This is a genomic window from Isoptericola halotolerans, assembly GCF_045689585.1.
Lineage (GTDB): Bacteria > Actinomycetota > Actinomycetes > Actinomycetales > Cellulomonadaceae > Isoptericola > Isoptericola halotolerans_B.
In genome coordinates this window covers 2098382-2206426 of sequence record NZ_CP140108.1, presented here as the reverse complement: position 1 = coordinate 2206426, position 108045 = coordinate 2098382, and the positions used below count along the sequence as shown (strand labels likewise).

Here is a 108045-nt window from a genome sequence, read left to right as displayed (position 1 = left end):
CCGTTGACGACCAGCAGGTCCGGGTCCTCGGCCGCGATCTCGGCCAGCGTCTGCCGGGCGCCCTGGACCGCTCCCGATCCCGGCGAGCGGGCCACGAACTGGGCGTCCGACATGACGGCGACACGCAGCGGTGCGTCGTCGGTCGCGCCCTCGGTCACCACCACCGGGTCGGCGACCTCGACCGGTTCGGGGACCTCGACGTCGGGCGGGACGTGCGCCCGGACGTCGGAGATCACCAGCTCGCCGGCGTACTGCGCGGCCGCGCTGGTCTCCAGGGCGCGCACCCGCTGCACCACCAACGGGTACTGCACACCGTCCGGCACGGCGAGCTCGACCTGGCGCCAGCCCTCCCACGACACGGTCGGACCGTCGAGGTTGGTCACCACGCCGTCGCCCTGCTGCACCTGCAGGCGCAGCCAGGCACCGTTCGCGTCGCCGTGCACCCACATCGTCACCTGGCGCGGCTGGCCGGGGAGCTCGCGGCCGCCGTCGGGGACCACCGCGTACTGCCCGCGGGTCGCGGTGGACTGCGTGAAGTCGTAGACCATCCGCAGCCCGGCGGCGCCGTCGTGCCCCTCGGCCGGCTCGACCCGGCCTCCCGGGGCACGGGCGTGCGCGGAGGTCCAGTCGCTCGCGTCGGCGAGGTCGGCGACGACCACCTCGTCCAGGGAGACCGCGACGGCGAGCTCGACCGTCAGGTCGTCGACCGCGAGCGTGAAGCTCGCGGCGCCCGAGGGCTCCAGCGCCCGCACGACGAACGACCCGTCCGCGGCAGGCTCGAGCGTCGCGACGCCGTCCCCGCCGGCGACCTCGACGTCGCGCGCCTCGACCGGGGCCCGGTAGCCGTCGGCGTCGTGACCGACGACGGTCACCGCCGCGGTGTCCTCGGCGTCGGAGAGCGTGACCACCGGCTCCGGCACGGTGAGACGCACCGGGTCGCCGAGCACGGTGAGCTCGGCGGCCCCGGTGGCCACGCCGTCACCGGTCACCGTCGCCGCCCGGACGGTCGCCGTGCCCGCCCCGGCACCGGTGACGACGCCGGAGCCGCCGTCGGCGCGGGAGACCTGCGCGACGTCGTCGTCCGTCGTCGTCCACTCCTGGGGCGCGCCCTCGACGGCGGCCAGCGTCTCGTCGTATCCTGCGGCGATCAGCGTCCGGTGCATGCCGGGGAACACCCGCAGGGAGTCGGCGGCGGCCGAGACCGTGCGCACGTCGTAGGCGTCCACGACACCCGATCCGCCGTCGACGAACAGGCCCAGGCCGTTGGCGTCCAGACGTTCCGTCCCGTCCGACGGGCTGTTCACCACCGAGGTGGTCGTGTCGCCCGGCACGCGAGCGTTCATCTGCGACGACCCGCCGCCGTCGAGGTTGAGGGCGTCGTCGGCGCCGAGCTGCGCCATGAGCTCCCCGAGCTCGGCCAGGCTCATGCCCGTGCTGGCCGCCTGCCGCCCGTCGACCACCACGAGGTAGGCCGTAGACCCGTCCGCCGAGAACCCGACCGCCGTGCGCGGGTGCCGCGCGGTGGCGAAGCTGCTCGTGGCGGACGTGACCTCGCCGTCGTCGAGCAGCCAGTCGTCCGGGTCGCCGCCGATCGCGACCGCGACGTCACCGGCGTCCTCGCGCAGGCCGTAGGCGAGGGTCACCTCGACCCCGACCTCCAGGGCGGCCAGCGTGTCCGCCGCGTCCCCGGGGCGCGCCACCAGGGCGCGCACGTCGTCGGCCAGCCGCCCCTCGCCCGGGGCTCCGACGGCGACGACCTCGCCGCGGACGTCGTCCGTCAGGGCGACCTGCACCTCCACGCCGGTCTCGCCGTTGCCCAGCGGGCGGGCTCGGCTCGCGTCGCCCCAGGAGGTGTCGTAGACGGCGAGCCCGCCGGCCGGGACTCCGGTGACGTTGAGACCGTCCACGGGGAGCTCCGTGGTGGCGTCCGCGCCACCCTCCGCGGCCGGCACCTCGACCGACCCGCTGAGGAACAGCTCGGCCAGCCGGCCCATGCCGTCGGAGTCGAAGACGACCGACCGGTGCCGCCCGGGCGTGGCCGACTTCAGCAGCTCGCCGTCGTCCACGGCGGTGCCGAGCGCCGCGCCGGAGTTGTTGATGTCGAAGAAGTCCCCGTTGACCGCGGCGACGGCGCCGGCGGAGTCCGCCATCTCCGACACGGTGGCGTTGCCCGCCACGTCCTCGGCACCGAGGTAGCCGAAGTCCGCGGAGCCGTCGGCCAGGTCGACGACGAGCACCTCGCCACTGAGCCAGCCGTCGGCCGACACGCGGGCGAACTCGGTCAGCTCCAGGCCGGGAGCGACGAGTCGTTCGACGCGCTCGGTGACGAGGGCGGCGCCGCCGTCGTCCAGAGCCAGGTCGACGACGTCGTCCCGCAGCGACTCGCCGGCCGGTGCCGCGGTGGCCGCCGCGACCGGGGGCTCCTCCGTCGCGGCCGCCGCGGGCACGGCCGGCACGAGCAGCGCCAGCCCTGCCAGCGAGGCGGCGGCCATGGTCCGGGCCCGCGGCGGCCGGTGCGGCCCGTGCGGCCCGTGCGGCTCACGGAGACGGGTGGTCGCAGGACTCATCGCGTTGCTCCCCTGATCGGCTGCGCGCACCAGGTCGGTGGCACAGTCGCAGGGTGGCGCGGGGAGGTTGCCGCGAACCGTCCCCGGGGCGACCGCCGGGCGAAGTCTCGGTGGCGTCAGCGCCGGGCGAGGGTGAGGTTCGTCACCGATGCCGCGACGTCGGTCAGGCGCGCCGCCGTGCGGGACATCAGGTCGTCGAGCCCGACGGGCCCCGGCGCGATCGAGAACGCCGCCGTGATCCCGGCGGCCCGCGTCTGCTCGGCGGGCAGCAGGACCTGGCCCGCGACCACGACGACCGGCGGGCGGGCGGGAGACGCCGCGGCGAGCCGCGCGACGCCGTCGGCCACCTTGCCGCGCACCGACTGGGAGTCGAACGACCCCTCGCCGGTGAGCACCAGGACGGCGTCCTCGATCGCCGCCGGCAGCCCGACCGCCTCCGCGACCAGGGTGGCACCCGGTTCCGGCTCGGCACCGAGGAGCGCCACGAGCGCCGCCGGGACCCCGCCGGCGGCCCCCGCGCCCGGGAGGTCGTGCGTCCGGACGCCGGTCTCCCGCTCGAGCAGGTCCGCCCACCGGGTCAGCGCCTCGTCCAGGAAGGCCACCTCCCCGGCGCCGGCGCCCTTCTGCGGGGCGAACACGGCCGCCGCGCCGAGCTCGCCGACGAGCGGGTTGGTGACGTCCACGGCCAGCCGCCACCGCACCTGGCGGGCACGCGGGTGCAGGCCGGACAGGTCGAGCGACGCAACCTGCGCGAGCCCTTCCCCGCCGTCGGGCACGGGTCGGCCGTCCGCGTCCAGGAGGCGCGCGCCCAGGCCGACGAGGAGACCCGCCCCGCCGTCCGTGGACGCGGACCCGCCGAGGCAGACGAGCACCTCCTGCACACCCGCGTCGAGCACGGCCGCCGCGACGTCGCCGGTGCCGCGGGTGCCGGCGTGCAACGGCTGCAGGGGCACGTCGCTCACGGCGGGCAGCCCGCTGGCCTCCGCGAGCTCGACGACGCCGGTGCGCCCGTCGGGCGAGACGGCGTAGCGCGCGGTGGTGGCCCGGCCGACGGCGTCGACGGTCGCGGCCTGACGGACCGGCGACCGCCATGTGGTGAGCAGCGCGTCGAGGGTTCCCTCGCCGCCGTCGGCCATGGCCAGGCACGTCACCCGGGCGTCGGGCGCCGCGGCGAGCACCCCGTCGCGCAGCGCCGCGGCGACGTCGGGGGCGGCGAGGCTGCCCTTGAAGGAGTCGGGGACGACGACGACGTGGGGTGCGTCGGGCGTCGGGGGGACCGCAGCGGGCCCCCTGGTCTCAGCAGGCGTCGGCGAGGTCACGCGCCGAGGATATCGGCACCGATCAACCGCGGGGGGACCAGTCCGCGATACCCGCCTGGGCACCCCGCAGCTTGTCGAGCAGGCGGGTCAGCTCGGCCTGCTCGGCCGGGTCGAGCGCTCCGCCGACGTACTGCTCCATGGCACGCACGTGCCGTCGTCCGACGGCACGCTGCGTCCTGCGCCCCGTCTCGGTCAGGGCCACGAGGGTCCCGCGGGCGTCGTCCACCGGGACCGAGCGCAGGACCAGCTCACGGTCCTCGAGCCGCTCGACGAGGCGGGAGAGCGAGGACTGGGCCATGAGCACGCTGTCGTTGAGGTCGCGCAGCCGCATCGTGCCGTCGGCGGCGCGGGACAGGGTGAAGAGCACGTCGTACTCACGGATGGAGATCTCGTGCCAGACCGCGTCCGCCTGGAACCGGCGCATGAGCGTGACCTGGGTGCGGAACAGCGCCTCCCACGTCCGGGCGGCGTCCCGGGCGGCGCCGGGCAGGGGGCTCTCGGTCGGTGTCATGGGGTCTCCCGTCCCGGCGTCGTCGCCGCGGTGTCTCGGTACCTATCGTCCCAGCCGGCGCTCACGCCGGGAGAAGTCGCGCAGCGCCCGCAGGAAGTCGACACGCCGGAAGTCGGGCCAGAAGGCCTCGACGAAGGACAGCTCGGAGTGCGCGCTCTGCCACATGAGGAAGCCGCCCACCCGCAGCTCGCCCGAGGTGCGGATCACCAGCTCCGGGTCGGGCTGGCCCTTGGTGTAGAGGTGGGCGGCGATGTCCTCGACGTCCAGCCGCTCGGCGAGCTCGGCGAGCGTCGTGCCGTCGGCCTCCGCCGCCCGCAGGTAGGACCGCACGGCGTCGGCGATCTCGTGCCGCCCGCCGTAGCCGACGGCGACGTTGACGTGCAGGCCGTCCACCTGCGCCGTCTCGGCGGCCGCGGCGCGCAGGGCGGCGGCGAGACGTTCGGGCAGCAGGTCCAGGCGTCCCATGATCCGCAGCCGCCAGCGGCCGGACCCGGCGAGGTCGCGCACCGCGTCCTCGATGATGTCGAGCAGGTTGGCCAGCTCGTCCTTCGGGCGGGCCAGGTTGTCCGTGGAGAGCATCCACAGCGTCACGACCTCGATCCCCAGCTCCTCGGCCCAGCCCAGGAACTCGGTGATCTTGTCGGCGCCCTTGCGGTGCCCGGTGGCCGCCGTCTCGCCGAACGACTTCGCCCAGCGCCGGTTGCCGTCGAGGATGACGCCGACGTGCCGCGGCATCTGCTCGTGGTCCAGCGAGCCGGCGAGCCGACGCTCGTACAGGCTGTACAGCGGATGGGGCAGGCGCACGCTGGTCCTTCACGGGTGAGGCGGACGAATCGGGACAACGGTACCGCTCCCCCGGGCACGGGCGGCACGCCGGACGCAGGCCCCCGGCGAGGGTGCGCCGCCTCGTCGCACGATCTTCACACGCGGGGGCGACACGGCGTCGAGCGATCGCCTACGCTGTCGTAACCTACGGAACCGTAGGTTGTCGTACGGACCAGAGCATCGAGCAGGGAGACGTCGTGGCAGGAGGAACCGAGCGCCGTTCGCGCCGGGCCGGGGTCCCGGAGGCCGGGGAGACCACCGTGACCGCCCAGGAGGTCGCCCGCGAGGCGACGGAGGCCGCCCGGCCCAAGCCCCGCCTGCGGGGCTGGATCCACGCCGCCACCACGCCGCTGGCCCTCGCGGCGAGCATCGTCCTCGTCGTGCTCGCGGAACCGGTGGCCGGCAAGGTCGCCGCCGCCGTCTTCGGGCTCAGCGCGTTCCTGCTCTTCGGCACCAGCGCCGTCTACCACCTCGGCAGCTGGTCGCCCCGCGTGGCGGCCGTCCTGCGCCGCATGGACCACGCGAACATCTTCCTCATCATCGCGGGAACGTACACCCCGCTCGCGGTCATGCTCCTGGACCCGCGCACCGCGACCACCCTGCTGACGATCGTGTGGACCGGCGCGGTCGCCGGGCTCCTGGCGCGCGTGCTGTGGATGAACGCACCCCGCTGGTTCTACGTGCCGGTCTACGTGGCGCTCGGCTGGGTGGCGGTCGCCTACCTGGGCCAGTTCGGCGCCGCCGGCGGCCCCGCGGTCGTGTGGCTCGTCGCCGGCGGCGGGCTCGCCTACACGGTGGGCGCCGTCGTGTACGGGACCAAGTTCCCGGACCCGTCGCCCCGCTGGTTCGGGTTCCACGAGATCTTCCACGCCCTGACGGTCGTGGGGTTCACCTGCCACACCGTCGCGATCTACCTCGCCGCCGTCTGAGGAGCTCGGCGCGGACGGGACGGGACTCGGGCGCGGACGGGTTCAGCGCGGCACGACGGTGTACCGGCGGTTGGCCAGCGACGGGTTGGCACGACGGACGACGGCGAGCCCGTCGGGGTCCAGGTCCACGGTCCGGTACTGCGGCCGCTCGTCCAGCTCCAGGCCGACGACGCCGTCCGGCCCGGCCAGCAGCGACCGCCCCGTGACCCCCTTGCCGGCCATGCCCACGCCGATCACCACGGCGGTGTTCTCGATGGCCCTGGCCGTCAGCAGCGTGCGCCAGTGCTCGGCCTTCAGCGGCCCGTCCACCCAGGCCGCCGGGACCACCAGCACGTCCGCGCCCGCGTCGACCACACGGCGCGCCGACTCGGGGAACCGCAGGTCGTAGCAGGTGATGACGCCGAACGTGAGGTCGCCGACGCGGACGGTCAGCGGCTCCGCGTCCGCCGGCCCGGGCTCGAGGCGGTCGGACTCGCGGGTTCCGAACGCGTCGTACAGGTGCACCTTGCGGTAGACCCCCACGAGGTCGCCGTCGGGCCCCACCGCGACGACGGCGTTGACCGCGCGGCGCGGACCGTCGTCGTCCGGCCCCGGTTCGCCGCCCGGCAGCGTGGTCCCGGCCACGACCCCCACCCCGTGCCGCGCCGCGAGGGTGCGCAGCGTCGTCACGAACGGGCCGTCGAGGGGCTCGGCGTGCTCGATGCCGACGCCGTGCCGGTGGTACCCGGAGGCGTACTCGGGCAGGACGAGCAGGTCGGCGTCGACCCCCGCGGCCGCCTCGAAGGCGTCGGCGACCATGTAACGGTTCGCCTCGTGGTCGTCCGCGACGGTGACCTGCGCGACCGTGACCCGGGTCATGACGGCGGCCGCCCGCCGCCCGGCTCGTCCGGCGTGCCGTCGTCGGGCACGTCCGGGGAGACCGGGGTGCCCGACTCTCCGGCGGACGCCGCCGCACGCTCCGGCTCGGGGTGGTCGCGCCGGAACCCGATGGTCCGGCGCTCCGGGACCTCGATGCCGTGCGCCCGCGCGTAGGCGTTGGCCTTGCGCATGTGGCGGCTCAGCGACAGGAAGAGGAGCACCGCCGCGACCGCGACGCCGAAGGTGGCGAGGAACCCCGTCAGCCCGGGCGTCACCTCCCAGTCCTCCAGCGGCGGCGTCGACGGACTGGGCGACGGGTCGACGTCGGCGACCAGGCCCACGAGCAGCGCCAGAGACATCAGGCCCCCTCCCGGAGGCCGGCGAACAGGTCGTCCTCCGGCGTCGTGGCCTCGACCCGGGAGTCCGCGAGCTCGAACTCCTCGGTGGGCCACACGTCCGCCTCCAGGTCGCGCGGCACCGCGAAGAAGAACCCGTCGGGGTCGATCTGCGACGCGTGCGCGGTCAGCGCGGCGTCACGCTGCGCGAAGAACTCGGCCACGTGGACCTTCGTCGTGGCCAGGCGCTCCGGGATCTCCCGGACTGCCCGCGACTCGATCCAGTCGCCGAACGGGGACTCCAGGCCGGCCCCCTCCATCGCCTCGTGGACGGCACGCAGGCGGTCGACCGAGAACCCGTGGTTGTAGTAGAGCTTGCTCGGCTCCCACGGGGCGGCGCCGCCGTCGACCACGTAGCGGATCTCGTCGCCGGCCGCGTGGTACGCCTCGAACGCGACCTCGTGGCAGCGGATGTGGTCAGGGTGCGGGTAGCCGCCCGAGGGGTCGTACGTCGTCATGACGTGCGGGCGGAACTCGCGCACGAGCTCGACCAGGGGGGCGGACGCCTCCTCCAGGGGCAGCAGCGCGAAGCAGCCGTCCGGCAGCGGCGGCAGCGGGTCGCCCTCCGGCAGCCCCGAGTCGACGAACCCGAGCCAGTGCTGGCGCACACCGAGCGCCGCGGCCGCGGCCGCCATCTCGAGGCGGCGGACCGCGCGCTTCTCTTCGAGCGTGTCGAACCGGTGACCCGACGGCGGCTCGAACGACGGGTTGAGCACGTCGCCCCGCTCGCCGCCCGTGCAGGTCACGACCAGCACCTCGACGCCCTCCGCGGCGTAGCGCGCCGTCGTGGCCGCGCCCTTGCTCGACTCGTCGTCCGGGTGCGCGTGCACCGCCATGAGACGCAGTGGTTCGCCGGCCAAGGGTCCTCCAGGGATGGTTCGGGACGTCAGCGTTCGTCGGGGACAATGGTGTCATGACCTCCGAGCAGCCCCCCGCCGTCCCCGCCGGTCGGTACGGCGCGGCGCGTCCCGCCGCGGGGCCGGCCGGTCGACCGACGTCGCGGCCCCCCGCTCGGCGCGGGACCCGGGCCGCGGTCGTGGTCGCCCTGGTCGCCGCCGTCGCGCTCGTCGCGTGGTTCTCCTTCTCGCTGAGCGCGAGCGACCCGGTGACGGCCGAGATGGTCGGCTTCGACGCCGTCGACGCCGAGCAGGTCGACGTCACCTTCCAGGTCCACATGCCCCCCGGCACGACCGCCGTCTGCACCGTCGACGCCCTGTCGACGAGCTACGCGCAGGTCGGCACGCTCGACGTCGCGGTGGGCCCCGTGGAGGGCCGGACCTCGGCGTACGAGGTGTCGGTCGGCACCTCCGAGCTCGCCACCTCCGCGGACGTCGTCGGGTGCGAGGCCGACGGTTCCTGAGCCGCCTCCCCGCCGTGTTCCTCGCGGTCCGGGGCCCCCGTCGGCTATCCTGAGGGATTCACACGCAGTCCTGCGCCGTCCGGCGCGCGTACCGACGCCCGCCGGGCGCACCGACGCGTGCCGTCCGGAGCAGGCGACGAGCACCACGAAAGGAGAGCCCTCGTGACCGAGAGCAACGTCACCTGGCTCACCCAGGAGGCTCACGACCGGTTGCAGTCCGAGCTGAAGCACCTCTCCGGCCCGGCCCGCACCGAGATCGCCGAGCGCATCGCTGCCGCACGCGACGAGGGTGACCTCAAGGAGAACGGCGGCTACCACGCGGCCCGTGAGGAGCAGGCCAAGAACGAGGCCCGCATCCGCGAGCTGACGGAGAAGCTGCGCAACGTCGCGGTGAGCAGGCCCGCCGACGACGGCACGGTCGAGGCGGGCATGGTCGTCGTCGCCGAGGTCGCGGGCGACGAGATGACGTTCCTGCTGGGCTCGCGCGAGATCGCCGGGACCACCGACCTCGACGTGTACTCCCCCACGTCCCCGCTCGGCGCGGCCATCGACGGCAAGAAGGTCGGTGACTCCACGAGCTACACCGCACCGAACGGACGCGACATCCCGGTGCTCGTCCGCAGCGCCAAGCCCTTCTCGGGCTGACCACGGTGCCGGGACGCGCGACGACGGACGTCCCGGCACCGTGCGGCTGTGGTCAACGTCGCACCCAGATCTCCCCCGGCAGGGGTGGGCTTATCCCTCGATCGTGTCTATGGTTAATAGCGGTATGACAATTTCTGACGGTACCTCGACCACTCCGACCAGCCCGTCCGGTGCGGCCGCCGCCCAGGCAGCCACCCCGGACGAGGCCACACCGCTCACGATCCGCCGGCCCACCGTCGACGACGGCGGCGCCATGTGGCGGGTCGCACGAGACTCCGGTTCCCTGGACCTCAACTCGTCGTACAGCTATCTGCTGCTGGCCGACCACTTCGGCGACACGTGCCGCATCGCCCTCCTGGGTGACGACGTGGTCGGCTTCGTCACCGGGTACCGGCTGCCGCGCGATCCCGGCCGGTACTTCCTGTGGCAGGTCGCGGTCGACGAGCGCGCCCGCGGGCGCCGCGTCGCCGGACGGCTCATCGACGCCGTCATCGACGACCAGCCCGAGATCACCTCGCTCGTGACCACGGTCACCGAGGACAACCTCGCCTCCCGCCGCGTCTTCCAGCGCTGGTCGGCAGCCCGCGACGCCACGCTCACCGAGGTGTCCGGCTTCGAGGCCCACCACTTCCCCGACGGTCACGAGGCCGAACCGCTGCTCGTGATCGAAGGCTTCCGCCACTGACAAGATCCCCGGGCTGCGCCGGTCCCGCGCGCAGGTGACGACGTAGCCCCCGCTCCACTCGAAGCACCCGCGCGCACCACCTCAGAGGAGTGTCCTTCGTGACGACCCTGACCCCCCAGTCCGACGCGTCGACCGCCGATGACCCGACAGGCTTCACCGCCCTCGAGTCCGAGGTCCGCAGCTACTCCCGCGCCTGGCCCGTGGTGTTCGACCGCGCCGTCGGCGCCACCGTGTACGCCGAGGACGGCACCGAGTACCTCGACTTCTTCGCGGGCGCAGGATCCCTCAACTACGGGCACAACAACCCGCTGCTCAAGAAGGTCCTGATCGACTACCTCACGGACGATCGCATGGTCCACTCGCTCGACATGCTGACCACGGCGCGTCGCGACTTCCTGCAGACCTTCCGCTCGCACATCCTCGAGCCGCGCGGCCTCGACCACAAGGTCGTCTTCCCCGGCCCGGGCGGCGCCAACGCCGTCGAGGCGGCGCTGAAGCTCGCCCGCAAGGTGACCGGCCGCGAGTCGGTCATCAACTTCACCAACGCCTTCCACGGCATGACGCTCGGCGCGCTGTCCGTCACGGGCAACTCCATGAAGCGCGGCGGTGCCGGCATCCCGCTGGTGCACGCCACCCCCATGCCGTACGACGACTACTTCAACGGTGACGTCGACGACTTCCAGTACTTCCAGCGCATGCTCGAGGACGGTGGCTCCGGGCTCAACGAGCCGGCCGCCGTCATCGTCGAGACGGTGCAGGGCGAGGGCGGCATCAACGCCGCTCGCGCCGAGTGGCTGCGCGGCCTGGCGGACCTGTGCAAGACGCACGGGATCCTCCTCATCCTGGACGACATCCAGATGGGCTGCGGCCGCACCGGCGGGTTCTTCTCCTTCGAGGAGGCCGGCATCGTGCCCGACATCATCTGCCTGTCGAAGTCGATCTCCGGCTACGGCCTGCCCATGGCCATCACGCTGGTGCGCCCCGAGCTCGACGTGTGGGAGCCGGGCGAGCACAACGGCACCTTCCGTGGGCTCGCGCCCGCGTTCGCCACGGCGTCCGAGGCGATCCGGACCTACTGGGCCGACGACACCCTCGAGAAGGAGATCAAGGCCAAGGGCCTGATCATCGAGAGCCACTTCAACTCGGTCGTCTCGCGCTACCCCGACCACGAGCTGGTCGCCAAGGGACGCGGCCTGGCCCGCGGTCTCCAGCTCCCCGACGGCGAGCTCGCCGGCCGGGTGACGCAGTACGCGTTCGAGCACGGCCTGCTCGTCGAGACGTCCGGCCCCGACGGGGAGGTCGTCAAGCTGCTGCCGCCGCTGACCATCGCCGAGGACGAGCTGCGCCGCGGCCTGGCCGTCCTCGACGAGGCGTTCGACACCGTCCTCGGCTGACGGCCACCTTCCACCCGACCTTCACGACCGAGGAGAACCATGATCGTCCGCACCCTCGACGAGATCACCGACACCGAGGCCGACATCAAGACCGAGAACTGGCGCTCCAAGCGCATCGTCCTCGCCAAGGAGGGCGTCGGCTTCTCGGTGCACGAGACCACGCTGTACGCCGGGACCGAGAGCTTCTTCTGGTACGCCAACCACATCGAGGCCGTCTTCATCACCTCGGGCGAGGGCGAGATCGAGGACATGGCCACCGGTGAGGTGCACGAGCTCAAGCCCGGCACGCTCTACCTGCTCAACGACGCCGACAAGCACAAGGTGCGCCCGCGCACCGAGATCAAGTGCGTCTGCGTGTTCAACCCGCCGGTCACCGGCCGCGAGGTCCACGACGAGAACGGTGTGTACCCGCTCATCACCGAGCCGGAGACCACCGCGGTCTGACCCGCACGCATCAACGCTGCGGGACGAGAAGATCCCCGCCGCACGGTCGTCAACGCGAAGTGCAGGGCGCGCAGCGCCCGTGAACGCGACCGTGCGGCGGGGATCTTCTCGTCCCGCTCGGCCGAGCCCTGACTCAGCCGATGCGGTAGCCGTCGCTGCGCAGCCGGTCCAGGACCGCCGCACGGTGCTCGTAGCCCTTGGTCTCGAGCTGCAGCGTGACCAGCACCTCCGACACCTCCAGAGTGGTGTCGGTGCGCCGGTGGTCCACGCGCACGATGTTCCCCTCGGCGGCCGCGATGGTCTCCAGCAGGGTCGCCAGCGCACCGGGCTTGTCGTCCAGACGCACGGACAGCTGCAGGTAGCGTCCCGCGGCCACGAGCCCGTGCTGGACGACCCGCTGCAGCAGGAGCGGGTCGATGTTTCCCCCGGTCAGGACCGGCACCACCGTCCCGTCGAAGGCGTTCGGCGAGGCCATGACGGCAGCGACCGCCGCCGCGGCCGACGGCTCGACGACGAGCTTGCCCCGTTCGGCCACCAGCAGCAGCGCTCGCGACATCTGGTCCTCGGTGACCGTGCGGACCTCGATGCCCAGCCGCGTCAGCACCTCGAAGGGCACGTCGCCGGGCGTGCCGACGGCGATGCCGTCGGCCATCGTCGCACCGAGGTCCCCGGCCACCGGGCGCCCGGCGGCGAGCGACGCCGGGTAGGCGGCCGCCGAGGCGGCCTGCACCCCCACGACCCGCACGTGCGGCGCCAGCTCAGCCAGCACCGTCGCCATGCCGGCCACGAGCCCGCCGCCACCGAGCGGCACGACGACGGTGCCGACGTCGGGCACCTGCTCGAGGATCTCGAGGGCGACCGTCCCCTGCCCGGCCACCACGTCGACGTGGTCGAACGGGTGGATCAGCACCTTGCCGGTCCGGGCCGCCTCGGCCCGGGCGGCGCCGAGCGCCTCGTCGACGGTGGCCCCGATCTGGCGCACCTCCGCGCCGTATCCCCTCGTCGCCTCCAGCTTCGGCACCGAGGCGCCCTGCGGCATGTAGACGACGGCGGGGATGCCGAGCTGCTCCGCGGCGAGCGCCACGCCCTGGGCATGGTTCCCCGCGGAGGCCGCGACGACCCCCCGCTCCTGCTGCTCCGGTGTGAGGCCCGCGAGCCGCGTGTACGCGCCGCGGATCTTGAACGACCCGGCGCGCTGGAGGTTCTCGCACTTGAGGACGACGTCGGCCCCGGCCAGCTGGGACAGCGCCCGGAACGGGTGCACCGGCGTGCGGGTCACCACCGGTGCCAGCAGCGCGGCGGCCGCGCGGACGTCGTCGAGCGTCACTCGATGGATGGGATGGGGTGCGGTCACGTCCTGCTCTCTCCTGCCGGTCCGGCGTCGTGAGCCGGTCCGGCAGGAACGTCACCCGGGGTGGTGGGTGCCGCGCCGACGTCCTCGGACGCGCCGGACCGGTTCGGCCACAGGAGCGTACCCGGTAGGTCGGCGAGCGAGGGACGACGGCGCAGGAGCGGCAGGTGGTCGTCGGTGCCGAGCTCGGGGAACTTGTCGTGACCGTGCAGGTACTGCATCACCGTGTTGAGGACGGCTGCCAGGGGGACCGCGAACAGCGCACCGATGAGACCCGCCGCGAGGCTGCCGGCCGCGACGACGAGCACGACCGCCACGGGGTGCAGCGAGACGGCGTGCCCCATGAGGAAGGGCTGCAGGATGTGGCTCTCGGCCTGCTGCACCAGCAGCACGATGCCCAGCATGATGAGTGCGGCGATCCACCCCTCGGCGACGAGGACGACGGCGCACGCGATAGCACCTGTGACGATGGCACCGAGGATCGGCACGAACGAGCCGACGAAGACGAGGATCCCGATCGGGATGGCGAGCGCGGGGACGAAGAAGGCGGCACCGATGCCGATGCCGAGGGCGTCGACCAGCGCGACGAGGATCTGCGTGCGCACGTACGACGACAGGGTCACCATGCCGCGGCGGCCGGCCTGGTGGACCTTCTCGCGGGCAGCGATCGGCAGGAGGTTGACCACCCACGTCCAGATGTTCCGGCCGTCCTGCAGGAAGAAGATGATGCAGAACAGCGAGATGATGATCCCGACAAGCACGTGGCCCACCGTCGTGGCGGCGCCGAGCGCACCGGTGATCAGCGACGAGCTCTGCTGCGCGACCATGTCCTGCGCCTGGTTGCCGAGGTCGCTCAACGTGGCCGTGTCGAGGCCGAGCGGACCGTCGGACAGCCAGGACAGGAACTCGTCGAAGCCCGCGACGGCCTGGTCCCAGAGGTCCTGGAACCCGTTGACGATCGACTGGCCGGCGATGACGATCAGGCCGGTCACGAAGGCGATGAGCCCGATGATGGACAGCGTCGTGGCCAGCCCACGGGGCACGCCCCAGCGCTGCAGGGCGATCCGCACCGGCCGGAGCAGGATGGTGACGAGCAGCGCGATCGCGACCGGGACGACGATCGTCTTGAGCTGGGAGAGCAACCAGAGGAGACCGGCGACCCCGGCAGCGATCATCAGCAGCCGCCACGACCAGGCCGCGGCACCACGCACGCTGGCTGGAACCATGTCATGACCGCTGACGGACGCCTCCTGAGGGGTAACCACGGCCCCACCCTAGGTCGCCGGCGGCGGCATCGCTCGACGGTGTCCCGGCAGGTCGTGTGGGGAAGCTGTGGACGTCACCGCTGGGTGCCGCGCGTGCGTCGCTGGGGGTACGGCGTCTCGCCGCGTTCGAGCATCGCGACGAACTTCTCCGCGTTGCGGACCCGCGTCTCCTCCTTCTTCACGATCGCCAACCGGTGCAGGATCGCGTACCGGTTCTGGGAGGTGAGGACCTCCCACAGGGCCGTCGCTCGCGGGCTCCGCGCGAGCGCGGCGGACAGCGCCGGGGGCACCTCGATGGTCGCCGGGCCTGCGTAGGCGGCGTCCCAGCGGCCGTCCTCCTTGGCGCGGTCGATCTCGGTCTGCCCTCGCGCCCGCATCCGACCGTCGGCGATGAGCCGCGCGACGATCTCGCGGTTGCGCACGGACCAGATGCTGCGGCGCCGGCGCGGGCAGTACCGCTGGAGGCTGGTCGCCTCGTCGCGCCCCTTCGCCTGCGCGTCGATCCACCCGCTGCACAGGGCCTCCTCGAGCGCCGTGGCCCGGGTGAGGGTGGTCGGGGCGTCCTGGCCCTTCTTCGCCACGATCAGCCATACGCCGTCGGGCGCGGTGTCCTCGTGCTCGTCCAGCCACGCCCGCCAGGCGGCGACATCGGGCAGCAGGAGGGCGTCGGCGTCGACCGGTGGCGTCATGGTCCGACGCTACGGCCTGCGACCGACAGGGTGCAGCACCACCCCGGGACGGGCAGACTGTGCGCGACCATCGCCGTCGTCCGCGAGGAGCCGCACCCATGTCATCGCTCGCGCTGTGGGGCGTGGTCGTCGCGGGCCTGGTGGTCCTCACGCCGCTCGCGGACCGGATCAAGGTGCCGCAACCGGTGCTGCTGACGATCTTCGGCCTCGCGCTGCCGTTCGTCCCGGGCACGCCGCACCTGTCGATCGACCCCGAGCACGTCCTGCCGATAGCGCTGCCGCCGCTGCTGTTCGCCGCGACGCAGCGTTCCACCTCGCGCGAGTTCCGGGGGCAGGCCCGGCCCATCCTGCTGACGGCCGTCGGGCTGACGGTCGCCTCGGCGGCCGTCGTCGCCGTCGTCGCGCACGCGACGGGGGTGCCGTGGGCGGTGGCCTGGGTGCTCGGCGCGATCGTCGCGCCGCCCGACCCGGTCGCGGCCACGGCGGTCGCCCGCCGGCTGCGGCTGCCGGGACGGGTCGTGACGGTGCTCGAGGGCGAGGGCATGTTCAACGACGCCACCGCCCTGGTGATGTACCACGTGGCGGTGGCCGCGGTCGTCGCCGGGTCGGTCACCGCGGGCGAGGTCGGCCTGGACCTGCTGCTCGCCGTCGTCGTCGGGGTCGGTGTGGGCGCCGGTGTCGGCTGGCTCGGCCACCGCCTGCTGGGACGGATCCGCGTGCCCGCCGCCGAGACGACGGTCACCCTCGCGCTGCCGTTCGTCGGCTACCTGCTGGCCGAGGAGCTCCACGGGTCGGGCGTGCTCGCCGTCCTCACCCTCGGGCTGCTGCTCCGCGACGTCAGCCACACGTCCGTGAGCTCCGGAGGGTGGCTGCTCGGCCGGTCCGTCTGGGAGTACGCGGACTACCTCATCACGGGGGTCGTGTTCGTCCTCATCGGGTTCGAGCTCACGTCGGTGCTGGAGGACAACCCGGTGGCCGCCGCGACGCTGCCGCTCGCCCTCGCCGTCGTCGCGCTGCTCGTGGTGGTGCGCTTCGTCTGGATGTTCCCCGCGGTGTGGCTGCTCGAGCGAGGGCTCGCGGCCCGCGCCGTCCGCCAGGGCGTGCCCGAGGAGGTCGCCGGCGTCGGCGCCTTCACGCCGCGCGAGACGACGGTCATCTCCTGGGCGGGCATGCGAGGGGTGGTCTCGGTGGCGTCCGCGCTGGCGCTGCCGCACCTCGTGGCCTCCGGGGACGACTTCCCGCACCGGGACACCGTGGTGTTCGTGGGGCTCGTGGTGGTGCTGATGACGTTGGTGCTGCAGGGCCTCACGCTCGCCCCCGTGGTGCGCCGGCTCGGTGTGGGCCGCACGGTCGACGAGGCCGCCGAGGTGGCCCGCTTGCGCGAGGAGGCGACCCGCGCGGCGCTGGCGGCGGTCCTCGCCCGCGAGGACGTTCCCGCACCGGTGCGGGACGCCGTCGCGCTGCAGTACGAGGGCTACCTGACGGCCCAGCTCGCCCTGGCGCGCGCCCGCGCCGCCGGTGACGACGCCGAGGACCGCTACGGCGAGCTCGTCGACGCCCTGCTGCGGGACGCCGTGGAGGTGGAGCGCGGTGTCGTCGTCCGGGCCCGGGCCGAGGGGCTGGCGAGCCCGCACGTCGCCGACGAGGTGCTCGCCGACGTCGAGGCCCGCGCCGTCCGCGACCTCGACTGAGACGGAGGCCTCAGCTGTGGGTGCACGACACGCCGCCATGGCCCTCGTGCCCGCGGCGCGTCGTGCACCCACAGCGACGGGGGGCGGGCCGACGGTGGAACACCGGCGGCCGTTGCGTCGTTGCGCAGGTGCGGGGTCGACGGACCGACCCCGTGACCCACCAAGGAGGCGACGCGATGTTCAACCTGTTCGGCCAGTCGGCCAAGACCACGATGGTGGCCCCGGAGGACGCGCTGCCCGGCCGTGAGTCCCCGATCCTGCCAGCCCCCCGGACGCACACCGTGCTGGGCACGTCGCTCACCGGACCGTGGGAGCCGGGCACGCGGGTGCTCTACCTCGCGATGGGCTGCTTCTGGGGCGCGGAGGAGATCTACTGGCAGGTCCCCGGCGTGGTGAGCACCGCCGTCGGCTACACGGGCGGGACGACGCCGAACCCCACCTACGAGGAGGTGTGCTCGGCGCGCACGGGGCACACCGAGACGGCGATGGTCGCGTACGACCCGTCGGTGGTCTCCGAGGAGGAGCTGCTCAAGATCTTCTGGGAGCGGCACGACCCGACCCAGGGCTTCCGGCAGGGCAACGACGTGGGCACGCAGTACCGGTCCGGCGTGTACTGGACGACGCCGGAGCAGGCGGAGGCCGTGCGCAGCACCGCGGAGCGCTACGGCCAGGTGCTCGCCGCGAAGGGCTACGACCCGATCACCACGGACATGCGGCCGGCCGCCGAGGCGGGGCCGTTCTTCTACGCCGAGGACTACCACCAGCAGTACCTGTCGGCCGCGAAGAACCCGCACGGCTACCGCTGCCACGCGACGACGGGGGTCCCGTTCCCGGACGCCGCCTGACCGGCGCGACGCCGCCTCGCGGCGGGTGTGCCCCGGCCCGTGAGGCGCGACCCGCCGCGGCGCCGGGCGTCAGTGCGCGACGGTGAACCGGGTGCGCCGGTGTGCGGGCTCCTCGATCTCGTCGACGACGGCACGGGCGAAATCGGGACCGGAGATCTCGGACCGCCCCGCGTCGTCGGTGACCAGCACGTCCCCGCCGACGCGGTAGCTGCCGGTGTCCTCGCCGGGGGCGTAGGCACCGAACGTCCCGGCGGGGCTCAGGTAGAACCAGTCGAGCTCCCCGGGCGCCGCACGCAGCTCGTCGAGGATGCCGGCGAACTCGCTCGCCTCGTCCTTGAACGCGTCCGGGAACTCGGGGGTGTCGAGCAGTCGCGGGCCGCCCTCGGCCACCTGCAGCGAGGCGGCACCGCCGACGACGGCGAGGCGCACGCCGCGCTGCTGGGCCGCCGCGGCGAGCCGGGCGTACGCGGGCCGGACCTGCCCCGCCATGTCACCGCGGGGCGACACGGCGGCCGCGACGACGTCCGCACCGTCGAGCGCGACGGCGACCGCGGCGTCGTCGAGCACGGAGCCCTCGGTGTACGCGACGCCGTCGATCGGCTCGGTGGGGACGGACCGGCTGAGCGACCGGACCTGGTGGCCGCGCGTGGCGGCCTCGCGGACGATGTGGGTGCCGGCGTAGCCGGTGCCGCCGATCACGGTGATGCGAGCCATCTGGCGTGCTCCTCTGATAGTTACTGATGGAGAGTCACTCTCCATTGGAGAGATTAGGTCGTAGACTGTCGGTGCGCAAGGAGGAACCGTGAACCAGCTCCCGTTCGACCCGTACCAGCGCGGCTGCCCGAGCCGCACCGTCCTGGACCGCATCGCCGACCGCTGGTCGGTGCTCGTCCTCGGTGCGCTCGACGGCGGCCCGCTGCGCTTCACCGCGCTCGCGCACCGGGTCGACGGGGTGTCCCAGAAGATGCTCACGCAGACCCTGCGCGGCCTCGAGCGCGACGGGCTCGTCGCCCGGACCGTGCACGCCGAGGTGCCGCCTCGCGTCGAGTACGCCCTCACCGACGCCGGGCAGGGCGCGCTCGAGCCGATCCGCGCGATGGAGCGCTGGACGCTCGACCATGCCGGCGACGTGCTCGCCGCCCGGGCCGGCTACGACGCCGACCACGCGACGGCCGGGCCGAGCTCACCGTGAGCCGGTACGACCCGCGCCGACCGTCGGGTCCAAGTCCTCGTCGGACCAGCAGGACGCCGCGGCGTGCCCCAGCAGCAGCTTGGGGTAGTAGGTCCACGCGAACCACGGGGCGCGCGGCGACGGCCCCAGCGCCAGGTCGAGCGCCAGACCACCGAGCGTCAGGGCCACGCCCAGCGGACGGCGGACGGCACGGTTCCTGCGGACGACCACCGTCGACGCCATGAGGTAGCCGTAGTGGGCCGCCGCCCACACCGGGGCCGGGACCCTGCGGCGGGCACCGCGGTCGAGCCAGGCCACGGCCACCGGATGCACGTGCACCGCCGCGAACAGCAGGTGCTCGGCGTCTCCCTGGCCCGGGCGCTCGTACCAGCGGGCGCACGCCCGCGTGTTGTTGACGTAGGCGCCGCCGCTGAGGTCGACGGCGAGCAGGCAGGCGACCGTGGCCCGGGCAGCGTCCGCGCCATGACGGCGGGCGACCAGCGGCGCCGCGACCGCTCCGACCGCCGTCGTGACCGCCGTGAGCGCGTGGTCGACCCGCGTCGCCTCCGGGCCGACGAACTCGCCCCACGACCGCCGCAGGGTGGAGAGCACCCTGCTCATCCGGCGTGCCCCGAGCCGCGGAAGTGCGGGGAGTCGTCCGGCATCGCGGCGAACACGCCCCCCGATGCCCTCGTCGCTCTCCATGCGCCGAGCCTACGACGGGCGGTCGCGCCGGGCGAACCCGTACGGAACCGGTACCGGACCGCTCCCCCGGCGGGCGTCGGCGGCCGCTGCCACGATGGGACGGTGCTGCTGACCGAGCTCGTCACGACCCACGCCGCCCTCGCCGCGACACGCTCGCGCCTGCGCAAGCGCGAGCTGCTCGCCGACGCGCTGCGACGCGTCGCCGACGGCACGGAGGCCGCCCAGGGTGCCGACGAGGTCGAGATCGTCGCCTCGTACCTCTCGGGACGTCTGCGGCAGCGCCGCACCGGCGTCGGCTGGCGGTCGCTGACCGATCTGCCCCCGGCAGCCACCGAGCCGACGCTCACGCCTGTCGAGGTGGACCGGGCCTTCGGGGCCATGGCCGCACTGACCGGCGCCGGCTCCCACGTGGCGCGTTCCGGCGCGCTCGCCGCACTCCTGGCCCGCGCCACGTCGGACGAGCAGCGCTTCCTGCGAGGGCTGGTGCTGGGTGAGCTGCGTCAGGGCGCCCTCGACTCCCTGCTGCTCGACGCCATCGCCGCGGCGGCGGACGTGCCGCCGAAGGTCGTCCGCCGGGCCGCGATGTTCAGCGCACCGTCGGGTCCGGTCGCCCGGAGCGCCCTCACCGGCGGTGTCGGCGCGCTCGAGGACTTCCGGTTGCAGGTCGGGCGCCCGGTCCGGCCGATGCTCGCCTCCTCCGCCCCCGACGTCGCCGCCGCGCTCACCCGGTTCGACGGCGCCGAGGTGGCCGCGGACGTCAAGCTCGACGGCATCCGTGTCCAGGTGCACGTCGCGGGCGACGAGGTCGCGGTATTCACCCGCTCCCTGGACGACATCACCGAGCGGCTCCCCGAGGTCGTGTCCCTCGCCCGTGACCTCGACGTCCGGGCTGCGGTGCTCGACGGCGAGGCCCTCGCCCTGGACGACGCCGGACGCCCGCGCCCGTTCCAGGAGACCGCCGCACGCACCGGGACGCACGACGTCGGCTCCGGCGCCCCGTCGGTGCCGCTGAGCGTGCGGTTCTTCGACGTCCTGCACCTGGACGGCACCGACCTGCTGGACGCGCCCGCCCACGAGCGGCTCGCCGCGCTGGACCGCGTCGCACCACCTGCCGCCGTCGTGCCCCGCGTCGTGACCGCCGACCCCGGCACCGTCCAGCAGTTCTTCGACGACACCGTCGGCGCCGGGCACGAGGGCCTGGTCGTCAAGGCGCTCGACGCCCCCTACGACGCCGGACGGCGCGGTGCCGCCTGGGTGAAGATCAAGCCGCGGCACACGCTCGACCTCGTGGTGCTCGGTGTCGAGCGCGGGTCCGGGCGTCGCGAGGGCTGGCTGTCCAACATCCACCTCGGCGCGCGCGACCCGAGTGGCGGGTTCGTCATGCTCGGCAAGACGTTCAAGGGCATGACCGACGAGACGCTCGCCTGGCAGACCGAGCGGTTCCGTGAGCTGGCGGTGAACGACGACGGCTGGGTCGTGACGGTCCGACCGGAACAGGTCGTGGAGATCGCGTTCGACGGCGTCCAGCGCTCCACCCGCTACCCCGGCGGTGTCGCCCTGCGGTTCGCTCGCGTCATCCGCTACCGCGACGACAAGACCGCGGACGAGGCGGACACCCTCGACGCCGTCCTCGCGCTGCGCACGTAGCCGGCAGCATCGGCGACGGTCACCGCTTGCGGCGCCGGCCCTGCCCGGTGCTGCCCGCGCGACCCCGGCCGCGCGACGGACGGCCCGACGCCGCCCCGCTCCCCCGGCCCGAGCCGCCCTTCGCTGGAGCGCCCTTCGCAGCGCCACCCTTCGCCGGGCGACCCTTCGCGGTGCCACCCTCGCGTCCCGACGAGCCCGCCCGTGCCGTCGCCGCACCCTTCGTGTCCTCGACCCCGGCGGCTCGCCCGCCTCGGCCCCGCGAGCTGTTCGCCGTCCGGCCGCGGACGATCCCGACCATCTCCTCCACGAGCTCCGCGACGTCCTCGGTCGGCCCGTCCCGGCGCCACACCAGGCCCACGGGCGCCTCCGCCACGCCGTCGACGACCCGCGAGACCACGTCCTTGCGATGGTGCAGGCGTGCGAGGGACATCGGCACCACGACGACGCCGGACCCGGCGGCGGCCCACGCGACCGCCTCCTCGGTGGTCGCCGGCTCGGGCTCCACCAGGGTTCCGGTCCCGTCGTCGTAGGCTTCGGGCCGCCGGCCCGGCCGGTCGACGCCGGCGTCGAACAGCACGTCGTCGCGGGGTACCCACAGCACGTCGTCGGCCAGGTCGTCGACCGTGACCCGCTCGTCGTCCTCGGTCGCGGCGAGCAGGTGGTCGCGGGAGACCACCACCACGGGCAGCTCGTCGTACAACGGGATGGCGTGGAAGACGTCCTTGTCGACGGGCAGTCGTGCGATCGCTGCCTCGACCTCACCGCCACGCAGGGCGCCGGGGACGTCGGCGGCGCCCACCTGTACGAGGTCGAGCTCCACGCCGGGCAGCCGCTCGCGCCATGTCCGCGCCCACCGGCCGGGCGTCGCACCGGGGACGTACCCCAGCCGGAACCGGGGGGCGTCCGCAGCGCCGGTACCGCCGTCGTCGGGCCCGGGCTCGTCCGGCGCCGGTCGCGTGTCGTCGCTCACGCGCCCAGGCTACGGGGCGCCGCGGGCGCTCACCCGCGACTAGGCTGGGTCCATGGCCGGAACCCCCTTCTCCCAGCAGGTCCTCAAGCCGACGAACGCGGCGAAGAAGCTCGGGGTGTACCTGCCCGCCACCCCGCCCGAGTTCCAGGAGCACGGCGTCACGCGCGCCGAGCTCGAGGAGCTCGAGAAGAACCCCCCGCAGTGGCTCGCCGACCTGCGCCGCAACGGCCCGCACCCGCGGCCCGTCGTGGCGGGACGGCTCGGCGTCTCGATCGCGGGCCTGGCCCGCGGCGGCATCACCGACCCCCTCACGAGCGAGCAGATCGACGAGCTGCGCGCCGACCCGCCGGCGTGGCTGGTCCGCGAGCGCGAGACGGCCGCGAAGGTCCGCGCCGAGGAGGACCGGGTCGCCGCCGAGGCGGAGAAGGCCGCGAAGAAGGCCGCGCGCGAGAACCGCTGATCTACGACTGGTCCGCGGCGACGCGGTCCGTGTGCCCCAGCGCCAGGTCCGGCGCGACGGCGTCGCGGATCGCCTTCTTCAGCGGCGGGATCTCGGGGAACCCGCCCTCGGCCTTGCGGTCCCACAGCAGCGTCGGTTCCTCACCGGGGGCACGGACCAGCTCGACGCGGAACACCCCGTCCGTGCCCGGCACCAGCGCCACCTCCCCGAGTCGCGTGCGGAAGGTCTGCAGCAGCTCCTGGGCCACCCAGGCGGCCCGCAGGAGCCATCGGCACTGCGTGCAGTAGGTGATGGTCACCCGGGCGGACGACGCCGGCACGGACGTGACGCTGGGGGCTTCGCTCATGGCGCCAGGGTAGGCCTCGCCGCGGTGCCGTGATCCGGGCACCCATCGGGGAGACTGGGCACGTGCACCACACCCCTGACCCCACCCGGCCGGACGCGTCGCGCCACGCCGACGAGATGCCGCCCCTCGACCCGGGGACCCGGACGGTCTCCGTCCTCGCCGCACTGGTCCCGTGGCCCGACGACGGCTCGCGCCCCGACGGCCCCGTCGCCGTCGACGCCACCGACCGCCTGCTGCTGGCTGAGGCGGCACCGCTCGTCGCCGACGCCGGACCGCGCGGCGTCGTCGTCATCGGCGACCGGTTCGGGGCGCTGACGCTGGGCGCGCTGGCGCTCGGGGCCGAGGAGGTCCGCGCGCACCACGACACGATCGACTCCGAGGCGGCGACGCTGCACAACGCCTCCCGAGCGCAGGACGCGCTCGGCACGGCGGACGTGCGGACCCGCATCGCCATGACGGACGGCCTCGGCCCCACCCTGCTCGACGGCGCCCGGCTCGTGCTGCTGCAGCTCCCCAAGTCGCTGGGCGAGCTGACCGAGGTCGCGGAGGCCGTCGCCCGGTTCGCCGCCGACGACGTCACGCTCCTGGCAGGCGGCCGGATCAAGCACATGACGCGGTCGATGAACGACGTGCTCGGCGACCGGTTCGAGTCGGTGCACGCGACCCTCGCGCGCGGCAAGTCCCGCGCCCTGGTCGCCTCGGGGCCTCGGCCCGAGGCACGCACGGCGGCACCCCTGTACCCGGCGCGCGAGCACCTCACCGATCCGGAGCTGCTCGCGGCGGCCACACCCACGCACGACGGCGCCACCCCGGCCACGCACGTCGACGTCGTCGCACACGGCGGCACCTTCGCGGGCACCGGGCTGGACCACGGAACCCGGTTCCTGCTGAGCACGGCGGGTCGCTGGCCGGCAGCGCCCCGGGTGCAGGACGCCGTCGACCTCGGGTCCGGCACGGGGCTGCTCGCCGTGGTGCTGGGTCGCCGCTACCCGGACGCCCGGGTGGTCGCGACGGACCGTTCGGCGGCGGCGGTCGCCTCCACGCGGGCAACCCTCGCGGCGAACGGCGTCGAGGGTGTCGTGACGCGGAGCGACGTCGGCTCCGACCTGCCCGACGCGAGCACTGACCTCGTGCTGCTCAACCCGCCGTTCCACGACCGGGCCGCGGTGAGCACGGACGCCGCCCACCGGATGTTCGCCACGGCCGGCCGGATCCTGCGGTCGGGCGGCGAGCTGTGGTGCGTGTTCAACACGAAGCTGCGCTACCGCGGCTCGCTGGTCCGCGCCGTCGGCCCCACCGACCACGTCGCCCAGGACCCCCGCTTCACGGTCACCCGCTCCCGCAAGCGCTGACCCCACACCCTCAGCACCCTCGAGTCACGGACGAGGTGAGCCCGCGACGAAAAGGCGGGGCGAAGGATTCCCTGCGAGCTCGTCATCCCCCGAAGTGGAGCGCCCCCTGGGGCGCGGGACGCGAGCTCGCAGGGAATCCTTCGCCCCGCCCGACACCAAGAACGATCAGCGCACCCCGACGACGTCCACGACGAAGACCAGCGTCGCCCCACCGGGGATGCCCGCCTGCGGCACGCCGCGCGAGCCGTAGCCGTGCTCGGCCGGGATGGAGAGCAGCACGCGGTCGCCGACGTTGCGGCCCACGAGGCCCTTGTCCCAGCCGCCGATGACGGCGCCCACGCCGATCGGGAAGTCGATGGTCTGGCCGCGGTCCCAGGAGTTGTCGAACACCTCGCCGCCCCAGGTCTGGCCGAGGTAGTTGACGACGATGGTGCGGCCGGAGTCGACGACGGGGCCGTCGCCCTCGGCGAGGACCTGGACCTGCAGGCCCGACGGCGCGTCGCCCTCGGGGAAGGTGATCTCGGGCTTGTCGCCGAAGGAACCGGTGGCGGTGGGCAGGGTGGTCACGGGAGAACCTCATCCGTCTCGGGAGGCCGCGGGCCGTGTCGCCCGGCGGCAGTGCGCGTCAAGCCTACGCGGACCCACCCTCCCCCGAGCTGTCAGAACCATGGCCGGGTCTACCTCGAGGAGACCCTGACAGGTCGCGAGCGCTCCGAGTTGTCAGAACCTGCGGGAGGTAGACGTCGCTCACGCTCTGACAACTCGACGGCTTCCGCGTGGGCCGGCGCGGCGGCGACGTTCCCGGCAGCGACCTGGCGCAGCGCGTCCACCGCAGCCCGGACCGGCGGCGTGTGCGCGACGGCGTCCTGCACCACCACATAGATGATCCGCGAGGGCGTGGGCCGCACGGCAGGGACGCCGACCGTGCCGGGCGGCAGGTGCACGGCGCCGAGCCTGGGGAGCACGGTGAGGCCGATCCCGGCGGCGACGAACGCGAGGGCGGTCGGGTAGTCGTGCGCCTCGACGCGGAACGCCGGGCTGAACCCGGCGGCCCCGCAGGCCTCGAGCAGGTTGCGGCGGCACCAGCCCCGGGCGAAGTCGTTGTCGACCCAGGCCTCGTCGGCGAGCTCGCCGAGCTCGATCTCGTCGCGTCCGGCGAGCGGGTGGGCGGCGGGCAGGACGGCGACGTACGGATCGTCGAGCAGGTGGTGCGCGGTGAAACCCTGGTCCGCCTCGTACCCCCGCCGGGCGACGACGACCTGCAGGTCGGCCCGCCGTGCGGGGTCGGCGGGAATCTCCTCGCGCAGCTCGAGCTCGAGGCGCAGCCCGGGGAAACGGTCGGTGACCGTGCTGACCACGTGCGGCAACCAGGCGGCGCCGACCGAGGCGAAGTACGCGACGGTGAGGCGGCCGGTGCGGCCCGAGCGGAGGTCCGCGACGAACGACTCGGCCTCGCCGAGCCGCGCGAGGACGCCGTCGGCCTGGGCCGCGAGCGCCTCGCCCGCCGCGGTGGGCCGCACACCGCGGCCGTGCCGGGCGAGGAGCTGCAGGCCGGTCTCGCGCTGGAGCGCCGTGACGTGCTGGCTCACGGCCGACGGCGTGTAGCCGAGGTTGGCGGCGGCAGCGGCGACGGAGCCGCTCGCCACGACCGATCGGAAGATGCGCAGGCGGTGGACGTCGAGCATCTCGTCACCGTACAGCCGGACTGAAGTGTTCGGTAGATATCGGAACTGGTGCTGAACGGTTCTCCGAGCGACGATCGTGCCATGACGACGACGAGCACCCCGGCAGCCACCCTCGGACGCGCCACCTCCTCCCGTGCCGGACGCCTCACGGCCGCGGCGATGGCGGTCACCGTGCTGCTCTGGGCGTCGGCCTTCGTCGCGATCCGCGCCGTCGGCCACGACGTCGACCCCGGCCCCCTGACCCTGGGCCGGGTCGCCGTGGGCAGCGTGGCACTGACGGTGATGCTCCTCGTCGTACGCGTCCGGCGGCGCGTCCGCACCGGCGGAGCGCCCGGCCCGGGCGGGACTCCTGGCCCGGGCCGTGCCGGCGTCCCGGGGCGTGCCACCGTGCCCCGGGGGCGCCTCCTGCTCCTCGTCGCGGTCTGGGGCGTGGCCTGGTTCGGCGCGTACAACCTCACGCTGAACGCCGCCGAGCAGCACCTGGACGCCGGGACCACCGCGCTGCTGGTGAACATCGCGCCCATGCTCGTCGCCGTCCTCGCCGGGGTGCTCCTCGGCGAGGGGTTCCCGCGGCGGCTGCTCGTCGGGATCGGGGTCGCTTTCACCGGTGTCGTGGTCATCGCCGTCGCCACCTCGTCGGGGAGGTTCGACGGCGTCGGCGTCGTGCTGGGCCTCGTCTCCGCCGTCCTGTACGCCGGTGCCGCGACGCTCCAGAAGCGCCTGCTCCCCCACATGGACGCCCTGACCATGACCTGGCTCGGGTGCCTCGCCGGCACGGTGGCCTCGCTGCCGTTCCTGCCCGGCCTGGTCAGCCAGGTGTCCGTGGCCACGTCCTCGACCGTGCTCGGCATCGTCTATCTCGGGGTCTTCCCCACCGCGATCGCGTTCAGCACCTGGGGGTACGTGCTGACCCGGGCCAGCGCCGGACGCACCGCGGCCACGACCTACGCCGTGCCCGCCGTCGTCGTCCTGCTGTCGTGGGCGCTCCTGGCGGAGATCCCCGCGCCGGCCGCGCTGCTCGGCGGCGTCCTCGCGCTCGCCGGGGTGGCAGTGGCCACGCTGCCGGCACGCCGCCGAGCTGTCAGGGCGAGGTAGACGGATACCGGTCGCTCGTCCTGACAGCTCAGGAGAGCGCGGCGGCCTTGGCCTCCAGCACCCCCCGCTCGCGCTCGTTGCCGCACCGCTGCGCCGCCAGCTCGAGCTCGGACCGCGCCTCGGCGTGGCGGCCCAGCCGGGACAGGAGCTCGCCGCGCACGCTGGGCAGCAGGTAGGAGCCGGCCAGCACGCCGGATCCCGCCAGCGCGTCCACCTCTTCGAGACCCGCCGCCGGCCCGGACGCCATCGATACGGCCACCGCGCGGTTGAGCTCGACCACGGGCGACGGCGCCACTCGACCGAGCGCCTCGTACAGCGCCACGATGCTGTCCCAGTCGGTGACCTCCACCGAGGCGGCGACGTCGTGCTGCTCGGCGATCGCCGCCTGCAGGCCGTACGGCCCCAGCCCGCGGCCGGCGCCCCGGGCACGGGCCAGCGCCGCGCGACCCCGCCGGATCGCGCCGGCGTCCCAGCGACGGCGGTCCTGGTCCGCCAGGAGGATCGGCTCGCCGTCGGGGCCGGTGCGTGCGGGGAACCGGGCGGCCGTCAGCTCGAGCAGGGCGAGCAGCCCGGCAACCTCCGGCTCGTCGGGCACCAGCCGCGTGAGCACCCGGGCGAGCCGGATGGCCTCGCGGGCGAGGTCGGTGCGCATCCAGTCGCCACCGCCCGACGCCGAGGACCCTTCCGAGAAGATGAGGTACAGGACGTTGAGCACCGAGCCGAGCCGGGCGGTCCGCTCGTCGGCCGGCGGGACCTCGAACCGGACCCGGGCCGCACCGAGCTGCTTCTTCGCCCGCGTGATGCGGGCCTGGATCGTGGGTGCGGGGACCAGGAAGGCACGCGCGATCTCCTCGCTCGACAGCCCCCCGACCACCCGGAGCGTCAGCGCGACCCGCGCATCCTTGGCGAGCACCGGGTGGCAGGCGGTGAAGATCAGGGCGAGCTTGTCGTCCTCGATCCGGTCGGGGTCCCACAGCAGGTCGGGCTCGCCGACCTCGGACGGCGTGGCCCCCGCGTGCGCCCCGCCCTCGCCCAGGTCCCGGGCGAACGCGGCGTACCGCACGTCCCGCGCCGCCCGACGGCGGAACGCGTCGATCGCCCGACGGCGCCCGGTGGCGAGCAGCCAGGCCGTCGGGTCGCGCGGCACGCCGTCACGGGGCCAGCTCACGAGCGCCTCCGCGACGGCCTCGGAGGCGACGTCCTCGGCGAGCGCGAGGTCGCCGGTGTACCGGGCCAGCGCACCCACGATCCGCGCCGACTCGATGCGCCAGGTGGCCTCGACCGCCCGGCGTCCGGCGTCGAGACCCTCCTCGGCCCCGCCGCCGGACGTCGGTGCTGCCGCCGGGGTGCCGCCGTCGGGCACCTCGCCGGTGCCGCTCACTCGGTCCCGAGCTCCTTGCGCCACTCCTTCTCCTTCTCGATCCACTCGTTGTCCTGGGGGAAGTCCTCGACCCCGTGGACACGCCGGACCTCGAGCTTGGTCCCGGGCCCGCTGAGCGGCGCCCGCTTGGCCCACTCGACGGCCTCCTCCTTCGAGCCGACGTCGAGGATCCAGAAGCCGTTGAACAGCTCCTTGGTCTCGCCGTACGGCCCGTCCGTCACCACGGGGGTGTCGGTGGAGAAGTCGACGACGGCGCCCTCGGAGGCGTCGGCGAGCCCCTCGCCGGCGGTGAGCACCCCCGCGTCCATCATCTGCTCGTTGTAGCGGCCCGTCGCGGCGATGACCTCGGTGAGGTCCATCGCCTCATCGTCGGCCTGTCCCTCGTCGGTACCCCGCATGATCAGCATGTACTTCGTCATCGTCCTGCCCTCTTCTCAGGTCTGTCCGGCTGGTCCCGGCGTGATCGGTCGGCCGGCTCGGCTCAGAGCTGGCCGGTGCGCTCGCGCCAGGCGCGCTCGGCCTGGATCCACTCGTTGTCGGCCGGGAACTCGTCGATCGTGGGGATGCGGCGGATCTCGGACTTCATGCCGGGCCCGGCGAGCGGCGCCTTCTTCGCCCAGGCGACGGCGTCGTCGATCGTCGGGACGTCGAGGATCCAGAAGCCGTTGAAGAGCTCCTTGGTCTCGCCGTACGGGCCGTCGGTGACGGTCGGCTCGTCGCCCGAGTAGTCGACGACCACACCCTTGTCGGCCTCCTCGAGACCGTCCATCGCGACCAGGACCCCGGCCTCGATCAGCTCGTTGTTGAAGCGACCCATCGTCGCGAGCATCTCCTCGAAGTCGGTGCCGGACTCCGCGAACGCCGCCTCGGCCTCGTCGGTGCTGCGCATGATCAGCATGTACTTCGCCATGGCTCTCATCTCCTGTGACGACGGTCCCCCCGATGGGGACCTTCTCACCCCCAGGTCGAACGGGAAACCCGTGGATCGACACCTGACGTCACAAGTGTGTGAATCTTCCGCGACCCGGGGGTCACCAACTGGCGCCCGGACCCCCGCGCGACGCAGTCTGGTCCCATGACGCTCGATGCCCAGCCCACCCCCCGGTCCGACGGCCGCAGCACGTTCCCCTCCATCGCGGAGTACGCGTTCCTGTCCGACTGCGAGACCAACGCCCTGGTCGCTCCCAGCGGCGCGATCGAGTGGATGTGCCTGCCCCGTCCCGACTCCCCGAGCGTCTTCTCGGCGATCCTGGACCGCGGGGCGGGGATGTTCCGCGTGGGGCCGCACGGCGCGCGCGTCCCGGTGGCGCGGCGGTACCTGCCGGGCACGCTCATCCTCGAGACGACGTGGCAGACCTCGACCGGCTGGCTCGTGGTGCGCGACGCGATGGTCATGGGTCCGTGGCACAACCTCGACGAGCGGTCCCAGACGCACAAGCGCACCCCGACCGACCACGACGCCGAGCACGTCCTGCTGCGCACCGTGAAGTGCGTCTCGGGCACGGTCGACCTCGAGGTGGTCTGCTCCCCCAAGCCCGACTACGCGCGCGGCGAGCCGGACTGGGACTACCTGGACGACGGGTACTCGTCGGTCGTGGCCCGCATGGGCGACGAGAACCCGGACCTGCGCCTGAGCTCCAGCCTCCGGTTCGGCCTGGAGGGACAGCGCGCCCAGGCCCGGACCCGGATGAGCGAGGGCGAGACGGCCTTCGTGGCGCTGGCGTGGTCCCCGCTGCCGGCGCCCGTCAGCTGGGACGAGGCCGTGGACAAGATGTGGCGCACCGAGCAGTTCTGGCGCGACTGGATCACGCAGGGCTCGTTCCCCGACCACCCGTGGCGCATCTTCCTGCAGCGGTCGGCCCTGACGCTCAAGGGGCTGACCTACGCCCCGACGGGGGCGCTGCTGGCCGCGGCGACGACGTCGCTGCCCGAGACGCCGGGCGGCGAACGCAACTGGGACTACCGCTACGCGTGGATCCGGGACTCGACGTTCGCGCTGTGGGGTCTGTACACGCTCGGCCTGGACCGCGAGGCCAACGACTTCTTCGCGTTCATCCAGGACGCCTGCCACGACAACAAGCAGCTCCAGATCATGTACGGCGTGGGCGGTGAGGAGAAGCTCACCGAGTCCGAGCTGACCCATCTGTCGGGCTACGAGGGCGCCCGGCCGGTCCGCGTGGGCAACGCCGCGTACAACCAGCGCCAGCACGACGTCTGGGGTGCCGTGCTGGACTCGGTGTACCTGCACACGCGCAACCGCGAACAGCTCCCCGAAGCCCTGTGGCCGGTGCTCAAGCGTCAGGTGGAGGAGGCCGCCAAGCACTGGCACCTGCCCGACCGGGGCATCTGGGAGGTGCGCGGCGAGCCGCAGCACTTCACCTCGTCGAAGCTCATGTGCTGGGTCGCGCTCGACCGGGGGGCGCGGCTCGCCCGCCTGTACGACGAGCCCGACTTCGCCGAGCAGTGGCAGAAGCTCGCCGACGAGATCCACGCCGACATCTGCACCAAGGGGGTCGACGGCCGCGGTGTCTTCACCCAGCGCTACGGCGACGACGCCCTGGACGCGTCGCTCCTGCTCGTCCCGCTCCTGCGGTTCCTGCCGCCCGACGACGAGCGCGTGCGTGCCACGGTGCTGGCGATCGCCGACGAGCTCACCGAGGACGGGCTCGTGCTGCGCTACCGGACCGAGGAGACCGACGACGGGCTGGCCGGCGAGGAGGGCACGTTCACGATCTGCTCGTTCTGGCTCGTGAGCGCGCTGTGCGAGATCGGGGAGATCGACCGCGCGCGGTCCCTGTGCGAGCGGCTCCTGTCGTTCGCCTCCTCGCTGAACCTCTACGCCGAGGAGATCGACCCGCGCACGGGCCGGCACCTGGGCAACTTCCCGCAGGCGTTCACGCACCTGGCGCTCATCAACGCCGTCATGCACGTGATCCGTGCCGAGGAGGAGCCCACCGACCACCGGTCGTTCCGCACCCCGAGCGGCACCTGACCACAGGCCACGAGTGTGGTGCAGCACCCCCTTGCGCGCGTTGGCTAATGGACGTAGCTTTTCGGCTATGCTAGATAACCTGCGTTTCCTCCGGCTCCCCGAGGGTCGCCTCGCCTACACCGACTCCGGCGCGACGGACGGCCCGCTCGTCGTCGCCGTCCCCGGGATGGGTGACCTGCGCTCCACCTACGACGACGTCACCCCGGCCCTCGTCGAGGCCGGGTGGCGCGTCGTGGTCGCCGACCTGCGAGGTCACGGCGACTCCGACACCAGCTTCACCCGGCACGGGGACGAGGCGACCGGCGCCGACCTCCTGGCGCTCGTCGAGCACCTCGACGCCGGTCCCGCCGTGCTCATGGGCAGCTCCATGGGGGCGTCGGCCGCGACCTGGGCGGCCGCCGAGCGACCCGAGCTCGTGCGTGGGCTCGTACTGCTCAGCCCGTTCCTCCGCGAGACCCTCTCCCCCGGCAAGCAGCGGCTCCTGCGCGCGGCCTACCGCGGGCTCTTCGCCCGCCCCTGGGGCGCAGCCGTCTGGGCCGGCTACTACTCGATGATCAGCAAGGGGCGTCGGTCGCCCCGGCACCGCGAGCACGTCGCCCAGGTCAGGGCCGCGATGTCCGACGGCGCCCACCTGCGCTCGTTCCGCGCGCTGACGGTCGCGCTCGACCACACCGTCGTCGAGCGCCGGCTGGCCGACGTGCAGGCCCCCGCGCTCGCCGTCGTCGGCGCCCTCGACCCCGACTTCGCCGACCCGGCAGCCGAGCTCGCCTGGGTGCGCGAGGCGATCGGCGTGCCGCCGGAGCACGGCATCCTCGTGCCGGACGCCGGGCACTACCCCCAGCACCAGACCCCCGACGTCGTGGTCCCGGCCGTGCTCGGGTTCCTCGCCGGCCTGCCCGTGGCGGGTGACCACGGTGCCTAGGGCCGGCCTGTCCCGCGACGCGGTCGTCGACCTCGCGCTCGGGATCGTCGACGACGGCGGTCCGGACGGGTTCGCCGGGCTCACGCTCGCGCAGGTCGCCGCCCGCGCCGGCGTGGCCACGCCCAGCCTGTACAAGCACGTCGGGTCGTTGGCCGAGCTGCGCCGCGAGGTGGCCGCCCGCGCCGTCCGCGAGCTCGCCGTCGTCAGCTCACGCGCGACCGTCGGGCTGTCCGGGGCCGACGCCGTCCGCGCCATGGCACACGCCTGGCGCGACCACGCCCGCACGTACCCCGGCCGGTACGCCGCCACCCAGGTCGGTCCCGACCCCGACGCCCCGGCGCACGCCGAGCACCGCGCCGCCGCCGCCGAGAGCGTCGCCGTCGCCGTCGCGGCGCTGCGCGGCTTCGGGCTGCCGGACGACGGCGTGGTCGATGCCGTGCGCGCCGCGCGCTCGGCCGTGCACGGGTTCGTCGCGCTGGAGCTGGGTGGCGGGTTCCGCATGCCCCAGGACCTCGACCGCAGCTTCGAGGCCCTGGTGACCATGCTCGTCGCCGGGATCACCGCGCTGAGCGACCAGAACAGCTGATCGTCCGACGGTGCGCTACCTCGCGGGGGTGAGCGCTACCTCGCGGGGGTGTGCGCTACCTCGGGGGGACGACGACGGCCGGCCACCCTGGGCAGGGTGGCCGGCCGTCGTCGCGGTCGGGCGGGCGCGTACTACCGCGCCAGGAGGCGCGTCACTCGCGGAAGATCGCGAGCAGGCGCAGGATCTCCAGGTAGAGCCAGATGAGGGTGACCATGAGGCCGAAGGCCGCGGACCACGCGAACTTGGCCGGGACGCCCTGCTCGACGCCGCGCTTGATGGAGTCGAAGTCCACCATGAGCGACATGGTGGCCAGGATCACCGCGAAGATGCCGATCGCGATGCCCATCCACCCGGAGCGCAGGCCCCAGCCGTCGAGCACGCCGGTCCAGGTCAGCACGACGTTGACGAGCGAGAAGACCAGGTAGCCGACCATACCGACCAGCAGGAACCGCGTGAACTTGGGCGTCACGCGCACCTTGCCGGAGCTGAAGAGCCCGAGCGCCGCGGCGAACACAGACAGCGTCGCCAGGACTGCCTGGGCGACGATGCCGCCGTACTGCGTCTCGAAGAAGGCTGAGATCCCGCCGAGGAACAGGCCCTGCGCCGCGGCGTACAGCGTGATGAGCAGCGGGCTCGGGTTCTTCTTGAACGCGTTGACCAGACCGAGGACGAGCCCGACGATCATGCCGCCGATCCACAGGGCCGGCATGGCGTCCACCAGGGACCAGCTCACCGCGGCCGTGACGACCAGCAGGGCGAACAGCCCCGCTGTCTTCATGATGACGTCGGTGTAGGTCAGACGCTTGGTGTCGACGGGAGACGCCGACGGCGCGTTGTACATGTTCTGCAGCGAGGCGGCGTCGGCCGCCTGGGCGCCGAACTGACCGGCCTGGCCGTACTGGCCCGGGCCGCCCGGTGCTGTCGTGGCACCACCGGCACCGCGACGGGGCTCGCCGAAGACGGCGCTGTTCGAGAAGACGGGGTTGCTCATGAGCTCCTCCTGGTCGCGGCTGCCGGGTGCCCGACGACGGGTCGTCGCGCGGGCAGGGCCGGGTCGCTGGCCGTGGCCATCATCCTAGGCAACGCGCGACCCGGCCGTCAGGTTCCCGGCCGATCTGTGACCTCGTCGGGTCAGCTCCCGGGACGGTCGCTGGTCCGGGCGGCACGCGCCGCCTCGCGGTCCGCTCGCTCGACCTGCTTCGCCTCCCGCTTCGCGGCCCTGCGGTCCCGCCGGGCGGCCCGGCGGTCCTTGCGACCCTCGACCAGCACGTACAGCACCGGCACGATGAGCAGGGTCAGCAGGGTCGAGGAGATCAGTCCGCCGATCACCACGAGCGCGAGCGGCTGCGAGATGAACGCCCCGCCGCCGGTGACCCCGATCGCCATGGGCGTGAGCGCACCGATGGTGGCGAGCGCCGTCATGACGATCGGCCGCAGGCGCTTGCGGGCGCCCTCGCGCACCGCCTCGTCCAGCGACCGGCCGCGCAGCCGGTACTGGTTGATGAGGTCGATGAGCACGATGGCGTTGGACACCACGATGCCGATCAGCATGAGCACGCCGATGAGCGCCGGGACGCCGAGCGGCGTGTCGGTCGCCAGCAACGCCACGAGGGCGCCGGTGGCGGACAGCGGCACGGAGACCAGCAGGATGAGCGGCTGCACCAACGACTTGAACGTCGCGACCATGATCAGGTAGACGATCGCGATGGCGGCGAGCAGGGCCAGGCCCAGGTCGGCGAAGGCATCCTCCTGGTCGGCGGCGACACCGCCGATCTCCACGGTCGCGCCGGGCGGCAGCTCGAGCCCGTCGACGGCAGCGGCCACGTCGGTGCTCAGCGTGCCGAGGTCCTGGCTCTCCGGGGTGATCGACACGGTGGCCGACCGCTCCCCGTCGACGCGGCTGATCGACGTCGGCGTCTCGACCTCCGCGACCTCGGCCACGTCCGTCAGCGGGACCATGCCGGCGGCGGTCTGGATCTCGATCTCCTCGACCTCCTCGACGGTCGCGGGCGCCTCGCCCGAGACGACGACGGCGTCCACCGGCCCGTCCCCGAGGTCGACCTCGCCGACCGTCTGCTCCGGGTTCATCGTGCCGGACACGATCCCGGCCACCTGGGTCTCGGTGAGGCCGGCCTCGGCGGCCGCCTCACGGTCCACCGTGACCTGCAGGACCGGCTGGGCCGAGGCGAGGTCGTTGGTGACCTCCGCGACGCCGTCGAGGCCGGAGACGGCGGCCGTGGCGTCGTCAGCCGCCGCGGTCAGGTCGTCGGCGTCGTGGGCGCGGACCACCAGGTCGATGGTGGTGGACCCGAAGCCGGAGTCACCGCCGGCCACGCTGACCTCCGTCGTCGGGCCGTCGCCGGTGAGCGACTCCGCCGCGTCCCGGACGTCGGCCTGGACCACGAGCGGGTCGGCCTCCTCGTCGAGCGTGATCGAGAAGGTCGCGGTGGGCGTCGAACCGCCGCCGAAGAACGCAGCCTCGCCGGCGTCGCCCGAGCCCACGGAGGTCTGCACGGTCTCGATCCCCTCGACGCCGTCGAGGGCCTCTTCCATGTCGCGGGCGGCCTCGTCCTGCGCCTCCAGCGACGCCGTGTCGGTGAAGGTCTGCGTGACCGAGACGGTGTCCTGGCCGGAGTCGCCGATGAAGTTGGTCTCGAGCCGCGGCACGAGCGCGAGCGTGCCCGCGAGGATGCCGACGGCGATCACCAGCGAGATCCACGGGTGCCGCAGCGACGCGGCGAGGCTCGGCACGTACGCGCGCTGCCACAGGCCGCGACGCTCCTTGGCCTCGGCGGCCTCGCGGACGGCTTCGCCACCGTCATCAGCGACGCCGTCGGACCCGGCGCTACCCTTCGGTGCCTTGACGAACCAGTAGGCGAGCACCGGCACGATGGTCAGCGCCACGAGCAGCGACGCGAGCATCGCGATGGCGACGGTGAACGCGAACGGCCGGAACAGCTCGCCGGTCATGCCGGAGACGAGGCCCAGCGGCAGGAACACCGCCACGGTGCAGATGGTCGAGGCGGAGATGGCGCCCGCGACCTCGCCGACGGCGGTGAGGATCGCCTGTTTCTTGTCCTCGCCGTAGGACAGGTGTCTCTTGATGTTCTCGATGACGACGATCGCGTCGTCGACCACGCGCCCGATGGAGATGGTCAGCGCGGCCAGCGTGAGGATGTTCAGCGTGTACCCGGTCAGGTCCATGACGAGGAACGCCGTCGCGAGGGACAGCGGGATCGACACGGCCGAGACGAGCGTCGAACGCACGGACAGCAGGAACACCAGGATGATGAGGATCGCGAAGATCAGCCCGAGGCCGCCCTCGGTGGCCAGGCCCTCGATGGACTCCTCGATGAAGGGCGCCTGGTCGAACACGACCGCGGTGCTCACGCCGGCCTCGTCCAGCTCGGCCGCGTTGTCGTCCAGGACCTCCTGCACCGCGTGCGAGACGTCGACGGTGTTGCCCTGCGGGGTCTTGGTGATGGCGATGCCCAGCGACGGCTCACCGTCCAGCCGGGAGAAGGAGTCCGCCTCGGTGGGAGCCACGGTGATCTCGGCGACGTCGCCGAGCAGCACGGGCTCCGGCAGCGCGGGCGGCGCCGGGGGCGCGTTGGCGTCCGGCAGCAGCTCGTCCTCGCCGGGGACGATCGCCTCGTCGCCGGTGCCGGGCTCTCCCCCGGTGTCCGACGGCGGAACGTCGGTCGCGCCGTCGGGCGCGGTGGCGTCGCCGCCCGCTCCGGAGTCCGTGCCGGTGCCGTCGGCGGCGTCGCCCGCGCCGCCGGTCTCGGCGGCGGACGGCACGAGGGGGATGTCCTCGAGGTCGTCGACGCTCTCGACGCGGGTCCCGGCCTGCAGGGAGTAGGTCGCGCCGTCCTCGGTGACGGTGCCGGCGGGGATCACCACGCCGTAGTCCGCCAGGACGTCGGTCACCTGGGTGAGCTCGAGGCCGTCGTCCGCCAGCTCGGCCGGGTCGACCTCGATGAGCACCTGCTCCGTCTGCCCGCCGGTGACGGCCACCGAGCGCACGTCGTCGATCTCCTCGAGCGCGGGGACCAGGACGGTGTCGATCTCGTCGGCGAGGGCGGCGACGTCGTCGGACCCGGCGGCGGCCAGCTGGACCACCGGCAGGTCGTCGAGCGAGCCGGTGACGACCTGCGGGTCGACGTCCTCCGGGAGCTGCGACTGGGTGCGCGTCACCGCGGTGGTGAGCCGCTGGGTGGCGGCATCCATGTCCGTGCCGTACTCGAAGGCGACCGTGGTCATCGACATGCCGGTGGACGCCGTCGAGGTGATCGACTCGATCCCGTCGACCGTCTGCGCCGCGGCCTCGAGGGGCTCGGTCACGTTCTGTTCGACCACCTCGGGCGACGCGCCGGGGTACACGGCGACGACGGCACCGGCCGGGAGCTCGAGCGACGGGATGAGCTCCTGCTTGAGCGACGTCAGGCTCAGGGTGCCGAACGCGAAGATCGCGATCGTCGCGAGAGCGACGACGGCGCGGTTGGCCAGGGACAGGCGGGCAAGGCGGAACACACACACTCCTGAGGGCGGGGGGAGGTGCACGACGGCGGCATCGTACGGCTGCACAACGGAGCGTACGCCGGTCGAGTTCCCGCGAGGTCACGGGTGGATGAACCCTGGCCTCCGCTTTCGAACACTTGTACGATGATCGATGCCGCACCGCTGCACCACGCGCCTCGCACCGCACTCCACATGCGATCCAAAGAACATGTTGCAACATGATCTTTGCAACGCTATCTTGGTACTACTCGGATGCACCGTCCGTCACCACCGGGAGCCCGACATGCTGCTCGCCATCACCTCACCCACGACCACGTCCCGCACCGAGCGCCGCCTGCTCGACGACCTCGTCGACCGCCTCGGCCACGCGCTGGTCGCGCTGGGCACCCGGATGACCCGGACCGCCGCGCGCTCGCCGGGCGACCACACCGCTGCGCGACGCGCTGCCGAGGCGCGCTACCGCGCCGACGAGCACATGCGGGACAACGCTGCCCAGGTCAACCCGCTCGGCCTGCGCTGAGCGCCTCGCTGTACCGTCGTCGCATGAGCGACACCCCCGAGGCCCCGTCCGGCGACGACCGGCGGCCCGGCCGGCTGAGCGCGTTGCGGCTCCGAGGGCTCTCACACCCGCTGCGGGTGCGGATCCTCGACCTCCTGCAGGTCCACGGAGCGCTCACCGCCAGCCGGCTCGCCGAGCTCGTCGGCGAGTCCAGCGGCTCGACCAGCTATCACCTGCGCCAGCTCGCCAAGCACGACTTCGTCCGGGAGGTCGAGGGGCGCGGCACGGCCCGCGAGCGGTGGTGGGAGGCCTCGCCGGGCGGGTTCTCCATCGGTCCGGAGGACCACGACGACGCCGGCCTGCGGACCACCAAGTCCCTCGTGAACGCCGAGTTCGAGCGCACCCGTCAGGACAAGATCTGGCGGCTCCTGGACGTCATGGACACGGACCTCGAGCAGACGGCGCTCGCCCGGTGGAAGGATGCCGTCACGCTCAGCACCTCCAACTTCTTCGCCACGCCCGCACAGCTCTCGCGCCTGATCCAGGCCGTCAGCGTCGTCCTCGACGAGCAGCTGGAGCCGCTGAAGGACCAGGAGGACGTGCCCGGTGCGGTGCCCGTCCAGGTCCACTTCAACGCGTTCCCCGTCGTGGACGCCGTGCGCGACGACCGGCCCTCACCGCGCGACGACGGGCACTGAGGCCGGACCGTCCGGTACCGCGCCGTCGGACCCGGTCGGCTCGACGACCCGCGCCCGACGACGCGCCCCGCCCCACAGCACGCCCGCGACGACCAGCGCTCCGCCGCCCAGCTCCAGCAGGCTGACCGCCTCGCCCAGCACGACCCACGCCGCCGTCATCCCCACCACCGGGACCAGCATCGAGTAGGGCGCGACCACCCCGGCGGGGTGGCGAGCCATGAGCCAGGTCCAGACACCGGATCCCAGCACCGTGCCGACCACCACCGTGTAGGCGAGGCCGACGAGCGCGCCGACGGCACCCGGCTCGTCGAACGACGTCAGCGACCCCACGATCCGGGTCGGACCCTCGACGGCCAGGGCGAGCGCCAGCATCGGCAGCGGCGGCACGACCGACATCCACAGGGTGAGGTGCAGCGGGTTCTCGGGCCTCGCCTGCCGGTTGGAGATGTTGCCGAGCGCCCAGCCCAGCGCGCCGGCGAGCGTGAGCAGGAACGGCAGGAGCGCCGCCGTCTGCGCCTGCTGCCAGCCGACCACCGTGAGGCCGACGACGGCCACCAGGATCCCGGCGACCTGCCGCGGCCCGACCCGCTCGCGGAGGAACGTCGCTCCGAGGACCACCGTGAACGGTCCCGACGCCTGGAGCACCAGGGACGCGAGCCCGGCCGGCATCCCGACGGCCATCCCCCAGTAGAGGAAGGCGAACTGCAGGATGCCGAAGCCGACGCCGTAGCCGATCAGCCACCGGACGGGCACCCGGGGCCGCGGCACCAGGAACAGCGTCGGGACGGCGATCACCGCGAACCGGAGGACGACGAGGAACATCGGCGGGAAGTGTCCGAGCGACGCGTCGATGGCCAGGAAGTTCAGACCCCACATGACGGCGACGGACGCGGCGAGCAGACGGTGGCGCAAGGGCATACCGCCATCGTCGGCCCAGCATTGGTGAAGGACAAGCGAGGGTTTCTGTCATGACTATGTAGGCTGCCTACATGGATGTCCGACACCTCGAGCTCCTGCGCGAGCTGGCCGACCGCGGCAGCGTCTCCGCCGTCGCCGCCGCGACGCACCGGACGCCGTCGGCCGTCTCGCAGCAGCTGCGCACGGCGCAGCGTGAGCTCGGCGCGCCGCTCGCCGAGCCGCACGGCCGCGGCCTCCGCCTGACCGACGCCGGACGGCTGCTCGCCGAGGGCGCGGTCGACGTGGCCACGGCCCTCGCCGAGGTGCAGGCACGCTGGGACGCGTTCCGGGACGCGCCGACGGGCACCGTCACCGTCGCCGCGCTGCCGAGCGCCGCGGCCTTCCTGCTCCCCGCCGTCGACCGCGCGCTCACCGGCAGCGGGATCGACCTGCGCTATACCGACGTCGACCTCGCCGAGGCCGCGTACGGCGCCCTGACCGCCGACCACGACGTCGTCATCGCGCACAGCCTGACCAGCGTCCGGCCGGCCGGGACCGACGGCCTCGTCGTGGTCCCCGTGGCGGGCGAGCCGCTCGACGTGGCGATGGCCACCGACCACCCGCTCGCCGTCCGGGAGACGGTCGACGCCCACGACGTGGTCGACTCCGCCTGGATCGGCGTGCCGGCCGGATACCCGTTCGACACGGTCCTGCGGAGCATCGAGCAGACGACCGGCGCGCAGCTCGACGTCCGGCAGCGGCTCGTGGACAACCGGCTCATCGAGTCCCTCGTCGCGGCCGGCGACCGCCTGGCGGTCCTGCCCCGCTTCACCACCCCGACCGGGGACCGGCTGACCCTGCGGCCCCTCACGGGCGTCCCGGCCACGCGGCACGTCGCCGCGGTGATGCGTCCGGACCGTGCCCGCCGCCGGGCCGTGCGCCAGGTGCTCGACGCCGTCGTCCGCGCCGCCGAGGAGACCGCACGCCGGCACCACGCCGACCCGGCGGCGCGCTGATCTGCCAGGAGCGGATGCGCTGACGGCATATCGCCGTCCCCCCGGGGGTCGCGACGCCGCACGGTGGGGCCATGACGATCACCACGCTCCGCTCCTCCGACGCTCCTCCACCCTCCGCACCGTTCGACGACCAGCTCGCCACGCGGCTGCTGCACCAGCGCATCGTCGTCATCGGCACCGAGATCGACGACGCCGTCGCCACCCGCGTCTGCGCCCAGCTCCTGCTCCTGTCCGCCGAGGACGCCGCGGCGGACATCGCCCTGTTCGTCAACTCTCCCGGCGGCTCCGTGTCCGCCGGCCTCGGCGTGTACGACACCATGCGTCTGCTGCCGAACGACGTCGTCACCGTCGGCGTCGGGTTCGCCGCCAGCATGGGCCAGTTCCTGCTGACCGCCGGCACGGCCGGCAAGCGCTACGCGCTGCCGCACACCCGGGTGCTCATGCACCAGCCGTCGGCCGGCATCGGCGGGACGGCGATCGACATCGCGATCCAGGCCGAGAACCTCGAGCACACCAAGCGGGTGATGGCCGCGCTCACCGCGAAGCACACCGGCCGCACCCTCGCCCAGATCACCGAGGACGCCGACCGTGACCGCTGGTTCACGGCGGCCGAGGCGGTCGAGTACGGGTTCGTCGACCGCGTCGTCGAGTCGGTGGACGACGTCCGCCCGACGGCGCCCGGCCGGAAGGTGGGCCTCTGATGAGCAGCTACACCATTCCCAGCGTCATCGAGCGCACCCCGCTCGGCGAGCGCGCCTCCGACGTGTTCAGCCGCCTGCTGCGCGACCGCATCATCTTCCTCGGCACCGAGGTCGACGACGGCGTGGCGAACGTGGTCATGGCGCAGCTGCTGCACCTCGAGTCCGAGTCGCCCGAGTCGCCGATCGACCTGTACATCAACTCTCCCGGCGGCTCCGCGACGGCCATGACGGCGATCTACGACACCATGCAGTTCGTGCGCTGCGACGTGGCCACCACGTGCATGGGGCAGGCGGCGTCGGCGGCGGCCGTGCTGCTCGCGGCGGGCACGCCGGGCAGGCGGACCGTGCTCGAGCACTCCCGCGTGCTGCTGCACCAGCCGTCCGGGCAGAGCCAGGGCACCGTGTCCGACCTGGCGATCCAGGCACGGGAGATCCAGCGGCTGCGCGACGAGACGGAGACCCTCCTGGCCCGGCACACCGGCCGGCCCGCGTCCCAGCTGCGCCGGGACACGGATCGCGACCTGATCCTCACCGCGGCCGAGGCCGTCGAGTACGGCGTGGCCGACGCCGTCGTCACCTCCCGCAAGCACGCGACGGCCTGACGGGTACTGGTCCGGCGCGGCGCCGGTCCGCCGGATCGGGCCGGCGCGTGCGCTCGTCGGCCGGCGCGGACGGCGTCGTGCGGACGTGCTCAGGCAGCGAGCGCGACGACGTCGCGCGTGGTGCGCGGGCCTCCGCCGGGCAGCGCTGCCACGCCGGTCGACGAGCGCACGTGCCGGACCGTCGTCGGGCGCGTGGACGTCAGGACCACGCGCGGTCCGGTCGCCGCGACGAGGGTGGCGTGGGTGTCGGCGACGAGGTCGACGAGCCGCAGGTCGAGCGCCCGGCAGACGGCGGCGAGCACCTCCGACGACGGCTCCTTGCGGCCACGCTCGACCTCGGACAGGTAGGCGGTCGACATGCGGGCCGCCTCGGCGACCTCCTGCAGCGTGCGCCTCTGGCGCTGCCGCGCGCGGCGCAGGATGGCACCCAGGAGGTGTCTCAGCAGCGGCTCGTGCGCGTCGTCGCTCCTCGTCATGGACCCGACGCTACTCCGGGTCCGTGCCGGGAGGCGGGCCGTGCGCGCCGTGCGGGCACCGGTTCTGCCACGGGCAGAAGACCCGGCCGCCGCGTGCCCCCGCCCGGGTTCGAACCGGTCCCTGCCCTCCGGGCGAGGTAGACTGGTGACCAGCAGAAATAGGCCTTGACCTGCACCGGGACCGTCCGGGCGAACCGGGGCGGCCAGGGTCAGAATCGGGCAATCTCGGGATCGCGTGTGCACACCGTGCACACCAGGAGGCATCATGGGCGCCATGCCGACACCGACCATGCATCGCGCGAAGGACGGCACCGAGACGTGGAAGGTCCGGTACCGCACGGGCGGGCGCGGGAGCAAGGCCACGTCGCGCACCTTCGCCTCCGAGCGTGCCGCGACGACGTTCGCTCGTCTGCTGGCCGACGTCGGGGCCGATCGCGCCGAGCAGATCGCCGACGCCCGGGCCGGCGCACGCGAGGGCACGCCGACCGTGGCGCAGTGGTGCGCGAAGCACATCGAGCTGCTGACCGGCGTCGGGGAGACGTGCCTGCGCACCTACCGCGGGCACGTGCGCAACGACCTCGGCGAGCTCGGCCCGCTGCCCGTCGACGCCGTGCACCCCGACGACGTCGCCCGGTGGGTCAACGCCATGGCGAAGGAGAAGGTGCGCGGCGGCAAGCCGATCTCCGGCAAGACGATCGCGAACCGGCACTCGTTCCTCTCGGCCGCGATGAAGCGCGCCGTGCGCTCCGGGCTCATCAGCTCGAGCCCGTGCGACGGGACGCGCCTGCCGCGCACCGAGCGCGAGCCCATGGTCTTCCTGACGCACGAGGAGTACCTGCGCTTCCTCGGGTGCTTCGCCCCGCGCTGGCAGCCCATGGTCACGACCCTGTTCTCCACCGGCCTGCGCTGGGGCGAGATCACGGCGCTGCGCGTGGGCGACGTCGACCTCCAGCGCCGGGACCCGATCACCGGCGAACCCGCACCCGTGGCGACCATCGAGCGCGCCTGGCGCCGGGACGGCACGGTCGGTCCGCCGAAGTCCCGACGCTCCCGGCGCACCGTGGCCCTGGCGCCCGAGGTCGTCGAGGTGCTCACGCCGCTGATCGAGAAGCGCCCGGCCTACGACTACGTCTTCCGCGCGGCCGGCGGTGAGGAGGTCAAGCACCGCACGTTCTCCAAGGATGTGTGGGCGCCCGCCGTCCGGCTGGCCAACGGCGAGCCGGCGCAGCCCGAGAAGGGCCGCGTGACCGTGCCGCGGCGCGCCGACGGCGAGCCCATCACGCCCCTGTCCCCCGCGCTCGGGAAGCGACCACGGATCCACGACGCCCGGCACAGCAACGCCTCGTGGCTCCTGGGCGCCGGCGTGCCGATCAACTACGTCCAGGCCCACCTCGGGCACGAGTCGATCACCACGACGGTGGACCGCTACGGCCACGTGATGCCCGCGGCGCAGCAGGCGATCCGCGGGGCGATCTCCGGGGCCCTGACGGCCGCGCACCCGCAGATCGAGGGGTGATTAGCCGCTGTACGGGTAGTGGATGTCGGTGACCTTGACCTTGACCTTGTCGTCCGACGACGCCGTCGAGACAGTCTCCTCGCGGTACGAGTACTCGCCACCCTCATCGACCTCGATCGTGCGGACAATCGGGCCATCCTCGCCCCCGCGGTACTCGATGGTGACCTCGAACCCTCCTTCGTCGACGCCGAGATAGTTCGACTTCACGTCGAGCACCGGCTCTACTGTGATCAGGCACCCGGCCGACCCGAAGCACTCCTTCTCCTTGACCCGAGCTGACGCCTTGAGGTCCTTCTTCGTAACCTCAGGAGTCTCCGGCTCGGGGGCGGGCTCCGAGTCGACTTCACCGCCGAGGATCGGCTGGAGTAGGTCGAGCGTCTCGGGGGCGCTGTTGACCATCCAGTTCGGACCGAGTAGCAGAGGATGCGGCTCGCTACTGAGAGCCTTGAGTGCAGCCGCCTGGTCATCTCGTTGCGCGGCGCTGTCGAAGATCGACAGCACCGTCTCGTCGTCGCAGTCCCCTGCGGCCAGGGCGTGCGTCATGCCGGTCCGCTCCTCCCATGCAGGGCAGTCGAGCCCGGCGAGCACCGCGGCGTCCCGGAAGTCCTCGACCGTGGAGTACTCCGCATTCTTCTCCACAGCTGGCCCAGTCGACTCCGAAGGTGTCGCCTCGGCATCCTCCGCGCCATCAACGGAGGACGTGCAGGCGGCAAGAGCGGTCATGGTCAGGACGATGCCAGCAGAGGAGAGGAGTCGACGCATGTCGCACATGGTTTCAGGCGGTGGCTCTCAGAACCTCCCGGCGAGCGGGTGATATCTGGCCCGCTCCACCTGTCCCTGGCATCCCGACGTCGCGATATTCCGGCAGCCCGCGTGGTTAGGATTCGCTGACATTCAGGCCTTGACCTGCGACGATCCAGACTGAGGTCTAGACCGCGCGCAGGTGGCGGCGGACTGTCGGGCGCGTCGCCCGACGCCACACATCGTCCTGCCAGACCTCGATCAGCCGTCGGGTGACCTCGAGCTCACGGGCCAGCGCCCCGGGGTGCTCGCCATGGGTGCGCTCGGCCAGCGCGTACTCCACAGGTGAGATGAGCAGCTCCGCGGCGTAGGCGTCAGCCTCGCGTTCGTCGCGGGGGACGTCGTGGTAGAGCGTCCAGTCGTGCCCGAGGGTCCAGTGGCCCATCTCGTGGGCGAGCGTGCACCGCTGCGTGAGCACGGACTTGCGGTGGTTGAGCAGCACGAGCCCGGAGCGCCGCAGCTCCCCCGCGCGCCGGCCGAGGTCCATCCACTTCACGTGGACGCCGAGCTCCTCGGCGGCGGCGATCAGGTCCTCGAGCGACATCCCGTCCAGGTCTACATGCCCGAGGCGACGAGTGCACGGCGGCACGGCGAGCTACAAGCGAGTCGTGCCAGCGATGATCTGCGCAAGGTCGGTCAGTCCGGTCAAGACGTAGGCGGTCGGCTTCTTGGACCAGTTGGACACGATGTGCTGAATCGCGGGAGTGACGACCGAGAGCTGGCACGCCACAAGATCGACGCCAACTACACGCCCCTGTGGGACACCGATCCAGTGCAGACCGGCGGAGCGCAACCCGTCGCGCTCCTCTGGGATCTCGAGCTGATTCGCGTCGTGCGTGATGATCGCATCGAAGCCGCGGTGCTGGAGATCTCCGAAGAGTTCGACGTCGTCCACGCCGCGCAGCCCAGCACTCTGGGCCGACGTGAAGCGGTGCTGACGGTGGACCTTCGAGAGCAAGGTCGCGAGTTCCGGAGTGAGGTTCTCGTCGACGAAGAAGTGGCGCATCAAGCGGCCGCCTCCTCGACCTGACGGTTGAAGCCGACGGCGCTCTCGGCCGCCTCGGCGGTCACGCCTGGGTAGTAGTGGTGCACGTCATCGGGGAACACTGTCCGGTAGTCGACGAGGTTCGCGACGGTGTCATAGGGCACGCGCGTCTCTTCGATTGTGGGCCACCCGCCCATCCTTCGATACCTGACCTGAACGTGGTCGGCCGGTCGGTCAAAGTTCGGCACGGTCGTCCCCCGGAAGTTGACGAACTCGCTCGTCAGGTCCTCGAAGGTGAAGAGGTCGATCTGACCCACACGCTGAACAAGGTCGACCGCCTGCCCGCCGTCGAGACCAATCCAGATCGTCGTGCCATCGGTCCCGAACTGGTAGCGCGATGGGTGCGACGTGATCTCGAGGAGGCTGAGGTTCGCGAACGCCTTGTGCACCTTCTGGCTCGACGTCTCGGCGCGCAGGAAGGCGATCGAGCGCAGCAAGATCAGGTCTCGGAACGAGTAGAGCGGCGGCCGGAACGGCCGAATCTCGGGAACCACCAAGCCGCTCGCGCGCCAGGCGTTGAGCTGATGCCGAGTGGCGCCACTCAGTAGCGACGCGAGTTTCAGCGGGAAGGCCATCTTGTCCACCCCCTCTCGTGGGCCATCGGTGGTTCATCCCCAGTGTGACAGGACATCGAAGCCCGGACGGCCCTGGTGCTGGGCGATTCTGGACACGTCGCGCCCGTCACGCCTCCTCCTGCTGCGCCTCGACCTCAGCGTCGTCGTCCACGTCGCGCGCGGCGAGCACGTGGTCGTCGGGGTCGATCCGCTCGCCGTCGAGGGTGTAGCGGTCGTGCGCCGGCTCGTGGCCGGCCGCCTTGATGGGGGCGGGATGCTCAGCATTGCCCACCACCTCCTCGGTACCCAGGTAGCCCATGTCGTGGACTACAGCCTCGAGGAGTCGTTCGTACGGGACCCGGGTCACGCTGGCGATCCGCCGCAGCTTCTCCGGCGAGGGCTTCGCCTGGCCGGACTTCCACTGCGACATCGCGCTGCGCGAGACGCCGATCTTCGATGCCAGCGCAGCCTGCGAGACAGGGAAGAGCTGCGCGTCGCGCCACTCCTCGATCAGCGCCCAGAGCTTGCTCGTAGTCACGATTCCTCCTTCACGGGCACCACAGTTCAGGGCGGCAGGGCATCACGTCCAGCAGGGTGGGCACCGAGCGCACGGGACGTCTGGACACCGAAACACGCGCTCTGTATCTACAGGTCAGCGTAGCAATGGCGGACTTCCGCGCCCCGGACGGGCACGAGGGGCCCTTGCGCGGTGGGCACCGGCTATGTATGTTTGTCGCAGAACGCTGGACACAACGAGAAGGAGCTGGATACAGTGAGGGCACCAACCCCGACACCGATGGGAGCAATCTGGATGGTCCTCACCGACCGCAAGAAGCTCGCCAAGCTGATGGTGATCCAGGACGTGTCGCAGCGAGAGCTGGCGAAGGCTGCCGGCTGGAAGTCGCACTCGTACCTCGGTCGCCTGCTGCGAGGCGAGGTCAACACGCTCGACCTCGAGCCCGCCGTGCGCATCGCGATGTACCTGCAGGTGGGCACGGACGACCTCTTCATGTCCAGGTCGTCCAGCGATTCGCGGCAGAACGCGAAGCGTCTCGTGGCTGCTTGACCTGATCGGGCCGACCAAGTTCCGCGCGGGCCGGTCACACATCACCCCCGATGAGCACCTTCATCAGGTGAAGACAGCAAGAAGCCCCCGCGGCTCCGGACAGGGCAATCGCGAGGGCTCCTCTACAGGAAGAAGGATCGCATGACCCACCTCCAGCCATTCGACTTCGACGGCGAGCAGGTGCGCGCCGTCGTCGGCCCGGGCGGCGCCCCGCTGTTCGTGCTCGGCGATGTTTGCCGCGCACTCGGCATCTCGAACGCTCGCAACGTCGCCGCCCGCCTCGAGGGGGATGACGTCCAGACCGTGGACGTCATCGACTCGATGGGCCGGACCCAGCAGGCGCACGCCGTCACCGAGTCGGGCGTCATCGACGTCACGCTCGACAGCCGCAAGCCGGAGGCTCGCCGCTTTCGTCGCTGGCTCACGCACGACGTAGTGCCGCAGATCATGAAGACCGGTCACTACGGCTCCGCCCCGGCGCTCACCGGGCCCGAGCTCATGGCCACGGCGCTGATCGAGGCCCAGCGCGTGATCGAGCAGGCGCACCGTCAGATCGAGGCCGACCGCCCGAAGGTGGTCTTCGCCGACGCGGTCGCGACGTCGCGCACCGACATCCTCGTCGGCGACCTCGCCAAGATCCTCAAGGGCAACGGCGTCGAGGTCGGCGGCACGCGGCTGTTCGAGTGGCTGCGCCGCGACGGCTACCTCATCAAGCGCCGGGGCACCGACTGGAACATGCCCACGCAGCGCGCGATGGAGCTCGGCCTGTTCCGCGTGAAGGAGACCGCGGTCACCCACTCCGACGGCCACGTGACCATCAACAAGACGCCGAAGGTCACCGGCAAGGGGCAGCAGTACTTCATCCAGCGGTACGTCGGCGCGGAGGTGGCGGCGTGAGCACCCTGACCCACGAGCTGACCCTCGACGACGTCGTCGAGCGCCTGGGTAAGACCCGGGACTACTGGGCCCGCCGGATCCCGAAGAAGGTCGAGCACTTGCGCGTCGGCCGCGAGATCCGACTCACCGAGGAGCAGTACGAGGCCCTGCGCGACACGTACACCGTCCGGCCCGAGCTCGCCGTCGAGCCGGACCCCCTGCGCGAGCAGACCTCGCGCTCCCGCTCTCGCCACTGAACAGCACAGCGCCCCGTGCTCAACCTTCCGAGCCTCGCACGGGGCACCGACACCAGAAGGGTACATACCCCGTGAAGACGATCCACATGGACCACGTCCTCAACCGCCGCGACGACGCCGTCGCGCTCGTGATCGACCAGGAGGGCGCCGAGTACATCGCGGCGGTCATGCGCGCGGAGTTCGAGCGCACGGCCGACGGTGGCGCGCTCGGCATCGCCCAGAAGATCGAGGGGGCGCTCCGATGACCACCCTCTCCCCAGCCGTCGAGCTCCATGACGCGTGGTGCTCCGACCCCTGCGAGCCGTCCGTGCTCGGCGGGTTCGCCCACCGCGTGGCCGACCTTGACCGCATCCCCGTCCCCGACCCCGCGTGCGAGGGCGTCTCGAACGACGACGTCGCCGCCGAGCCGACGCCCGAGTGGGACGCCGTCGTGGCGCAGCTCGGCGACCCGACAGCGGTGGCGGCATGAGCGCCATCCTGACCTCCCGCAGCTGGGAGTTCGACGCCCCGCGAGGCGCCGCGCCCATCGTCACCCGTCACGGCAACGGGTTCATCACCATCGAGCCGCTCCGCCTCTTCGTCTCCCGCCACATGAAGTGGGGGCTGCACATCCAGGTCGAGGGCCGATGGGTGCTCAAGAGCGGCGAGTACGGCCACCGCCTCAACAGCGCCGTCTACAACGAGTCGAACCTGACCGAGGCGCCCGCATGGGTGCGCGAGGCCGCAGTGGGGGTGGCCCGATGAAGCTCCGCCTCCCCCGCCGTCGCCGCCCGTCGGTGCCGACCGACGTCCTGTCGACCCGACCCCCGCTCCCCCGCCGCCCGCGCCCGGACGCCGAGGTCGCGCTCTACGCGCTGGCCGGTAGCCCGGTCGCACCCGACGACGACGTGCTCGTGGCCGAGTCCGGCGCGATCGTCCACCACCACTTCCTCGGGGGGCGGCCGTGCTGAACCTCCCCCTGGCCCTGCTGTGCGCCCTCGCGTGGGGCATGGACTTCGGCGGCCTGGCGCCGCTGTGGGCCGCCCTCACCGTGGCGAACGCCGCCGCCTTCCTGCTCACCCTCACTGCCGAGATCGGAGCCCGCTCATGACCACGACCACCACCTACTCCCCCGGCGATCGCGTCCGCATCCTCACCGGCTGCTGGCAGGGCAGCCACGCGACCGTGGCCCACGTCGGTAACAGCATCCTGGTGCTGACCCTGCCGAGCGGCGACGAGTCCATCTACGAGCCGGCCGAGGTCGAGCCCGTACCCACCCTGCACGACTCCCTCGCCGAGGCTGAGCGCACCGGCGGCATGGTCCAGATCACCGGCCCGGACTGGCGGGCCGCGTGTGGCCCGCTGCAGGGCCCCGCGGACCTGCCCGACGACCCAGACCGCCCCGTCGGGGAAGTTATCGACGTCGTCCCGGGCGCGCTGGTCCGCCAGCCCGCCGGGTCGCGCCGCCAGGACCCCGCCGACGCGCCGTCGTCGTCCCAGGCCGGGGCCGCGGCGTACGTGCCGCTGCGCGAGACCGCGCCGCCCCAGGCCGCCCGCGACCTCATGGCTGGGGCCGGCATCGACATGGACGGCTTCGACCGGGCGCTGGCCCAGGCTCGCGAGGGTGCCGAGGAGCACGCCGACCGCCCCGCGCTGGCCGCCTATGACGACGGGCACGCCCAGGGCCACCGCGACGGACTGACGGCCGCGCTGCGGATCGTCGAGCGCCTGACCGACGACGGGCGCGCCGAGGGCGAGGACCCGGACCCCGGCGGCCTGATCCGCGCCGAGCTGCTCGCCGCGATCAAGGTCGAGGTGCGCCCATGACCCCCCGCACCGCCGCCGTCGCCCGCACCATCCCGTTCCTGCTCGCCGTCGTGCTCGTGCTCGCCATCAGCGGGACCGCGGAAGCGCCGGGGAGGTGGGGCTGGTGACCCGCGCGCACACCACGGACCCGGTCTGGACCTGGCACTGCGACCGCTGCGGCCGCACGAGCGGTGACCTCTCCTACGGCCAGAGCGAGCTCCCCAACTACGCCGCGATGCGCGCCCGTGGCTGGTTCATCGCCGAGAAGTTCGGCGACCTCTGTCCCGACTGCAACACCAGCGACGGAGGTGCCGCATGACCGCCCCCGCGCCCACCAACCCGGACCTGTCCCAGGCGTGCCCGTCCTGCGGCGCCGAGCCCGGCAAGCGGTGCACGCAGTGGCGACCCGAACTCGGACGCGTCCGAGAGATCTGGGCCACCCACTGGGACCGCACCCCCGCCGACAGGAAGAAGCCATGACCGCCCTCGACGAGGCGCTGACCGCGTACCGCTGCGCCTGCGACGCCGAGCGAGGCGTCAAGATCCGGCACTACTCCTACGGCACCGCCACCCGCGCCGAGCTCGACGTGGCCCGATCCGATCGCCTGGCCGCACGAGAGGCGCTCGACCGGGCCGTCGAGGCGGGTGAGGACCGATGAGCCTGTCCGACGCCGCCCGGGTGAACCCCGACTGCCACCAGGGCAAGCACCGCGCCTGCGCTGGCGACGCCTGGGACGACCTCACCGACGCGCCCACCGAGTGCCGCTGCACCTGCCATCGAGAGGAGGGGGCATGACCGCCACGACCGAGCTGCAGGGGCTGGTCCGCGCGCTGGACGAGCGGACCTACCACGCGCACGAGGGCTCGCTGTCCTCCACGGGCGCCCGGACCATCGTCCAGTCGCCGAAGCAGTACCGCCACGACCAGGACCACCCGACCGAGCCGACGCACGCGATGGAGCTCGGCACCGCGGTGCACACCGAGCTCCTCGGCGTCGGCTCCCCGATTCGGTACGTCGAGGCGTCGTCCTGGCAGACGAAGGCCGCGAAGGAGGAGCGGGCCGAGGCTCGTGCCGCCGGCGAGGCGCCGATCCTTGAGAAGGACCGGGTACTCGTCGAGGGCATGGCCGCCGCAGTGCGTGAGCACCCCGTGGCCGCTGCGCTGCTCGCCGAGTGCACCGATCGCGAGGTGTCTCTGTTCGCGCCCGACCCGGCGACAGGCATCGTCCGGCGCGGCCGGATCGACGCCATAACGCCGCTCGATCACCCGGACCCGAAGATCCTCGACCTCAAGACCGCCGCGTTCGGGTACGCCGCCCCGAACGCGTGGACCTGGAAGGCCACCGACCGCGGGTACTGGCAGCAGGCCGACTGGTACCGCGAGCTGATCGCCGACATCACCGGCGTCCGTGCGCCCTTCCTGCAGGTCGTCGTGGAGTCCGCCGCCCCGCACGAGGTCTCCGTCTGGCAGGTCTCGAACCGCGCGCTGGACATCGGCGGCACCCGCAACCGCCTCGCGCTGGACCTGCTCGCCTGGTGCACCCGCACCGGCCAGTGGCCCGGCCGCAGCGACGGCATCCACCTGACCGACGACTTCCCCCTGAACCGCTACGAGTCCCAGACCGACGACCTCGTCGTCGCGTGGGACGCCCGCATGAACCCGGAGCAGCCATGACCGACATCACCCTCCCCCAGCCATCCACCCCCGCCAGCCAGGCGACCGTCGTCGAGCAGTCCCGCGCTGTCGCCGAGGTCCAGGCCGCCGTCGTCGTCGCCCGAGCCAACCCCCGCGACATCGACCGCGCCGTGGCCGACATGCGCGACACCTGCAGCCGCATGGCCGTCGCCGAGCGTGCCTTTTGGCAGGTCCCCAACCGCGGCACCGGCCTGTCGGTCCACCTGCTGCGTGAGCTCGCCCGCATCTGGGGCAACATCGACTACGGCGTGCGCGAGCTGCGCCGCGACGTCGACGCCGGCGAGTCCGAGATGTCGGCGTGGGCCTGGGATCAGCAGACCAACACCCGCTCGACGCGCTCGTTCATCCAGCCGCACGCCCGGATGAAGGCCAAGCGCCGCGAGGCCCTGACCGACCTGCACGACATCTACCTGTCGAACCAGAACACCGGCGCCCGAGCCGTGCGCGAGTGCATCTCCACCGTCCTGCCCGACTGGTTCATCTCCGAGGCGCAGACCGTGTGCCATCGCACGCTCGAGCACGGCGAGGGCAAGAGCGCCGAGGTCCGTGCCCGCGAGGCCGTCGCCGCGTTCGAGAAGATCGGCGTCACCCGTGCCCAGCTCGAGGAGTACACCGAGCGCAAGGTCGCGAAGTGGGAGCCCGAGACGCTGGCCAACGTCGCCCGCGTCTACTCCTCCATCACCCAGGACGGCATCCCGGCCGCCGACTTCTTCCCCGAGAAGGTCGTCCAGGTCGCCACGAAGCCCGCCCAGGACGAGGGCGAGGTGCAGGCGTGACGTACACCTTTGGGGCAACCCGCGACCGCGCCGAGGCGGTCGACCGGCGCCTCCGCGCTGCCGAGGCCCGGGCCGAGGCGCTCGAGCGACAGGCCGCCGTGCTGCTGGCCCGCCGCGACCAGCTGCGCGCCGAGGTCCACGACACCTCCGCCGAGCTCGACGACCTGCGCACGCGCCGGGCCCAGATCGCCGCCGACGTGTTCGCGATCACCACCCGCCGTCGTCCCGGCCGGGGCCAGCCCGGGCCCGAGGGCGTCATCGCCAGGGCCAAGGAGCTGCTGCCCGTCGTCGTCGGGCTGCACGGCGACAACCCGGCCCGCCAGCACGCGCGCCTCGCGGTCCTGGACGCCGACACCGTCGAGTTCGCCCCCGTGTGGGCCAAGGCCACCGGGAGGGCGTCGTGAGCCGCAACCGAGCGTCCGCAAAGGCCGCTGGCTCGCGCTTCGAGCGGTCCGTGGCCGACTACCTCCGAGACCACGTCGACGACCGGATCGACCGCCGCGTCAAGACCGGCGCGAAGGACCGCGGCGACATCGGCGGCCTGCGCCACATGGGCGCCCGCGTCACCGTCGAGGCGAAGAACTACGGCGGCCGGCTCCTGCCGGGCCCGTGGCTCGCCGAGGCCGACCTCGAGCGGCGCAACGACGACGCCGACGTCGGGCTCGTCGTGGCCAAGCGCCGGGGCACCACCGACCCCGGTGACCAGCACGTCCTCATGACGCTGCGCGACCTCGTCGCGCTGCTCACCGGGGCACGGCCGGGAGGTGGGGACGCGTGAGCCACAACCTGACCATGACCGACCTGTTCTGCGGGGCCGGCGGCAGCTCGACGGGCGCCGTCGAGGTAGGGGGCGTCCAGGTCCGCCTGGCCGCGAACCACTGGGACCGCGCGATCGAGACCCACAACTCGAACCACCCCGACGTCGACCACCTGCAGGCCGACATCAGCAACACCGACCCCCGCTACGTCCCGAGGACCGACATCCTGTGGGCGTCGCCGGAGTGCACCAACCACTCCCGCGCCAAGGGCCGCAAGGCCCACCGCCAGCCGGACCTGTTCGGCGACGTGCTGCCCGACGAGGCCGCCGAGCGGTCCCGGGCCACGATGTGGGACGTCGTGCGCTTCACCGAGGCGCACGGCTACCGCGCAGTGCTCGTCGAGAACGTCGTCGAGGTCGTCGACTGGTCGTCCGAGTGGGGCGTGCGCGGCGGGCTGTTCCAGGCGTGGCTGGCCGCCATGCACGCCATGGGCTACCGGCACCGCATCGTGTCCCTCAACTCGATGCACGCCCAGGCCCACGGAGCTCCCGCGCCGCAGTCCCGCGACCGCGTCTACATCGCGTTCTGGCGCCAGGGCGAGCGGGCGCCGGACTTCGAGCGGATGCAGCGGCCCCGGGCCTACTGCCCTCGCTGCGACACCGTCGTGGACGCCATGCAGTGGTGGAAGCGCGGCGACGGCCAGTCGCGGCCTGGCCGGTACCGCCAGCAGTACCTGTACCGGTGCCCGAACAGCTCGTGCCGCAACACCGTCGTCGAGCCCGCGTGGCTCCCGGCGTCGTCGATCATCGACTGGTCGAACCCGGGCGTCCGGCTCGGGGACCGGGCCCGGCCGCTCGCCGAGAAGACGATGCGCAGGATCCGGGTCGGGATCGAGCGGTACTGGGGGCCGATGCTCGCCGAGCACGGCGGCAACCCCTACGACGCGGCCGACCCGCGGCACCCGCGCCACGGCGACCCGGATTCGTACTACCGGGTGTGGCCGATCAGCGACGTCACGCAGACGATGCACACCCGCGAGTCGAAGGCGCTGGCCTACCACCCGAAGACGGTCGAGCCGCTCGTGGCCGAGCTCCGCGGCGGCGGGTCGACGGCCCGGCCCGCGTCGTCGGCGCTGTCCACCGTCACGGCGTCCGGGAACCACCACGGGCTCGTCGTGCCGTACTACGGCAACGGGCAGGCGGCGCCCGACGGGCGCCCGCTGCCGACCGTGACCACGGTGGACCGCCACGCGCTGATCCACCGGCACAACAACAACCGCGGCGACCAGTCGGCGATGACCACGCCGTCGTCCGAACCGGTGCGCACGATCACGACCGCGGGCCACCAGTCGGTGCTGCAGGCAGACCGCCCCACGCTCGACCTCGACGACGTCCGGTTCCGCATGCTCGAGCCCGACGAGATCAAGCAGGCCATGGCCTTCCCGGCCGACTACCTCATGGCCGGCAACCGCCGCGAGCAGGTCAAGCTCTCGGGCAACGCCGTCACCCCGCCGGCCGCCCGCGACCTCGTCGCGACCGTCGTCGAGGCGATTACGGGCGAGGGAGGGCTGCTCTCATGACCCGCTGCCCCCACTGCCGGCGCTGGCACCCCGACACCGAGTTCGGCGAGCTGTTCCACGACCAGCAGCACCACGACGACGAGCCACCACGAGAGGAGGACTGATGGCGCGCATCCGGACGATCAAGCCCGACTTCTGGACAGACGAGGAGGTCGTCGAGCTCGACCCGCTCGAGCGCCTGCTGTTCATCGGCCTGTGGAACTTCTGCGACGACCAGGGCTTCTTCGACTATCGGCCGAAGAAGATCAAGATGCAGGTCCTCCCCGCGGACTCGATCGACATCCCCGCAGCCCTCGCGAGGCTCGCGAGAGCCTCGCTACTCGTCGCGTACCAGGGGCCCGAGGGCGTCGTGCTCCACATCCGCAACTGGAAGAAGCACCAGCGGGTGTCCAACGCGGCTCGCGAGCGCTTCGCACCGTCTGACCTGCACGAACTTCCCGACTGGGCCGACGCTCTCGCGAGCCCTCGCGATTCCTACCCTGCGGAAGGGAAGGGAAGGGAAGGGAAGAGGAAGGGAAGGGAAGAGCCGGGTACCGGCATGCATGCACCGTTACGTCCCGTAACGCGCGAGGCGGTGAACGGGTGATGCATGCCCAGATCAACGCAGCACAGGCCCAAGCGCTCGCACGGCTCGTCAACGCGCTCCGCCCCTCGTGGGACGTCCCCGGCATCGCTGCGGCGCTCCACAAGGCCCGCCACCGCGCACCGGCCCACGAGCTCGCACACGCCGTGATCCGGCTCGCTACCCGCGCCGACCTGGCGTCGCCGGCCGTCCTCGCACAGGACGGACCCCACTGGCGGGCCACCCCGGCCGAGACCGCCGAGCCGATCAACTTCGACCGCTGCCCCCAGCCCGGACACGGCTCGTTCCCCGCATGGTCCTGCGGCGCCTGCCGGGCCGACGAGATCGCCGCCACCGAGGCGGCACCCGTCAAGCCCGCCGGCGACCCCGAGACCTACGCCCGAGGCTCCGAGCTCGTCCGGGCCGCACTGAGGGAGTCCCGATGACCGACCACCGCGCCCGCTGCGCCACCCACCACCACAGGCACGTCTGTCCGATGTGCAGATCCGAGCACGTTGCCGGCGACCACACCGGCCGCCCGCAGGCCGAGTGCCCCGACTGCGTGCCCCCCGAACCCACCCCCGACGCCGCCCGAGCCGCGGCGAACGACCGAGAGGACTGACCCATGCGACTCGCCACCATCTGGACCATCCCCGCCATGACCTTTGGTGAGCGGATCCGACGCACCGTCGACCTGACCGCGCAGGCCGCCGCTGCCCGCCTGCCCAAGCGGGTCCGCTACTGGGCCTTCGTCCAGGTCGGCGGGGCCGCCATCACCGCGGACGCCGTCGTCACCGAGCAGTCGTTCATGGACGTGCTCGCCCGGGCCGAGGGCGGTCCCCGATGAGTGCTAACCCGATCAGCTGGGCCGCCGAGACCCGGCTCATGGAGGCGTGCGACGTCGACCCGAGGCTCGCGATCCGCTACCGATCTTCGAGCGGTGTCGATGTCTCCCTGCTGAAGTGGTCGAGAGCTGACCTGGACAGGTCCCGGTTCCACGCGAACTGCACCGGCGACTTGATCCACGTCGAACACGTCCCCTGTACTGCGAGGCACGTAGTGGCGATATCGGCGAGCGACTCGGGCGGGATGGCCGCTGTAGATGTAGAGCACGCTTCGAGCCACGTCTCCCTCAAGCTCGACACGGTTCTCCCGAGCCCCGAGCGAACGGGGGCCAGCCATGCCGCCGGCAGCCACAGCGCGGATGGTCGCAGCGCATGCGCACGTGCACGGATGAAGGCAACTGCGAGTTCGTCGATCGCGGAATCCAGTTCGTGCGGTTCGGCGTCGCCGTGGAGCCGCTTCCACGCGAGATTTCCCATCACCGCCGCCGCCGACTCGAGCTGCGACATGGCTTCCTCCAGGCGCTCGCGACGCCGGTTCTTCGACTCCCACCAGATCGTGGCGCCGACCGTGAGGGCCGCCGCCACCAGGGCACCGATCCAACCGTCCCACCACTGCGAATCATCCATCCCTGGAGCCTCCCAGCAGCACGAACGCTCGACCACTCCGCCACCAAACTTCATCCGACGGGAACAGCCATGACCGAGACCCACGAGACGCACGCCGTCGTTGTCACCCGCCGGCGCATGGCCGAGGTCGCCGACGCCTACGACGAGCTCGAGGACCGTCTGCTCGGCGACGGGCAGCGCGGAGGTCACGCCGCACCATCGTCGCGCCTGCCGCTCGACGCCCACGCCGCGACCGTGCGCATGGAGATCTCCGGGTGGGCCACCTGGTGCGCCCGTGCCGTCATGGACTACCGCGACGAGCACAAGCAGCCCTGGACGCCGAGCACGACCGACCCCGGCGCGCTGCTGCGGGAGATCGCCGACGAGCACATCGGCGTCTTCTTCGGCGACCCGATCGAGGGCGGCGAGTTCATCGACACGGCCGAGGAGTTCTCGCGCCGAGCCCGGGCGGCAGCCTGGCCGACCGGTGCGCGCTGGATCCGCCTGAGCGTGCCGTGCCCCGAGGCTGCGATGTCGGACATGGGCGAGCGGGTGGAGTGCGGTGGCGAGTACAGGATGTGGATGCAGCCCGAGCAGGACGTCCTCGGCGACATGGTGTGCGACCGCGACGACGAGCACCGGATCACGCCGGCCGAGTGGATGCGGGCCATGCGGCGTCGGGGGGTGAAGAGTGTCGACGGGGCTGCCCGCCTGGTGCGAACGCTTCGGATCGCGGGGAGGGTGGCGTTATGACGCCTTCTGACATCGATGCCCTGCCCGACTTCATCCGAGCCCACTCCTCCGAGTTGCCCGACCCCGACGCCGCGCTGGCGGTGCTCAAGATGTACGAGGACACCCTCGTCGACTTCCGCGGACACCCCGATGCCGGCAACCCGTTCACCACCCAGACGCCTACGTTCGACGGGCCGCCCACGCTTGAGCGGATCTCGGGGAGGGTGGACGGCTTGTTCTACGCCCTCAAGGCCATGGCGTCGTCCCTGTCGTCCAGTCCCGACTGGAACAGCGAGTGGGACCTGTGACCAGCGTGTCGATTGCAGATGTCGGCGACTTGACATAGCCTGTGGCTGAATCGAAGTCGTGTCGAAAGGCCCGGGAGGCATCGCCCCCGGGCCTTCGTCATGCCCCGCCCGAGAACCATCCCCGGGGGTCCGATGGTCACCAGCCGGACAGGCACCGCGCGGTGGAAGCGGAACCGCCTGCGGGTACTCCGGGGGGCGAAGGCCGCCGGGGTGATGCACTGCCCCGGGTACGAGGGCCACGCCTGCGGCCGCGAGCTCGACTACCGAACGCGCGCCGAGTACGCCCGGGACGAACCCGCCCGGGCTGGCCAGTACCGGGCCAACGAAGCCCAGGTGGACCACGTCCGGGAGTACCGCCACGGCGGCACGGACGACGTCGAGAACCTGCGAGTCCTGTGCGCCGACTGCCAGAAGCGGCGGAACAGCGAGCGACCGACGATCAAGGTTGAGTCAAGCGCGGATCTATGGCCGCTCTCGCGCGCGTGGTGACCGGGTAGGGGGTGGGGGGTACCCCCCTCGGCAAGGGGTGTCGCAGCCCGGGGTTTAGCGAGATACCCCCGTGACGAGGGAGGGGGGGACCCGTGGGACGTAAAGAACGCCTCAAGGACCTTGCCGACCTGCTCGAGGAATCCCTGCGGGAGTCCTCGGTGGGGGTGCGGGCCCAGCTCGCTGCACAGTACCGCGCGACCCTGGCCGAGCTCGAGGAGATCGAGGGCGCGGCGCCGAGCGTAGGCGAGGGAGGCACGGGACTCGATGAGCTCAACGCCCGCCGTGCTGCTCGGGAATCAGGAGCCGCGCGTCAAGCTTGAGCCGCGACGCTCGCCGAAGTTCGACGACGGCGACGACGCGTGCTTCCTGGCTTCGCGGTACGGGCTGACCCCGGACCCGTGGCAGGCGCTGATCATCGCGTCGTGGCTCGGTCGTCGTCCTGACGGTCGCCTGGCCGCCGGCCGCTGCGGACTGAGCGTCGCCCGCCAGAACGGCAAGAACGGGATCCTCGAGATCGTCGAGCTGTTCAAGGTGGTCGTGCTCGGCCGCAAGATCCTGCACACCGCGCACGAGGTGAAGACGGCACGCAAGGCGTTCCTTCGCCTCAAGTCGTTCTTCGAGAACCCTCGGGTCTGGCCTGAGCTCGCGGCGCTCGTCGCGGAGATCCGGCAGACCAACGGCCAAGAGGCGATCGTCCTGACCAACGGCGGCTCGGTCGAGTTCGTCGCGCGGTCGCGCGGGTCGGCTCGTGGCTTCACGGTCGACGACCTGGTGCTCGACGAGGCGCAGGAGTTGAACGAGGAGCAGCTGGAGGCGCTGCGTCCCACGATCTCCTCGGCGCCTTCGGGTGACTCGCAGGTCATCATGACCGGCACTCCCCCGCCGCCGAACGCCGACGGCGCTCCGTTCAAGCGGATGCGCGCCGCGGGCGTCAAGGGGCAGGACGGGCGCCTGTCGTGGCACGAGTGGTCGCCGGGGACCATGCCGGACCCCGAGGACCGGGTGGCGCTGCTGGAGATGGCGGCGCAGACGAACCCGGCACTTGGCTACCGGCTGCAGATGTCGGTGGTCGAGGACGAGCTCGGGGACATGTCGTTCGCGGGCTTCATGCGCGAGCGGTGCGGCGCCTGGGACTCGCAGGTCATGGGCGGCCTGGTCGACGTGCCGACGTGGCTCGGCCTGTCCGTCCCGGCCGCCGACGCCCCGACCGACGGCGTCCAGGTGTTCGCGGTGAAGTTCTCGCCCGACGGCGAGCGGGTCTCTGCCGCGGTGGCGCTGCGGCCCGACGAGGGCCCGGTGCATGTGGAGTCGTTCGGCGTGCAGACGCTCGCCGACGGCGTCGCGCAGCTCGTGCCCTGGTTGGCGGAGCGGTGGCGCCAGTCCGCGGTGATCCTGCTGGACGGCAAGGCGGGCGCGGGCGACATGCTCGGCGAGCTGCGGGCGGCCGGCGTGTCTGCCCGCCGTGTGCGGCTGGTCACGACGGACGAGGCGATCACGGCGCACGCGGGCATGCTGCGGGCGATCAACGAGGGCGAGCTGACGCACCTCGCGCAGCCCGGCCTCGACGCCCAGGTGCAGATCGCCGGCAAGCGGAAGATCGGGCAGGCGGGCGGCTGGGGCTGGCAGCCCGTCACCCCCGACGGAGACGTGACCGCGCTGGACGCGGTGACCCTGGCGCGACACGGCGCCGCGACGAGCAAGCGGAAGTCCGCAGCGACGGCGACAGGTAGCAGAGGGGCGGTGTTCGCATGACCATGGTCCTCGAGGACTCCGAGGCGCGCTCCATCGACGCCGAGATGACCACCGCCGCCCAGGCCGCGATGTGGGACTCGTGGGGCCGGCGCTGCGACGACCGCGCCGCGCTGCTGCGCTTCCGCGACTACGCGGCCGGCAAGGGTGGCATCCCGGACGTGGCCGACGGCGCGTCGGAGGAGATCAAGACCCTGGCGCAGCAGTCGGTCATGAACGTGTGCGGCGTCGTCGTCGACACATTCGACCGATCGCTGTCGGTGACGGGCTTCCGGTCGCCGTCGTCCGCGGACGACGAGGCGGCGTGGGAGTGGTGGCAGCGCCACGGGCTCGACGCGAGCCAGCACCGCGTCCACCGCGGCGTGCAGACCTACGGCTACTCGTACGCCTCCGTCCTGCCGGACGCCGACGGAGAGCCGACGCCGGCGCTCTGGTCGCCGCTCGACGTGATCGCCGAGTACGACGACCCCGAGCGCGACCTGTTCCCGACGTCGGCCATGCTGGTGCGCCCGGTGCGCGACGGCTGGTCGGTGCTGCTGGTCGACGACGCGACGGTCACGCCCGGTCGCCTGCGCAAGGCGCCCAAGGATGCCGACGGCAGGGTGGGCGGCGTGCGTGCTCGCGACGTCGAGATCACCGGCGAACCGTGGGAGCACGAGGCGACCTACGGCGGCAAGCAGGTCTGCCCGGTGGTGCGCTTCGAGAACGAGCTGCCCGTCGAGGGGCGCCCACCGCGCGGCGAGGTCGAGCCGATCATCGACCGCCAGCGCGCGATCAACTCGGTCAACTTCGACCGGCTATGCCTGTCCCGCTTCTCGGCCTTCCAGCAGAAGGTCGTGCTCGGCTGGACCGCCGACAAGGGCACGCTGCAGCGCGCGTCCACGTCGAGCGTGTGGACCTTCGAAGAGGGACCCGGCGAGGTCGACGTCAAGGCGATCCCCGCCTCGCCGCTCGCGCCGTACAACGAGCTGCTGCGCGAGCAGAAGGAGCAGGTAGCCCTTGAGGCCGGCATCCCGCTCTACGGCATCACGGGAAGTATCGCCAACGTCTCGACCGAGACGGTCGCGATCGTCGAGGCCGCGCACCAGCGCAAGCTCGCGATCAAGCGCGAGCTCCTCGGTGAGCGGTGGGAGCAGGTGCTCCGGCTGGCCGCCGAGATGGCCGGCCGCCCTGCGCCGGCGGACACGGCCGAGGTCGTCTGGCGCGAGACCGAGGCGCGTTCGTTCGGCGCGGTCGTGGACGGCATCACGAAGCTGGCCGCGATCCCGGACTCTGCGAACGGCGTGCCGGTCGGCGAGCTGCTCGACCTGATCCCGGGCATGACGCAGCGCAAGGTCGACTCCATCCGTCAGACGATCACGCGGCAGCGGGCGCGCATCAACATCGGCGCGGCGGCGCGGCTCGCCAGCGCGGAGGCGCGCGCCCAGGCCGCAGAGCCGGTGCTCACCGGCGCCGAGGAGTAGCCCATGGCGTCCGCACTCGCGATCGCGGAGTACCGGGCGGCGAACGCAGGCATCGTCTCCCAGGTCCAGGCCGACCTCGAGGACTTCTGGGGCTCGCTCGACCTGAACCGCCCGGAGCGCGCTCGTGACCAGCTCCTGGCCTACCTGCCGGTGCTGACCGACGAGTACGGCGAGATCGCCGCGGCGCTCGCTCTGGACTGGTTCGACGAGCTGCGGCTGGATGCGTCGGGCGCCGGCCTGTTCGCGATGGTCGGCGCGGCGGCGTCGTTCCAGCCGGTGCTCGCCGCGCTGACGCCGCGCGGGGCCGTCGAGTCGCAGGTCCGATTCGGTGCGCAGCACCTGTTCACCGACCGCCCCGACCAGACGCTCGCGTTCCTCCAGGGCGAGACGCAGAAGTACGTGCTGCAGCCCGGCCGGGACACCATCGCCACGAACAGCGTGGACGACCCTGCGGCGAACGGGTGGCGGCGCGTCGTGCGCGTCAGCGGCTGCGACTTCTGCCGGCGCCAGCGCGAGCGCGGCGCGATCTTCACCCAACGCTCGGCGCAGTTCAAGGCGCACCACGACTGCAACTGCGCCGCCGAGCCCGTCTGGGGTCGATGAGACTCCCCCGCCGACACGGCGGGGTCTACGCCGACAGGTGGCGGTCAACACCTGGAGCAGGAGGTCAGCATGCCTGACGACCCGACGCCCGGGCAGGGCGGACAGAACGACGGCGAGCCCACCGGCAGCGGAGGCCAGGAGTTCAAGGCCCCCGAGAGCCAGGAGGAGCTGAACCGGATCATCGAGTCCCGGCTGGCCCGCGAGCGGGCGAAGTTCGCGGACTACGACGACCTGAAGTCCAAGGCCGAGCGGTTCGACAAGGCCGAGGAGGCGAACCTCTCCGAGCTGGAGAAGGAGCGCAAGGCCCGTGAGGCCGCCGAGCAGAAGGCGGCCCAGTACGAGGCCAAGGAGCAGCGCACGAAGTGGATCGACGAGATCACCAAGGACTCCCCGGTCCCGGCGTCCGCGCTGCGCGGCTCGACCCGCGAGGAGCTCGAGGAGCACCACGAGACCCTCAAGCCGCACTTCACCAAGGAGCCGCCGAAGCGGACTCCCGTCCCGACCGGCAAGGGCCGACCCGACGAGGGTGGCTCGCGCGCGGCGGCCGCCCTGCGCGAACTGCGCCGGGGCTGACACACCACAGACCCCCGCGAGGATCGACCTCGGCGGGTAGCAGAGGAAGGAGTCCGTCATGGCGGACATCACCCGTGCCGAGGTCGCCTCGCTCATCGGCGAGGAGTACGGCCCGCAGACCATCAAGGCGGCCACTCAGGGCTCGACGGCCATCGCCGCGTTCCCGACGGTGAGCATGGGCACCAAGACCCGGCACATGCCGGTGCTCGCCACGGTGCCCGACGCCGAGTGGGTCGGCGACACCGACAACACCGGCGTCAAGCCGACCGGCGAGGCGACGTGGGCCGACAAGAACCTCGTGGCCGAGGAGGTCGCGGTCATCCTGCCGATCCACGAGAACACCCTCGACGACGCGACCGAGGACATCCTCGCTCAGCTCGCCGAGCTCGGCGGTCAGGCGCTCGGCAAGAAGCTCGACCAGGCGGTGCTCTTCGGCATCGACAAGCCGGTCTCGTGGACGTCGCTCGACCTGCTCGCCGCGGCCGTGGCGTCCGGTCAGGCGGTCGAGGCCGTCGACGGGGCTGCCAGCGAGTCGGACATCTACGGCGCCACGCTGCAGGTGGCCGGCATGGTGGCCGACGTCGGGTTCGACCCGGAGACGCTGATCGCCAAGCGCGCGCTGCAGTACAAGCTCGCGAACCTGCGCGACACGACCGGGAACATGATCCTGGACGGCGACACGATCCGCGGCTTCGAGACGTTCTGGAGCCGCAACGGCGCCTGGGACGCGGCCTCCGCCGTGGACTTCGTCGTCGACCCCAGCACGGTCCGGATCGGCATCCGCCAGGACGTGACGGTCAAGTTCCTCGACCAGGCCACGGTCGGCGGCATCAACCTGGCCGAGAAGGACATGGTCGCCCTGCGCTTCAAGGCGCGGTTCGCCTACGTCCTGGGCAATCCGGCCACGCCCGAGACCGGGGTGGCCTCCTACGGCGTCGGTGCGGTCACGCCCGACATCACCGTCGAGTGACTGGAGGAAGCACCATGAACGTGAAGTTCTACACGAACAAGAAGACCCGCGGCCTGCAGAAGGTCCGTGAGGGCTCGCGCCTGCACAAGCTGGTCGCGAAGTCGGAGTACTACTCCGAGGTCTCGAAGGCCAAGGCGGACGCGCAGCGCAAGGCGTCCACCAAGGCCGACGAGAAGCCGGGCGCGACGGGCGGCACGTCGGACACCAAGGCCGACGAGAAGTGAGCCACCGGGGCCGGGCGATGCCCCCTACTCGCCCGGCCCTGGTGCACCACCTGACGAAGGAGGCCACCGTGGCAGAAGGTCTGGCAACGACGGACGACGTCGCGGTGGCGCTCGAGCGCGAGCTCACGGCGACGGAGGACGCGAAGGCTGACGCCCAGCTCATCCCCCGCGCGTCGGACCAGGTGATCGGCTACCTGGGTTGCGACCCGTCCGACCCCGGCCCGATCCCGGCGACGGTTACCGCCGTCGTCGCGGAGATGGTGGCCCGCTCGCTGCAGCAGGCGTCGTCGTCGGCCGGCGGCCGAACGCCCGTCGGCGCCGAGCAGATGACGCGCAGCATGGGCCCGTTCTCCGAGACCTACGGCTTCGGGTCGTCCGGCGCGTCGTCGGGCGGCACGTGGCTCACGGCGTCCGACAAGGCGGCGCTCAAGCCGTACCGCTGCAACGGCGGCATGCAGGTCGTGGACCTGGCATCGAACCAGACGGGCCTCTACCGCACGCGGGTCGGCCGATGAACGTCAACCCGCTCCCCGACTACTTCACGCCACACGAGGCGGTGGTGCGCGCCTACGAGGGCACGGACGGCTATGGCCGGCCGGTCTACGCGGACGCCGTCACCGTGCCGTGCTTCGTGGTCGACGAGCGGCGCCTGGTGCGCGACGACACGGGCGCCGAGGTCGTCAGCTCCACGCAGGTGCACTGCGGCTTCGACATCGTCGCGCCGCCAGCGTCCCTGGTCACGGTGTGGCCGGGCCTGGCGCCGGAGCGCGAGGCGGCCGTCATCTCGGCCGAGCACGGCGCGCATGAGACCCTGCCCGCGTTCCAGACGCTCAACCTGGAGTAGCCATGACCGACCAGTGGGCCGACGTGCACGCGATGATCCAGGATGCCGCCGACGCCGCGTTGCGGGTGGAGGCAGAGATCGCGCTCGACCGCACGCGAGACCTGGCGCCGAAGGACTCCCGCGAGCTGGTCGAATCGCTCACGGTCGAGGGCGACGGCACCACGCTGTCCCTCACCACGGACGCCGAGCACGCGGTCTACCAGCACGAGGCGCTCGACCTGCAGCACCCGAACGGCGGGCAGGCCAAGTTCATGGAGGCCGCCGTGCTCGGGCGCACGAACTACGACCAGCTCGGCCGAGCTGCGGCGCGGGCCGCGGCGGCGAAGTTCGGCTAGTTCGCGAGCGTGTAGTACTGGTCGATCATCCAGTGGGTGTCCTCGCGGTCGGGGCCCATGGCCGCCTCGCACTGCTGGCGGGCAGCATCCTTCCGCGTGGCGATCCCTTCGTCGACCATGTAGCCGATACAGCTCTCGACGGCGACGGGGTACATTTCCTCGTAGGGCGGCTCCTCGGCCTCGACCTCAGGCTCGGCCTCCTTGCCCTCGGCCTCCTCGACCCCCTCAGGCTCCGAGGTGTCGTCAGGCTCCGACTCGACGCCGTCGTACCCGTACTCGTCCCAGAAGGCCTCGTAGGCCTGGGCTGACTCCTCGACCTCGTCGAGGTACTCGGGGCACACGACCCGGGCCGACTCCACGGCGCCCTGCGAATCGCGGGCCACCTTGCCCTCGATCTCGACGCTCAGGATGCCGTCCTGGTCCGCCCTGTCGAAGCTGCCGCACACGGAGACGGGGTCGAACGGGCCGAAGTCGCCGACCGGCTCCGGCTCGGGCGTCGGAGCGGCGCCGCCAGCACCACTCCCCGAGCACGCCGCGCTCAGCGCGAGGACGGCGGCAGCGACGACGGCGACTGTTCTGGAGCGCATCCCACGACTCTACCGACGAACGACGACGGGCAGGGGGTGAGTCGTGCGCGACGACGAGATCGTGAACGCGCTGATCGACGTCCTGGCGGCGCGCACCGGATGGGAGCGCACCGGCCCGGGAACGGTCCCGAGCGGCAACGCCCCGGCACTGTTCTACGGCGCGATCCCGCCCGAGCCCGACGAGGCCGTCGGCGTGACGCTCTACGCCGCCGACGACCAGCTGATCCTCGACGGCGAGCAGTACGGCTACGCGGTGCGCCGCGTGCAGGTCCGGTTCCGCGGACCCGAGTTCGACCCGGCGGGCGCCGACGCGCTCGCGTCCCAGGCGTTCCGCGCCCTCCAAGGACTGTCCCGTGTCGCGGGACTCAACCACGCCGAGCGGTTCCAGGTGGCGCCGCTCGGGGTGGACGGCAACCGGCGTGCCGAGCGCGCCGACTCCTACATCGTCATCCCAGACACGGAGGCATGACCCATGGTCCCCTACGACCCGACCCTTCCGGCCGGCTCCTCGCTCGGCAAGAGCTACGAGTACGGCGTCGACCTCGACCTCGGCACGTCCGGCAGCCCGCTGTGGCAGGCGATCCGGCGCATCTTCAACGTGCAGCCGACCATGACGCCGATCACGCAGGACGCGCAGACCTACGATGACAAGGGCTCGCCCAACGCGGACGTGTCCGCGTGGTCGTGGGTGCTGTCGCTCTCGGTGTACGTGAACCGGGCGAACGGCGTGCTGCCCGCTGAGCTGCTCGCGCTGCAGGAGCGGTACGGCGACGCGATCGCGGAGGCCGCGAAGATCGGCGCGCGCTGGTACCACAAGCCTGCGGACGGCACGACGCCGGACCCGCGCGAGGCGTTCCAGGGTGTCGGCACGGTCGCGATCGTGCGCGGCAACATCGACCCGACCGGCGCCAACGAGCGGTGGGATGTCACGATCACGGGCACCGGCCCGGCCGAGCGCATCGAGAACCCGTTCGACCGGTGGGCGGACGACGACGACGTGCCGACGATCACTTCGGCGACGCCGTCCGGGGGCGCCGCGGGCGACCTGGCGACGATCAACGGCTCCGGCTTCGGCGGCACCACGGACGTCACGATCGACGCCACGCCGGTGGACGCCTTCACGGTGATCTCGTCGTCCACCATCGTGGCCACGATCCCGGCCGGCATCACGGCGGGCAACGTGCCCATCGTCGTGACGAACGCCAACGGCGCGTCCGACCCGTACGTCTACGTGGCGGGCTGATGGACCTCTCGGGACTCACCGAGCATCTGGCCGCCGTCGAGGACGAGGCTGCGCTGCTGCTGCCGATCGGGGACCGCACCTACCGGGTGCGGCCCCCGTCGGTGGCGGTCGGTGCGCGCTGCGCCGCCCTCATGGCGGCCCAGCGGATGGACGACGACACTGAGCGCGCCGAGGCTGTCGTGGAGGCGCTGGGGGACACGCCGTTCCCCGTCCTGGCGCTCGGCGCTCAGGTCGTCGAGGAGATGCAGTCCGACGGCGTGCCAGGCGTCGTCGTCAACGAGTGTGCCCGCGTCGCTCTGCTGGCGTGGACCTCGGGGCCGGCCGCCGCGCAGCGGTACCTCGACCGGAGCAAGGGTGATGCGTCGGGGGAAGCGAAGGCGCCCCACCCGCGCCGGAAGAGTGGGGCGAAGCGTGGGTCGGGGTCGGGGTCCAAGACCCGGTGACGGGCATGTACGAGGACTACCGCCCTGTGCCGTCGAGGGTCGCCCAGTTGCCGGGACGCGAGCAGGCCTCTGGCCGTCGGGTCAGCTGGCCCGACCTGCTGCCGCACTGGCGGCTGATCGTCTCCGACCTGGCGCACCTGTACGGCGTAGATCTCACGGACCCGGCGGTGTGGCTGCGGCCATGGCCGCCGGTCCGCTCCCTCATCCTCGGCCTGCCCGGTGAGAAGTCGTCGCGGCTGCGTCACGCACTCGGAGGTGACTGATGGCTTCGACCTTCCGCGTGGCCACCCTGGAGACCGCCTTCACGGCGGACACGTCCGGGATCGACGCCGCGGTCAAGTCCGTTCGCGGCGAGACCGACGCGCTCGACGGGCAGGTGTCCGAGGCGCAGATCGTCGCCGACGCGACCGAGGCGCTGCGGGACATCGCAGACCTGCAGTCCGAGCTCGACGACGTCGACCGGTCGCGGACCGAGGCCGAGGTTCAGGCCGACGTCGACGACGCGCTGCGAGAGTCCGAGCGACTCCAGGATCAGCTGCGCGAGATCGACGGCGAGGACGTCGACATCGACATCGAGATCGAGGCCGACAAGGTCCGCCGCCAGCTCGGCGACGCCTCCGACGGGCTCGGCGAGTTCCGCGACGAGTCGAACCAGATCGCCAAGGAGTCGGCCACCTCGTTCACCGGCGAGTGGGAGGACGTCACCGACGTCTTCCGTGACCTCGCCGCGAACGCGTTCTCCGGCTTCGGGCCGGCGGGCGTGGCCGCGGGCGTCGCGATCGCTGCCGGCCTCGGGGTCGCGATCGCCGCTGCGCAGGATCTCGCGGACGAGAACACCGAGGCGAAGGAGTCCGCCGGCGACATCGCGACCGGGTACGTCGACGGGCTCGACGACGCCAGCGAGCGGTTCCGCGACTGGGCCACTGAGGTCCAGGAGGACAAGGCCTGGACCTTCTGGCAGGACGAGGCGACCACGAACATCCAGCAGGTCTCCCAGGACCTCCAGGCTCTCGGCGAGGACGGCGCTGACGCGATCGGCGCCATCGCCTCGGGGTCGCTGCCCGACATGCAGGACTCGCTGCTCGACGTGAACCGGGAGCTCGACGGCCTCACGGCGAAGCTGCGCGCGTCGAGCGAGGTGGCCGAGTCCGGCGGCCTCGGGGGCGGCGCCGCCCAGCTGCTCGAGATGGCGGACGCCACGGAGCGCGCCACGGGTCAGCTCGGCGAGTTCACCGAGGCGGACAATGAGCGGCGCAGGTCGCTCGAGCGTGCCAAGGAGGTCCTCGAAGCCCAGATCGGCACGCAGGAGGACGCCGAGGAGATCGCCGTCGCGCTCATCGTTGCTCAGGAGGGCCTGAACGATGAGGAGGCGGAGTACGAGCTCCGGCTCCGCCGCGCCAACGGCGAGATCGAGACCCGTAACGACCTGAACCAGTCGCAGCTTGAGGCCGGACTCGACCTCGCGGACGGTCTCGCGGACCTCACCGACAAGGAAGACGACTGGAAGGCGACCCTCGACGACGGGACGCGGGCCGGCCGGGACAACATCCGCGAGATCGTGAACCTGACGGACGACATCTCGGCGCTCGGGGACTCGACGCTGGAGCAGACAGGTTCGCAGGAGAAGGCGAACGAGGCTGTTCGGAAGGGCCGCCGGGATCTGCTCGACCAGGCGGAGGCCGCCGGCCACGACCGCGGCGAGGTTCGCAAGCTGATCGACGAGATCCTCGACATTCCTGACAAGGCCGAGACCGACGTCACGGCCGATACTCGCGACGCGAAGCGCGAGAGCCGCGAGGCTCGCAGGTACATCAACGACCTGCACGCCGAGATCGACGTCGCGGCCGACACGGGTAGCGCCTACGCCCAGGCCAACGCGGTGCAGCGCTACATCAGCGGCCTGAACGCGACGATGGACGTCTACTCGCGTCCTGTGGCCGGCCCCAACTCGGTCGGGGGCGGGCCGACGTTCGCCGACGGCGGCTTCTACGAGGACCACACGGCGCAGATCGCTGCGCCGGGCGAGTGGCGCGTGTGGGCCGAGCCCGAGACGGGCGGAGAGGCGTACATCCCGCTCAGCCCGGCCAAGCGCGGCCGGTCGATGGACATCCTGGCCGAGGTCGCGGACCGGTTCGGGGCCGTGCTGACGACGCGGGCGAACGGTGCGGTGGACGCACCGACGCAGGCGCAGATGTCGGGTCAGGCCTACTCCGGCCCGGCGTCGATGAGCGTCACGGTGCACGCGACCAGCAACGACCCCGAGGCGATCGCACGCGCAGTCGCCGACGAGTGGGAATGGGAGTACCGCCGATGAGCGTTGACGCGCTGCTGTCCCCGCCGCCTGCCGCAACGGAGGCATGGCAGGGCACCCTGGACGGGCTCGCCGTGGGGCCGGGCACGCCGTATGGGTGGCGGCTGCGCAACGGGTTCAAGAGCCTGCCGCCGGTCCGCGTCCAGGACGAGGCGCGCCCGTGGGCCCATGGCACATGGGACGCCCCGGATTGGGCCGACGGACGCACGTTCACCCTGTCGTGGAAGGTGCGCGCGACCGACAGCATGTCCTACGGCGCGGCGCTCGATGCGCTGGAGCGGGTCATGGTGCCGGGCCGCGTCGTCACTCTGTGGGTGCGGCTGCCTCGCCAGGGCCTGCTGCGCTGGCATGTCAAGGTGCGCCGGTTCGAGATCCCGGTCGACGCCGTGTTCGACGTGGACCTGGTGACCGACGCGGCCTGCCAGCTGTACGCGGCCGACCCTGTCGGGTACGGACCCGGCCAGTCGGCCAGCACGGGGTTCGGCGACTCGTCCGGGTCCGGGCTGCAGTTCGACCTGTTCACCGACGGCGAGGACATGGTCACCGGGTTCCTCGAGTTCGGGCAGCCGGCATCGTCCGGGCGCCTGAGCCTGAGCAACCCGGGCACCGCGGAGACGTGGCCGGTGTACGAGGTGTCGGGGCCGACGGCGAACGAGGGCTTCGAGATCGTCGACGTGCCCACCGGGCGGCGGATCCGCTTCGAGGGGTACGTGCCCTTCGGGTCCACGCTCACGATCGACACGGGCGACGGCTCGGTGCTGCTCGACGACGTCGCCGACCGGTCCGGCCTGCTCACGCTGCGCGAGTGGTCCCCGATCCCTGCCGGTGGCTCCACCGAGGTGCAGTTCCTGACGCTGGGGTCGCCGACCCCGGCGACACTGCGGGCCGTGTACGCCCCGGGCTGGTGGTGACCATGGCGCAGCGCGTGCACATCATCTGCGGGGAGTTCCTGACCGGCCGCATCCTGGCCGACGTCCCCACCACCGAGCGCGGCGCCCGCTGGTCCACCATCCTCAACGGCAACGGACTGGTGCAGGCCACCATCCCGCTGCGCTCCCTGCCCGAGGCGACCCGGCAGGCGCTGCTCGGGTACGTCGAGCCGTGGCGCTGCTACCTGGCCGCGGTCACCGAGAACGGGCGCGTCCTCGAAGCGGGTCCCGTCGTATCGCACGGGTACGACGACGCCACCGGGCACCTGACCGTCGGCGCCGGCGGCCTGTGGTCCTGGCTCGACCGCCGCAAAGCCATCGGCACCGGCGGGGTCGCCGCGCCGCAGGCCGGGACTGTGTCGTGGTCGGGGTCGCTGGGCACCATCGCCCGCTACCTCGTGCAGACGGCCATGTCGCACGAGCGGTCCAGCGTGCCCATCGTGTTCCCCTCGTGGGAGTCCGGGCCGCACCAGCGCACCTACTACGGGTACGAGCTCGGCCAGGTCGGCGAGCGGCTGCGCCAGCTCATCGAGGTGCAGGGCGGGCCCGACATCGCGTTCCAGCCGCAGTACACCGACGACGGTCTCGGCATCGACTGGGTGATGCGCACCGGCACCGGTGCGGACCCGCTGCTGCACCAGAGCGGCGACGACTGGCGGTGGGACCGCGGCGCCGCACGCGGGCAGCTGCGCCTGCTCGGCGTGGACCGTGACGCCTCCGACGTGGCGCAGCGAGCCTGGAACGTCGGCGACGGCATGGAAGAGGCCGTGCCGATGGGGTACGCCGAGACCGACGCCGACCCCGTGTCCGGCGTGACGTGGGAGGCGGCCGGGATGCCGCTGCTCGAGCGGTCCGAGTCGTCGAACGCGACCGAGCAGGACCAGCTGGACGACTACGCGGACGCGCTCGTGTCCGGGTCGGTGCGGCCGTGGCAGACGTGGACGCTAGAGACGGGCACCTCTCAGCCCGAGCTGGGCCGCTACCGGCCCGGCGACTGGGCGTCGGTGTCGATCCCTCCGGGGCACATCTACCTGCGTCAGGGCGTCTACCGCACCCGCATCCTCGAGATCTCCGGCACGAACGGCACGAAGGTGTCGTTGCGGCTGGCCCCCACGATGGAAGGACGCTGACGTGACCGACGCCGACGGGTGGAAGGGCCGCCGTGCGGAGCCTGCGGGCGCTGGCGCCGCGGTCATGGGGTACATCCGTGACCTGTACCGGCGCGTCGAGGCGCTCAACTCGGGTGCCCCGCTGTCGAACGCGTCGATCTCGCGTGGCGGTCTGCAGATCAAGGACGGCGGCGACGTCACCATACACGACGGCGGGCAGCTCGTCGTCGACTCCGGGTTCGGGCCCCTCATCCGGTTCGACAACGGGTCCATGTGGATGAAGAACAGCGCGGCGGACGACGAGGGCCGCGTCGTGGCCGGGGAGTCCGACGGCGGCGGCCCTGCCATCTGGCTCCTGCCACCGTTCACCGCAGCGCGAACCTCGGAAGTCGAGAACGCGGTCATCGTGGGCGGCCGCACGCCGACGGACCCCGGTTCGGTCTGGATCGGCACCCAGGGCCAGCTACACGCCACGACCGAGACCAACGCGTTCGTGACCGCACAAGCTGAGATGCAGGTCAGCGCGGGCGACAACATGTTCGTGACCGCCGGCAGCGACGTGGTCCTTCGAGGCGACACCGGGCTGAGCCTGCGGGCGACTACAGGCAGCGTGGCGCTAGCCGCGGAAGACGGGTCGCTGAGCCTGCTGCAGGACTCGGATGATCAGTGGCTACTGGGGAGGTCGTCGGGCACTCCCCACCAGACCTACGCCTACTCCGGCAGCGGGTCGGACGACCTGTGGCTCGTGGCGCCGGGCACCGTGCGCGTCTCGAACAACTTCACGGTCAACGGCACGAAGAACTTCCGCATCCCGCACCCGACGAAGCCGGGCCTGGACCTGATGCACGGGTCGACGGAGTCCCCGGTCTCGGGCGTCGAGTACTGGGGCGAGAGCACCATCGGCCCCGACGGCGAGGTAAGCGTCGACCTGCCCGACTACTTCGAGGCGCTCGTCAAGCCCGAGGGTCGCGCCGTGTTCGTGACGCCCATCGGCGCCCCGACCCCGCTCGGCGCCTCCCGCGTCACCGCCGGCACCTTCACCGTCTACGGCCAGGCGGGCACCGAGTTCTCGTGGCTCGTCAAGGGCGCCCGCGTCGACGCAAACTTCCCGCTCGAGCCCGTCACCGACAACCCGAACCCCCAGGAGAGCACCTCATGACCGAGTACCGCGGCCTGTTCGTCCGGCCTGACGCGTCCCAGGGCACGACCCCGGTCGAGGCCCGCAAGTCCCTCGCGGGGATGTTCTCCCAGCTCGCCGACGGTAGCCCGCGTGCGGGTCTGCTGGCCCCGGCGCAGGTGACCGGCACTGGCGGGTGGGCGTACAGCGTGCCGGCGTTCGCGGTGGTGCTGTCGCGCGGCTCGTCCGACGGCGTCGTGCTGACGGGCAACGACGGCACGATCAGCGTCCCGACGGACCCGGCCCCGGCATCGGGCTCGCGCGTCGACGTGGTCTACGTGCTGCACCGCGACGTCGACAACGGCGACCCGGACTCCGGGGTCGAGGTCGGGGTCGCGATCGGTGACGTGTCGGGCACGCCGTCGGCTCCGTCGATCCCGACGGGCGCCCTCGCGCTGGCCGGTGCGATCGTGTCGGCCTCCGACCTGTCGACGTTCGACTCGCAGATCGAGCAGACGTCGACGTACACCAGCGTCGCGGGCGGCGACCTGCACGTGCCGTTCGCGCTCGCGGAGTTCTCGACGCGCATCCCGGACCCGGTCGACGGGATGCGGGTCTGGTCGGACGCCGACGGCATCCTCTACGTCCGAGTCGGGGGAGCGTGGGAGACTGCCCACCAGGCCGAGGACCCGTGGCACGACCTTGCGCCGCTGTACGAGAACGGCTGGGGCGGCACCGGCCGCTACCGTCGCGACTCGGCCGGGAACTTGCACGTCCAGGCCAGGCTCACCACCGTTGGTACGTCCTCGACCGGCGCCAATCCGGCCTTCACTCTGCCCGAGGGGTACCGGCACGACCTGGGGACCTTCATGCGCCTCCCCCTCGGGACTAACTCGCTCTCCAGCAACGCATCGGGGTACTTCTACCCCGCCTCGGGGTCCGGCACCCCCGGCGTCGTAGCGATCTCGCACAACGATCCTGGCTACGTGGTCATCAACGAAGTTATCTCGCTGCTCTGAGGCCCGCCGCATGACACCGCCACCCGAGCACCGCTCCGAGATCATGCGCCGCTCCGACGACCCGGCAGTCCTCGCCGTCGAGATCATGCGCACCGACGTCGGGGGCCGCTTCGACCGCCTCGACCGGCGGCTCGACACGATGGTCACCCGAGACACGCACGACGCCACCGTGCAGCGCCTCGACGCCGCCGACGCCCAACTTCGCCGCGACCTCGCCGACCACGAAGCCGAGGCGCAACGTCGCTTCGACCTTGTCGAGAAGTCAGTGGCCGCCGGAGACAAGGCGATCCTGACCAAGATCGCCGAGGAACACGCCGAGCAGGTCAAGACCCGCCGCTGGGTGATCGGCTCCTTCATCGCGTTCGGCGGCTTCGCTGTCTCCGCGACAGCCCTGCTGCTCAACCTCCTCACCTGACTCCCATCCCACCCGCAGTCCGTCGGCGCCCGCCGTCGGGCCTGTTCGCATGCCCAGGAGGCACCTCGTGATCAACATCCTGCCCCGCTCCGAGTGGACCAGCACCGACCCCGGCTGGTGGCGCACGCCGCCCTACGTCGACCCCATCGGCATCGCCTGCCACTGGCCCGCCTCGGGCAAGATCGGCACCGCGAAGTCCGCCGTCGCTGCGGCGCTGCGCAGCTGGCGCAACTACCACGTCGACACCCGCGGCTGGCCCGACATCGGCTACAACTACGCCGTCGACCAGGCAGGCCGAGCCTGGGAGCTCGCCGGCAAGCGAACCGCCGCGCACTGCGCCTCGGCCGCGAACCCCGACGCCAACGCCGACTGGTTCGGCGTGCTCTTCGTCCTCGGTATGGACGAGACGCTCAGCGAGGCGGCGATCGCCACGTTCGTCGAGCTGCGCGCCGAGATCGCCCCCGGCAAGCGGGTCGAGGGCCACCAGGACGTGCCCGGCGCGTCGACCGCGTGCCCGGGCCCGTCGGTCATGGGCGCGATCCGCGACGGTCGCCTCACGGGCATCCCAGGGTCGACGAAGAACGTGCAGGTCGACGGCAAGCTCGGCGAGAGCTCCATCGAGTGGACCCAGCGTCGCCTCAAGGAGGCCGGCCGCTACGACGGCGCGATCGACGGTCGGATCGACCACCAGAACCCGCACTGGAAGGACGACAACTCCGCTTTCACCACGGGCTGGGACTGGGACCCGGACTACCGCGACCACGACGGCTCCGCGACGATCCACGCCCTGTGGGCCGTCATCACCGACAAGGGCATCGACGCCGGCGCCGACGACGGCCTCGTCGGACCGAAGTTCAACACCGGCTGGCAGACCTACCTCACCGACCACGCGAAGTACGACGAGCGCATCGACGGTGAGTTCTGGTACGGCGGCACGGCCGCGAAGTCCCACCAGAAGGTCCTCAACTCGAAGCGAGGCTTCATCCGATGACGACACCGAAGACCACCCAGTCCGCCCACCCGTGGCGTGCCACCGTACGCACGATCCTCGCGGTCGTCGCCGGGCTGGCGACGCTCGTGCCCGCGGTGCTCGACGCGATCAGCGACGGCGACCCGGCGAACCTCGGTCCGTGGACCGCCGTCGCGCTGGCGGTGTCCGGCGCCGTGACCCGGGTCCTGGCACTGCCCGCCGTCGAGGCGTTCCTCGAGCGGTTCCTGCCGTGGCTCGCGGCCGGCGGCCAGGGCTACGCTCCCGTCTCGGCCGACGGCGTCGCGGACATCACGAACCTGGACGTGTCCGCCCCGGCCGGCTACGAGGTGCCGGAGGTGTCCGACGCGAAGACCGAGGTCGTCGACATCCTCCACCAGCTCGACGGCGAGGACCGACTCACGATCGGCGATCGCCAGGTCGAGCGGCTCATCGAGATGGGCTGGCGGCCGACGGGGCGCACGCCGTGACCACCTGCCCGCCCTGCGACCTCGACGGCCCGTGCACCGCGCGCTCGTGCGAGCTCAAGCCGCACCAGTGCGAGTGCGGCAGGCCGTTCGGCTCACGAGCCGCTGCGGACGCCTGCTCGCGTGAGTGCGACGGCCAGCGAGACCCGCACGTCGACTGACCTCTCCGCACCACGAGACTGCCCCCTCTCGCCTCACGGCGGGAGGGGGCGCTTCGTCGTGCTCACGGACCGCGCTCGATCATCCGCTCCCATGCTGCCTTCGCTGCGTCGAGACGCCTGTAAATTTCTGTCAGGCGGTCATCGTCGAGGAGGGCGCCCCTCTCCACCTCTTCGATGTAGTCGTCCCGCGCCTCAGCGGCCGCGACGAACTCCTGAGTCACGCTTCGGTCGAGTGCCATGCCTTCACCGTCCTCCCGCCTGCCCACCGTGTCACCCGCAGCGCGCACACTTCACCCATGCGCCCGCCGATCCCCGACCACCACCACCTGATCGCGCACCAGGTGGCCCGGCCGCCCCAGCACGAGCCCTACGACGATCCGCGGCCGGCGCGCTGCACGGCGCGGACCTACGACGGTGACGTTGTGACGCTCGACGGCGTGGTCACGGCGCGCGCACGAGGGATGCTCGCCTTCCGGGCCGACTACCCAGGGTGGGGCGAGTGGACAGCGTGGGTCGAGCAGGGGTGCTGCGAGGCACTGTCGGCTGGCTACCGAGACAGCTCGCCGACCTGACGCACCAGGGCCCGACCTAGCTTGTAGAACTGCAGGGCTTCGCCGTGCAGGTTCTGGGGGTTGGGCCCGTCCGACGGCATCGGCCACAGCCCGGACCGAATCGTGAGGGCTTCGAACTGGTCCTCGTACCGGGGTGCAGACGGGTCATCGCTCGAGTACTCAAGCTTCACGATGTGCTGCGGCCCCATTCCAGCCTCGGACGTGCCGTCTGTGAATGCGCCTTCGAGTCGCCACATCACCCGCAGGCTTGCGCCCGGAGGGAGGCTCCGCGGGGTCGTGAGCAAGTCCCGAATCTGCTCGCCCACATCGTCGAGGTCACTCGGCCAGGTAACGACGTCCCCGACGAGGTTCCTCGCTGTCGAGCGGCCCGTGTTGGTGATCCGCAGGTCGTAACACTGATGCCCAGCGAGGCCGGGGATGATTTCGGCATGCACGTACGGACGCGTCCGCGCGATCGAGTCCCGCTGTGCCTGTCGGTTCGATTCCTGGGCTGTCCTGAGCGTGGCCATCGCGGCGCGGTATGCGAAGAGTGCCGCCACAGCCAGAACGCTCGTCGCAACGGCGGTGGCGACCGAGGCCCATGTCATGAGTTCATCCATGCATCTAGGGAGCGCCCCGGGGGTGAGTTCGTGACGCCCAGGCATCCCCGAACATTGCAACACATCACCCCGATCCGTCAGCAAAGGTTGCGACGCGCACCCCCTGAGACGTCGGAGCGATATCCCCAGCCCTGTGGACGCCGGGCGCTCTCTCGGACCGCCGTCGGGCACCCTGGGCCGATGGACCCGCTCACCGTGCTCGCCCTCGCGCAGCTCGACGAGGAGTACCGCGCCGTCGTCGGCCGGCTGCCCGAGCGGCCCGGCCGGGACCCGGAGCTGGCGGCTGCGGTGCGGCGGCAGATCGAGGCGGATGACTCAAGCGCGGGCCCGCTTCGCGCCGAAGTGAGCCCACACGATCAGCGCGACACCGGCCAGCGCCCAAAAGGCCGGCTGGAGGACCATGTAGAGCGGCCAGCCCCTGGTCACTGCGCCACCGATGGCTGCGCCTCCGAACACGAACAGCAGGATGCCCCCGAAGACCCGCGCAACGATGCGTGCCCATAGGTTCGTCATCCCTCGACGGTAGGCCTGGAACGCGCCCTGCGCCCTGGGTCTAGTGGGTGAATCCGGGGCGCGGGCGGGCAATCTCGGGCGGTCGTGTGTACACAGCGCGTGTACGCGGGCGTCCCGACCGAGTGTCTGCGCAGGTCACGCCGCGTGCCCCCGCCCGGGTTCGAACCGGGACTGGACCGGGTTTAAGCCGGCTGCCTCTGCCAGTTGGGCTACGGGGGCGCCGACGACGCGAACGGGCGGCCACGTTCGGCACTTCCGGCCTCGTTCGGCAGTTCAAGGTACCGAACGTGACGCGAAGTGCCGAACGGGGCCGTCAGCCCTTCTCGGCCCTCGCCGCGGAGGACTCCGCCTTCTGCTCGACCTTCTCGTCCTTCGGCTTCGGCGGCACCGAGGCCTTGCGGAACTCGTCGCGCGGGTCGTGCAGCGAACCCAGGGAGACGATCTCGCGGCCCATGAGGAACTGGCCGATCCACCCGATGAGGATGCGCAGCTTGCGGTTGCCGGTCGGCATCGCCATCACGTGGTAGCCGCGGTGGGCGAGCCACGCGAGGGGACCCTTGAGCTTGAGGAAGCCGAAGAGCTCGGCGACGCCCTTGTAGAGGCCGAGCGACGCCACGACGCCGACGCTCTTGTGCTTGTACTCCACGAGCTCGGCGCCCTTGAGCTGCGCGATGATGTTGTCGGCGAGCTGGGTGGCCTCACGGATCGCGTGCTGGGCGTTCGGCGGGCAGAAGGCGCCCGGGTTCAGCAGGTCCGGGACCGCGGCGCAGTCGCCGGCGGCCCAGGCGTCGGGGACGACCTCGCCGTTCTCGTCCTCGACCTGCAGCGTGGCCCGCACGGTGACGCGCCCCATCTTGTCGGCCGGGAGGTCCGAGCTCTCCTTGATGACCGGGTTCGCCTTGACGCCGGCGGTCCACACGATCGTCTCGGTGTCGAACTCGACGCCCGTCGACGTGACCACGTGGCCGTCCTCGCACGAGCTCAGGAACGTGTTGAGGTGGAACTCGATGCCCCGCTTCTTCATCTCCTCGAGCGCCCACTCGCCCATCGGCTCGGAGACCTCGGGCAGGATGCGACCGGTGCCCTCGATCATCACGAAGCGCAGGTCCTCGGCCTCGATCGTCGGGTAGTTGCGCGTCGCGTAGCGCGCCATGTCCTCGATCTCCGCGAGCGCCTCGATGCCGGCGAAGCCGCCCCCGACGAACGTGAAGGTCAGCATCTTCTGGCGCAGGTCCGCGTCCCACGTCGACGACGCCACGTCCATGCGGTTCAGCACGTGGTTGCGGACCGCGATGGCCTCTTCGACGTTCTTGAAACCGATCGCGTTCTCCGCGAGCCCCGGGATGGGCAGCGTGCGCGAGACCGAGCCGAGGCCGATCACGAGCTGGTCGTAGGAGACCTCGTAGTCCGGGCCCTCCTCCGGGCGGATGGTGATCTTCTTGTCGCCGTGCGCGATGTGCGACACCTTGCCCTGCAGCACGTCGATGCCCTTGAGCGCGATGCGGTGCGGGGCGACGACGTCGCGCGCGTCGATCGAGCCGGCGCCGGCCTCGGGCAGGAACGGCGCGTACGTCATGTACGGCCGGGGATCGACGACGACGATCGCCGCCTCGCGCTTCCCGAGCTTCTTGCGCAACCGGCGCGCCACGTAGAGCCCGACGGATCCACCGCCGAGCACGACGATGCGCGGGACCTTGCGCGGACGCGGTGTGGGCGCGGGTGCGTCCTGGGCAGGGGTGTCCGTCGACAGAACGTTCTGAGGCATGGCTCCCAGTCTACGACCGACAGCGGACCGCTCGCGCGCGGGTCCGCTGTACCGTCCGTCACCGCTGCGGACTGGCGTCCAGCACGGTGGTCGCGCCGCCGTTCGTGGTCGGTTCCGGGGAGGGGAACCGAGCGTCCTCGGTGTCCGACGGCGGAGCGTGCGTCGCGCCGTCGTCCGCCGGTCCGGCGGGGTCGCCGGAGGGCGCGGGCGCCGGCGACCCCTCACCGTCCGCGGCCGCAGGCTCGTCCGGCGCACCGCCGTCGGGCTCGATCTCCACCGGCGCCTTGAGGAAGGGCCAGGGCATCGTCTCGGGCTGTGCGCCCACGGCGGGCTGCGGCGGTCCGGCGGTCGGCCACTCCATGTCGCTCTCTCGCGAGGCACGCAGCGGGTAGGTGTTCCAGCGCTCGCGCCCGTCCGCGGCGACGGCGGGCTGGAAGTACCAGGGCCCCTCCGTCTGCGGCACTTCCCAGGACTCGTAGGTCACCTCCTCGGAGACCGTGCGCACCGGCCGGCCGCGGTCGTCGTAGAGCTGGACGTCCTTGATCGGGTCACCGTCCGCGTCGAACGCGAACAGGTTGGACACCTGCATGCCGTCCACCCACACTCCGTCGTCCCCCGGGACCCCGCCGTAGGCGACCGCCTGCGCGACGTCCTCGCCGTCGGCCCGTCCCGCCTGGTAGCCGGCGGCGAAGCCACCGTCGTCGAGCGCGCCGTACAGGATCTGCGTCTTGGTCTCGCCGAGCGCGGCCGGCAGCAGCAGCATCGCCAGCGCGCTCGTCGCACCCACCACCGGCAGCCGCCAGCTGGTCGGCAGCCACCGGCCGCGCCCCCACTGGAAGCTGACGAGCGCACCCACCGCCAGCACCACGAGCTGGGTCCGGTCCGTCGGCACGAGGCCGACCGGTCCGCTCGTCGGGAGCACCCCGACGTAGTCCTGACCGAACCATGCGATCACCAGCATCGCGACCAGCCAGCCGCGCGCGACCCACCACACCGGCCGCAGGTCGCGGGCGACGCCTCGCACCATGGCCCACGGCCGTGTCGAGACGACGGGTTCGAGCAGTGCGGTCCACTGGTCGCGCCGGCCGGCCCACCACCGCGCAGCGGCGGCCAGCGCTCCGACCCCGTGCCGCCGCGGAGGGCCTGCAGGCGGCAGCCCGGCGGCGCTGCGCAGCTCGGACGCGTACGCCTCGGCGGGTCCGAAGTACGCGGCGAGGTCGAGCACCACGTCGTCGCCGTGGTCGGCGTGCGCGACCGGCACGGCGTCGGCCACGGCCTCGGCGAGGTCCGCCTCGAGGCCGCCGGTGAGGTCCTCGGTGACCTCGGGTCCGAGGTCCGCGAGGTGCAGCCGGACCGCCTCGGCGTAACCGCGGACGTGAGCGGCGAGCATCGCGCCGGGGGCGGCGGTCGTGGTGGTTCCGTCGGTGGTCATCACGCGGCCTCGTTCCTGGTCCCGAGCAGCCCGCCGACGGTGCCGGCGAACTCCTGCCATTCCTTGCGGTGGATCGCGAGCACCTGCCGCCCGTGGGCGGTGATGCCGTAGTACTTGCGGTGCGGTCCCGACCCGGACGGCACGACATAGCTGGTCAGCGCGCCGTCGGCGTAGAGCCTGCGCAGCGTGCCGTAGACGGAGGCGTCGCCGACGCCCTCCAGCCCCCGGCCGCGCAGACGGCGTACGACGTCGTAGCCGTAGCCGTCCTCGGTCTCGACCACGGCGAGCACCGCCGCGTCGAGCACTCCCTTGAGCAGCTGTGTGGTGTCCACGGTGCCTCCGATCCGGTCCTGTGCGGACGACAGTACCGCGCATTGCGCGCTACTAGTACCGAGCGACACACCCACCCGGTGCTGCGGGTATGAGATCTCCCGGTCTGCACGCCGAGAGTCGGGAGATCTCATACCCACAGCGCGGAGCGAGGTGGCGCGGTGGCACAGGTGGTGGGTCGTCGGTCAGGCGAGGGAGAGGGCGATGCCGTCGAGGATGTCGCTCTCGGACGTCACGACGTGCGTCAGCTCGCCGCCGGCGGCCGCGACCTCGTCGCGCACCCGGCGCACCACCCGGGACCACACCAGTGCCCCGGCGCCGATGACGTCCGCCCGGCCCGGGTGCATGAAGCCCAGCGCGAGCCGCTCCTCGCGGGTCCGGCGCAGCAGGTCGTCGCACGCCGCGAGCACGTCCGCCACGCTCAGCACCGCGCCGTTGATCGTCTCGCGGCGGTAGGCGGTGAGCCCCAGGGCGTGCGCCGTCACCGACGTCACCGAACCCGCCAGGCCGACGAGGGTCGCGGTGCGCCCGAGCGGGACGACGGCGGCCGCCGAGTCCAGCGCCGCGTCGACGTCCGCGCCCGCGCCCGCGACCTCTGCCGCCGTCGGCGGATCGGAGTGCAGGTGGCGCTCGGTGAGCCGAACCGACCCGACATCCATCGACACCGCGGCGTCCGGCGTCGACGTGCCCAGCACGAGCTCCGTCGAGCCGCCGCCGAGGTCCACCACCAGGTAAGGACCGGGATGCTCGCTCGCCGACCCGCTCGTGGCGCCTCGGAAGGACAGCAGAGCCTCCTCCTCGCCCGAGACGACCTCCGGGTCCACGCCCAGCGCGGCACGGACCCCGTGGACGAAGTCCCCCCGGTTCCGGGCGTCCCGGGTGGCGGACGTCGCGACGAACCGCACGCGGGTGGCCCCGAGCTCGGCCGCGACCTTGGCATAGTCGCGCGACGCGGCCAGGGTGCGCTCCAGGGCCTCGGGGGCCAGCTCGCCGGTGCGGTCGACACCCTGCCCCAGGCGCACGATCTCCATACGCCGGTCCAGCTCGGTGAGGGTGCCGTCGCCGGAGACGTCGGCGACCAGGAGACGGATCGAGTTGGTGCCGCAGTCCACGGCGGCGACACGGGTGCTGCTCATCACGGACGCACCCTCTCATCCCGGGCCGACACGCGCCCGTCCGGTGCGCTCAGCACGAGCACCGGTCCGGTCGCCACTGGTCGCGGAAGCGCTCCAGCGCCTCGTCGCCCAGGGGGTTGACACCCGGCCCGGCCGCCAGGGCGTGGCCGACCAGCACGTGGAGGCACTTGACGCGGGTCGGCATGCCGCCCGCGGAGATCCCGTCGATCTCCTCGACGTGCCCCAGCTCGGCTCGCCGGGCCAGGTAGTGCTCGTGCGCGCTCCGGTAGGCCGTGGCGAGGTCGTCGTCCTCGGTCAGCCGCTGCGACATCTCGCGCATGACCCCGTCGGCCTCGAGCCGCGACGCCGCCGCGACGGCCCCCGGGTGCGTGAGGTAGTAGGTCGTGGGGAACGGGGTGCCGTCGGGCAGGCGTGGAGCGGTCCGCACCACCAGCGGCCGTCCGCACACGCAGCGGGCCGCGATGCCCACCACGCCGCGCGGCACCCGGCCGAGCTGCTCGGCCAGCACCTCGAGGTCATGGTCGGTCACGGCCGCGGGATCGTCGGCAGGAGCCTCGTGCTGAGATGTCACGGGGTCATTCTCCCCCGTCGGCGCCGCCCGGTCCCCCGTCGGTGCCGTCGCTCTCGTCACCTTCGACGCTCTCGCCGTGCATGTGGGTCGCGGCGTCGTCGCTCACCTGCACCGACTCCCACAGGGCCTGGTACCAGGGCGCGCCCGCCGGGCCGGCGGGCGAGACGGGCTCCGTCGCCGCCTCGTCCTTGGCCGGTGCGTCGCCGTCGGTCACCTCGTCGCCGTCGATCACCCGCCACACCGTGTCCCCCGGCATGACGTAGTTCAGCCGCGTCCGCGCCTGCTCCACCACGTACGAACGGTCCTCCCAACGACCCAGCTCGTTCTCCAGCTCGGTGCGCTCCGCCTCGTAGGCGGTGAGCTCTGCCTGCAGGCGGTCGATCTCGGCGCGCTGCTGCACGGCGCCACGCACGGTGGGCAGCAGCAGCACGAAGGCCAGGAGGACCACCACGGACAGCACCAGCAACCGGACGGTGAGCACCTCGGGCAGCACGAGCCCCAGCCGGCTGCGGCGCCGGTCGTCCCGGGACGGGCCCGCGGGCCGCCGCGCGCTGCCCCGCTTCGTCGACGTCGTCCTGCTCGCGCCGGTCGCTCGCGAGCGCGCCGTCGGCGCCGGTCGGGACGGCGTCCGCGCGCCCGGGCGGGAGGTGGGGCGGCGCGGCGTGGTCGGTCGACGGGAGGGCACGTCACGATTGTGCCGAATCGGCCGCCCGTGCCGCCGCACCCTCCCCGGCGCGCCATCCCTCGGCCGCCGCTCCCCTCGCCGCTCCACCCGTTTTGCCGATGTCGGTAGTTCGTGTCGAGGTCGGCAGTGCGCACTGCCGACCTCGACACGAACTACCGACATCGGCAAAACGCTCGGAAGGGGGCCAGGCACGACGACGGCCGGCCACCTCGGTGAGAAGTGACCGGCCGTCGTCGGGCCCGGCGAGCGGGCCGGGGGTGTCAGCCCTGGAAGCGCGGGAACGCCGAGCGGCCGGCGTAGCGGCCGGCGTCGTCGAGGGCGTCCTCGATGCGCAGGAGCTGGTTGTACTTGTTGATGCGCTCACCACGAGCCGGGGCGCCGGTCTTGATCTGACCGGCGTTGGTGGCCACGGACAGGTCCGCGATGGTGGTGTCCTCGGTCTCGCCGGAGCGGTGCGAGGTCATCGTGGTGAAGCCGTTGCGCTGCGCGAGCGTGACGGCGTCGAGCGTCTCGGTGAGCGTGCCGATCTGGTTGAGCTTGACCAGCAGCGAGTTCGCAGCCTTGGTCTCGATGCCCTTGGTCAGGCGCTCCGGGTTCGTGACGAACAGGTCGTCGCCGACGATCTGCACCTTGTCGCCGACCTTCGCGACGAGCGCGGACCAGGAGTCCCACTCGTCCTCGGACAGGGGGTCCTCGATGGAGACCAGCGGGTAGTCGGCGACAAGCCCCTCGTAGAACGCGACCATCTCGTCGGGCGTCTTGGCGCCGCCCTCCCACTGGTACGCGCCGTCGGAGAAGAACTCCGTGGCGGCGACGTCGAGCGCGAGCGCGACGTCCGTGCCCGGCGTGAAGCCGGCCTTCTCGATCGCGGTGATGATGAGGTCGAGCGCCGCACGGTTGCTCGACAGGTTCGGCGCGAAGCCGCCCTCGTCGCCCAGCCCGGTGGCCAGGCCCTCGGCCTTGAGCACCGACTTCAGCGCGTGGTAGACCTCGGCGCCGGTGCGCAGGGCCTCCTTGAAGGAGCTCGCGCCGATCGGGGCGATCATGAACTCCTGGATGTCGACGTTCGAGTCCGCGTGGGATCCGCCGTTGAGGATGTTCATCATCGGCACGGGCAGGACGTGCGCGTTCGGGCCGCCCACGTAGCGGAACAGGTCCAGACCGGCGCTCTTCGCGGCCGCCTTCGCCACCGCGAGGGAGACGCCGAGGATCGCGTTCGCGCCCAGCTTGGCCTTGTTCGGGGTGGCGTCCAGGTCGATCAGCGCCTGGTCGATGAGGCGCTGCTCCTCGGCGTCGTAGCCGATGAGCTCGGGAGCGATGTCGTCGATGACGGCGTTGACCGCGCCCTCGACGCCCTTGCCCAGGTAGCGGTCGGAGTCGCCGTCCCGGCGCTCGACGGCCTCGAAGGCGCCCGTGGAGGCGCCCGACGGGACGCCGGCACGTGCGAACGTGCCGTCGTCGAGGGCGATCTCGACCTCCACGGTGGGGTTGCCGCGAGAGTCCAGGATCTCGCGCGCGCCAACGGCTTCGATGCTTGCCACGGATGCTCCTTTGAGAGGGCACGCGGGCCGCCGCGGCCCGGCTCAGGCACGCTCAGTGCCCGGGGCCGCCGACGCCCGCGACGATGGAGGGTTGACGCCCCCCAGGGTAGCCCCGTCCGAGGCCCGCTGCGCCCGCGCCCACGTGGCGAGCAGCCGCACCGCGCCCGGTGGCGCGCACTATCGTGGGGGCGGTGGATGGGTTCTGGGACTTCGTCGGCTCGTACTGGTGGCTCGTCTTCCCGTTGGGCGGGATGGCCGGCGCCTGGTTCGAGGGTGTCCGCAAGTGGGACGAGCGCCGACGCCGGGACAAGATCGAGATGTACCGGATCAAGCACGGCGCCGTGGGCCGCGGGTCCGATGCTCCTGATCATTCCGAGGCGCTCGGCCGAGAGATCGAGCGCGTCGTCGCCGCGCACGAGGAGACCGACCGGCGGTGGCTCTCCTACGAGCTGGACGCCGCCAAGACGCTCGAGTACCCCGTGATCACCGACATGCGCGAGGAGGTCACCGTCGCCTTCCACCGTGCCCGGCGGGACGCCGACGCCCTGCGGCCCGACGACCCCGACGAGCTCCGCGACCGGGGGCTGCTGGACCGCTACCGCGAGGCGGTGCGCGACTACCAGCTCGCCTTCGACGTCGCCGAGCGCGAGGCGAAGCGCCGGCGCGACTCCGATCTCACGGCCGACGAGCGGCGCGCCCTGGACCGCGCCAAGAAGCTGCTGGCGCTGGCCGACGACGCCGGCGCCGGCCACGCGGAGCGACAGGCCGCCTACCGGCGCGCGATGAAGGAGCTCGAGGGGATCCTCGTGCTGCCCGACGCCGCCACCGAGGCCATCGAGCAGCGCATCGCCGGCGTACTCGGGCACCGCCCGACCGACTGAAGGGACGAACGACGTCGCTCGGCACGGCAATCAGCAGCCGTCCAGCATGCCCTCCAGAAGTTCCCTGAACTGCGGCTTCACAGGTCCGTCACAGGCAAACAGCAGGTCCGTTCGAGGTTCGCTCACTAGGTTCCGCCACGACACGGCTCGGTCGACACCGGGCCCCGCGGGCCGTTGCGCCCCTCGACAAGGAGTGGCATGTTCCTCACCTACCTGCGCCGCGAGCTGCGGCACCGACGCAAGCAGACGGCCGTCGTCGCCGTCGGCCTGGCCGTGGCGATCGCCCTGGTCATGGTCGTGTCGTCCGTCTCGGCGGGCGTCCGTGACGCCCAGGCATCCGTGCTGGAGTCCGTCTACGGCGTCGGCACGGACGTCACCGTCACCCAGGCCGGAGAAGCCGCCGGCGGGCCCGGCCGCTTCGAGTTCGGCGCGGAGGCCGGCGAGGCGGACGACGACGGCACGCGTTCGCTCGACCAGGCGCAGCTGAGCGTGGAACGCGGCACGGCGTCGTTCGACGCCTCCGCCCTCGACGAGATCGAGGGTGTCGAGCACGTGACCGACGCGGCGGCCGCTCTCACGCTGACCAGCACCTCCTTCAGCGGCGAGATGCCCGACATGAACGCGACTGAGGGCATGCCGGAGCGCGGCGAGGGGGATGGCGCCGGCGGCCGCGGCGGGCCCGACGGCGCGGGCGGCAGCGCGTTCGAGGTCGACTCCTTCACGGTCACCGGCATCGACCCGTCCGCGGACGCTGTCGGGCCGCTCACCACGGTCGAGGTCGCGGAGGGCCGCAGCCTCCAGGACGGGGACGAGCACGTCGCAGTGCTCGACTCGGCCTACGCCGAGACCGCGGAGGTCGCCGTCGGCGACACGATCAGCGTGGGCGGCAGCGACCTCGAGGTGGTCGGCACCGTCACCTCGACGACCGGTGAGGGCGTCGCGACGGGCTCCGACGTCTACGTCCCGCTCGACCTCGCCCAGACGCTGGCCGACCTGGACGGCGAGGTCACCGACGTCTACGTCTCCGTGGACTCTGCCGACAACGTCGACGCCGTCGCGGACGCGATCGCCGCCAACCTGCCCGACGCTTCGGTCAGCACCCAGTCCGACCTCGCCGGCGACGTCACCGGGTCGCTGTCCACCGCGTCGTCGCTGGTCGGCACGCTCGGAACCTGGCTGAGCATCATCGTGCTGGCCGCTGCGTTCGGCCTGGCCATCCTGTTCACCGTCTCCGGCGTCAACCGGCGCACGCGCGAGCTCGGCACCCTCAAGGCGATCGGTTGGGCGAAGCGCCGCGTGGTCGGCCAGGTCGCCGGCGAGTCCGTGATGCAGGGCCTCGTCGGGGGCGTGGCGGGGGTCGTGCTCGGGGCGGTCGCCGTGGTCGCGATCAACCTCGCCGGCATCACCCTGAGCGGGTCGTCCGGCGGCGGCATCTCCGTCGGCGGACCCGGCGGTGGCGGTCAGATGCCGGGCGGTGCGAGGCCGGGCGGCGGTGGTGGTGGCCCGTTCGGCCAGGCCGCGGACGCCACGACCAGCGCCGTCGACGTGGCGCTCTCCGCGCCCGTGACCGTGTGGGTCGTCGCCGCCGCCGTCGGCCTGGCGATCCTCGGCGGGCTGCTCGCCGGCGTCGTGGGCGGCTGGCGTGCCGCACGACTCCGCCCGGCCGAAGCCCTGCGCTCGCTCGCCTGACCGCCGTCGTACCCGAGAGGAACCCACCATGTACCAGCTCAAGAACGTCACCAAGACGTACACCGGCAAGCGCACCGTCCATGCCTTGCGGTCCGTGGACCTCGAGATCGGCGACGGCGAGCTCGTCGCGGTCCAGGGGCCTACCGGCGGGGGGAAGTCGACCCTGCTGCAGATGCTCGGCGGGCTCGACCGACCGACGTCGGGCACCGTGCTCCTCGCTGGCGACGACCTCGCACAGCTCCCCGACGGAGCACTGACCAGGGCACGCGCCGAGAGCATCGGCTTCGTCTTCCAGCACTACAACCTCATCCCGACGCTCACGGCCGCCGAGAACGTCGCGACCGCGATGGTGCCGCTCAAGGTGCCTGCCGCCGAACGCACCCGGCGTGCGCTGGCCGCGTTGGGATCCGTCGGTCTCGGCGAGCGCGCCGATCATCTGCCGGGTGAGCTGTCCGGCGGGCAGCAGCAGCGCGTCGCGATCGCTCGCGCGCTGGTCAAGGAGCCCCGGGTACTGCTCGCCGACGAGCCCACAGGCAACCTCGACGAGGCGACCCGCGACGAGATCGTCGAGCTGTTGGAAGGGCTGTGGAAAGAGCAGGGACTGACGATCGTCATGGTCACCCACGACTCGGCCGTCGCTCGGCGCGCCCAGCGCCGTCTGCGGATCGCCGGAGGCGCCGTCACCGAACGCTGAGTGATGAGTGCCTCGTCGAGGTGGTGCCCGTCGTCCCGTGCGGGCACCACCTCGACGTGGGCGTGTCAGACCAGGGCCTTCCAGGGTCCCCGTCGGTCGCCCGGGACCTGGTTGCGGGTCCACCACCGTGCCTCGTAGGTCTCGCCGTCGTGCACCACGACGTCGCCCGCGGTGAAGATCCGCGACGCGGTCCACACCGCCGTGCCGTCCGGCGCCGTGGCGATCTCCTGCCACGAACCCCAGGGCGAGTCGCCAGGCGGCTCGGTGGTCCACCAGGTCGCCCGGTACAGGGAACCGTCGTGGCGCACCTCGTCGCCGGCCGTGTAGACCTGCCCGGCCACCCACTCCGGCGCGGGCGGCACGGGGCCGTCACGAGCTCGGCCACGCCCCAGCGGTTCGTGTACTGGTAGCCGGTGCCGGTCGGGTCGGCCCACGTCGTGACCCCGGTCCGCTCGCCGCCGGTGGCGTCGTTGACCTGGAGGTCCAGGCCGTGGAACGTCCCCACGCCGCCCTCGCCGAGCAGGTCGATCGTGGCCTCCACGCGGTAGCCGTCGTCCGTGAGCGTCGTCGCCGACTCCAGGCGCGCGGCCTGGTCCGCGGCGTCCCCCGTGCCGAACGAGACCTCGTTCTCCGCGCTGATGCGGATCTGCGTGTCCTCGGCCCGGTAGGCGCCGTTCTTCGTGTTGCCGGCGTCGAGGAAGATCTCCACCGAGTCCTGGATCCACGGGTCGGACCCGCTGACGTCCACCTCCGGGTCCGGGACCTCCGCCAGCACGTGCAGCGTGTCGTCGCTCCACAGGGTCCGCACGGTCGCGACGGCGCCGTCCGTGCCCTCGACGGTCCGGTCGGTCGTGACGGCGTTCGCCGCGGACCACACGTCGTCGACCTCCCCGTCGACCTGCGGGGCGGTCGGCGCCTCGACGACCTCGACGACGCTCAGCGGCTCACGGAGCGTGAGCGTGCCGAGCGCGCCGGGGGTGTTCCACCCGGCGGTGGCACCGCCGTCGGACACGCGGACGTCCAGACCGAGGGTGTCCCCCTGGCTCGCCGCCTGCAGCGGCAGGTGGGCGACGACGGCGTACCCGCCGTCGGTCCCGGTCACCTCGGCCGCGGTGTCCGCTGCCAGGTCGCCGGTGACGTCGCCGTCGCGGCCGACGACGGCGGTCGCCCCGTCGAGGTCGAACGTGACGGCGTCGCTCGCCTCGGCCGCACCGTCGGTGACGGACACGTAGGCGGTCAGGTGGCCGGGCGCCCAGCGCAGCTGGAAGCCGGCGACCTGCTCCCCCGCCGCGGACACGGCGTGCAGCGGCAGGCGGTCCCAGACGGGCGACGCGGCGGCCTCGCCGTCGAGCGGCACCTCGCCGGCGAAGACGTCCGCGGCGCGCAGCTGCGCGGGCAGCTCGGCGTCGACGGCCCCGTGGTAGGCGGGCTTGGCCTGGTAGGCGTCGTCGAAGAGCAGCGGTGCGCCGTCGTCCGCCCGCCACGACCGTCCGTCGGTGAGCCCCCACACGGTCACGGAGTAGAGGGAGTCCGCCCGGTAGCGGAACAGCCGGAAGGCGTCCCGGTAGTAGTAGCCCTGCTCGACGAGCCGGGCCTCCGTCTCCGGGGTGCCGGTGGTGACGTCCAGCTCGGTGACGGCCTGGGTGACCGGCAGGTCGGCGAAGCGGTCGATCGCGGCGCCCAGCGCCGAGATCGGCATCGCGAGCGACACGTGGAACTGGTGGCCCACGCCGTCCAGGGGGACGTCGCGCTCGAGCAGCCGCTCCACCAGCGCGCGGTAGCGGTCCTGCTTGCCGTCCTGCTCGGTGTTGTAGTCGTTGATGAACAGCGCCACCGGACGGTCGGCGCCCTCGGCGGCGTAGCGCTCGTTGAACGCCTCGTCGGCGTACTCGAAGGTGAGGTCGATGAACTCCTCGCCGAGGATCCGGTACCACTCGCTGCGGCGCAGGCCGTCGTCGGTAGCACCGTCGGACACGACCTCGTTGACCACGTCGAACGCCGTCACGGGGTTGTCGCCACCGAACTCGCCGTAGGTCGCCAGCCACTCGGCCACCGCGAAGACGTGCGTGCGCAGCCGGTCCCGCAGCACCTGCTGGTCGGCGGCGGAGTCGGTGAGCGGCTCACCCGCGGCGTCGGTGAAGAACCAGTCCGGCGTCTGGGAGTGCCAGGTCAGCACGTGCCCGTACATCGCGAGGTCGTTCGCGGCCGCGAAGTCCATCAGCGCGACGGCCTCCGGGTGCGGGCGGAACGTGCCCTCGTCGTCGTACCAGGCCTCCGGCTTCATGTGGTTCTCGGCGGTGACCTGGCCGAAGTGCCGCAGCAGCAGCTCGGCGGCCGACCCGCTGGTCTCGCGCGAGTCGATCGCCACCCCGGCCGGGAACGGCACCGTCTCCTGGATCGGTGTGAGGTCCTGGACGACGGCCGGCGCGGGCACCGAGACCACGACGTCGTCGACGAGGAGATCGCTGGTGTTGGAGCCGTTGTAGTCGGTCTCCAGGTAGAGGTGCTGGTCCTCTCCGGCCGGCGCCTGGAACGTCCCGGTGACCTCCGTCCAGCCGTCGGCGGTCACCTCCGACCACTGCGCGAGCGTGGCGTACGAGGTGCTGCCGTCCGCGGTGCTGGCCAGGGAGAGCCAGACGGCGTCCGGCTCCTGCCCCGCTGGGAACCGCACCTGGGCAGAGACCTCGTAGCGCACCCCGGAGGTCAGCACCTCCGAGACGTCGCGCCCGATGCCGTCACCCTGCTCGTCGCGACCGGTGACCAGCGCGGCCGCGTCGCCCGAGGGCGCGTCCGCCGTCGTGATCTCCACGGTCGGGTCCGTGTCGTCGCCGGTGCGCGGTCCCCAGCCGTCGAGACCGTCCTCGAAGTCGGTGCTCAGCACGGGGCCGGACGCCGGGGGCACGCCCTGGACCGGGGTGAACTCCCACCCCTCGACGAGCCGCTCGGTGACCACGGTCTCGACCGCGGCGAGGGATCCGGAGCGGTCGCCGCCGCCGTCGTGCACGAGCACGAGCTCGCCGTCGGTCAGGACGGCGCGCAGGTTCTTCGTCAGGGTCGCCTCGTCCTGGGTCTCCCAGTCGGCGATCGTGTTCGTCACCGCGAGCGGCTGCATGCCGAGGTTCACCGCGACGCCCGGGGTGGCTCCCCACGAACCGTTCGGCGCCCGCCAGAACGGGACCTTCGCGTTCGGGTCACCGAGGGCGTCGCGGATGATCTCGAGGTTGGCGATCATGTCGGCCTGCGCCTGCTCGGGCGTCATCGACCCCATGTCCGCGTAGCCGGTGGAGTGGCTGCACAGGGTGTGCCCCTCCGCGACGATCCGGCGCAGGAGCTCGGCGCCACCGTCGGCCTCGACGTTCTGACCGACGACGCAGAACGTGGCCGGCAGGTCGTGCTCGGCGAGGAGGTCGAGCAGCGCGGGCGTGACGCCCGGGTTCGGACCGTCGTCGAACGTGAGCGCGGCGACGGGACCCCCGGTGGTGCCGTGCTGCGCCGCGGACACGGGTGGGGCCGTGGGGCTGACCGCTCCGCCGGGGACGAACCCGTCGGGCAGGCCGGTGTCGACCTGCTGGCCGGTGATCGTCAGGTCGTCCACGAGGAAGTCGGGGTGCACGTCGCCGACGGGCGCGGCCTCCAGGTAGAGCTGAGCGGCGGTGAGCCCGGCGGGCATGGTGTACGTCCCGCCGACCTGGACACACTCGTCGGCGGTGGCCGTGACGGCTCCGCCGACCCAGGTGTGGGCGTCGCCGTCGGCGGAGGTCTCCTGGACGGTGACGTGGACGTCGGTGGCGTCCGTGACCCCGGCGGGCAGCTTGACCCAGGCCTCGACCTGGTACACGCCGTCCTCGGCGAAGAGGTCCACGACGTCGGTCGCGGGACCGTTCCACTCCCCCGTGCGGTCGGTGACGCTGAGCGCCCCGTCGCCGGTGCGTGCGTCGTCGGTGATCCCGAGGGTCACGGGACCGCGCGGACCCCAGGGGTCGACCGTCGATTCGAAATCGTTTTCCAGTACGACGGCATCGTCCGCCGCAGCGCTGGACGCCCCCGCGGCGTTGGCGCCGAACGCGACCCCCGCCGCCAGGACTGCTGTGCCGAGACGGGCGACCGCCCCGGTGAAACTCTGCCTCATCGTCGCTCCCTTGCGATGTGCGGCCGGGGCGGCGATGCCCCGGAGCGGGGCCGCGTGCGCGCCCCGCGGGTCGAGGCTAGAGGGTCTTCGAAAACGATGTCACCGCTCGGAACGACCCCGATCGGAACCCTCAGCGCGATGAGTTGCGGCGGCACCGTCGGTCCACCCGCCATGACCCCCTTCACCCACGACGGACCACCACACATCCCCGACGCCGCCCGCACGCTCGTCGACGAGACCCACATCGCCCATCTCGCCACCGTCCTGCCGGACGGCGCACCGCACGTCGTCCCGCTCTGGATCGCCTGGGAGGGCGACCGTCTCGCCTTCCTCACCGGCCCCCGGTCGCGCAAGGCGCGCAACATCGCACGCGACCCCCGCGTCTCCGTGTCCGTCGCGCACACAGAACACCCCTGGCAGATGGCGATGTTGCGCGGACGGGTCGTGGAACGGGTCGACGGCGACGCCGGCTGGGCGCTCGTCGACCGGATCTCCCGCGCGTACACCGGCGAGCCGTACCCCCGCGGTGCCGAGCGGGTCGCCTACCTCGTCGACGTCGAGCACGCGACGGCGGCGGACTTCGGCTGATCCCCGACCGAGGCGGCAGAAGTTCACCCGCCACCGGTCAACGCGGCAGCGCCGCATGCGGAACCATGAGCCCATGCGGAGGATCGCCGTCATCGGGGCAGGGATCGTCGGGCTCGCCGTGGCCGCGCGGCTGTCGGCCCGCGGCGACGACGTCGTCGTCCTCGAGAAGGAACCGGAGATCGCCCGCCATCAGACGGGCCGCAACTCCGGCGTCATCCACTCGGGCCTCTACTACGCCCCCGGGTCCCTCAAGGCACGGCTCGGCACCGCCGGCGCGGCGTCCATGACCCGCTTCGCCCAGGAGCGCGGCATCGACGTGCGCACCAGCGGCAAGCTTGTCGTCGCGACCGACGCCACCGAGCTCCCCGCGCTCGCCGAGCTCGAACGACGCGGGACCGCCAACGGCGTGCCGCTGCGACGTGTCGCTGCCGACGAGCTCCACGGCATCGAGCCCCACGTGCGGGGCGTCGGTGCGCTGCACGTGGCGTCGACAGGGATCGTCGACTACCCGGCGGTGTGCAGGGCGCTCGCGGACGACGTCGTCGCGCACGGTGGTGAGGTCCGGTGCCGTGCGCGCGTGGTCGGCGCCCGGTCGTCAGCGCCCGGGGCCGGGATGCGGATCGACGTCGAGCTCGCGGCCGACGACGGCGCCCGGCACGAGCAGATCGCCGTCGACGCCCTGGTCGCGTGCGCCGGCCTCTACGCGGACCGGTTCGCCGCGGCATGCGGTCTCGCGCCAGACGTGCGGATCGTGCCGTTCCGCGGCGAGTACTTCGACCTCGTCGGGGACGCCGCCCACGTCGTGTCGACCCCGGTCTACCCCGTCCCGGATCCCCGGTTCCCCTTCCTGGGCGTGCACCTGACACCCACGTTGCACGGCACGGTCCACGCAGGTCCCAACGCCGTCCTCGCCCTCGCCCGCGAGGGCTACCGGTGGCGTGACGTCGTCCCGGGCGACGTCGTCGAGTCGCTCACCTGGCCGGGCCTGTGGTCGCTCGGAGCACGGCACGTCGTGCCGGGCGCCCGTGAGGTCGTCCGTTCGCTCTCCCGGCGAGCGTTCGTGCGGTCGCTGCAACGCCTCGCTCCCCTGATCGAGCGCCGGCACCTCGTCCCGGCTCCGTCGGGGGTGCGGGCCCAGGCGCTCGAGCGCGACGGACGCCTCGTCGACGACTTCCGGATCCTGACGGGTCCCCGTCAGGTCCACGTGCTCAACGCCCCCTCGCCTGCGGCGACCGCGAGCCTCGAGATCGCGCGCACCGTGGTGCAGCACCTCGACCAGTCGTGACCTGGGCGACGACTCCCGTGGGTCTGCCCACGGCGATCGGACGGCAGCTGCCGGAGCAGGCCCACCGCCGCAGCGCCCTCGCGAGAACGCCGACCGGCTACGCCCGCGCCCCGGCCGAGGCCGCAGCGGCCACCTCGCCGAGGAGCACGGCGTCGATGAGCTGACGCGCCCAGGTCAGCACCGCGGTGCCGCGCAACGGCTTACCGCCGATGCGCGCCGTCGTCGGGAACGGGACGAGCACCGCGCGGATGCCGGGCTTGAGGATCGTGCCGGGGTAGAGCCGCTTGAGGCGCATCTGGGCGGACTCGGGAAGGTCGACCGGTGCGAACCGGATGTGCTTGCCCTGGGCCGTGATGTCCGTGAGCCCCGCCCGCCGGGCGTGGTTGCGGAACTCCGCGACCTCGAACAGCGCCTCCGTCGGCTCGGGCAGCGCGCCGTAGCGGTCCACGAGCTCGGCCCGCACCTCCCCGAGCGCGGCGGCGTCCTGCGCGGCGGCGATCTTCTTGTAGGCCTCGAGCCGCAGCCGCTCGGTGGCGATGTACGACTCGGGCAGGTGGGCGTCCACCGGCAGCTCGATCGTCACCTCGGGCTGCTCCTCCTCCCGGTCGCCGCGGAAAGCCGCCACGGCCTCCCCCACCATGCGCACGTACAGGTCGAACCCGACGCCGGCGATGTGCCCGGACTGCTCGCCGCCCAGGAGGTTGCCCGCACCGCGGATCTCCAGGTCCTTCATGGCGATCTGCATGCCCGCCCCGAGATCGGTGTGGGCGGCCATCGTGGCCAGCCGGTCGTGCGCGGTCTCCGTCAGGGGCCGCTCGGGCGGGTAGAGGAAGTAGGCGTAGGCGCGCTCGCGGCCCCGTCCCACCCGCCCGCGCAGCTGGTGCAGCTGGGACAGCCCGAGGGTGTCGGAGCGCTCCAGGATGAGCGTGTTCGCGTTCGAGATGTCCATGCCGGTCTCGATGATCGTGGTGCACACCAGGACGTCGAGCTCCTTCTCCCAGAAGGCGCGGATGACCTGGTCGAGCTGCTGCTCGCTCATCTTGCCGTGCGCGACGCCGATCCGGGCCTCCGGCACCAGCTCGGCGAGCCGGGACGCGGCCCGCTGGATCGACTCGACCTTGTTGTGCACGTAGAACACCTGGCCCTCGCGCAGCAGCTCGCGCCGGATCGCCGCGGAGATCTGCCGCTCCTCGTACCCCCCGACGTAGGTGAGCACCGGGTGGCGTTCCTCTGGCGGCGTCGCCAGGGTCGACATCTCCCGGATGCCGGTCACGGCCATCTCCAGCGTGCGCGGGATCGGTGTCGCGGACATCGCCAGCACGTCCACGTTGGTGCGCAGCTGCTTGAGCGTCTCCTTGTGCTCGACGCCGAACCGCTGCTCCTCGTCGATGATCACCAGCCCGAGGTCCTTGAACTGCACCGAGCCCGTGATGATGCGGTGGGTGCCGATGACCACGTCGACGCTCCCGTCCTGGAGACCCGCCAGCGTCTCGGAGGACTCCTTGGCGCTCTCGAAGCGCGACAGCGCCCGCACGTTCACGGGGAACCCGGCGTACCGCTCGGAGAACGTGTCGAAGTGCTGCTGGACGAGCAGCGTGGTGGGCACCAGGATGGCGACCTGCTTGCCGTCCTGCACGGCCTTGAACGCCGCGCGCAGGGCGATCTCCGTCTTGCCGTAGCCGACGTCGCCGCACACCAGGCGGTCCATCGGCACGGACTTCTCCATGTCCGCCTTGACCTCGTCGATGGTGACGAGCTGGTCGGGCGTCTCGACGTAGGCGAAGGCGTCCTCCAGCTCGCGCTGCCAGGGCGTGTCGGGGCCGAACGCGTGCCCCTGCGTCGCCATCCGCGCGGAGTAGAGGCGGATCAGCTCGCTCGCGATCTCCTTGACGTGCTTGCGGGCGCGCGCCTTGGTGTTCTTCCAGTCGGCACCGCCCATCTTGGACAGGCTCGGGGACTCGCCGCCGGTGTACTTGGTGACCTGGTCGAGCTGGTCGGTGGGCACGAAGAGCCGGTCACCCGGCTGGCCACGCTTGGAGGACGCGTACTCGATGACCAGGTACTCGCGCGTCGCGGCGTTCGCGCCGGCGCCGAGCGTGCGCTGCACCATCTCGATGAACCGCCCGACGCCGTGCTGCTCGTGCACGACGAAGTCGCCCGCCGTGAGCTGCAGCGGGTCGACGACGTTGCGGCGTCGCGAGGGCATCTTGCGCATGTCCCGGGTCGAGGACCCCTGGCGGCCGGTGAGGTCCGACTCGCTGAAGACCGCGAGCCGCAGCTCGGGCACCACGAAGCCCTTTCCCACCAGGGCGGGCGCGACGTGCACGACGCCGCCCTCGGGCACGTCGGTGAGCTCGGTGACGAGGCGTGCGGCCGTGTCGGCGGCACGCAGCTGCTCGGTCATGCGCTGCGCCGGGCCGTGCCCCTCGGTGGTCAGCACCAGGCGCCAGCCGGCCTTCTGCAGCCCCTGCACGTCGTCCAGGGCGCGTGCCACGTCACCGCGGTAGGACTCGACGTCGCGCGCCGCGACGGTGAAGGTGCTCACGTCGCCGTCGGTCGCGACCGGTTCCGCGGCCGCGGCGTCGTCGTCCGCTGCTGCGGCGCTCGCGGTGTCGAGCGAGAAGGCCGAGAGCGTCCACCAGCCGAGGCCGCGCCGGGCGGCGACCTCGCGGGTCTCGGCGAACGTCGCGAACGACGCCGCCGACAGGTCGAGGGGGGCCTCGCCGCCCGCGACGGCACCCGTCCAGGCCGCGGCGAGGAACTCCTCGGTGGTGGCGACCAGGTCGTGGGCACGACGGCGCACCCGCTCGGGCTCGTCGAGCACCAGCAGGGAGTCGGCCCGCACGAGGTCGAGGACGGGCACCATCCGCTCCACCAGCGCGGGAGCGAGGGACTCCATGCCCTCCACGGCGATGCCCGCGGCGAGCCTGTCCAGCATGTCGGTGGCGCCCGGCAGCTGCGGGACGAGGCCGGCGGCGCGCTCCCGCACGGCGTCCGTCAGCAGGATCTCGCGGCACGGCGGGGCCCACAGCCCGCGGTCGGCGAGCTCGAGGGAACGCTGGTCCGCCACCGAGAACCACCGGATCTCCGAGACCTCGTCGCCCCAGAACTCGAGGCGCAGCGGGTGGTCCTCGGTGGGCGGGAACACGTCGAGGATCCCACCGCGGACGGCGAACTCGCCCCGGCGCTCCACCATGTCGACGCGCGTGTAGGCGGCGGCGACGAGCGCGTCGCCGACGGCGGTGAGGTCCGCCGTCTGCCCGGTGTGCAGCTCGACGGGGACGAGCTCTCCCAGCCCCTCGACCACCGGTTGCAGCAGGGCGCGCACCGGCATCACGAGCACCCGCACCGGGCCCGCCTGGGCGTTGCCCGGGGCCGTGTCGGGGTGCGCGAGCCGGCGGAACACGGCCAGCCGCTTGGCCACCGTGTCGGCACGGGGGCTCAGCCGCTCGTGCGGCAGCGTCTCCCACGCGGGCAGCACCGCGACGTCGTCGGCACGGTCGTCCGGCAGGTAGGCACGGACGGCGGCGGCCAGCTCGTCGGCGTCGCGGCCCGTCGCGGTGACGACGACGAGAGGGCGCTGCTGCGCGGCGGCCGCCACCAGCGGGGCGCGCACGCCCTTCGGGCCGACGACGTCGACCTCGCCTCCGAGCGGCACCGCCTCCAGGGCAGCGGCCGCTCCGGGGTCGTCGAGCAGGGCGGGGACGATGCCGGTGAGGTTCATGGCGGTAGAGCGGTCCTTCCGGGACGGCGTGTGGCAGCACGACAGGCCCGGACCCCGCACAGGGCCAGGTTCGGGTACGCCCGACCAGGGTACGCCCGGCCGGTGACACGGCCCGCGGGGCCCGCCGATGAGCCCGCCCGCCGGGTGAAACGTCCGACGGCGCCTCCCTCCCCTCTCGGGCGGCCCGTAGTCTGCCGGGATGACCGCGCCTGTGCGCCGCCTCGCCCTCGCCGGCCTCGGGACCGCGCTCCTCGGGGCGGCAGCCGCCCTGTACGTCGGGGCCGTCCGGACGGACGCCGGTCAGGAGCGTGACATCGTGCTCTTCGCCGAAGCGCAAGGTGCCAACGCCGTCCTCGAGGGACCGGCGTCGCTCCTGCGAGGAGCGCTCCCCCCGGTGCTCGTTGTCGTGTGCGCCGTGCTCGCCGTCGCCGCCGTGGTCGCCCGACGCTGGCGCTCCCTGGTGGCCGGCACCGTCATCGTCGCAGCGGCCACTCTCGGGTCACGCTGGCTGCAGACGGCACTCGACCGACCGTATCTGGGTGAGCACGGCTACACCGACAACACTTTCCCCTCCGGCCACGTGGCGGTCACGACAGCGCTGGTGGTAGCGGTGATCCTGCTCTGGCCGACTTCGTCCCGACGTGCCCCTCTGATCGTCGCCCCCGTCGTGGTGGCGGTCACCTGCCTCGCGTCGGTGGTGGGGCACGCACACCGGCCCAGCGACGTCGTGGGCGCCGTGCTGCTGGCCGGTGGGCTCGCGTGCCTCACCACGGCGACGTGCGGGCCGCCCGCCGTACGTCAGGAGCGGTAGAGGGCCTCGTGGGCGTCCACGACGCGGCGGAGATCGAACTCCTGGGCACGACGGCGGCCCGCCGCGGCGAGCGCCCCACGCGCCGGCGCATCCTGGAGCAGGTCGCGCACTGCCGTACCGACGTCCTCGAGGGGGACGAGCCGGGCATCGGCACCGTCGCGGGTGACGTACCGGGCCCCGAGGTTCGGCGTGGACACCACCGGCGCCCCGCCGGCCATGGCCTCGACATAGGGAATCCCGAAACCCTCGTAGTCGGACGGCAGGCAGAACACCCACGCGCGGTGGTAGACGTCGACCAGCTCGGCGTCCGTCAGCGCGCCGAGCGCCACGACGCCGTCGCCCGGGTCGTCCGGCACGTCGCGCGAGACCATCCACAGCTCGGCACCGGGCAGGTGCGGACGCACGTCGCGCACGAACTGGCGAGCCAGCTCCGCACCGCGCTTCCGTCCGTTCCACGCTCCGACGAACAGGGCCACCGGGTGGTCCGCACGCGACTCGACCCGCGGCGCGAACCGTCGCGTGTCGACACCGTTGGGGACCACGGACCGCACCCAGGGGTACCAGCGGCGGGTCCGGGGCGACACGACGACGGTCCGGTCGGCGACCAGGGACGCCAGCACCTCGGACAGCCCGAGGAGAACCATGCGGAACTTCTCCTTGAGCCCTCGGATGCGGCGGGCCTCCTCGAAGCACGAGCCGTGCAGCGTACGGACGTGGCGGCGGACCCGACGTCGCCACAGCCAGTAGTCGTCGCCGTGAGCGTGGAGCACGTCGTAGCCGGAGAGGTCGACGCGCCGCAGCGCGAGCGCGAACCGGAACGTCCGCAGCGACCCGGTCAGGCGCACGTGACGGTGCCCGTAGACGGCACCCTCCACGGCGGGGCAGTCGCTGAACACGTCGACCGTGTGCCCGCGGCGCACCAGCTCGGTCGCCAGCTCGTGCACCTGGTATCCGATCCCCATCTTGGATGTGCTCGGCAGGTAGTACGAGATCATCGCGATCCGCAGCCGACCGTCAGCCACGGATCCCGCTCCGTAGCGCCTCGAGCCAACGGCGCCCGTGGCGCAGGTCCGGCTCCAGGTGGTTCCCCTCGGCCCACTCGTTCCACGACTTGACCCAGAGCAGGCGCTCGTCCCGCGGCCGATCCGTCAGCGTCGCCGCGGCCTGGCGTACGTTGCGCTCGAACTTCTCGGGCGACGACCCGGTGAGCACGAGTCCCCGGCTCCCGGAGCGTGGCGAGTTGTCCCAGTTCGGGTACACGCAGGGCTGGATGTCGCGACCCGTGCGCGCCGTGGCGGCCCAGTCGTCGGAGTACGGGTAGATCTCCGGCCACCGGCCCAGCTTGCGCCCGAGCCGCATCCGCAGCACGTCCTGTGTCCGACGGCGCGCGGGCATCCGCATGTAGACCCCCGCGTCGAAGCCGTCCCGCTGGATGCGGTCGTACCGCGGACCGTCGCCGAGCAGGTCGCTCATCTCGGCCACCAGGTAGAGGCCCGGCAGGCCGGCACGCCGCGCCATGTCCTGCCACAGGTCGACGAACCGGGCGGCGTCGGGCAGCTCTTCCGGCCGGAAGACGTAGAAGACCGGGCGGTCGTCGACCCGCAGGTAGCGCTCGTCCCGGAAGGCCGGGAGCACGGCCTCGAAGTGTGCGGCATGGTCGTCGACACCCGGGTAGTGCTGCTGCACGAGCACCTTGTCGGCCTCGCCGTGCCAGATGCCGCTCCACGTCTGGTTCGCCCACGCCAGGCAGAACGAGATGTCCGGCTCGCCGGACGAGACGACTTCGGAGAACGGGCGCTCGAGGATGCGACGCCCGTGGCCGAACCAGTAGTGCCAGTACGCGAACGCCTCGACCCCGTACTGACGGGCGAGCTCGCTCTGGGCCGCCCGGGCCTCCGGCAGCCGCAGGTCGTAGAAGCCGAGGTCGGCGGGCAGGTTCGGCTGACGGTGACCGGGGAAGAGGGGGCGAGCACGGGCCGTGTTGGTCCACTCGGTGAACCCGGCGCCCCACCACTCGTCGTTCTCGGGGATCGGGTGGAACTGCGGCAGGTAGAAGGCGACGGGCCTCACGTCGTCCACCACTGCGTCCCCCGTTCGTCCTGGCCTCCCCCGGGCGTGCCGGGCCTTCACGAGAATAGGCGGACGGGCTCACGATCACCGCAGCCGACGACTGCTTTCACCCGCGCTGCGACGTCGTGCAGAGAGGTTTCACCCGGCACCAGCACCTCTGCGGCCACATTCACCCGATCTCGCCGTCCACGACCAGTTCCCCGACGCATATGTTGCACGTGTGCGTGCGACGAAGGAACCAGCGATCACCGTCGCCGGGCTCGGGAAGACCTACCGGCTCGGCGCGTTCGGCGAGCGCCCGTCCACGGCCGCCGCCGCGGCGGTCCAGTGGCTGCGGTCCACCGGCAAGCAGAAGTACACGCTCTTCGACGCCCTGGACGACGTCACCTTCGACGTCCCCCAGGGCGAGGCCCTCGGGATCGTCGGGCGCAACGGCGCCGGGAAGTCGACCCTGCTCAAGATCCTGACGCGGGTCACGGCGCCCACCCGGGGGCGCATCGAGCTCAACGGCCGGATCGGCTCCTTGCTGGAGGTCGGCACGGGGTTCCACCCCGAGCTCACCGGCAAGGAGAACATCTACCTCAACGGCGCGATCCTCGGGATGACCCGGCAGGAGATCAACCGCCGCTACGACGAGATCGTCGAGTTCTCCGGCATCGAGAAGTTCCTCGCCACCCCGGTCAAACGGTACTCGTCCGGCATGTACGTGCGGCTCGCCTTCTCGGTGGCCGCACACCTCGAGACGGAGATCCTGGCGATCGACGAGGTGCTGGCCGTCGGCGACGCCGAGTTCCAGCGACGGTCGATCCAGAAGATGCGCGAGGCCGCGCAGGGCGGCCGCACGGTCCTCTACGTCAGCCACCAGCTACAGACGGTGCAGGCGCTGTGCACCTCGGCGGTGCTCATGGACCGTGGCCGGCTCACGTTCGCCGGTTCGGTCGAGGGCACGTTGCAGGCCTATCGCGACAGCTTCGAGAGCTTTGCCCTGGCGCAGTCGGAGCCCGAGAACCGCCCCGGCAACGGCGCGGTACGCCTGTCCTCGGTCCGGATGAGCGACGAGTTCGTGAAGTCCGGCCAGGACGTCGTCGTCGACTTCGAGGCGCCTCCGAGCAAGGACCTCGTGGGGACGTACTTCGTCTCGATGCACATCAACAACGACCAGGGCGCCGTCATCGCCCAGTGCGACTCCCGGCTCGTCGGGCGATGGTTCGACCCCGAGACGCCCCAGAAGGGCCGGCTCGTGATTCGCGACCTGTGGCTCAAGCCCGGCCAGTACACCGTGGACGTGTACGCGTGCCAGACCGGCGTGCTCGACGCCTGGGAAGGCGCGTGGCGGTTCGAGGTCCTGCCCGACCTGCCGTACCCGGAGTTCGCCGAGTCGTCGAGCACCGAGAAGGGCATGGTCTTCGTGAACTTCGACTTCGAGAGGGCCTAGACCGTGGACACGCAGGTCCGGCAGACCGTCATCACCCCACCGAGCCGGTGGAACCTTCCCTCGGCCCGTGAGCTGTGGAGGGCCCGGGAGGTCGCCGTCCGCCTCGGCCAGCGCGACATCATCGTCCGGTACCGCCAGACGATCTTCGGCGTCACCTGGGTCATCCTCCAACCCTTGGTGAGCGCGGGCATCTTCACCGTCGTCTTCGGGCAGATCGCCGATCTCTCCACCGGCGCGATCCCCTACTTCCTCTTCACCCTGGCGGGCATGCTGGCCTGGAACCTGTTCAACCAGTCGCTGGGCCAGGCATCCGGCTCGATGGTGAGCAACCAGGCGCTCGTCCAGAAAGTCTTCTTCCCGCGCCTGCTGGTACCGGTCTCCAGCATGGCGTCGGTCCTCGTGGACTTCACCGTGGGCCTGATGCTCGCCGTCGTGCTGCTGTTCGTCTACGGCATCAACCCGGGCTGGGCCGTCCTCCTGCTGCCGGTCTGGGTGGCCCTCATCGTGCTGATCGGCACCGGCATCGGGCTCGCCGCCGCGGCCTACATGGTCAAGTACCGCGACGTGCAGTACGTGCTGCCGTGGACCGTCCAGGTCCTGCTGTACGCCAGCCCCGTGGCCTACGCGCTCGCCGAGGTGCCGGACAACCTGCGGTGGCTGTTCGACATCAACCCGATCACCTGGTTCCTCGAGGCGTTCCGCTGGTCGCTCGTCGGCGGGGAGATGCCGGCCACGTGGCAGATCGTCGCGCTCGCCGTCGCTGCACCGCTCATCTTCCTGCTCGGCACCCTCGTCTTCCAGAAGAACGAGCGCGAGTTCGCGGACTACATCTGATGCGTGTCAACGCCTACGTGCTCGTCGCGGACCCGAACTTTCTCGGTGCGAGCCTGAGCGCGTACTACGACCACGTGGACCGGATCGTCCTGTCCTACGACGAGACGGCGACGTCGTGGACCGGCACCCCGCTCCCCGTCGACGAGTGCCTGGCGATCGTCAAGGAGGTCGACGTCGACGGCAAGTGCGTCCACTCACCCGGCCGCTACGCCCGCCTCGACCACGACCCCCTGGACAACGACACCTTCCAACGCCAGGCCGCCCTCGACGAGGCGTCGGGCGGCGCCGACTGGGTCCTCCAGCTCGACACCGACGAGGTGATGACGGATCCCGACGTCTTCTTCACTGCCCTGCACCGCGCCGAGGGCACCGGGACGTCAGCGCTCGCCTACCCGTCGCGTTGGCTGTACTCCCGCGTCGCCGCCGGTCGCTACCTCGAGGCGAGCACTCGCCTCGGTCGGCCCGTCGCCTCGTTCCCCGGACCGCTCGCGGTGCGGGCCGGGACGCGGCTGGAGCTCGCCCGGCAGACCACGTGCCCGACCTACCGCGTCGACCTGCGGCCGTGGAACACCGACCCGCACCAGCACCAGGAGACGCCGGTGCACCAGGTGGTCGCACCGCACGAGGCCGTGCTGCACTTCTCGTGGGTCCGCGACCCGGACACGATGCGCCGCAAGTTCGGCTGGTCCGGCCACACCGCGATGTACTCGGATCCCGCCGTGTTCCGCCGCTGGGCGTCTCGGTCGGCCCGACCACGGGCCACAGCTGCCACCTCGCTCCTGCGCCGCCGCGACTGGTACCGCCTCGTCACGGTGCCCGAACCCCCCGGAGGTGCCCCGTGGGCCTGACCGTGAGCGTCGTCGTCATCACCTATGCGCGGCCCGACTACGTCCGGACGTGCCTGGAGCACCTCGCCAGGCTGGGTCGCGCCCCGCTCGAGATCCTCGTGGTCGACGCGTCCCCCGACGACCGCACCGCCTCGCTTCTGCGCGAGGAGTTCCCGGCGGTGCGACTCCTTCGGAACGACCTGGGTCGCGGCACCATGCCGGAGTCGCGACAGATCGGCCTGGCCGCCGCCGCCGGCGACGTCGTGGCGTTCATCGACGACGACGCCTACGTCGAACCGGACTGGCTGGACGAGCTCCTCGCCCCGTACGACGACGGCACGGTGGTCGGGGTCGGCGGGCGAGCCAGCAACGGCATCGAGGGCGAGGAGTCCGAGGGGCTGGCGGAGATCGGCAGGTTCCTGCCCGACGGGAGGCTCACGGGGAACTTCGGTGCGGACCCGGGCCGGGTGATCGACGTCGACCACCTGCTCGGCGCGAACATGTCGTTCCGACGCTCGGCGCTGGAGGCCGTCGGCGGCATCCGCGGCAACTACCCGGGCACGTGCGTGTGCGAGGAGTCCGACGTGTCGCTGCGCCTGACGGCTGCCGGTGGCCGGCTCGTCTTCGCCCCGCGGGCACTCGTGCGGCACGTCGCGGCGCCCTACCAGACGGGTGGGAAGCGGTTCGACCGGCGCTACCTGTACTACCTGCGGCGCAACCACGTCGTCCTGCTCGCCCGGAACTTCGGCTGGCGGGACCCGCGCCTCCCGCGGTACGCCCGGGTCGTCACCCGCGAGCAGAGCACCTACCTGTGGGCCTTCCGCAGCCGACTCGGCCCGACGATGGCGGACGGCTCACGTCGGAGCCTGCTGCGCAGGATCACGTCGCCGGTCGTGCTGACCAGGTCTGTCGCCGAGCTCGGCGGCCTGGCAGCAGGGGTACCGGCGGCGTGGGCGGCCCGGCGGCGCGACCGTGCCGAGGGGATCGCCACGCCGTGACGCGGCCCCTCGTCCACGTCCTCACCCCCGGTGACCACTTCTCCCCCCGCACGGGCAGCGCGATCCCGACCGTCGTGGACGGCCTGAGCACAGGCGCTCCCGCGGGTGGACCGCGTGCCACCGTCGTCGTGGCCGCCGGTACCTACCCGCAGCGCTACCCCAGCGCCGACGCCGTCGAGTACTCCCCCGTGCCGGCACGACCGGCCGACCGGTACGTCGACGTCGCGCTCGCCCGCCTGGGCCTGCCTCGTGCCGGGGTGCGCCGCACGCTGCGCGCCGCCCTGGCCGGCCAGGCGGCCTGGTCGCCCGCGTTCGTCCTCGCGCACAACGCCCCCGCGCTCGTCCCGCTCGTCGACCGCCGACACGTCCCCGTCCTCTACGCGCACAACCAGGTGCTCGGGACCTATGGCCACGGCGAGGCACGGCGCACCCTGGCCCCTGCGGCGGCCGTCGTCTGCGTCAGCGACTACCTCGCGGACCAGGTCCGTGACAGCCTGCCCCTCGAACTGCGGGCACGGGTGCGGACGGTGCGCAACGGCGTCGACCTCGCCCGGTTCGGCGGGCACCGGACGCCGCGTGTCGACCGCCTACGCGTGGTCTACGTCGGGCGTGTCATCAGCAGCAAGGGCGTGCACGTCCTCCTCGACGCCATCGGGCTGCTCGGCCGGGCCGACGTCGAGGTCACGATCGTGGGACGGGCGGGCTTCGCGCACGACGCCCCGTTGACCCGCTACGAGCGTGCGTTGCGCACCCGAGCCGCGGACCTGCGCTCGCCAGTGCACTTCGCCTCGTTCGTCGACCGCGACGCCCTCCCCCGGCTGCTCGGCCGCGCGGACGTCGTCGTCGCCCCGTCGGTGTGGCCCGAGCCGTTCGGGCTGACGGCTCTCGAGGGCATGGCCGCCGGCGCCGCCGTCGTCGCCTCGCAGGTCGGTGGCCTGCCCGAGGCCGTCGGGTCGGCCGGCATGCTCGTACCACCCGACGACCCCGCCGCGCTCGCGGCGGTCGTCGAGCACCTCGCCGACGACGGCGGCGCGCTGGACCGCGCACAGCGGCACGCCGTGGAGCACGCCCGGGCACAAGGCTGGCGTCACGCGAGCCAGTGCCTGCACGCGCTCCTCACGGCCGAGGGCGCCGACCTGCCCGACCGGACGGGCGGCCCGGCGTGAACAGGCTGCGGGCACGCACGACGCCGATCACCGAGCTCGACGACCGCACGCTCGTCCGCTGGGCCGACCTCGCGGACCGAGCCGTGGAACCGAACCCGTTCCTGTCTCCCGCCTATCTCGCGACAGCGCCACGACACCTGCCGGAGTCCCGCGACATCCGCCTCGTGATCGTCGAGGACGACACGCGCATGCTCGCCCTCGTACCCCTGAGCGTCGTCGACAGGTTCCGCGGCGCACCGCTGCGGTATGCGACCACGGCCGGCCCGTTCCTCGGGAACGAGTCGCCGCTGTGCGTGCCGCTCGTCGACGCCGAACGCCCGCGCGAGGTGATGGGTGCTGTGCTCGACCACCTCGGCTCGCGCGCCTCCGGTCTGCCCGGGCTCGTGGAGCTCACGCTGATGCCCGGGGACGGGCACTGGTGGCAGGTGCTCACCGGAGCCTGCCACGACCGCAGGGTCCCGCTGTACGAGCGGTACCGTTTCGAACGGGCAGCGCTGCGCCTCGCCGACGACTCCGTGCCCCCGCGCCAGGCTCTGAGCCGTTCGCGCCGCCGCCAGATCGCTCGTCACGGCCGGAGCCTCCAACGAGAGCTCGGACCACTCGTGCTGACGGACCGGGGCGACGACCCCGAGGCGTTCGAGGAGTTCGTCGAGCTGGAGGCCGCTGGATGGAAGGGCGACAGGGCCCACGGCGGTGGCGCCCTGAAGGTGACCCCGGGTGCGCTGGACTGGTTCGAAGACCTCGCCGACGAGATGCGTCCCCGCGGCGACTTACGCCTGCACACCGTCACGGCCGGCAGCGAGACCGTCTACATGTCCATCGTGCTGCGGTCCGGCAAGCACCTCTACGCCCTCATGGACACCTATGACGAGCGGTATGCACGGTTCGGCCCAGGCACGGTCGGCCGGGTCCTGGAGCAGGAGCACGTGCTGGAGCACACCGACGCCGAGCTCTTCGACCCGTGCATGCATCCCAGCAACGCGGTGCCGACCCGCCTGTACCGCGACCGGCGGACGATCACCGGGGTGCTCGTGGCTCCGCGAGGACTCGCACCACGAGCCGCCGTCCGGTTCGCCGTCGCCGCACGTCGAGCCCGGTCGCTGGTCACCCGCCGATCCGGGTGACCCGAGCGGCAGTGGTCACGGCGCCGGGTCAGCGAGCCCGGCCACCTCCGAGGCACCGAGCGCTCGATCGTGCAGGAGCACCTCGTCGACGACCCCGAGGAGCGGATAGCCGCCACCGGGCTGGTCGCCGATGACGAGCGGCAGGTCGTTGGTCGCCACCGCGGACGGCCCGGGGACCTCCCCCTGCTCGACGCCGTCGACGTAGAAGCTGACGTCGGTCCCGTCGTAGACGCCGACGAGGTGAGTCCAGGTCGTCCCGTCGGTCGGGTAGGCGTCGTCCCCGTCGATCCGGAAGTCGTTGCCCGACGTCGCCTGGTTCACCCGGAAGAACGGCCGACCCGAGCTCGCCAG

At 72.4% G+C, this 108045-nt stretch carries 125 protein-coding genes, 1 tRNA gene and 1 pseudogene (2 of these 127 only partly in view); 81 read left to right on the top strand and 46 right to left on the bottom strand.

Annotated features, from left to right (window positions below):
• The 4 genes from UQW22_RS10355 to UQW22_RS10340 all read right to left on the bottom strand — a co-directional run.
• On the bottom strand, nt 1–2567 hold the 5' portion of the coding sequence (locus UQW22_RS10355; protein ID WP_407316794.1) for a phosphodiester glycosidase family protein. Its footprint begins 1519 nt before the window's first position; the window shows 2567 of its 4086 coding nt (coding positions 1–2567); the start codon lies at nt 2565–2567; its stop codon lies beyond the left edge, outside the window.
• Nucleotides 2568–2683: 116 nt separating this feature from the next.
• A complete protein-coding gene (locus UQW22_RS10350; RefSeq protein ID WP_407316792.1) occupies nt 2684–3886 on the bottom strand; it encodes a glycerate kinase in 1203 nt (400 codons plus the stop codon).
• A 22-nt stretch (nt 3887–3908) separates the two neighbouring features.
• On the bottom strand, nt 3909–4397 hold the full coding sequence (locus tag UQW22_RS10345) for a MarR family winged helix-turn-helix transcriptional regulator (RefSeq protein ID WP_407316790.1): 489 nt from the start codon (nt 4395–4397) through the stop codon (nt 3909–3911).
• Between the two features lie 42 nt (nt 4398–4439).
• Nucleotides 4440–5201 carry an isoprenyl transferase gene (locus UQW22_RS10340; RefSeq protein WP_407316788.1) on the bottom strand — a complete coding sequence of 254 codons (762 nt, stop codon included), beginning with the start codon at nt 5199–5201 and terminating at the stop codon, nt 4440–4442.
• A gap of 281 nt (nt 5202–5482) precedes the next feature.
• On the opposite strand from UQW22_RS10340, the gene UQW22_RS10335 reads away from it, so the two are divergent.
• The gene (locus UQW22_RS10335; protein ID WP_407320776.1) at nt 5483–6151 is read left to right on the top strand and encodes a hemolysin III family protein; all 669 of its coding nucleotides are present in this window, start codon (nt 5483–5485) and stop codon (nt 6149–6151) included.
• 42 nt (nt 6152–6193) lie between these two features.
• On the opposite strand, the gene UQW22_RS10330 is transcribed toward UQW22_RS10335, so the two are convergent.
• From UQW22_RS10330 to mca, 3 genes are read right to left on the bottom strand one after another with little or no spacing between them, the layout of a single operon-like run.
• A complete protein-coding gene (locus tag UQW22_RS10330; RefSeq protein WP_407316786.1) occupies nt 6194–7009 on the bottom strand; it encodes a carbon-nitrogen hydrolase family protein in 816 nt (271 codons plus the stop codon).
• Nucleotides 7006–7368 carry a hypothetical protein gene (locus UQW22_RS10325; RefSeq protein WP_407316784.1) on the bottom strand — a complete coding sequence of 121 codons (363 nt, stop codon included), beginning with the start codon at nt 7366–7368 and terminating at the stop codon, nt 7006–7008. The genes UQW22_RS10330 and UQW22_RS10325 overlap by 4 nt, the downstream gene beginning before the upstream one ends.
• On the bottom strand, nt 7368–8264 hold the full coding sequence (gene mca / locus UQW22_RS10320) for a mycothiol conjugate amidase Mca (RefSeq protein ID WP_407316782.1): 897 nt from the start codon (nt 8262–8264) through the stop codon (nt 7368–7370). Before mca ends, UQW22_RS10325 begins: the two co-directional genes overlap by 1 nt.
• 53 nt (nt 8265–8317) lie before the next feature.
• On the opposite strand from mca, the gene UQW22_RS10315 reads away from it, so the two are divergent.
• From UQW22_RS10315 to UQW22_RS10295, 5 genes are all read left to right on the top strand, one after another.
• Complete coding sequence (locus tag UQW22_RS10315) at nt 8318–8764, top strand: DUF4307 domain-containing protein (protein ID WP_407316780.1); 447 nt, start codon at nt 8318–8320, stop codon at nt 8762–8764.
• A gap of 162 nt (nt 8765–8926) precedes the next feature.
• Entirely contained in the window at nt 8927–9409 is a 483-nt protein-coding gene (gene greA / locus UQW22_RS10310; protein WP_407316778.1) for a transcription elongation factor GreA, read from the top strand.
• Nucleotides 9410–9533: 124 nt separating this feature from the next.
• Nucleotides 9534–10094 (top strand): diaminobutyrate acetyltransferase, encoded by a 561-nt coding sequence (ectA, locus tag UQW22_RS10305; RefSeq protein ID WP_407316776.1) that lies wholly within the window; start codon nt 9534–9536, stop codon nt 10092–10094.
• Nucleotides 10095–10192: 98 nt separating this feature from the next.
• Nucleotides 10193–11488 carry a diaminobutyrate--2-oxoglutarate transaminase gene (ectB, locus tag UQW22_RS10300; RefSeq protein ID WP_407316774.1) on the top strand — a complete coding sequence of 432 codons (1296 nt, stop codon included), beginning with the start codon at nt 10193–10195 and terminating at the stop codon, nt 11486–11488.
• Nucleotides 11489–11527: 39 nt separating this feature from the next.
• Nucleotides 11528–11932: an ectoine synthase gene (locus UQW22_RS10295; protein WP_407316772.1), complete on the top strand. Its 405-nt coding sequence runs from the start codon at nt 11528–11530 to the stop codon at nt 11930–11932.
• A gap of 133 nt (nt 11933–12065) precedes the next feature.
• Here UQW22_RS10295 and ilvA read toward each other — a convergent pair whose 3' ends face one another.
• From ilvA to UQW22_RS10280, 3 genes are all read right to left on the bottom strand, one after another.
• Nucleotides 12066–13286, bottom strand: a complete 1221-nt coding sequence (ilvA, locus tag UQW22_RS10290; RefSeq protein ID WP_407316770.1) for a threonine ammonia-lyase — start codon at nt 13284–13286, stop codon at nt 12066–12068.
• Nucleotides 13283–14509, bottom strand: a complete 1227-nt coding sequence (locus UQW22_RS10285) for an AI-2E family transporter (protein WP_407316768.1) — start codon at nt 14507–14509, stop codon at nt 13283–13285. Before UQW22_RS10285 ends, ilvA begins: the two co-directional genes overlap by 4 nt.
• A 113-nt stretch (nt 14510–14622) precedes the next feature.
• Nucleotides 14623–15237: a YdeI/OmpD-associated family protein gene (locus UQW22_RS10280; RefSeq protein ID WP_407316766.1), complete on the bottom strand. Its 615-nt coding sequence runs from the start codon at nt 15235–15237 to the stop codon at nt 14623–14625.
• 98 nt (nt 15238–15335) lie between these two features.
• Between UQW22_RS10280 and UQW22_RS10275 the strand changes: the two genes are divergently transcribed.
• The gene (locus tag UQW22_RS10275) at nt 15336–16928 is read left to right on the top strand and encodes a Na+/H+ antiporter (RefSeq protein ID WP_407316764.1); all 1593 of its coding nucleotides are present in this window, start codon (nt 15336–15338) and stop codon (nt 16926–16928) included.
• 176 nt (nt 16929–17104) lie between these two features.
• Nucleotides 17105–17773 (top strand): peptide-methionine (S)-S-oxide reductase MsrA, encoded by a 669-nt coding sequence (gene msrA, locus UQW22_RS10270; RefSeq protein WP_407320774.1) that lies wholly within the window; start codon nt 17105–17107, stop codon nt 17771–17773.
• A gap of 69 nt (nt 17774–17842) precedes the next feature.
• Here msrA and UQW22_RS10265 read toward each other — a convergent pair whose 3' ends face one another.
• Nucleotides 17843–18487: an NAD(P)-dependent oxidoreductase gene (locus UQW22_RS10265; protein WP_407316762.1), complete on the bottom strand. Its 645-nt coding sequence runs from the start codon at nt 18485–18487 to the stop codon at nt 17843–17845.
• An 88-nt stretch (nt 18488–18575) separates the two neighbouring features.
• On the opposite strand from UQW22_RS10265, the gene UQW22_RS10260 reads away from it, so the two are divergent.
• Complete coding sequence (locus UQW22_RS10260; protein ID WP_407316760.1) at nt 18576–18965, top strand: winged helix-turn-helix transcriptional regulator; 390 nt, start codon at nt 18576–18578, stop codon at nt 18963–18965.
• Here the strand turns inward: UQW22_RS10260 and UQW22_RS10255 are convergent.
• Nucleotides 18957–19649 (bottom strand): hypothetical protein, encoded by a 693-nt coding sequence (locus tag UQW22_RS10255; RefSeq protein ID WP_407316758.1) that lies wholly within the window; start codon nt 19647–19649, stop codon nt 18957–18959. The genes UQW22_RS10260 and UQW22_RS10255 overlap by 9 nt on opposite strands.
• A gap of 102 nt (nt 19650–19751) precedes the next feature.
• Here UQW22_RS10255 and UQW22_RS10250 point away from each other — a divergent pair, with 102 nt between their 5' ends.
• On the top strand, nt 19752–21296 hold the full coding sequence (locus UQW22_RS10250) for an ATP-dependent DNA ligase (protein ID WP_407316756.1): 1545 nt from the start codon (nt 19752–19754) through the stop codon (nt 21294–21296).
• A gap of 19 nt (nt 21297–21315) precedes the next feature.
• Here the strand turns inward: UQW22_RS10250 and UQW22_RS10245 are convergent, their stop codons facing one another.
• Complete coding sequence (locus UQW22_RS10245) at nt 21316–22266, bottom strand: LysR family substrate-binding domain-containing protein (protein WP_407316754.1); 951 nt, start codon at nt 22264–22266, stop codon at nt 21316–21318.
• Nucleotides 22267–22318: 52 nt separating this feature from the next.
• Here UQW22_RS10245 and UQW22_RS10240 point away from each other — a divergent pair, with 52 nt between their 5' ends.
• Nucleotides 22319–22726, top strand: a complete 408-nt coding sequence (locus UQW22_RS10240) for a DUF5997 family protein (protein WP_407316752.1) — start codon at nt 22319–22321, stop codon at nt 22724–22726.
• A gap of 1 nt (nt 22727) precedes the next feature.
• Here UQW22_RS10240 and UQW22_RS10235 read toward each other — a convergent pair whose 3' ends face one another.
• The gene (locus UQW22_RS10235; RefSeq protein WP_407320773.1) at nt 22728–23045 is read right to left on the bottom strand and encodes a SelT/SelW/SelH family protein; all 318 of its coding nucleotides are present in this window, start codon (nt 23043–23045) and stop codon (nt 22728–22730) included.
• A gap of 89 nt (nt 23046–23134) precedes the next feature.
• Here UQW22_RS10235 and UQW22_RS10230 point away from each other — a divergent pair, with 89 nt between their 5' ends.
• Complete coding sequence (locus UQW22_RS10230; protein ID WP_407316750.1) at nt 23135–24424, top strand: class I SAM-dependent methyltransferase; 1290 nt, start codon at nt 23135–23137, stop codon at nt 24422–24424.
• Nucleotides 24425–24589: 165 nt separating this feature from the next.
• Here the strand turns inward: UQW22_RS10230 and UQW22_RS10225 are convergent, their stop codons facing one another.
• Both UQW22_RS10225 and UQW22_RS10220 read right to left on the bottom strand, forming a co-directional pair.
• Complete coding sequence (locus UQW22_RS10225) at nt 24590–24991, bottom strand: FKBP-type peptidyl-prolyl cis-trans isomerase (protein ID WP_407316748.1); 402 nt, start codon at nt 24989–24991, stop codon at nt 24590–24592.
• Between the two features lie 110 nt (nt 24992–25101).
• A complete protein-coding gene (locus UQW22_RS10220) occupies nt 25102–26109 on the bottom strand; it encodes a LysR family transcriptional regulator (RefSeq protein ID WP_407316746.1) in 1008 nt (335 codons plus the stop codon).
• 81 nt (nt 26110–26190) lie between these two features.
• Between UQW22_RS10220 and UQW22_RS10215 the strand changes: the two genes are divergently transcribed.
• Entirely contained in the window at nt 26191–27204 is a 1014-nt protein-coding gene (locus UQW22_RS10215; RefSeq protein WP_407316744.1) for a DMT family transporter, read from the top strand.
• 28 nt (nt 27205–27232) lie between these two features.
• On the opposite strand, the gene UQW22_RS10210 is transcribed toward UQW22_RS10215, so the two are convergent.
• The 3 genes from UQW22_RS10210 to UQW22_RS10200 all read right to left on the bottom strand — a co-directional run bounded on the left by UQW22_RS10210 (nt 27233) and on the right by UQW22_RS10200 (nt 29495).
• Nucleotides 27233–28468 carry an RNA polymerase sigma factor gene (locus tag UQW22_RS10210; protein ID WP_407320772.1) on the bottom strand — a complete coding sequence of 412 codons (1236 nt, stop codon included), beginning with the start codon at nt 28466–28468 and terminating at the stop codon, nt 27233–27235.
• Nucleotides 28469–28581: 113 nt separating this feature from the next.
• Entirely contained in the window at nt 28582–29004 is a 423-nt protein-coding gene (locus UQW22_RS10205) for a YciI family protein (protein WP_407316742.1), read from the bottom strand.
• A 62-nt stretch (nt 29005–29066) separates the two neighbouring features.
• Nucleotides 29067–29495, bottom strand: coding sequence for a YciI family protein (locus UQW22_RS10200; RefSeq protein ID WP_407316740.1), 429 nt, complete (start codon nt 29493–29495; stop codon nt 29067–29069).
• 165 nt (nt 29496–29660) lie between these two features.
• On the opposite strand from UQW22_RS10200, the gene UQW22_RS10195 reads away from it, so the two are divergent.
• The 3 genes from UQW22_RS10195 (at nt 29661) to UQW22_RS10185 (ending at nt 33085) form a co-directional block, all read left to right on the top strand.
• On the top strand, nt 29661–31577 hold the full coding sequence (locus UQW22_RS10195) for a glycoside hydrolase family 15 protein (protein WP_407316738.1): 1917 nt from the start codon (nt 29661–29663) through the stop codon (nt 31575–31577).
• A 67-nt stretch (nt 31578–31644) separates the two neighbouring features.
• Complete coding sequence (locus UQW22_RS10190) at nt 31645–32499, top strand: alpha/beta fold hydrolase (RefSeq protein WP_407316737.1); 855 nt, start codon at nt 31645–31647, stop codon at nt 32497–32499.
• Nucleotides 32492–33085 (top strand): TetR/AcrR family transcriptional regulator, encoded by a 594-nt coding sequence (locus tag UQW22_RS10185; RefSeq protein WP_407316735.1) that lies wholly within the window; start codon nt 32492–32494, stop codon nt 33083–33085. Before UQW22_RS10190 ends, UQW22_RS10185 begins: the two co-directional genes overlap by 8 nt.
• 151 nt (nt 33086–33236) lie before the next feature.
• Here UQW22_RS10185 and UQW22_RS10180 read toward each other — a convergent pair whose 3' ends face one another.
• Entirely contained in the window at nt 33237–34076 is an 840-nt protein-coding gene (locus UQW22_RS10180) for a Bax inhibitor-1/YccA family protein (protein WP_407316732.1), read from the bottom strand.
• A 140-nt stretch (nt 34077–34216) separates the two neighbouring features.
• Nucleotides 34217–37618 carry an efflux RND transporter permease subunit gene (locus tag UQW22_RS10175; protein ID WP_407316730.1) on the bottom strand — a complete coding sequence of 1134 codons (3402 nt, stop codon included), beginning with the start codon at nt 37616–37618 and terminating at the stop codon, nt 34217–34219.
• Nucleotides 37619–37889: 271 nt separating this feature from the next.
• On the opposite strand from UQW22_RS10175, the gene UQW22_RS10170 reads away from it, so the two are divergent.
• Together UQW22_RS10170 and UQW22_RS10165 are read left to right on the top strand one after the other, a co-directional pair.
• Nucleotides 37890–38126 carry a hypothetical protein gene (locus UQW22_RS10170; RefSeq protein WP_407316728.1) on the top strand — a complete coding sequence of 79 codons (237 nt, stop codon included), beginning with the start codon at nt 37890–37892 and terminating at the stop codon, nt 38124–38126.
• Between the two features lie 23 nt (nt 38127–38149).
• A complete protein-coding gene (locus tag UQW22_RS10165) occupies nt 38150–38803 on the top strand; it encodes a helix-turn-helix domain-containing protein (RefSeq protein ID WP_407316726.1) in 654 nt (217 codons plus the stop codon).
• Here UQW22_RS10165 and UQW22_RS10160 read toward each other — a convergent pair.
• Complete coding sequence (locus UQW22_RS10160; protein ID WP_407316724.1) at nt 38780–39721, bottom strand: EamA family transporter; 942 nt, start codon at nt 39719–39721, stop codon at nt 38780–38782. The genes UQW22_RS10165 and UQW22_RS10160 overlap by 24 nt on opposite strands.
• 71 nt (nt 39722–39792) lie before the next feature.
• Here UQW22_RS10160 and UQW22_RS10155 point away from each other — a divergent pair, with 71 nt between their 5' ends.
• The 3 genes from UQW22_RS10155 to UQW22_RS10145 all read left to right on the top strand — a co-directional run bounded on the left by UQW22_RS10155 (nt 39793) and on the right by UQW22_RS10145 (nt 42019).
• Nucleotides 39793–40716, top strand: coding sequence for a LysR family transcriptional regulator (locus tag UQW22_RS10155; RefSeq protein ID WP_407316722.1), 924 nt, complete (start codon nt 39793–39795; stop codon nt 40714–40716).
• Nucleotides 40717–40787: 71 nt separating this feature from the next.
• Entirely contained in the window at nt 40788–41417 is a 630-nt protein-coding gene (locus UQW22_RS10150) for a ClpP family protease (RefSeq protein WP_407316720.1), read from the top strand.
• Nucleotides 41417–42019, top strand: coding sequence for a ClpP family protease (locus tag UQW22_RS10145; RefSeq protein WP_407316718.1), 603 nt, complete (start codon nt 41417–41419; stop codon nt 42017–42019). Before UQW22_RS10150 ends, UQW22_RS10145 begins: the two co-directional genes overlap by 1 nt.
• Nucleotides 42020–42108: 89 nt before the next feature.
• On the opposite strand, the gene UQW22_RS10140 is transcribed toward UQW22_RS10145, so the two are convergent.
• Entirely contained in the window at nt 42109–42495 is a 387-nt protein-coding gene (locus UQW22_RS10140; RefSeq protein ID WP_407316716.1) for a helix-turn-helix domain-containing protein, read from the bottom strand.
• 274 nt (nt 42496–42769) lie between these two features.
• On the opposite strand from UQW22_RS10140, the gene UQW22_RS10135 reads away from it, so the two are divergent.
• Complete coding sequence (locus tag UQW22_RS10135; RefSeq protein ID WP_407316714.1) at nt 42770–44011, top strand: tyrosine-type recombinase/integrase; 1242 nt, start codon at nt 42770–42772, stop codon at nt 44009–44011.
• On the opposite strand, the gene UQW22_RS10130 is transcribed toward UQW22_RS10135, so the two are convergent.
• The 5 genes from UQW22_RS10130 to UQW22_RS10110 form a co-directional block, all read right to left on the bottom strand.
• Nucleotides 44012–44773, bottom strand: coding sequence for a hypothetical protein (locus tag UQW22_RS10130; protein WP_407316712.1), 762 nt, complete (start codon nt 44771–44773; stop codon nt 44012–44014).
• 166 nt (nt 44774–44939) lie between these two features.
• Nucleotides 44940–45356, bottom strand: coding sequence for an ImmA/IrrE family metallo-endopeptidase (locus UQW22_RS10125; RefSeq protein ID WP_407316710.1), 417 nt, complete (start codon nt 45354–45356; stop codon nt 44940–44942).
• Nucleotides 45357–45407: 51 nt separating this feature from the next.
• Entirely contained in the window at nt 45408–45818 is a 411-nt protein-coding gene (locus tag UQW22_RS10120; protein WP_407316708.1) for a hypothetical protein, read from the bottom strand.
• Complete coding sequence (locus UQW22_RS10115; RefSeq protein ID WP_407320771.1) at nt 45818–46432, bottom strand: DUF433 domain-containing protein; 615 nt, start codon at nt 46430–46432, stop codon at nt 45818–45820. Before UQW22_RS10115 ends, UQW22_RS10120 begins: the two co-directional genes overlap by 1 nt.
• 106 nt (nt 46433–46538) lie before the next feature.
• On the bottom strand, nt 46539–46949 hold the full coding sequence (locus tag UQW22_RS10110; protein WP_407316706.1) for a helix-turn-helix domain-containing protein: 411 nt from the start codon (nt 46947–46949) through the stop codon (nt 46539–46541).
• A gap of 258 nt (nt 46950–47207) precedes the next feature.
• Here UQW22_RS10110 and UQW22_RS10105 point away from each other — a divergent pair, with 258 nt between their 5' ends.
• The 21 genes from UQW22_RS10105 to UQW22_RS10005 all read left to right on the top strand — a co-directional run bounded on the left by UQW22_RS10105 (nt 47208) and on the right by UQW22_RS10005 (nt 56612).
• Nucleotides 47208–47477 carry a helix-turn-helix domain-containing protein gene (locus tag UQW22_RS10105; RefSeq protein WP_407316704.1) on the top strand — a complete coding sequence of 90 codons (270 nt, stop codon included), beginning with the start codon at nt 47208–47210 and terminating at the stop codon, nt 47475–47477.
• Nucleotides 47478–47618: 141 nt separating this feature from the next.
• Nucleotides 47619–48374 carry a phage antirepressor gene (locus tag UQW22_RS10100; protein WP_407316702.1) on the top strand — a complete coding sequence of 252 codons (756 nt, stop codon included), beginning with the start codon at nt 47619–47621 and terminating at the stop codon, nt 48372–48374.
• Nucleotides 48371–48610 (top strand): hypothetical protein, encoded by a 240-nt coding sequence (locus UQW22_RS10095; RefSeq protein ID WP_407316700.1) that lies wholly within the window; start codon nt 48371–48373, stop codon nt 48608–48610. The genes UQW22_RS10100 and UQW22_RS10095 overlap by 4 nt, the downstream gene beginning before the upstream one ends.
• A gap of 71 nt (nt 48611–48681) precedes the next feature.
• A complete protein-coding gene (locus UQW22_RS10090; protein ID WP_407316698.1) occupies nt 48682–48855 on the top strand; it encodes a hypothetical protein in 174 nt (57 codons plus the stop codon).
• Nucleotides 48852–49079: a hypothetical protein gene (locus UQW22_RS10085; protein WP_407316696.1), complete on the top strand. Its 228-nt coding sequence runs from the start codon at nt 48852–48854 to the stop codon at nt 49077–49079. The genes UQW22_RS10090 and UQW22_RS10085 overlap by 4 nt, the downstream gene beginning before the upstream one ends.
• On the top strand, nt 49076–49354 hold the full coding sequence (locus UQW22_RS10080; RefSeq protein WP_407316694.1) for a hypothetical protein: 279 nt from the start codon (nt 49076–49078) through the stop codon (nt 49352–49354). Before UQW22_RS10085 ends, UQW22_RS10080 begins: the two co-directional genes overlap by 4 nt.
• Entirely contained in the window at nt 49351–49560 is a 210-nt protein-coding gene (locus tag UQW22_RS10075) for a hypothetical protein (RefSeq protein WP_407316692.1), read from the top strand. Before UQW22_RS10080 ends, UQW22_RS10075 begins: the two co-directional genes overlap by 4 nt.
• On the top strand, nt 49554–49700 hold the full coding sequence (locus UQW22_RS10070; protein ID WP_407316690.1) for a hypothetical protein: 147 nt from the start codon (nt 49554–49556) through the stop codon (nt 49698–49700). The genes UQW22_RS10075 and UQW22_RS10070 overlap by 7 nt, the downstream gene beginning before the upstream one ends.
• Nucleotides 49697–50416 (top strand): hypothetical protein, encoded by a 720-nt coding sequence (locus tag UQW22_RS10065; RefSeq protein ID WP_407316688.1) that lies wholly within the window; start codon nt 49697–49699, stop codon nt 50414–50416. Before UQW22_RS10070 ends, UQW22_RS10065 begins: the two co-directional genes overlap by 4 nt.
• Nucleotides 50417–50519: 103 nt before the next feature.
• Complete coding sequence (locus UQW22_RS10060; RefSeq protein WP_407316686.1) at nt 50520–50714, top strand: hypothetical protein; 195 nt, start codon at nt 50520–50522, stop codon at nt 50712–50714.
• Complete coding sequence (locus UQW22_RS10055; RefSeq protein ID WP_407316684.1) at nt 50711–50875, top strand: hypothetical protein; 165 nt, start codon at nt 50711–50713, stop codon at nt 50873–50875. Before UQW22_RS10060 ends, UQW22_RS10055 begins: the two co-directional genes overlap by 4 nt.
• Nucleotides 50872–51054, top strand: a complete 183-nt coding sequence (locus UQW22_RS10050) for a hypothetical protein (protein WP_407316682.1) — start codon at nt 50872–50874, stop codon at nt 51052–51054. Before UQW22_RS10055 ends, UQW22_RS10050 begins: the two co-directional genes overlap by 4 nt.
• Nucleotides 51051–51191 (top strand): hypothetical protein, encoded by a 141-nt coding sequence (locus UQW22_RS10045; RefSeq protein WP_407316680.1) that lies wholly within the window; start codon nt 51051–51053, stop codon nt 51189–51191. The genes UQW22_RS10050 and UQW22_RS10045 overlap by 4 nt, the downstream gene beginning before the upstream one ends.
• Nucleotides 51188–52069, top strand: coding sequence for a PD-(D/E)XK nuclease-like domain-containing protein (locus UQW22_RS10040; protein WP_407316678.1), 882 nt, complete (start codon nt 51188–51190; stop codon nt 52067–52069). The genes UQW22_RS10045 and UQW22_RS10040 overlap by 4 nt, the downstream gene beginning before the upstream one ends.
• The gene (locus UQW22_RS10035; protein WP_407316676.1) at nt 52066–52866 is read left to right on the top strand and encodes a hypothetical protein; all 801 of its coding nucleotides are present in this window, start codon (nt 52066–52068) and stop codon (nt 52864–52866) included. The genes UQW22_RS10040 and UQW22_RS10035 overlap by 4 nt, the downstream gene beginning before the upstream one ends.
• Nucleotides 52863–53270 (top strand): hypothetical protein, encoded by a 408-nt coding sequence (locus UQW22_RS10030; RefSeq protein ID WP_407316674.1) that lies wholly within the window; start codon nt 52863–52865, stop codon nt 53268–53270. Before UQW22_RS10035 ends, UQW22_RS10030 begins: the two co-directional genes overlap by 4 nt.
• Complete coding sequence (locus UQW22_RS10025) at nt 53267–53644, top strand: hypothetical protein (protein ID WP_407316672.1); 378 nt, start codon at nt 53267–53269, stop codon at nt 53642–53644. Before UQW22_RS10030 ends, UQW22_RS10025 begins: the two co-directional genes overlap by 4 nt.
• Complete coding sequence (locus UQW22_RS10020; protein ID WP_407316670.1) at nt 53641–55203, top strand: DNA cytosine methyltransferase; 1563 nt, start codon at nt 53641–53643, stop codon at nt 55201–55203. Before UQW22_RS10025 ends, UQW22_RS10020 begins: the two co-directional genes overlap by 4 nt.
• Nucleotides 55204–55306: 103 nt before the next feature.
• Nucleotides 55307–55789 carry a hypothetical protein gene (locus UQW22_RS10015; RefSeq protein WP_407316668.1) on the top strand — a complete coding sequence of 161 codons (483 nt, stop codon included), beginning with the start codon at nt 55307–55309 and terminating at the stop codon, nt 55787–55789.
• Entirely contained in the window at nt 55789–56211 is a 423-nt protein-coding gene (locus UQW22_RS10010) for a hypothetical protein (RefSeq protein WP_407316666.1), read from the top strand. Before UQW22_RS10015 ends, UQW22_RS10010 begins: the two co-directional genes overlap by 1 nt.
• A gap of 179 nt (nt 56212–56390) precedes the next feature.
• Nucleotides 56391–56612 carry a hypothetical protein gene (locus UQW22_RS10005; RefSeq protein WP_407316664.1) on the top strand — a complete coding sequence of 74 codons (222 nt, stop codon included), beginning with the start codon at nt 56391–56393 and terminating at the stop codon, nt 56610–56612.
• Nucleotides 56613–56688: 76 nt separating this feature from the next.
• On the opposite strand, the gene UQW22_RS10000 is transcribed toward UQW22_RS10005, so the two are convergent.
• Nucleotides 56689–57237 (bottom strand): hypothetical protein, encoded by a 549-nt coding sequence (locus UQW22_RS10000; RefSeq protein ID WP_407320864.1) that lies wholly within the window; start codon nt 57235–57237, stop codon nt 56689–56691.
• Between the two features lie 69 nt (nt 57238–57306).
• Between UQW22_RS10000 and UQW22_RS09995 the strand changes: the two genes are divergently transcribed.
• The 12 genes from UQW22_RS09995 to UQW22_RS09940 all read left to right on the top strand — a co-directional run bounded on the left by UQW22_RS09995 (nt 57307) and on the right by UQW22_RS09940 (nt 65506).
• Entirely contained in the window at nt 57307–57969 is a 663-nt protein-coding gene (locus tag UQW22_RS09995; protein WP_407316662.1) for a hypothetical protein, read from the top strand.
• A complete protein-coding gene (locus UQW22_RS09990) occupies nt 57966–58256 on the top strand; it encodes a hypothetical protein (protein ID WP_407316660.1) in 291 nt (96 codons plus the stop codon). The genes UQW22_RS09995 and UQW22_RS09990 overlap by 4 nt, the downstream gene beginning before the upstream one ends.
• A 132-nt stretch (nt 58257–58388) precedes the next feature.
• Nucleotides 58389–58745, top strand: a complete 357-nt coding sequence (locus tag UQW22_RS09985) for an HNH endonuclease signature motif containing protein (protein WP_407316658.1) — start codon at nt 58389–58391, stop codon at nt 58743–58745.
• Nucleotides 58746–59009: 264 nt separating this feature from the next.
• Nucleotides 59010–60497 carry a hypothetical protein gene (locus tag UQW22_RS09980; RefSeq protein WP_407316656.1) on the top strand — a complete coding sequence of 496 codons (1488 nt, stop codon included), beginning with the start codon at nt 59010–59012 and terminating at the stop codon, nt 60495–60497.
• A complete protein-coding gene (locus UQW22_RS09975; protein WP_407316654.1) occupies nt 60494–61957 on the top strand; it encodes a phage portal protein in 1464 nt (487 codons plus the stop codon). The genes UQW22_RS09980 and UQW22_RS09975 overlap by 4 nt, the downstream gene beginning before the upstream one ends.
• 3 nt (nt 61958–61960) lie before the next feature.
• Nucleotides 61961–62560, top strand: a complete 600-nt coding sequence (locus tag UQW22_RS09970) for a hypothetical protein (protein WP_407316652.1) — start codon at nt 61961–61963, stop codon at nt 62558–62560.
• A gap of 69 nt (nt 62561–62629) precedes the next feature.
• The gene (locus UQW22_RS09965; protein ID WP_407316650.1) at nt 62630–63133 is read left to right on the top strand and encodes a hypothetical protein; all 504 of its coding nucleotides are present in this window, start codon (nt 62630–62632) and stop codon (nt 63131–63133) included.
• Nucleotides 63134–63191: 58 nt separating this feature from the next.
• Entirely contained in the window at nt 63192–64103 is a 912-nt protein-coding gene (locus UQW22_RS09960) for a phage major capsid protein (RefSeq protein ID WP_407316648.1), read from the top strand.
• A 14-nt stretch (nt 64104–64117) separates the two neighbouring features.
• A complete protein-coding gene (locus UQW22_RS09955) occupies nt 64118–64327 on the top strand; it encodes a hypothetical protein (protein WP_407316646.1) in 210 nt (69 codons plus the stop codon).
• Between the two features lie 68 nt (nt 64328–64395).
• Entirely contained in the window at nt 64396–64842 is a 447-nt protein-coding gene (locus UQW22_RS09950; protein WP_407316644.1) for a hypothetical protein, read from the top strand.
• Entirely contained in the window at nt 64839–65171 is a 333-nt protein-coding gene (locus UQW22_RS09945) for a hypothetical protein (protein WP_407316642.1), read from the top strand. The genes UQW22_RS09950 and UQW22_RS09945 overlap by 4 nt, the downstream gene beginning before the upstream one ends.
• A gap of 2 nt (nt 65172–65173) precedes the next feature.
• Entirely contained in the window at nt 65174–65506 is a 333-nt protein-coding gene (locus UQW22_RS09940; RefSeq protein ID WP_407316640.1) for a hypothetical protein, read from the top strand.
• On the opposite strand, the gene UQW22_RS09935 is transcribed toward UQW22_RS09940, so the two are convergent.
• Nucleotides 65503–66093, bottom strand: coding sequence for a hypothetical protein (locus UQW22_RS09935; protein WP_407316638.1), 591 nt, complete (start codon nt 66091–66093; stop codon nt 65503–65505). The genes UQW22_RS09940 and UQW22_RS09935 overlap by 4 nt on opposite strands.
• 43 nt (nt 66094–66136) lie before the next feature.
• Between UQW22_RS09935 and UQW22_RS09930 the strand changes: the two genes are divergently transcribed.
• Genes UQW22_RS09930 through UQW22_RS09875 form a run of 12 tightly spaced genes read left to right on the top strand, consistent with a single transcriptional unit; the run spans nt 66137 to nt 76137 of the window.
• The gene (locus UQW22_RS09930) at nt 66137–66562 is read left to right on the top strand and encodes a minor capsid protein (RefSeq protein ID WP_407316636.1); all 426 of its coding nucleotides are present in this window, start codon (nt 66137–66139) and stop codon (nt 66560–66562) included.
• Nucleotides 66563–66565: 3 nt separating this feature from the next.
• The gene (locus UQW22_RS09925; RefSeq protein ID WP_407316634.1) at nt 66566–67336 is read left to right on the top strand and encodes a phage tail tube protein; all 771 of its coding nucleotides are present in this window, start codon (nt 66566–66568) and stop codon (nt 67334–67336) included.
• A complete protein-coding gene (locus UQW22_RS09920; protein WP_407316632.1) occupies nt 67336–67779 on the top strand; it encodes a hypothetical protein in 444 nt (147 codons plus the stop codon). The genes UQW22_RS09925 and UQW22_RS09920 overlap by 1 nt, the downstream gene beginning before the upstream one ends.
• Before the next feature lie 5 nt (nt 67780–67784).
• Entirely contained in the window at nt 67785–68042 is a 258-nt protein-coding gene (locus UQW22_RS09915) for a hypothetical protein (protein WP_407316630.1), read from the top strand.
• A complete protein-coding gene (locus UQW22_RS09910; protein WP_407316628.1) occupies nt 68042–70093 on the top strand; it encodes a hypothetical protein in 2052 nt (683 codons plus the stop codon). The genes UQW22_RS09915 and UQW22_RS09910 overlap by 1 nt, the downstream gene beginning before the upstream one ends.
• Entirely contained in the window at nt 70090–71001 is a 912-nt protein-coding gene (locus tag UQW22_RS09905) for a phage distal tail protein (protein WP_407316626.1), read from the top strand. The genes UQW22_RS09910 and UQW22_RS09905 overlap by 4 nt, the downstream gene beginning before the upstream one ends.
• Nucleotides 71002–71003: 2 nt before the next feature.
• Nucleotides 71004–72149, top strand: coding sequence for a hypothetical protein (locus UQW22_RS09900; RefSeq protein ID WP_407316624.1), 1146 nt, complete (start codon nt 71004–71006; stop codon nt 72147–72149).
• 1 nt (nt 72150) lies between these two features.
• Nucleotides 72151–73287 (top strand): hypothetical protein, encoded by a 1137-nt coding sequence (locus UQW22_RS09895; RefSeq protein WP_407316622.1) that lies wholly within the window; start codon nt 72151–72153, stop codon nt 73285–73287.
• The gene (locus UQW22_RS09890; RefSeq protein WP_407316620.1) at nt 73284–74264 is read left to right on the top strand and encodes a hypothetical protein; all 981 of its coding nucleotides are present in this window, start codon (nt 73284–73286) and stop codon (nt 74262–74264) included. Before UQW22_RS09895 ends, UQW22_RS09890 begins: the two co-directional genes overlap by 4 nt.
• A gap of 10 nt (nt 74265–74274) precedes the next feature.
• A complete protein-coding gene (locus tag UQW22_RS09885; RefSeq protein ID WP_407316618.1) occupies nt 74275–74679 on the top strand; it encodes a hypothetical protein in 405 nt (134 codons plus the stop codon).
• A gap of 49 nt (nt 74680–74728) precedes the next feature.
• Nucleotides 74729–75670, top strand: coding sequence for a peptidoglycan recognition family protein (locus UQW22_RS09880; RefSeq protein ID WP_407316616.1), 942 nt, complete (start codon nt 74729–74731; stop codon nt 75668–75670).
• On the top strand, nt 75667–76137 hold the full coding sequence (locus UQW22_RS09875) for a hypothetical protein (protein ID WP_407316614.1): 471 nt from the start codon (nt 75667–75669) through the stop codon (nt 76135–76137). Before UQW22_RS09880 ends, UQW22_RS09875 begins: the two co-directional genes overlap by 4 nt.
• 220 nt (nt 76138–76357) lie before the next feature.
• Here UQW22_RS09875 and UQW22_RS09870 read toward each other — a convergent pair whose 3' ends face one another.
• Nucleotides 76358–76534 (bottom strand): hypothetical protein, encoded by a 177-nt coding sequence (locus UQW22_RS09870; protein ID WP_407316612.1) that lies wholly within the window; start codon nt 76532–76534, stop codon nt 76358–76360.
• Between the two features lie 57 nt (nt 76535–76591).
• Between UQW22_RS09870 and UQW22_RS09865 the strand changes: the two genes are divergently transcribed.
• Nucleotides 76592–76867, top strand: coding sequence for a hypothetical protein (locus UQW22_RS09865; protein WP_407316610.1), 276 nt, complete (start codon nt 76592–76594; stop codon nt 76865–76867).
• On the opposite strand, the gene UQW22_RS09860 is transcribed toward UQW22_RS09865, so the two are convergent.
• Nucleotides 76843–77466: a hypothetical protein gene (locus UQW22_RS09860; protein ID WP_407316608.1), complete on the bottom strand. Its 624-nt coding sequence runs from the start codon at nt 77464–77466 to the stop codon at nt 76843–76845. The genes UQW22_RS09865 and UQW22_RS09860 overlap by 25 nt on opposite strands.
• A gap of 180 nt (nt 77467–77646) precedes the next feature.
• Between UQW22_RS09860 and UQW22_RS09855 the strand changes: the two genes are divergently transcribed.
• Nucleotides 77647–77970, top strand: a complete 324-nt coding sequence (locus UQW22_RS09855) for a hypothetical protein (protein ID WP_407316606.1) — start codon at nt 77647–77649, stop codon at nt 77968–77970.
• A 154-nt stretch (nt 77971–78124) separates the two neighbouring features.
• Here UQW22_RS09855 and UQW22_RS09850 read toward each other — a convergent pair.
• From UQW22_RS09850 to eno, 8 genes are all read right to left on the bottom strand, one after another.
• A tRNA-Leu gene (locus UQW22_RS09850) sits at nt 78125–78198 on the bottom strand.
• A 94-nt stretch (nt 78199–78292) separates the two neighbouring features.
• Nucleotides 78293–79744: an NAD(P)/FAD-dependent oxidoreductase gene (locus UQW22_RS09845; protein WP_407316604.1), complete on the bottom strand. Its 1452-nt coding sequence runs from the start codon at nt 79742–79744 to the stop codon at nt 78293–78295.
• A gap of 58 nt (nt 79745–79802) precedes the next feature.
• A complete protein-coding gene (locus UQW22_RS09840; RefSeq protein WP_407316602.1) occupies nt 79803–81176 on the bottom strand; it encodes a hypothetical protein in 1374 nt (457 codons plus the stop codon).
• Nucleotides 81176–81508: a PadR family transcriptional regulator gene (locus UQW22_RS09835; RefSeq protein ID WP_407316600.1), complete on the bottom strand. Its 333-nt coding sequence runs from the start codon at nt 81506–81508 to the stop codon at nt 81176–81178. Before UQW22_RS09835 ends, UQW22_RS09840 begins: the two co-directional genes overlap by 1 nt.
• Nucleotides 81509–81691: 183 nt before the next feature.
• A complete protein-coding gene (locus UQW22_RS09830; RefSeq protein ID WP_407316598.1) occupies nt 81692–82642 on the bottom strand; it encodes an exopolyphosphatase in 951 nt (316 codons plus the stop codon).
• Nucleotides 82643–82691: 49 nt separating this feature from the next.
• Nucleotides 82692–83213 (bottom strand): DUF501 domain-containing protein, encoded by a 522-nt coding sequence (locus UQW22_RS09825; protein ID WP_407316596.1) that lies wholly within the window; start codon nt 83211–83213, stop codon nt 82692–82694.
• A gap of 4 nt (nt 83214–83217) precedes the next feature.
• Entirely contained in the window at nt 83218–83898 is a 681-nt protein-coding gene (locus UQW22_RS09820; protein ID WP_407316594.1) for an FtsB family cell division protein, read from the bottom strand.
• A gap of 260 nt (nt 83899–84158) precedes the next feature.
• Complete coding sequence (gene eno / locus UQW22_RS09815; protein WP_407316592.1) at nt 84159–85439, bottom strand: phosphopyruvate hydratase; 1281 nt, start codon at nt 85437–85439, stop codon at nt 84159–84161.
• A 191-nt stretch (nt 85440–85630) separates the two neighbouring features.
• On the opposite strand from eno, the gene UQW22_RS09810 reads away from it, so the two are divergent.
• From UQW22_RS09810 to UQW22_RS09800, 3 genes are all read left to right on the top strand, one after another.
• Entirely contained in the window at nt 85631–86320 is a 690-nt protein-coding gene (locus UQW22_RS09810; protein WP_407316590.1) for a hypothetical protein, read from the top strand.
• A 198-nt stretch (nt 86321–86518) separates the two neighbouring features.
• Nucleotides 86519–88009 carry an ABC transporter permease gene (locus UQW22_RS09805; protein WP_407316588.1) on the top strand — a complete coding sequence of 497 codons (1491 nt, stop codon included), beginning with the start codon at nt 86519–86521 and terminating at the stop codon, nt 88007–88009.
• A gap of 28 nt (nt 88010–88037) precedes the next feature.
• The gene (locus tag UQW22_RS09800) at nt 88038–88703 is read left to right on the top strand and encodes an ABC transporter ATP-binding protein (RefSeq protein WP_407316586.1); all 666 of its coding nucleotides are present in this window, start codon (nt 88038–88040) and stop codon (nt 88701–88703) included.
• Between the two features lie 65 nt (nt 88704–88768).
• On the opposite strand, the gene UQW22_RS09795 is transcribed toward UQW22_RS09800, so the two are convergent.
• Nucleotides 88769–89011 (bottom strand): carbohydrate-binding protein, encoded by a 243-nt coding sequence (locus UQW22_RS09795; protein ID WP_407320770.1) that lies wholly within the window; start codon nt 89009–89011, stop codon nt 88769–88771.
• Nucleotides 89012–89085: 74 nt separating this feature from the next.
• Nucleotides 89086–92832 (bottom strand): annotated as a pseudogene (locus tag UQW22_RS09790) (endo-1,4-beta-xylanase); the annotation flags it as partial.
• A gap of 171 nt (nt 92833–93003) precedes the next feature.
• Between UQW22_RS09790 and UQW22_RS09785 the strand changes: the two are divergent.
• Nucleotides 93004–93420 (top strand): TIGR03618 family F420-dependent PPOX class oxidoreductase, encoded by a 417-nt coding sequence (locus UQW22_RS09785; RefSeq protein WP_407316584.1) that lies wholly within the window; start codon nt 93004–93006, stop codon nt 93418–93420.
• 73 nt (nt 93421–93493) lie between these two features.
• Nucleotides 93494–94705: an L-2-hydroxyglutarate oxidase gene (gene lhgO / locus UQW22_RS09780; protein ID WP_407316582.1), complete on the top strand. Its 1212-nt coding sequence runs from the start codon at nt 93494–93496 to the stop codon at nt 94703–94705.
• Nucleotides 94706–94802: 97 nt separating this feature from the next.
• Here lhgO and mfd read toward each other — a convergent pair whose 3' ends face one another.
• Nucleotides 94803–98429: a transcription-repair coupling factor gene (gene mfd, locus UQW22_RS09775; RefSeq protein ID WP_407316580.1), complete on the bottom strand. Its 3627-nt coding sequence runs from the start codon at nt 98427–98429 to the stop codon at nt 94803–94805.
• Between the two features lie 199 nt (nt 98430–98628).
• Here mfd and UQW22_RS09770 point away from each other — a divergent pair, with 199 nt between their 5' ends.
• Entirely contained in the window at nt 98629–99240 is a 612-nt protein-coding gene (locus UQW22_RS09770; protein ID WP_407316578.1) for a phosphatase PAP2 family protein, read from the top strand.
• On the opposite strand, the gene UQW22_RS09765 is transcribed toward UQW22_RS09770, so the two are convergent.
• Both UQW22_RS09765 and UQW22_RS09760 read right to left on the bottom strand, forming a co-directional pair.
• Entirely contained in the window at nt 99228–100262 is a 1035-nt protein-coding gene (locus UQW22_RS09765) for a glycosyltransferase family 4 protein (RefSeq protein WP_407316576.1), read from the bottom strand. The two genes, UQW22_RS09770 and UQW22_RS09765, sit on opposite strands and share 13 nt — an antisense overlap.
• Nucleotides 100255–101319 carry a glycoside hydrolase family 99-like domain-containing protein gene (locus tag UQW22_RS09760; RefSeq protein ID WP_407316574.1) on the bottom strand — a complete coding sequence of 355 codons (1065 nt, stop codon included), beginning with the start codon at nt 101317–101319 and terminating at the stop codon, nt 100255–100257. The genes UQW22_RS09765 and UQW22_RS09760 overlap by 8 nt, the downstream gene beginning before the upstream one ends.
• A 211-nt stretch (nt 101320–101530) precedes the next feature.
• Here UQW22_RS09760 and UQW22_RS09755 point away from each other — a divergent pair, with 211 nt between their 5' ends.
• Genes UQW22_RS09755 through UQW22_RS09730 form a run of 6 tightly spaced genes read left to right on the top strand, consistent with a single transcriptional unit; the run spans nt 101531 to nt 107694 of the window.
• The gene (locus UQW22_RS09755; RefSeq protein WP_407316572.1) at nt 101531–102745 is read left to right on the top strand and encodes an ABC transporter ATP-binding protein; all 1215 of its coding nucleotides are present in this window, start codon (nt 101531–101533) and stop codon (nt 102743–102745) included.
• Nucleotides 102746–102748: 3 nt separating this feature from the next.
• Nucleotides 102749–103579 (top strand): ABC transporter permease, encoded by an 831-nt coding sequence (locus tag UQW22_RS09750; protein WP_407316570.1) that lies wholly within the window; start codon nt 102749–102751, stop codon nt 103577–103579.
• Entirely contained in the window at nt 103579–104427 is an 849-nt protein-coding gene (locus UQW22_RS09745) for a hypothetical protein (RefSeq protein WP_407316568.1), read from the top strand. Before UQW22_RS09750 ends, UQW22_RS09745 begins: the two co-directional genes overlap by 1 nt.
• Nucleotides 104418–105404, top strand: a complete 987-nt coding sequence (locus tag UQW22_RS09740; protein ID WP_407316566.1) for a glycosyltransferase family 2 protein — start codon at nt 104418–104420, stop codon at nt 105402–105404. Before UQW22_RS09745 ends, UQW22_RS09740 begins: the two co-directional genes overlap by 10 nt.
• A complete protein-coding gene (locus tag UQW22_RS09735) occupies nt 105401–106570 on the top strand; it encodes a glycosyltransferase family 4 protein (protein WP_407316564.1) in 1170 nt (389 codons plus the stop codon). The genes UQW22_RS09740 and UQW22_RS09735 overlap by 4 nt, the downstream gene beginning before the upstream one ends.
• Nucleotides 106567–107694, top strand: a complete 1128-nt coding sequence (locus UQW22_RS09730) for a GNAT family N-acetyltransferase (protein ID WP_407316562.1) — start codon at nt 106567–106569, stop codon at nt 107692–107694. Before UQW22_RS09735 ends, UQW22_RS09730 begins: the two co-directional genes overlap by 4 nt.
• A 15-nt stretch (nt 107695–107709) precedes the next feature.
• On the opposite strand, the gene UQW22_RS09725 is transcribed toward UQW22_RS09730, so the two are convergent.
• Nucleotides 107710–108045, bottom strand: the final stretch of a protein-coding gene (locus tag UQW22_RS09725) for a LamG-like jellyroll fold domain-containing protein (RefSeq protein WP_407316560.1). 3267 nt of this gene lie beyond the right edge of the window; 336 of the gene's 3603 nt are visible here — the last part of the coding sequence; its start codon lies beyond the right edge, outside the window; the stop codon is at nt 107710–107712.

What these genes read in the sequence shown, in the direction of transcription:
- UQW22_RS10345 (WP_407316790.1), bottom strand. Translation starts at nt 4,397, where the DNA reads ATGACACCGACCGAGAGCCCCCTGCCCGGCGCCGCCCGGGACGCCGCC.
- UQW22_RS10330 (WP_407316786.1), bottom strand. Translation starts at nt 7,009, where the DNA reads ATGACCCGGGTCACGGTCGCGCAGGTCACCGTCGCGGACGACCACGAG.
- UQW22_RS10325 (WP_407316784.1), bottom strand. Translation starts at nt 7,368, where the DNA reads ATGTCTCTGGCGCTGCTCGTGGGCCTGGTCGCCGACGTCGACCCGTCG.
- UQW22_RS10315 (WP_407316780.1), top strand. Translation starts at nt 8,318, where the DNA reads ATGACCTCCGAGCAGCCCCCCGCCGTCCCCGCCGGTCGGTACGGCGCG.
- ectA (WP_407316776.1), top strand. Translation starts at nt 9,534, where the DNA reads ATGACAATTTCTGACGGTACCTCGACCACTCCGACCAGCCCGTCCGGT.
- UQW22_RS10295 (WP_407316772.1), top strand. Translation starts at nt 11,528, where the DNA reads ATGATCGTCCGCACCCTCGACGAGATCACCGACACCGAGGCCGACATC.
- UQW22_RS10285 (WP_407316768.1), bottom strand. Translation starts at nt 14,509, where the DNA reads ATGGTTCCAGCCAGCGTGCGTGGTGCCGCGGCCTGGTCGTGGCGGCTG.
- UQW22_RS10280 (WP_407316766.1), bottom strand. Translation starts at nt 15,237, where the DNA reads ATGACGCCACCGGTCGACGCCGACGCCCTCCTGCTGCCCGATGTCGCC.
- UQW22_RS10275 (WP_407316764.1), top strand. Translation starts at nt 15,336, where the DNA reads ATGTCATCGCTCGCGCTGTGGGGCGTGGTCGTCGCGGGCCTGGTGGTC.
- msrA (WP_407320774.1), top strand. Translation starts at nt 17,105, where the DNA reads ATGTTCAACCTGTTCGGCCAGTCGGCCAAGACCACGATGGTGGCCCCG.
- UQW22_RS10265 (WP_407316762.1), bottom strand. Translation starts at nt 18,487, where the DNA reads ATGGCTCGCATCACCGTGATCGGCGGCACCGGCTACGCCGGCACCCAC.
- UQW22_RS10255 (WP_407316758.1), bottom strand. Translation starts at nt 19,649, where the DNA reads ATGGAGAGCGACGAGGGCATCGGGGGGCGTGTTCGCCGCGATGCCGGA.
- UQW22_RS10240 (WP_407316752.1), top strand. Translation starts at nt 22,319, where the DNA reads ATGGCCGGAACCCCCTTCTCCCAGCAGGTCCTCAAGCCGACGAACGCG.
- UQW22_RS10220 (WP_407316746.1), bottom strand. Translation starts at nt 26,109, where the DNA reads ATGCTCGACGTCCACCGCCTGCGCATCTTCCGATCGGTCGTGGCGAGC.
- UQW22_RS10215 (WP_407316744.1), top strand. Translation starts at nt 26,191, where the DNA reads ATGACGACGACGAGCACCCCGGCAGCCACCCTCGGACGCGCCACCTCC.
- UQW22_RS10205 (WP_407316742.1), bottom strand. Translation starts at nt 29,004, where the DNA reads ATGACGAAGTACATGCTGATCATGCGGGGTACCGACGAGGGACAGGCC.
- UQW22_RS10200 (WP_407316740.1), bottom strand. Translation starts at nt 29,495, where the DNA reads ATGGCGAAGTACATGCTGATCATGCGCAGCACCGACGAGGCCGAGGCG.
- UQW22_RS10195 (WP_407316738.1), top strand. Translation starts at nt 29,661, where the DNA reads ATGACGCTCGATGCCCAGCCCACCCCCCGGTCCGACGGCCGCAGCACG.
- UQW22_RS10190 (WP_407316737.1), top strand. Translation starts at nt 31,645, where the DNA reads ATGCTAGATAACCTGCGTTTCCTCCGGCTCCCCGAGGGTCGCCTCGCC.
- UQW22_RS10180 (WP_407316732.1), bottom strand. Translation starts at nt 34,076, where the DNA reads ATGAGCAACCCCGTCTTCTCGAACAGCGCCGTCTTCGGCGAGCCCCGT.
- UQW22_RS10170 (WP_407316728.1), top strand. Translation starts at nt 37,890, where the DNA reads ATGCTGCTCGCCATCACCTCACCCACGACCACGTCCCGCACCGAGCGC.
- UQW22_RS10165 (WP_407316726.1), top strand. Translation starts at nt 38,150, where the DNA reads ATGAGCGACACCCCCGAGGCCCCGTCCGGCGACGACCGGCGGCCCGGC.
- UQW22_RS10160 (WP_407316724.1), bottom strand. Translation starts at nt 39,721, where the DNA reads ATGCCCTTGCGCCACCGTCTGCTCGCCGCGTCCGTCGCCGTCATGTGG.
- UQW22_RS10155 (WP_407316722.1), top strand. Translation starts at nt 39,793, where the DNA reads ATGGATGTCCGACACCTCGAGCTCCTGCGCGAGCTGGCCGACCGCGGC.
- UQW22_RS10150 (WP_407316720.1), top strand. Translation starts at nt 40,788, where the DNA reads ATGACGATCACCACGCTCCGCTCCTCCGACGCTCCTCCACCCTCCGCA.
- UQW22_RS10145 (WP_407316718.1), top strand. Translation starts at nt 41,417, where the DNA reads ATGAGCAGCTACACCATTCCCAGCGTCATCGAGCGCACCCCGCTCGGC.
- UQW22_RS10140 (WP_407316716.1), bottom strand. Translation starts at nt 42,495, where the DNA reads ATGACGAGGAGCGACGACGCGCACGAGCCGCTGCTGAGACACCTCCTG.
- UQW22_RS10135 (WP_407316714.1), top strand. Translation starts at nt 42,770, where the DNA reads ATGCCGACACCGACCATGCATCGCGCGAAGGACGGCACCGAGACGTGG.
- UQW22_RS10130 (WP_407316712.1), bottom strand. Translation starts at nt 44,773, where the DNA reads ATGCGTCGACTCCTCTCCTCTGCTGGCATCGTCCTGACCATGACCGCT.
- UQW22_RS10125 (WP_407316710.1), bottom strand. Translation starts at nt 45,356, where the DNA reads ATGTCGCTCGAGGACCTGATCGCCGCCGCCGAGGAGCTCGGCGTCCAC.
- UQW22_RS10120 (WP_407316708.1), bottom strand. Translation starts at nt 45,818, where the DNA reads ATGCGCCACTTCTTCGTCGACGAGAACCTCACTCCGGAACTCGCGACC.
- UQW22_RS10115 (WP_407320771.1), bottom strand. Translation starts at nt 46,432, where the DNA reads ATGGCCTTCCCGCTGAAACTCGCGTCGCTACTGAGTGGCGCCACTCGG.
- UQW22_RS10105 (WP_407316704.1), top strand. Translation starts at nt 47,208, where the DNA reads ATGGGAGCAATCTGGATGGTCCTCACCGACCGCAAGAAGCTCGCCAAG.
- UQW22_RS10100 (WP_407316702.1), top strand. Translation starts at nt 47,619, where the DNA reads ATGACCCACCTCCAGCCATTCGACTTCGACGGCGAGCAGGTGCGCGCC.
- UQW22_RS10085 (WP_407316696.1), top strand. Translation starts at nt 48,852, where the DNA reads ATGACCACCCTCTCCCCAGCCGTCGAGCTCCATGACGCGTGGTGCTCC.
- UQW22_RS10080 (WP_407316694.1), top strand. Translation starts at nt 49,076, where the DNA reads ATGAGCGCCATCCTGACCTCCCGCAGCTGGGAGTTCGACGCCCCGCGA.
- UQW22_RS10075 (WP_407316692.1), top strand. Translation starts at nt 49,351, where the DNA reads ATGAAGCTCCGCCTCCCCCGCCGTCGCCGCCCGTCGGTGCCGACCGAC.
- UQW22_RS10065 (WP_407316688.1), top strand. Translation starts at nt 49,697, where the DNA reads ATGACCACGACCACCACCTACTCCCCCGGCGATCGCGTCCGCATCCTC.
- UQW22_RS10055 (WP_407316684.1), top strand. Translation starts at nt 50,711, where the DNA reads ATGACCGCCCCCGCGCCCACCAACCCGGACCTGTCCCAGGCGTGCCCG.
- UQW22_RS10050 (WP_407316682.1), top strand. Translation starts at nt 50,872, where the DNA reads ATGACCGCCCTCGACGAGGCGCTGACCGCGTACCGCTGCGCCTGCGAC.
- UQW22_RS10045 (WP_407316680.1), top strand. Translation starts at nt 51,051, where the DNA reads ATGAGCCTGTCCGACGCCGCCCGGGTGAACCCCGACTGCCACCAGGGC.
- UQW22_RS10040 (WP_407316678.1), top strand. Translation starts at nt 51,188, where the DNA reads ATGACCGCCACGACCGAGCTGCAGGGGCTGGTCCGCGCGCTGGACGAG.
- UQW22_RS10035 (WP_407316676.1), top strand. Translation starts at nt 52,066, where the DNA reads ATGACCGACATCACCCTCCCCCAGCCATCCACCCCCGCCAGCCAGGCG.
- UQW22_RS10015 (WP_407316668.1), top strand. Translation starts at nt 55,307, where the DNA reads ATGGCGCGCATCCGGACGATCAAGCCCGACTTCTGGACAGACGAGGAG.
- UQW22_RS10010 (WP_407316666.1), top strand. Translation starts at nt 55,789, where the DNA reads ATGCATGCCCAGATCAACGCAGCACAGGCCCAAGCGCTCGCACGGCTC.
- UQW22_RS10005 (WP_407316664.1), top strand. Translation starts at nt 56,391, where the DNA reads ATGCGACTCGCCACCATCTGGACCATCCCCGCCATGACCTTTGGTGAG.
- UQW22_RS10000 (WP_407320864.1), bottom strand. Translation starts at nt 57,237, where the DNA reads ATGGATGATTCGCAGTGGTGGGACGGTTGGATCGGTGCCCTGGTGGCG.
- UQW22_RS09995 (WP_407316662.1), top strand. Translation starts at nt 57,307, where the DNA reads ATGACCGAGACCCACGAGACGCACGCCGTCGTTGTCACCCGCCGGCGC.
- UQW22_RS09990 (WP_407316660.1), top strand. Translation starts at nt 57,966, where the DNA reads ATGACGCCTTCTGACATCGATGCCCTGCCCGACTTCATCCGAGCCCAC.
- UQW22_RS09985 (WP_407316658.1), top strand. Translation starts at nt 58,389, where the DNA reads ATGGTCACCAGCCGGACAGGCACCGCGCGGTGGAAGCGGAACCGCCTG.
- UQW22_RS09980 (WP_407316656.1), top strand. Translation starts at nt 59,010, where the DNA reads ATGAGCTCAACGCCCGCCGTGCTGCTCGGGAATCAGGAGCCGCGCGTC.
- UQW22_RS09975 (WP_407316654.1), top strand. Translation starts at nt 60,494, where the DNA reads ATGACCATGGTCCTCGAGGACTCCGAGGCGCGCTCCATCGACGCCGAG.
- UQW22_RS09970 (WP_407316652.1), top strand. Translation starts at nt 61,961, where the DNA reads ATGGCGTCCGCACTCGCGATCGCGGAGTACCGGGCGGCGAACGCAGGC.
- UQW22_RS09965 (WP_407316650.1), top strand. Translation starts at nt 62,630, where the DNA reads ATGCCTGACGACCCGACGCCCGGGCAGGGCGGACAGAACGACGGCGAG.
- UQW22_RS09960 (WP_407316648.1), top strand. Translation starts at nt 63,192, where the DNA reads ATGGCGGACATCACCCGTGCCGAGGTCGCCTCGCTCATCGGCGAGGAG.
- UQW22_RS09955 (WP_407316646.1), top strand. Translation starts at nt 64,118, where the DNA reads ATGAACGTGAAGTTCTACACGAACAAGAAGACCCGCGGCCTGCAGAAG.
- UQW22_RS09945 (WP_407316642.1), top strand. Translation starts at nt 64,839, where the DNA reads ATGAACGTCAACCCGCTCCCCGACTACTTCACGCCACACGAGGCGGTG.
- UQW22_RS09940 (WP_407316640.1), top strand. Translation starts at nt 65,174, where the DNA reads ATGACCGACCAGTGGGCCGACGTGCACGCGATGATCCAGGATGCCGCC.
- UQW22_RS09935 (WP_407316638.1), bottom strand. Translation starts at nt 66,093, where the DNA reads ATGCGCTCCAGAACAGTCGCCGTCGTCGCTGCCGCCGTCCTCGCGCTG.
- UQW22_RS09925 (WP_407316634.1), top strand. Translation starts at nt 66,566, where the DNA reads ATGGTCCCCTACGACCCGACCCTTCCGGCCGGCTCCTCGCTCGGCAAG.
- UQW22_RS09920 (WP_407316632.1), top strand. Translation starts at nt 67,336, where the DNA reads ATGGACCTCTCGGGACTCACCGAGCATCTGGCCGCCGTCGAGGACGAG.
- UQW22_RS09915 (WP_407316630.1), top strand. Translation starts at nt 67,785, where the DNA reads ATGTACGAGGACTACCGCCCTGTGCCGTCGAGGGTCGCCCAGTTGCCG.
- UQW22_RS09910 (WP_407316628.1), top strand. Translation starts at nt 68,042, where the DNA reads ATGGCTTCGACCTTCCGCGTGGCCACCCTGGAGACCGCCTTCACGGCG.
- UQW22_RS09905 (WP_407316626.1), top strand. Translation starts at nt 70,090, where the DNA reads ATGAGCGTTGACGCGCTGCTGTCCCCGCCGCCTGCCGCAACGGAGGCA.
- UQW22_RS09900 (WP_407316624.1), top strand. Translation starts at nt 71,004, where the DNA reads ATGGCGCAGCGCGTGCACATCATCTGCGGGGAGTTCCTGACCGGCCGC.
- UQW22_RS09890 (WP_407316620.1), top strand. Translation starts at nt 73,284, where the DNA reads ATGACCGAGTACCGCGGCCTGTTCGTCCGGCCTGACGCGTCCCAGGGC.
- UQW22_RS09885 (WP_407316618.1), top strand. Translation starts at nt 74,275, where the DNA reads ATGACACCGCCACCCGAGCACCGCTCCGAGATCATGCGCCGCTCCGAC.
- UQW22_RS09880 (WP_407316616.1), top strand. Translation starts at nt 74,729, where the DNA reads ATGCCCAGGAGGCACCTCGTGATCAACATCCTGCCCCGCTCCGAGTGG.
- UQW22_RS09875 (WP_407316614.1), top strand. Translation starts at nt 75,667, where the DNA reads ATGACGACACCGAAGACCACCCAGTCCGCCCACCCGTGGCGTGCCACC.
- UQW22_RS09870 (WP_407316612.1), bottom strand. Translation starts at nt 76,534, where the DNA reads ATGGCACTCGACCGAAGCGTGACTCAGGAGTTCGTCGCGGCCGCTGAG.
- UQW22_RS09865 (WP_407316610.1), top strand. Translation starts at nt 76,592, where the DNA reads ATGCGCCCGCCGATCCCCGACCACCACCACCTGATCGCGCACCAGGTG.
- UQW22_RS09860 (WP_407316608.1), bottom strand. Translation starts at nt 77,466, where the DNA reads ATGGATGAACTCATGACATGGGCCTCGGTCGCCACCGCCGTTGCGACG.
- UQW22_RS09855 (WP_407316606.1), top strand. Translation starts at nt 77,647, where the DNA reads ATGGACCCGCTCACCGTGCTCGCCCTCGCGCAGCTCGACGAGGAGTAC.
- UQW22_RS09845 (WP_407316604.1), bottom strand. Translation starts at nt 79,744, where the DNA reads ATGCCTCAGAACGTTCTGTCGACGGACACCCCTGCCCAGGACGCACCC.
- UQW22_RS09840 (WP_407316602.1), bottom strand. Translation starts at nt 81,176, where the DNA reads ATGACCACCGACGGAACCACCACGACCGCCGCCCCCGGCGCGATGCTC.
- UQW22_RS09830 (WP_407316598.1), bottom strand. Translation starts at nt 82,642, where the DNA reads ATGAGCAGCACCCGTGTCGCCGCCGTGGACTGCGGCACCAACTCGATC.
- UQW22_RS09805 (WP_407316588.1), top strand. Translation starts at nt 86,519, where the DNA reads ATGTTCCTCACCTACCTGCGCCGCGAGCTGCGGCACCGACGCAAGCAG.
- UQW22_RS09800 (WP_407316586.1), top strand. Translation starts at nt 88,038, where the DNA reads ATGTACCAGCTCAAGAACGTCACCAAGACGTACACCGGCAAGCGCACC.
- UQW22_RS09785 (WP_407316584.1), top strand. Translation starts at nt 93,004, where the DNA reads ATGACCCCCTTCACCCACGACGGACCACCACACATCCCCGACGCCGCC.
- lhgO (WP_407316582.1), top strand. Translation starts at nt 93,494, where the DNA reads ATGCGGAGGATCGCCGTCATCGGGGCAGGGATCGTCGGGCTCGCCGTG.
- mfd (WP_407316580.1), bottom strand. Translation starts at nt 98,429, where the DNA reads ATGAACCTCACCGGCATCGTCCCCGCCCTGCTCGACGACCCCGGAGCG.
- UQW22_RS09770 (WP_407316578.1), top strand. Translation starts at nt 98,629, where the DNA reads ATGACCGCGCCTGTGCGCCGCCTCGCCCTCGCCGGCCTCGGGACCGCG.
- UQW22_RS09745 (WP_407316568.1), top strand. Translation starts at nt 103,579, where the DNA reads ATGCGTGTCAACGCCTACGTGCTCGTCGCGGACCCGAACTTTCTCGGT.